The sequence below is a fragment of the Methanococcus voltae genome (assembly GCF_024807655.1).
Taxonomy (GTDB): Archaea; AGJL01; Methanococci; order Methanococcales; family Methanococcaceae; genus Methanococcus; species Methanococcus voltae_D.
This window is the reverse complement of sequence record NZ_JANUCR010000001.1, coordinates 115,344-230,686: the sequence shown is the minus strand read 5'-3', so window position 1 is coordinate 230,686 and position 115,343 is coordinate 115,344. Positions and strand designations below refer to the sequence as shown.

Below are 115,343 nucleotides of genomic sequence, written 5' to 3'. Positions count from 1 at the left end.
TTTATATATTATATAATTATAATGATTAATCATTATAATTCTAATATCTTACAGTTTATTTATTACATTTTACAAATTAATATTTGAGAACATATTCATTACAAATTATTGAATATACATTAAAAATTAAAAATTAAAAATTTCAACTAACCAATAATCAAAAATCAAAAATCAAAATTACTATATTATTTATAATGTATTAACGTGTGAATTTAACGTAATATATAAAAGTAACCGTTTTGAGGTGGACAAATGATTGAAGTAAGGTTTCACGGAAGAGGTGGACAAGGTGCAGTGACTGCTGCTCAAATTCTTGCCAAAGCTTCATTTTACGACGGTAAATTCTGTCAAGCATTCCCATTTTTTGGAGTAGAAAGAAGGGGTGCTCCGGTAATGGCATTTACAAGAATAAACGATGAAAAAATAAGGTTAAGAACTCAAATATACGCACCGAACTTTGTAATTGTCCAAGACCCTACATTATTGGATACTATCGACGTTACAAGCGGTTTGCAGAAAGGCGGGTTAATTTTAATAAACACATTAAAAGATATCGATTTAAATGGTTATGACGTTAAAACAATTGATGCAACAGGAATTTCCTTAGACGTTTTAGGAGTACCAATTGTTAATACCACAATGGTGGGGGCTTTTGCAGGTTTAACTAATCAAGTTAGTCTCGAATCATTAAAAAAAGCTATTAAAGAAACATTTCCTGGTAAATTAGGAGAAAAGAACGCAGCAGCAGCTGAAAAAGCTTATAACAGTGTTCAAAATTAAAATACTGGATTAAAAGTAGTAAAAAGTAGTAAAAAGTAGGAATATATTTAATTAAATTAAGAAAACAGGTGGACTTATGGTTAATAAAGGTACTATTATATATGAACCTGGAAACTCAATTAATAACAAAACTGGTAGTTGGAGAGTTTTCAAACCTATCCTCGACAACGATAAATGTATCAAATGTGAAAATTGTTATATATTCTGCCCTGAAGGATGTATACAACCTGATGAAAACGGAGATTTCAAAATTGATTACGATTACTGTAAAGGTTGCTTAATCTGTGAAGAAGAATGTCCTGTGAAAGCAATTACTGGAATAAGAGAAGAAAAATAAATGATTAAAATTAATCATTAAACGAAAATATCAAAATATAAAAATATAAAAATATACTATTTATCAAAACTTTAAAGAATTCAAATATAAAATTATCAAAATCGTAATTTCCAAAAAATTATTGGGAGGATAACCATGCAAAATGTTAAAGTTATAACCGGCACTTCGGCAGCTGCAGAGGCTGCTAAATTGGCAGACGTTGATGTTATAGCCGCTTATCCTATCACCCCACAGACAACATCTGTAGAGAAATTAGCGGACTTTGTAGCTAATGGGGAATTGAATGCGGAATATATTAAAGTAGAAAGCGAACACTCAGCAATAAGTGCGTGTGTCGGTGCAAGTGCAACCGGTGCAAGGACATTCACTGCAACATCATCACAAGGTTTAGCGTTAATGCACGAGATATTATTCGCAGCAGCAGGTATGAGAATGCCTATTGTAATGATGAACGCAAACAGAGCTTTATCAGCACCTATTAATATCTGGAACGACCAGCAAGACAGCATTTCACAAAGAGATACTGGATGGATTCAATTATATGCTGAAAACAACCAAGAAACTTTGGATTTAATTATTCAGGCATTTAAAATCGCAGAAAACGAAAATGTTTTATTGCCTATAATGGTAAACTTAGACGGTTTTATTTTAACACACACCGTAGAACCTGTGGAAATACCTGAAAAAGAAAAAGTTTTAAACTTTGTTGGTCAATACGAACCTAAACACGCATACTTAAGACCTGAAAAACCAATGACACAAGGTGCGTTGGGCGACCCAGAATGGTATATGGAAACAAGATATGATGTACAACAAGCTCAAGACAATGCTTTAAAAGTTATAGAAGAAGTTCACGACAAATTCGCTGAAAAATTCGGTAGAGCTTACGGAAATGGTTTAATCGAGACTTACAACACTGAAAAAGCTGAAACTGTTTTGATTACAATGGGTTCATTATGTGGAACCATCAAAGATGTAATTGATGAGTTGAAAGCTGAAGGTAAGGAATACGGTTTATTAAAAATCATCAGCTACAGACCTTTACCTACAGAACAAATCAAAGAAGCTTTAAAAGGTACTAAAAACATCGCAATCTTGGATAAAGACATAAGCTTAGGTTTAAACAAGGGTGCTTTATTTACCGATGTTGCTCCATTCTTAGAAGCTAAAACCGCTAACTACATAGTAGGACTTGGTGGAAGAGACATAAAAAAGGCACATATAAAGGAAATCATAGAACACGTGGAAAAAGAAGCAAAAGACACTGAAACAAAGTGGATTGGCTTAAAAGAATAATTTAATAAAATAATAATTTAATTTAATTTAATAATTTAATAATTTAATAACTAATTTGACACTTAATTTAATAGAATATCAAAATAACTTATAACGAATAATTAAACCTTAAAATTTTAATAATTTTATCGGTGGTAAGATGGCAAGACAATTCCCAAGAGAAGAATTATTTGCTCCCGGACACAGAGGTTGTGCAGGTTGTGGAGCAGCAATTGTTGCAAGATTAGCTTTAAAAGCAGCAGGTAAAAACACCATCGTAGCAAACGCTACCGGATGTCTCGAAGTTATGACAACTCCATACCCAGAAACAGCTTGGAGAGTGCCTTGGATGCACGTTGCATTTGAAAACGCAGCAGCAGTTGCAAGTGGTATCGAAGCAGCAGTTAAATCCTTAAAAAGAAAAAGAGGACTTTACGAAGGCGAAAAAGTAAATGTAATCGCTTTCGGCGGTGATGGTGGTACAGCAGATATCGGTTTCCAAGCATTAAGTGGTGCAATGGAAAGAGGACACGATATGGTATATATTATGTACGATAACGAAGCATATATGAATACAGGGGTTCAAAGAAGTGGTTCAACTCCATTTATGGCTTCAACAACTACATCACCAGCAGGTAGTGTAATTAGGGGAGAAAATAGACCTAAGAAGAATATGCCTATGATTATGGCAGCTCACGGTATTCCCTATGTGGCTACAGCTTCGATTAGCTACCCAGAAGACTTTATGAACAAAGTTAAAAAAGCTTGTGAAATTGATGGGCCAGCATTTATTCAAATTTTACAGCCTTGTACAACAGGTTGGGGTTATCCAGCATCTAAAACAGTTGAATTAGGTAGATTGGCAGTTAAAGCAGGAATTTGGCCACTTTACGAAATTGAAAATGGTGAGTATAGGGTAACATACAAACCTTCAAAAAGAATTTCAATTGAAGAGTACTTAAAAACTCAAAAAAGATACAGGCATTTAACCGAAGAAGACGTTGAAGAAATGCAACAATTAATCGACCACAAATGTCAAGAGATGGGAATTTAAATTTAATTAAATTTTAAATTCTATTCAGTACTATTAATTAAATTTTTATTCAAAGGTGTATTTATTATGAAAAAAATTGTCATGTTGGATAGTAAATCTTGTGATAATTGTGGAGATTGCATGAAAGCATGTTCAGAGGTTCACGGGGTAAGTAGGATAAGTATACTCGATTATCAAGGTGAATACTTCCCAGTAGTGTGCCAACACTGTGCTTCAGCTCCTTGTGGCGAAATATGTCCTGTAAATGCAATAGACGTTAACAACGGCGTAGTTCACTTAAACGAGGAATTATGTATCGGCTGTGGATTATGTGCATTAGCTTGTCCATTTGGTGCAATTTTCATAAATGAAAAAACCGCTCACAAATGTGATTTATGTATTGAAGAAAATGACGAATGTGCTTGTATAAAAGCATGTTCTAAAAGATGCTTAGAAGTAGTAGATGTTGAAGATATCGTATTATCCAAAAAACTCAAAAATTTACCAAATTTAGCAAGTATCACAAAGCCAGGTTCAAAAGCAGGTAAATCTAAAAATAAAAGTTTAATGTCTTTAATAACTTCTTCTTCAAGAGTAAATAATCCGTAAGTTATATTTTGGATTATTAGTTTTACTAAATAATTATATCTTAAAGTGGTGATGTTATGAAAATAATGCCCAACATCGAGTTATGTGTGGATTGCGGAAGATGTGAACGTTCCTGCCCTCATAACGCAATATTTATCGTTGAAGGCATTCCTATTAGGTGTATGCACTGTGAAAGTGCTCCGTGTATTCAAGTATGCCCGGAAAATGCACTTAAAAAAGTAGGGGATAGGGTAATTCTCGATAATGATAAATGTATCGGCTGTTCTTTATGTACGGAAGTGTGTCCTATCGGGGCTATAAGAATAGACGGTGCTACAGGAATTGCTACAAAATGTAATGATTGTATGGAATTTGATTCAGAAATTTGTGTGGATGTATGTCCAACAGGTGCTTTATCTTCATATAAAAAAATTGTAGACGATAAAAGGGACGATATGTTAGTTAAATTAAAAAAATTGACTACATTGAACAAATAATTTAAAAAATATTCTATTAAATAATTTTAATAATATAATATTATAAATATATAATAACTATATAATAAATATCTAATAAATATATCTTAAATATATCCTAAATCTACAATACTTCTTTTAATTCTATTTTATTTAATTTATTATTCTCAAAATCTAATATTATAAATGTTTTTAATGGTATTCTTGGACAAGTGAAACTACCAGGGTTTAATAACATAATGGTTTTATCAAAACCTTCCACACTTTCAATCATCGGTATATGGGTATGACCCGAAATTAAAACGTCCCAACCTTTTTCGAGTGCCATATATTTCAGTTTTAACTTATCACCACGTGGTTCTATAGTATTACCGTGAATTACTCCAATTTTAAGCCCATTTACAATAAACTCATATTCTTGAGGTAAATCTATTTTTGATAATATAGGGTCGTACCTATCGATATTACCTTTTACAAGGATTAATTTATATTTTGTGCTTTTTAACTCATTTAACTTTTCAATTACTTCTTTTGAGGTTAAATCTCCACAATGGATTATTAAATCTACTTTTTTAAGTTCATTTTCCACATATTCTGAAAACTGTTCTTTTATGCACTCATTTATATCATCTATCTCTCTGCAAGTATGTCTATCGGGTATATGAGTATCTGATATAATACCAATACGTATGTTAGGGTCGTTTATTTCAATCGGTTTTTTGTAAAAACTTTCCTTAATCGAACCGTTTGACATTTTTTCACCGTGCTAATTTTTTAAGAAATATGATATAAAAATATGATACGAATTACATATGCTATGTTAAAATATGGTGTATTTTAATGTGAAATTGAATTCAATGGTAAAATTCAATGGATAATAATTAAATATATAATGTATTGTAAAAAAAGTTTATTATAAATTATGAAATTATTTCTGATATTAAAAAAATAAAAATTTGGACATTTTATAATAGTAATATAATATTTTAATTTAATTAATCGTATTCTCTCCAAGTATGTGAGCATTTTTTACATTTATAAAATCTTGTTTCCGGTTCATCTGCACATCTTGTTTGTTGTAACCACCAGTATGCTTCCATATTTCCACAGCTTGGACATTCAATCCTAATGGATGGTAATGTATTTACGTTTTCAATTACTGTAACATCTTGTGATTTACTTTCTATTTTTTCAGATAATTCATATTTATCTTTATTATTTTCTAAGCTACTTTCAAATCCACATACTACGCATTTTAAGATACCTTCTTTAGGTAACATTATATTATTACATTTTGGGCAAAATTCAACCATAATTTCCCTCTATAGTTTAATATACAAATTATCATAATCTAAAATGAAAACAAATTACGATTTATTCATTGAAATAATTTAAATCGTAATAACTTAAAATTATACATATTATTGCACATATTATTATACACATAATACAAGGTTTAATTAATTCATTTCATAAATAAAAGTCGATAATTTTATAGATGACTTTATTATTTTAGTTTACAATTTATTTTTAATATTATTGGTTTATATGCTTTTTTATTGATTTTAGATATGAGCATATTTCTGTTATTATATAATATAATTCAACTAATGATGGTTTAATTAATATATATATTTTTTGATATTTTCAAACAAGTTATTTTATCTTTAAACGGTATAATTAGATACGCAAATATAAAAAAATACTGAGGCCATATAGATAATATTTAAATAATATATTTACATTAAATTTTAATCTAATTAAATTATCTACTCAAATTTGGATTATGTTAATCGATTTATTCAATTATCGGATTTATTGTATGGATTTTTAGTTTTATTTGGTGAAAATATGTCAGGTTTTGATGTTAATTTATTTATTTCTATTGTTCCCCGATTATTTGAAGGCGCTTTAATGACCTTAAAAATAACAGTATTTTCCATTATACTGGGCATAGTCTTAGGCGTATTCGTAGGGGTTGGTAGAATATCTTCCAATTTTATATATCGTAGCTTTTCCTCGGTATATATAGAATTAATACGGGGTACGCCGATGCTTGTACAAATTATGATAATATACTTCGGTTTACCTGATTTAGGTATCAATCTCGATGCATTCTTAGCCGGGGTTTTAGCACTCGGTTTAAACAGTGGTGCTTATATTGGTGAAATTATAAAAGCAGGTATTTTATCAGTTCATCACGGGCAAATGGAAGCTGCAAGAAGTTTGGGAATGAATTACTTCCAAGCTATGAGACACATTATTCTCCCTCAAGCATTTAGAAATGTTTTACCTGCATTAGGTAATGAATTTATCATACTTTTAAAAGATTCCTCTTTATTATCCGTGATTGCTATTGTGGAACTTTTAAGAGTCGGTGATCAAGTCAGAGGGTCGACATATAACGCTTGGACCCCATTATTGGGTGTAGCATTATTTTATTTATTAATGACGATACCATTAAGTAGATTAGTCTTATATATTGAGAAAAGGTGGAAAATTGATAGAAATGGTTAATATTCATAAGAAATTTGGTGAAAATCACGTTTTAAAAGGAGTAGATTTAAAAGTACATAAGGGGGAAGTGGTTGTGATTTTAGGGCCGAGTGGTAGTGGTAAATCAACCTTATTACGATGTATCAACGGTCTTGAAGTAATAACTGATGGAAAAGTAATATTTGAAAATCAAGATATTTGTGATAAAAAAGCAGATATTAATAAAATTCGCCAAAAAATCGGAATGGTATTCCAACAGTTTAACTTATTTCCTCATCTTACAGTAATGGAAAACATTACTTTTGCACCAATTAAAGTGCTAAAAAAATCAAAAGAAGATGCAGAAAGACTTGCAAGAGAATTACTTAAAAAAGTAGGGCTCGAAGACAAGGATGATGCTTATCCCATACAACTTTCAGGAGGTCAACAACAAAGGGTTGCAATTGCACGTGCTTTGGCAATGAAACCAGATGCAATGTTGTTTGATGAACCTACTTCCGCATTAGACCCTGAATTAGTTAACGAAGTTTTAGATGTAATGAAACAACTTGCATACGAAGGTATGACAATGGTTGTAGTGACTCACGAAATGGGTTTTGCAAAAGAAGTCGGAGATAGGATAGTTTTTATGGACGAAGGCAATATAATCGAAGAAGGGGCGCCCTCTGAGATATTTACAAATCCAAAACACGACAGAACTAAAAATTTCTTTGGAAAAATTTTATCACATAATTAAAAGTTATTTTTTCTTTTCTTTTAAATTTATTATGTTATCTAAAAAAAATAAAAATCGAAAAATCACTATAAAAATAAAATAAAATAAAATAATAAAATAATATAATAAAATAATAAAATAAAAATAATTATTTTCTAATTAAATTAAAAATCCGTAGTTTAATAAAGCTTCTGCAACAATTATTGCAAAAGTAATTCCAAGCACTTTTTCAGGTTCTACTTTAATTTTAGAGATATCTGTATCCATATATCTTACTAAACCAGCACTTGTGCTTAACCCTTCATCGTTTTTATCCCTAGCCAAGATTCCACCTAATTCTAATTATAAAATTTATTTATAATTTTTAATTATTATTATTTATATATTCATAATATTTATATTTATCATATTTAGCATACTTTTCATAGTTAGTATTGTAGTATTTTAATACATTATCTATTTTTTAAATTTGTATATACTTTTTAAATCGAAGTAACCATTGATTCGTATATTTCCTGGTCTCTTATATATTTTCCAGAGCGCATTACCAATGTTATTTTTGAAGGCAATATCATAGAAAGCATACTTGCCATTTCATCATAAGCATCTTTATCTTCTGATGTTAATTGTGAGCCTTTGCCAAATACTGAATAGTAATTTACAATATATCTCGAGCCTAATTTATTAACATAAACTATATAGTTGTGTGTAGATTGTTGGTCCATAAAATTTACTATTAAGCTAATATCGCTGGTTTCTATTGTGCTCATATAGTACACAGTGCCCCTTTCACCAGTCATTTTTTTAGTGCCATACACTTCATTTTCAGTATCTTTTGCAATCTGTTCTTCTGCAATTTCTGGAATTAATACTCCTACTTTTTCATGGGGAATTTGATTTTTAAAGTCATTAAATGCTTTAATTCCATCGATGTTTTCGTTATCTTCTTCAAGACAGCCCGAGGTAGAAACGCATGTAACAATTAGTATGGAACTAATTAGTATAATTAAAATACTTTTTAATGTACCTATGCCATTTTTATTACTGTTATTTTTGATAATATCACATCTAATCTTATTGTATTTGTTATGGATTTTAGTCTTATTGTATGGGGTAAATAAATATATTAATAATTAGACTTTTCTTTGATAAAAAATTATCCATACTACCCGTATATTCATATATTTTGATATCTAACTATTTTTTAAAAGTATTTTTAAACATATTATATATTTTAAAATATCAAGAATATGGTTATAAATAACTAAAAATTAAAAATTAAAAATTAAAAATAAATTAAGAGAAATTTGAAGTAATTTAATGGTGGTTTAACCTATTTAATTATCTCCAAACCATTTATTGTATATTTCATCGTATGTACCGTCAGCTTTCATATCCGCTAACGCTTTATCGATTTTTTCAGATAATTCTGTATCGTCTAATCTTGTAGCAATACCATAAGATTCTGAAGTCATTAAATCGCCGGTTAATTTATATAAACCAGGGTTTTCTTGGAAGTATTCTGTAGCAACAACGTTATCAACAAGAACAGCGTCAATTTTACCGTTTTTCATGTCCATGAAAGCATCGCCAATTTTGTTGTATTGTTTAACTTCATAGTTGTATTTTGAAGCATTTTCTGAAGCAATAAGGTCTCCAGTTGTAGCAATTTGTACACCAACTTTTTTGTCAGACAAGTCTTCTAAAGTTGTAATTTCGTTATTATCTTTGTTAACTGACAAAATTTGACCAGCTTCGAAGTAAGGTTCTGAGAATTTAACTTCTTTTGACCTGTTTTCTGTAATTGTCATAGCTGAGATAACACAATCAAATTTTTTAGTATTCAACGCAGGTATAAGACCGCCAAACTGTGAATCGATTATTTCAATTTCCATATCAAGTCTTCTGCCGATTTCGTGGATTATATCCATATCAAATCCTGTTGGTTTACCGTTTTCATCCATATATTCAAAAGGTCTGAAATCCACACTCGAACCAACTGTTAAAACATATGGCTCTTCCACATTGCTGTTTGCATTGCCGTTATCAGTACATCCTGCGAAGGAAACAACAACCGCAACTAAAGCAACTAAGAAAAGAGCTTTAATACTATTTTTAACCATAATTTCACCGAATTATATCTATTATATCTATTTTATGCCCCCAACTAAATTTAGTAGGAATTAATATTATACATATAAATAATATATAATTGTTTTTATCTTAAAATTTACACCAAACTAAAAAAATAATATAAATGTTAAAATATTAAAATAATTATAATTTAATACTAATAAGAATAATAAGAATAATAAGAATAATAAGAATAATAATCACCATCTATGAGGAATATTATGCAAAATAAACTTAAAAATCAACTTAAAACTAATAATAAATATAATATTTCTAATTCTCCAAAATTATTGAACTTACTGAAAAAACAAGACGAAAATTTATATAAAAAAGAATTGGAAACTGAAACAATAAACATTGCTTCAAATTTAATAAGAATAAATTCTGTAAATCCGGGTTTTGGTGGAAAAGGGGAATTTGAAGAAGCACAGTATATATTAAAAAAATTAAATGAATACGTGGAAAAATACAACGTTGATTTAAAAATAAAAGAATATAACACAACTGACAATGACAACATAATACGACCAAACATCGTTGTAGATTTGGATTTAAACAAAGAAAACAGTTTAACTATAATTTCACATATGGATATTGTACCAGAGGGCGATATTGCTCTATGGGACACAGAACCGTACGAACCAGTTATAAAAAACGGTAAAATTTATGGTAGGGGTAGTGAAGACAACGGAAAAGGTATAGTTTCATCTTTTTTAATTTTAAAATTATTGTTAGACGAATTAAAGCAAAAATCAATCACTGCAGATGATTTAAAGTATAATTTAAAACTAATTTTTGTAGCTGACGAAGAAAACGGTAGTACTTATGGTATTAGACATCTTTTAAAATACGAAGATGAGATATTTAAAAAAGGAGACGTCATAATAGTTCCAGATTTTGGAGTGGGTCATGGAAATCTTGTAGAAATTGCTGAAAAACAAATAATGTGGATTAAATTTACAATCACTGGTTTCCAATGCCACGGTAGTACGCCACATAAAGGAATAAATGCAGGTATGCTGTCATTTTTATTCGGCGATATGCTCTATAAAACTCTATATAATACATATAACGCAAAAGATGATATATTTACATTCCCTTATTCAAGTTTTGAACCAACAATCGTTAAAAATTCCGTAGAAAATGCAAATACTATCCCAGGGAATGTTGAAATGTATTTCGATTGCAGAGTTTTACCCGATTATAATGTAGATGATGTTTTAAAAACAATAGACAATACAATTATGAAATTTAAAAGAGAATTGCCTATTAATTTGAAATATTATTGTGAAGATTTATCTGATAATATTGAAATTACTTATAATGTAGAAAATTTAGAAAAATCTGGAAAATTATCTGAAAATTCAAAATCTGTTGTAGAAATATGTGATTCTATTGATAAAATATTGAATATAGAACCAGAATTATGCGGAATGGGTGGTGGTACTGTAGCAGCACCTATAAGAGTTAAAGGATATGAAGCTGTTGTATGGGGTATGGGCAATGAAACAGCTCACCAACCAAATGAAAACGTTGATATCGTGGATTTATTAAATATGGGTAAGATATATCTTACTATGATGATAAAAGAGGATAAAAATTAATTTAAATAAATTTATTTTTTAATTTTATTATATGACTTTTATTATGTTATTACAATATTTTATATTATACGACATATTTTAGGGGATTTTATGGAAGTTGACGAAAAGCAATTAAAATTAAAATTAAAATACGATATTGTTATTTTAAAAATTGGCGGTAGTTTAACATTAAACTGTGAAAATCTTTTGAATACTTTAAAAGAAGAGTTAAATCAAATAAATAATTCTTTAAACATATCTAATTCAAAAAAAATAAAATTACTCATAATCCCGGGCGGGGGAAACTTTGCAAACAATGTAAGGGAAATTTATGATAAAACAAACCTGTCTAATGACGGAGCTCATAAATTAGCTACTTTATGCACGGATTTAACCGGAATGTATATGGGCGATATTTCAAATATAAAAACCGCTAATAACGTCTACGATGTAAAAAATATGTTTAAAAATGATGATTTATTAATTTTTCTACCTTCTAATTTGATATTATCAACTGATGAGTTGCCTCGTTCTTGGGATGTGACTTCAGACAGTTTTGCGGGTTATCTTGCAAAATTACTAAAATGTGGGAAGTTAATCATTGCAACAGATGTTGATGGCATATATAATAAATACCCAGAAGGAAAACTATTAAATACCATAAATGCCAAATCGATTAAAGGTTTTACCTCGATTGACAAATATTTGCCAGAATTCATATGTTCAAGTAATTTTGAATGTTATGTGGTAAATGGTAATTTTCCAGAAAGGATAATCAATATTTTGGAAAATAAAATCGATAGGTATACAAAAATATTAAAATAAATAGTATATTCTTAAAATAAATATTAATCTATTAAAATATTAATTAAATAAATTATTAAACTGGTATGTATTTTCTATTTTTCATATTTGATTTACATAGGTTTATATAATAATTTATAGTAATCATATTTAGTTTATACTCAAAATTCTTTGAGATATATAACTTTAAATATAATTAAACAATAAGTCTAAATTTATATTATTCAATTTCATAAAAACTTTTATAAAGCTATATTTTATATAGGATATACGCCTATTAAAATAGGAAACATATGGGTAAATTTAACCCTTATATTTATCCGAATATCATAGCTTAAATAAATAAAAGTGGTGAAACAATGAAAGCTAAATGTACTACATGTAATGCAGAAATTGCACCAAGAGAAAACGCTACAAGATTTTTATGTCCTAACTGTGGAAAAGTAGAAATCGTTAGATGCGAAAAATGTAGAAAATTAAGTAACCAATACAAATGTCCTGTATGTGGATACGAAGGACCATAATCGAACTACTAATCGTATGATTTTAATATTGATTTGGTCAAATATTCTAAATCTAAGGAATACTTCCCTACATTAAATCAAATATATAGTTAATATAGTATATTTTACATAATATATCATATAGTCTATATCCTATCTATATCAATAAAACGATTTAATCGGTGATAACATGGCTGATGTAATTGCAAAAGTAAAAGTAATGCCTGTAAGCCCAGAAGTAGAAAAAGAAGCTTTAAAAGAAAAGTTAACAAAAGTTGTTGAAGAAAATGACGCTAAATGTAGGGGTGTATCTGACGAACCTTTAGCATTCGGATTGTACACAATTTACGTTATGGTTGAAATGGAAGAAAGAGAGGGTGGAATGGACCCTATCGAACAAGCAATGAATGATTTAGAAGATGTAGAAAGTGCAGAAGTTGTAGAACTTTCATTAATTTAATTAACAATTATTTATTATGGTATTAAAATTCGTAAATAGATTAAATAAATTAAATAAAGTATATAAATTTAAATACATGAAACTAACGTTAAGTACTAATTAACAATTATTAATTGGTATTATGTGATAATAATTAGTTATTCCTAATATTGGATTAATTAATAGTCAATTTGATAGATTGTATTTTACTTTTATTGTTATTTATTGAATTATTAATCAATTATGAAATTATGTTAATTAAATAAATTTGCAAACTTGAATTATCTGCCAAATGGTTATAAATGGTTATTTAACTTGCTTAATTGGTTATATTAATAATTACAGCTTAAAAAACTAACATTTAACTATATTTTAAAATAATATGCTTTTAAAAGCAAATGTATATTTATAAAAAATTTATGCAAAAATATTTCAAAATTTAGAAGTGGGATGTTTAATATGGGCGGTATGAAAAACTATATAAATCAGTATAAGCAATTAAAAACGGCTATAGAGTATATTTCAGAAAATGGATATACTGTTAATATTAGGCAAAATGAAAAACCTATTATGGTAGTAGGCAAGCACGCAAAACCCAATTTTGTATTAAAAAACACTGTTGGAAATGTGAAAGTCAACTGCATCAACACTGTTAAACTCATATACAATATGAAGCTTTAACCTATTGAGGTGTATATGATGGTTAAATTGAACTATAAAGTTGAAACTGACCCAAGCAAAACAGCAAGAGCTATGGGAAGAACTTTAAAAATTTCAAGAAAACACACAATTGAGATTTGTAGAGAAATAAACGGTATGAAATTAGATAAAGCAATGGCTTACTTAAACAGAGTTATTAAGTTAGAACAAGCTGTACCGTTCAAAAGACATGACAAAGATGTTCCTCACAGAAAAGGGGACTTAAAATGGCACGCTGGTAGATTCCCACAAAAAGCTGCGGGAGAAATCCTTCACGTTCTTGAAAATGCTAAGAAAAACGCAGAATACAAAGGCATGAACACAGAAAAGTTGAGAATTAAACATATCTCATCAAACAAAGGATTCACAATCAAAAGATACATGCCAAGAGCATTTGGTAGGGCTTCACCTAAATACCAAGAAACAGTACACGTACAAGTTATATTAGAAGAATTCTACTAATTGCGTATATAATAAAAAATGATTACCTTAGTTTAGTTTGATTAATCTAAACGATAGAACAAAAGTTAAGAACTAATGGTGAATCGTTGAATATTGGTGAAACAATGATTGAAAGAACATTCGTTACAAATAATGTTTCAGAAGCATTAATTAATGAATATTTTTGTAAAAAGTTAGTAAAAGCTGGATACAGCCACATTGATGTTAAAAAGACACCAATAGGTACAAGAATTACAGTATTTGCTGAAAAACCTGGATTTGTAATTGGTAGAAAAGGTAAAATGGTTAAAGAATTAACTGAAACCTTAAGAACAGTTTACAAAATCGAAAACCCACAAATAGAAGTTAAACAGATTGAAAACGCTGATTTAGACCCTGCAGTAGTAGGTCATAAAATTGCAGCTTCACTCGAAAAAGGTATGCACTTCAGAAAAACAGCACACTCAGCAGTAAGAAGAGTTATGAACGCTGGTGCAAAAGGTGTATCCATTATCGTTTCCGGTAAATTATCCGGTGAAAGGTCAAGAACTGAAAAGTTCATGGACGGATACATGAAACACTGTGGTGAACCATCAGAAGAATTAGTTATGAAATCACACCAACTCGCAAAATTAAAATTGGGTGTTGTTGGGGTTACAGTTAAAATTATGTTACCTGATGTATCATTACCTGACGAAATCGTAATCACTTCCGGAGAAATTAAAGAAGTGTCAGAAGTAGTTGAAGTAGCTGAAGTAGTTGAAGCAACTGAAGAACAATAATTCGATAAACACCAAATACATAAAAAGGTGGTAAGATGGCAATCTTAAAAGCAAATGAAATCAGGGAATTGTCACTCGAAGAAATGCAAGAAAAAATTGTTGAAATGAAAAAAGAGTTAATGAAAGAAGGCGTTAATAAAGCAACAGGCGGTTCACCTTCAAACCCTGGTAAAATCAAGGAACTCAAAAGAACAATTGCAAGAGTATTGACAATCATCAAAGAAAAAGAAGCACAAAATGCTTAATTTGATAATTTAAGTATAATGTACGTATTATTTGTAATAATATTTCTAAAAATATTTAAAATTTATAAAAAATCGACATTAACTTTAAATAATATAAATTAATAGCTATAAATATAGCATAAAATTAATATAAAATACTATAAAATACTATAAACTAATATATTATAAATGTAAAAAATACAGAACGTTGTATCAAAACGAGAGGTGCATTAATGCCGGAGATTTGTCCAATATGTGGTTTACCTAAAGATTTATGTGTTTGTGAGGAAATAGCTAAAGAAGAACAAAAAATAAAAGTTTACATTACCAAACGTAGGTTTGGTAAATTAATGACTGTTGTTGAGGGCTTCGACGCAGACCTTATAGACGTTAAAGACCTTGCGAAAAAATTGAAAGATATCTGTGCTTGCGGTGGAACTGTTAAGAAAGATAGTATTGAATTGCAAGGCGATCATAGGAAAAAAGCTGAAGACATTCTCATAGGTATGGGCTTCTCAAAAAATATGATTGACGTAAGATAATAATGCAATGTAATGACGTAATTAAGTTTATATACTATATTACCATACTAACATAATACATTATTATTTAAAATGTAATAGATACATTAATACATTAAATACTATTGAAAAGGTAGTGGATACGTAAATGTACACCCTCAAGCCTTTATTTGGGTAGGGACACCCATGAAAATTTCGAAAGATATTCTCAGACATGAGTTAATAGGGTTAAGCGTTGAAGTAATTCAATGTACCAACAAACAACTTATCGGTAAAAAGGGAGTAATTGTTGACGAAACAAGAAATACCTTGACCATTGAGTCCAAAGTAGTGAATTCTTCTGTCCATATCGAACAAAAGAATGAAAACTTAGACGATGACGTTCAATATCTATATAAGGAGTTTCAAATTCCAAAAGATATTGCAGTATTTCAATTCGACATAACTACTTCCGAGGGTCTTTTTAAAGTAAAAATCGATGGAAATTTACTTATTGGAAGACCTGAAGATAGGTTGAAAAGAAAGTTTAAAAAAATTTATCCTTATTAAATGTTAAATTTTAATTTGGCGTTTAAAGGATAACCCTATTATAATCGTTAGAAATTATTTTAATGGTCCCAAGATGCATTTAAAAATCTATTAAATGTGTATATTAAAAGTATATGGGTTATACAAAACATAATCAATATTTTTTATATTAAAATTGGTATACTATTGATTTTAGTAATTCTATTGATTTTAATTGATATGTTGATTATTGCAAAGTGATTTGCTAATTTTGTATGATTTATGAGTATTATTATAAATTTGACAGAAAAAAATATTTATCGATATTGAATTTTGATATTATTATGGTGATTTATCGTAATTATTTATCGTAATGATATATCTGAAAAATGTTTATATACCTGCAACCCGTATTTACTCTGGGACTATACCAATTAATAATTATATGTATCACATATATACAAATACACTCTATATCTGGAGGTATAATAATGACAAACATAGGAATTGATGTAAAAACTCCTGAAAATGTTTGTGATGACATAAACTGTCCTTTCCACGGGAAATTACCAGTTAGAGGTCAAACATTTGAAGGCGTAGTAACCTCAGATAAAGGACACAACACAGTTGTAATCGAAAGAGAAATTATACGATACTTGTCAAAGTACGAGAGATACGAAAAAAGAACAGTTAGCATGATTGCACACAACTCACCTTGTATCGCAGCGAAAGTTGGAGACATCGTGAAAATTATGGAATGCAGACCAATCAGCAAAACAAAATCTTTTGTAGTAATCGAAAAGACAATACAAGAATAATTCCTTTAAATGGGTGAATATCATGAAAGGAATCGGGTCAACCGTAGTAAGGTCATTACCAAACGGAGCAAGAATATTCTGTGCAGACAATACAGGAGCTAAAGAATTGGAAGTTATATCAGTTAAGAATTACTCTGGTGTAGTTAGAAGATTACCAGCTGCTGGTGTAGGTCAGATGGTTTTTGTTTCAGTTAAGAAAGGTACTCCTGAAATGAGAAAGCAAGTTTTACCTGCTATCATCATCAGGCAGAAGAAAGAATATAAAAGAGCAGACGGCTCAAGAGTTAAGTTTGAAGATAACGCAGCAGTTATTGTAACACCAGAAGGAACACCAAAAGGTTCAGAAATCAAAGGTCCAGTTTCAAAAGAAGCTGCTGAAAGATGGCCTGGTGTTTCAAGATTGGCTAAAATTATTCACTAATCGAGTCACAAAAATAAGTAAGGTGGAATAATGGTGTTGACTAGTTCAAAACAGCCAAGAAAGCAAAGAAAAGCACTCTATAACGCACCGCTACATTTAAGAAATAACTTAATGTCAGCTATGTTGTCAAAAGAGTTAAAAGAAAAATTAAATAAAAATTCAATACCTTTGAAGAAAGGAGACTTGGTAAAAGTTATGAGAGGAAACTTCAAAGGCGTTGAAGGCGAAGTTACAAGCGTAAACTACAAAAACTATAATGTTGTTGTAGCTGGCGTAGTTAACAAAAAGCAAGATGGTACAGAAAAATCCTACCCAATACATCCATCAAATGTGATGATTGTAAAGTTGGATGATTCAGACGATAAGAGATTTAAAAACGCTAATAAATAAGAGGTGTGAGCATGGCAGTTAAAGGACCTAAAAGACATCTAAAAAGATTAGCCGCTCCAGCAAACTGGCAAATCCCAAGAAAAGTCAGAACATTCACAGTAAGACCTGCACCTGGTTCACACGCAATGGATAAATCATTACCATTGTTATTGATAATAAGAGATGTATTAAAATACGCTGACAATTCAAGAGAAGCTAAAAAGATTATCCAAACAGGAAAAATCTTAATCGACGGTAAAAAGAGAAAAGAATACAAACTTCCAGTAGGATTAATGGACTTAATTTCAGTTCCTTTAATTAACGAGAATTATGTTGTATTGTTTGACGAATCCGGAAGATTAACTTTGAAAAAAGTTGAAGAAGCTGGCGTAAAATTGTGTAAAATTGTAAACAAAACAGTTATTAAAGGCGGACACATCCAGTTAAACTTACACGATGGTAGAAACCAAATAATAACCGTTGCAGATGCTACAAAAGCAGAAGAAGACGTTTACAAAACAGGCGACAGTATTTTATTATCAATACCTGAACAAAAAATTGCAGGACATGTTCAATTTGGAGAAAACAAATTAGCATACGTTACTGGCGGTAAACACGTTGGAGAATTCGCTAAAATTATAGAAATTGAAGAAAGAAAATTATATGCAGATATAATTACACTTGAAACAAAAGACGGCGAACAATTTAAAACCGTTAAAGATTACGTATTTATCGTAGGCGACAATGAACCGGTAATCAATTTATAATTAAATGGTTTTTATCAATTAATTAATAATGATTAAAGATTTATTAACAACTATTATAAATTAGCTAACTTTGAATTAATTTTAATTATTGTTATGATAATTGAAATTGGTTAATTTCAAAGATTTCTAACTATTATTTCTAAAAATATAGTTTTAGAAACAAGAACCCTAAAAAGATTAGGAGGGCAAAATATGTCATTCCAAGAAATATGGGAAAAAGAACCGATGAAAAAACCAAGAATTCAAAAAGTTACAGTAAACTTTGGTGTTGGTGAAGCAGGCGATAGGTTAACTATTGGGGCTAAGGTTATTGAAGACCTTACTGGACAAGCACCTGTAAGGACTTTAGCAAAACAAACTAACCCTGCATTCGGAATCAGGAAAAAATTACCTATTGGATTGAAAGTTACCTTAAGGGGTATTAAAGCTGAAGAGTTTTTAAAGAACGCATTCACTGCTTTCAAAGCATCTGGTAAGGTATTATACGACAGGTCATTTGACAAAGTCGGTAATTTTTCATTTGGTGTTCCAGAACACATTGACTTCCCAGGCCAAAAATACGACCCATCAGTTGGAATATACGGTATGGACGTATGTGTAACTTTTGAAAAGCCAGGATACAGAGTTAAATCAAGAAAGCTTAAAAGAAACACAATTCCTGAAAAACACTTAGTTAAAAAAGTCGAAGCTATCGAATTAGTTAAAGCAACATTCGATATGGAAGTACTTGAAGAATAAGGTGATTATTTATGACAAAAGCACCGTTCAAGAAAAAATTTGGACAAGGTTCCAAGGTTTGTAAAAGATGCGGAAGAAAAGGACCGGGAATTATTAGAAAATACGGCTTAAACTTATGTAGGCAATGCTTTAGAGAAATGGCACAAAACTTAGGATTTAAAAAGTACGATTAAGTGATGAAAGGATTAGAAAGGACAAGGAGGTAACAGTATGAGCTTAATGGACCCTCTTGCGAACGCATTGAACCATATATCCAACTGTGAAAACGTAGGTAAAAACACAGCTTACTTAAAACCTGCATCTAAATTAATTGGAAGAGTACTCAAAGTTATGCAAGACCAAGGATACATTGGAAACTTTGAATACATTGAAGATGGTAAAGCGGGAGTTTACAAAGTAGCATTAATTGGTCAGATTAATAAATGTGGCGCTGTAAAACCAAGATTCGCAGTTAAAAACCAAGAATTTGAAAAGTTTGAAAAGAGATACTTACCAGCAAAAGGTTTCGGTTTGTTAATCGTAAGTACCCCTAAGGGGTTAATGACTCACGATGAAGCAAAAGATGCCGGAATTGGTGGAAGGCTAATTTCATACATCTATTAATTGCGTTAAGCAAATTTATAAGCTAATATCCTAAGATATTATTCATTATTATTGTATTTTCATACGATAAGACGAGGAGGTATAGTTATGCCAGTTGCTGCAATTATAAGGGAAGAAGTTTCTATCCCAGAAAATGTAAATGTTGAACTAAACGGCAACAACATTACTGTAAAATCCGGCGGTAAACAATTAGAAAAAACATTAAATTACACAGGAATCGAATTCTCATTAGAAGATGATAAACTTGTTATTCAATGTTCTTTCCCGAATAAAAAACAGACCGCTATGGTAGGTACATATAAAGCACACGCTCTTAACATGATAAAAGGAGTTACTGAAGGCTTTGATTACAAATTAGCAATTAAATACGCCCACTTTCCTATGAAAGTAAGTGTTAAAGGCAACATTGTAATTATTGACAACTTCTTAGGTGAAAAACACCCAAGAAATGCAAAAGTAATGCCTAATGTCACTGTTAAAGTAAGCGGTGAACAAGTAATAGTTAGCGGAATCAACAAGGAATTTGTTGGTCAAACTGCTGCAAACATTGAACAAGCCACTAAAGTAAGCGGAAGAGATACAAGAGTATTCCAAGACGGTATCTACATCGTTGAAAAAGCAGGTAAGGTATTATAGGTGGTTTCATGAGTGATTTTAAAAGATTAATGAGATTAAAACTCAAAATGAAACAGAAAAGACCTGAATTCAAAAGACAAGATAGCCACAGAACCGCAAGAATCGGTACCAGCTGGAGAAGACCATTCGGTAAACACAGTGGTATGAGAATTGGATTGAAACACAGAGCTGCTGTAGTTAAAATCGGATACAGATGTCCTGCATTAGTAAGGAATCTTCATCCATCAGGTTTGGAAGACGTTCTTGTTAATAACGTTAAAGAGATTTCAGCTTTAAACCCTGAAACTCAGGCAGCAAGAATTGCATCAACAGTTGGTAAGAGAAAAAGAATTGAAATGATTAAAAAAGCTAACGAATTAAATATTAGAATTTTAAACATTTCAAAACAAAAACAAGAAGAATTATTACAATAATTAAGTAAAAATTCAAAATTTATTTAAAAATAATAATAATTCAATTCTATAATTCAATTATCAAATTCAGGCTAATTAGAGTAATTCTCATGAATTAATGTTATTGCAATTATAACAATCGAATCCATACGTCTGAAAATGTAAAGACAGGTGATATTATGGATGTATCAACTCAAAGAAGAATTGCAGCTAACATACTCGATTGCGGTATTGATAGAGTATGGGTTGACCCTGAAAACTTAGAAAAAGTTAAACTTGCAATTACCAAAGATGATATTAGAGCTTTAGTTAAAGACGGTATCATTGTTAAAAAGCAAGAAAAGGGTATCAGTAGCGCAAGAAAGAAAAAGATACAAGAACAGAAAAGAAAAGGCAAAAGAAAAGGCCAAGGTTCTAGAAAAGGTGCTAAGGGTGCAAGAACTCCTAAGAAAGAAAAATGGATTAACACCATTAGACCTTTAAGAAGAATGTTAAAAGAAATGAGAGAAGAAGATAAAATCGAAAGAACACAGTACAGAAAATTGTACAGAATGGCTAAAGGTGGCGCTTTCAGAAGTAGAAACCACATGAAACTCTACATGAAAGATCACGGTATCTTAAGCGAATAATTAGTGTTTTGATTTATTAATTTTTTCATAAAATAATTATCCTTTATAATTAATAAACTAATAATTGCGAGAGAGTTAATATATATTAATTCATGTTATTTGATTATTAAATAATTAATAACTAATTATTAATTAATTATTAATAATACGTAATTATTATTGATTTATAACTAAAGTTATAAGGAGGAATGGTTATGGCAAGAAACGCCAAGTACAGAGTTCCTTTTAGAAGAAGAAGAGAAGGAAAAACAGATTTCAGACAAAGATTAGGATTATTATTGTCTGGTAAGCCAAGATTAGTTGCGAGAAAATCCTTGAACAACATTGTAGCTCAAATAGTAGCTTACGATGAGAAAGGAGATATCATATTAGCTTCAGCACATTCAAAAGAGCTTGTTAAATTAGGATATAAAGGACACTGTGGTAATTTACCAACAGCGTACTTAACAGGTTTATTGATTGGTAAAAAAGCTGTAAAAGAAGGCGTTGAAGAAGCAGTACTCGATAAAGGTTTACACAGAGCTACAAAAGGAGCTGCAATATTCGCAGTTTTAAAAGGTGCTCTTGATGCAGGCTTAGAAATTCCACACGGTGATGAAATCATCGGTAATGAGGAAAGACTTTCAGGTGCTCACATCGCTGAATATGCAAAAGTTTTAAAAGCTGAAGACGAAGACGCTTACAAGAAACAATTCTCAAAGTACTTAGAAAAAGGTTTAAACCCTGAAGATTTGCCAGCACACTTTGAAGAAATAAAAGAAAAAATCCTTAGCTTGTAAGGTGATAAAATGGCTGAAAAAAGAAGATTTAACACCGATGCTTGGGAACCAAAAACTCAAGTTGGTAGGTTAGTAAAGGAAGGGCAAATTACCTCAATCGACGAAATCATCGATAAAGGTACTCCTATACTTGAACCAGAGATTGTTGATGTACTTTTACCTGAACTTGAAGAGCAAGTTTTGGACGTTAAATTAGTTCAAAGAATGCACAAGTCAGGAAGAAGGGCAAGATACAGAGCTACAGCAGTAGTTGGAAACAAAAACGGCTACGTTGGAGTAGGCATGGGTAAAGCTAAAGAAGTTGGCCCAGCTATTAGAAAAGCTATCGCACACGCAAAATTATCACTCATTAGAGTTAGAGTAGGTTGCGGTTCGTGGGAATGCGGTTGCGGTGGACCACACTCAATTCCATTCACAGCAGACGGTAATTGCGGTAGTGTTAAAGTTCAAATCATACCAGCACCGAGAGGTGTAGGTTTAGTTGCAGGTAATGTTGCTAAGTCAGTTTTAGGACTTGCTGGTGTTAAAGATGTTTGGACAAAAACATTCGGAGACACAAGAACAACATACAACTTTGCATTAGCTGTATTTGATTCTTTAAACAACTTAAACTTTGTAAAATGTTTACCTGCTCAAAAGGCTAAATTAGGTCTTAAAGAAGGTAAAGTTTACTAATTAGCTCGATAATCTAAAAACGATAAATTAATTATTATACTTGGTGTAATAATTAATTTTTATTAAATATATCAATAAATTATATGATATTTGGTTGAATTTATTTTAAAATTTAGCGGATAATTCATATAATGCCTATAAAAAGGTCAATGGTGAAAACATGGCTTACGCAGTTATTAGAGTAAGAGGAAGCGTTGGCGTAAAAAGAGACATCGCTGATACATTAAAAATGTTAAGACTCCACAAGGTAAACCACTGTGTAATCGTTCCAGAAAATGAACACTACATTGGAATGGTTAAAAAGGTTAAGGATTTCGTAACCTACGGTGAAATTGACAACGAAACCTTTGAAAAGTTAATCTTGAAAAGAGGAAGATTAGCAGGCAATAACAGAGTAAGTGAAGAAATTGTTAAAGAATCTACAGATTTATCAGTTTCAGAATTCGCTGAAAAAGTTATGGCTGGCGAAATCAAGTTAAAAGATACAGAAGTAAAACCTGTATTCAGATTACACCCTCCAAGAAAAGGATATGACAAAGAAGGAATCAAAAGGCCATTTTCAGTAGGTGGAGCCTTAGGTTACAGAGCTGGAAAAATAAACGATTTAATTATAAAGATGATGTAATTAACTTTTTTAAGTTATAGTTAGATTTGTAATTTAAGGTGGTCTTAATGATTAGAAAAAGTAAAAAAATTACTAAATTAAGAGGCTCCAGAACTTGCGGTTATGGAGAAGCTAAAAAGCATAGAGGCGCAGGTCACAGAGGGGGTAGAGGTAACGCAGGTGTTCAGAAACATAAATGGTTAAGCATCTGTAAATTCAACCCTGACTACTTCGGAAGAAGTGGATTTGTAAGACACGCAAGCCTTATCAAAGATTTGAAAACAATCAACGTTGGAGAACTCCAAGAATATGTTTTAAGCAACATTGACGCATTCGAAAAAGACGGCGACAAAATCGTTGTAGATGCAGCAGCTTTAGGTTTTGATAAAATACTCGGTAAAGGTAGAATTTCATTAGCTATGGCAGTTTCAGCAGTAGAATTTTCAGAAAATGCAGTTGCAAAATTAGAAGCAGCAGGGGGAGAAGCTGTTGAATTATAATTCTGAAAAACGTTTTATTCTTAAAAATTTTAAGAATAACAACCATAAAATTAGAATTAGCATTCAAATAATTCTTCTTTTGGCTTTTATTTTTTATGATAGTGAATACTATGCAAAAATCTATGAAAAAAAGCTTTTTTTGAAAAGTATCGCTAAAAAAGTATTTTATGGAATTTGTAGATATTTACCATTTAATTTAAAAAATAAGTGTATTATCAACTTTAAATTTAGTGAATACTCTTTTAAAAGGTTTAAATCTAATATTCTTGTTTATAGTGTTTGTAATAGTTAAAAATAAGTTAATATTTTTAATAATATTTGGTAATTAATTTAGATTTAAATCGTTATATTAATATACTATGTAATTGTATGTTGATGTAATTAGGAGATTATACAACTAAATCCATAGATTATAAACTATTAATCTATGAATACATAATTTATAATTAAAATCATAAATAAAACCCGTATTGTAATTTAATATATTGTAGGCATAATAATGTACGAATGTTGTATATAATTTTTAAGCTTATAGTTTTAAATCTCACAAATTTACAATATGTATCATATTGGGTGATATTTTGGAATCATTTCTTCAAAAAATAAGACCCGTTTTAGAATATATACCGGAAGTTAAGAGACCTGATAGGGATATATCATTTAAAGGTAAACTCTACTGGACAGGAATTGTACTTCTATTATATTTCATATTGGGTACAATAGATGTTTATACTGGCGGTTCGGAAATTCCCGCATTGTTTGACTTTTGGCAGACTGTTACTGCATCAAAAATGGGAACTATTATCACATTAGGTATTGGTCCTATCGTTACAGCAGGTATTATAATGCAGCTGTTAATCGGTTCTGAACTGGTTAAGTTAGATATGTCAAAACCAGATAATAGGGCATTATTCCAAGGTCTCCAAAAAGCATTTGGTATATTCTTATGTTTCTTAGAAGCTGGAATGTTCGTATTGGCAGGAGCTTTTGGTGCACTTACGCCAACGATGTCATTAGCTTTAATATTGCAGTTAGCAATCGGTGCTATATTACTTATCTATTTAGATGAAATTGTTTCACGATATGGTATAGGTTCTGGTATCGGTTTATTCATTGCAGCAGGGGTTTCCCAAACAATATTCGTAGGTGCTTTAGGTCCACAAGGTTATTTATGGAAATTCTTTACCGCAATGGTTTCAGGAAGTATGGGGCCAGCTTTAGAATACATATTGCCAATACTCGCAACAATATCCGTATTCTTAGTTGTAGTTTATGCTGAAAGTATTAGGGTAGAAATACCATTGGCTCACGGTAGAGTTAAAGGTGCAGTAGGTAAATATCCAATTAAGTTTATTTACGTTTCAAACTTACCCGTAATTCTTGCAGCAGCTTTATTTGCAAACTTCCAACTTTGGGGTTTGGTATTATATAAAGTAGGATTCCCTATATTGGGTAATTATGCAAATGGTAGGGCGATAGATGGTATTGCATACTATTTCTCGACCCCTTATGGATTATCGAGCGTAATATCTGACCCAATTCACGCAATAGTTTACACATTGTTCTTAATCGGATTTTGTGTATTATTCGGTTTATTCTGGGTTGAAACCTCAGGACTCGACGCTAAATCAATGGCAAAGAAACTTGGCGGTTTAAATATGGCAATTAAAGGATTTAGAAAGAGTAATAAATCCATTGAAAACAGGTTAAAAAGATACATTAAACCAATCACAGTTATGGGTTCAGCATTTGTAGGTCTCCTTGCAGCACTCGCAGACTTCACTGGTGCTTTAGGTGGCGGTACTGGGGTATTACTTACAGTATCAATCGTTTACAGGTTCTATGAACAGTTAGTTCAAGAACAGTTATCTGATTTACACCCGATGTTATCGAAAATAGTTAAAAAGTAAGTAATAATTAATTATTATTAATTAACTACTAATTAACTACTAATTAAATAATGATTTAATTAATAACTTTAAATCCTAATATTTATATACCATAATACTTACTATTTATTATCAAATTATATTTGATACCCCAAATGTTCCCAATTTTTTTTATTGTTTTATTTTTTTCGTAGTTTATTATTTAAGTATGATTTTTTGCAAGTATAATTCTAATTAATAGGTATGTTGGAATTTTTATTTTAAAATAGTTTAAAAATACAAATATCTTAAAATATACAAAAAAAATATTATATAAAAAAAATAAATTTTTAAATTATTTTAATCGTGGAATTTACAAGTAATGCACATATTCCGCATAACATTTCTAAGCCCCAAATGGCGAAAACGATATTATATTCTTTCATCGGTTTTTTCATAAGTATTAATCGAGGTAATGATAAATAACCTCCTCCTACGTAAAGTTTACCATCATCACGCAATTGTGTAGGTTTATGGTCTTCTCTTTTTGTGATTCCTGCACTATAGTATTTTAAGCCTGCATCAACTATGTAAGGCAACATAATAATAACGAGTGGTAATACCGCACTTTTCCAAACCGCAACAGTTGCTAAAAACGCACCAATTGGTAATGTTCCAGTGTCTCCGGGAAATACTTTTGCAGGATATTTATTATATATTAAAAAGCCCAAGTAAACTGCAAAAAACAACATCAAACTGTTGAATCCAACAATGTCCCCATTTTGAAACATAATTAATGCTAAGAACAATGATGCAAGTGTGCCAGTACCTATTTCAAGACCATTAAATCCTGCGAGCATATTTGTGAAGTTTGAGCATATTGATATGCCAACCATCAACAAAATAATGGGTAATGGGCTTAAACCAAGCAATAAACCAATAGGTATTGCAGAAAGTGCAAGAATCAAGAGTTTTTCTTTAGGTGATAATTTAGCAATATCATCTATGATGCCCAATATACCCGCTATTAATAAAGGCAACAATAAATTAGCTTCTATAAATGGTAAAAATATCGATAAAGTTAGTAATATTGCTAACCCGCCCATTTCCGCAACTTTTAATTTCTCTTTTTTATGCAAATCCATTCCAAATTTACAATTTACCATCTTATTAATCATAAATTTGGTTAATATAATACTCGTAAAAAAACCTAAAACTATTATTAAACCATATCCTTTTGAAAAAACAGTGTTTATCCCTAAATTAACACTTTCATAAATCATAATTACACCGAAATAATCTTTTTAACAATGTATAATTAATATTAGCAACATCAATATGTAATATTACAATATATGCACTATTACAATACAACAATAGAAATTAATTCATAAATTATATATAGATAGCTATTAAATGATTAGATAAGTATATAATACTAAATACGATACTAATTATTTAATAAATCCAAATACGAAATAAATTTAATTTACAATTTGATATCTAACCAATATCCAATAAATTATATATTAAATGTAAATAAATATCTATTTAATAATTAAATATATTGTATGAAATAATTTAATTATTATTATCGATTATATTTAACATATTATTATAAATTTACATAATATTAAAAAAAAATGGTTATATTGAAGATATCTAAAATATTCCTAAATATCTTTTCAGAGGGAATAAAATGACTGAAAACAACGAAAATGTCAAAAATTCTACCTCTGCAACTGCAAACTCGAAGAAATTTAATTTTAATTTTCAAGATAAGAAAGTAAAATGTGCAAAAACAATATTAATTATTATATTTTTAGCATTTTTAAGCTTTCAGATGAGGGCGCAAACTGCAGATATGAGTTTTACGACAAACGAACAATACTTAGATATTTTTTCAGACGACAATGGAAGAATGTATTTAACAGCATTGGACCCTTATTATTACTTAAGGATGTCTGAAGATTACCTCGAATATGGACATACTGGAGATACCCTAAAAGATGTAAATGGACAAGAAATTCCATGGGATTCTTATAAATACGGGCCTACGGGGGCTCCCGCAACTTTTAACTTAATAAATGTTTTAACGGTGGGTGTTTATCAAATATGGCACTCTATGGATTCAACAGTTACATTGATGAACGCAGCATTCTGGGTTCCTGCAATATTAAGTATGTTTATAGTTATTCCGATTTTCTTCATCGTAAGAAGAATAACTTCAAGTGATATCGGCGGAGCTGTTGCAGCAATTTTAACATCCTTATCGCCTTCAATATTCGTAAAAACAATAGCTGGTTTTGCAGATACGCCAGTATTGGAGATATTGCCTTTATTATTTATTGTATGGTTTATAATTGAAGCAATGCACTATTCAAAGGACAAAAGCCCTAAATCACTATTATTTGGTTTATTGGCTACAATAATGCTTGTTGCATATCCATTTATGTGGTCAGCTTGGTGGTATGGGTACTATATTATAATTGCGTTCTTGGTATTGTATTTAATTTACAAGGGGCTAATATATAGCCACGATGCAAAATACAACAAAGATAATAAAAATAAAAATAGTAGAAGTGCTCAAAAAGTTGAAGTTGAAAATTTAGAATTTTTAAACACTTTAAAAGTAGCTGGTTTATTTGTTATTGGTGGTGCAATAGCAATAACTGCATTATATGGTACAAACACCATAATGGGTGCTTTTGAAGCTCCATTAAATTATATAGGATTAGATGAAGTTTCATCAACAAGTGGATGGCCTAACGTTTTAACTACGGTATCTGAGTTAGATACTGCATCCTTTGACGAAATGGTAAGTTCTTCACTGAGTAGTATATACTTATTTGCTATAGGTTTAGTTGGTATTTTCTTATCCTTATTTAGAAAAGTATTAACCCCTACAAAGCAAATTGTGAATGGATTAGTTGATAAAATAGATGTAAAATATGCTTTACTCCTTGTAATTTGGTTAGCTGTTACATTCTGGGCAGCATCAAAAGGTGTACGGTTTGTAGCATTGATGGTACCCCCATTATCAATTGGTGTGGGTATATTCACAGGATTTATTGAACAATTTATTAAAAATAATCTTGATAAAAAATATGAATATGTTGCTTATCCAACAATTGCCATAATTGCATTATATTCATTATATTCAACATATAAAGCAGATAACGGGGATTTATTAAGAATATTATTCCCTTCAGATTATGTACCTATCGCAGAAGGAATAATGCTCGCATCATTAGCGCTCTTAATAATCTATAAAATAGCAGATATGGTTTCAGAATCTAATAAAAAGTTAGTAATGAATAAATTATTTATGATATTATTAGCAATTGGGTTAATCACGCCTACAATGGCTGCAATAGTTCCATTTTACAGTGTACCTACCTATAATGATGGTTGGGGAGAAAGTTTAGAATGGATAAATACACAAACACCAAATAATTCAGTTATAACTTGTTGGTGGGATAACGGACACATATACACTTGGAAAACTGAAAGAATGGTAACTTTCGATGGAAGTACTCAAAACACTCCAAGGGCATACTGGGTTGGTAGAGCTTTCGCAACATCTGATGAAAGTCTTTCAAATGGTATATTTAGGATGTTAGCTTCTTCAGGTGATAAAGCATACAATAGTGATAGTGTACTGATTAAAAAGACAGGTTCTATTGCGAATACGGTTGATGTATTAAATGAGATATTGCCGTTAACAAAAACAGAAGCTGAAGAAACTTTGAAAAACAGTACCTATAAATTCACAGATACTGAAATATCTGAAATTTTGGATGCAACGCACCCAGAAATTACAAATCCAGATTATTTAATTACTTACAACAGAATGACTTCAATAGCTTCAGTATGGAGTTATTTCGGTAATTGGAATTTCAGTTTACCTGCAGATACTTCAAGAAGTGAAAGAGAAGCAGGTTCTTTCGAAGCATTAAATACTTATGCAACAACTATGAATGATACCTTAGTTGTTAGGTCATTACTTCAACAAACCAATGATTATTCAATTTATGCGTTAATTGAAGTTAATAACGAAACTTTAACCGGAGCTATGATGGCAGTATCAAGTGATGGTCAAATACAGACTCAACAATTAAGTATGCATAAAGTAAAATTAATGGTTTCAGAAAATGGAGAAACTAAAATGTACAATACTTTAGCAAGTGTTGATGGTGAATTAAGCTTATTAATGAACGTTAATAAGAATTCAATAATTGGTACAGATGGTTCTGGTAATCCAGTTTATACCACAAATTCTTGGATAACTACTAAAAACTTGGAAGATAGCGTATATTCAAAATTACACTTCTTCAACGGTGAAGGTTTAGAAACAATGAAACTTGAAAAAGCTTCAACTGACCCGACTGCAACAGGTGTACAACCAGGATTTAAAGTATTTAGCGTAGATTACGGTAATTATTCAAAATAATAAATAATTAATTAAATTTCTTTTTTATTTTATTTTATTTTATTTTTAAAATATCTGATTTTATTTTTAAATCTGTTATCGTTATTTATATAAATTATAATGTTGAATTAACTTAAGAGAGTATTATCTTTTTATAAAATTTAATTAAGGATGAAACACAAAATTAATTTATCGGTGGTTTTATGATAGAAGTAATGAGATTAGGGCACAGGGGCGAACGAGATAAGAGGATATCTACACACGTAGCACTTACCTCAAGAGCATTGGGTGCAAGTAATATAATATTCACGAGTAGCGATAAACACGTAAATGGGAGTGTAGACCGGATTACGGAAAGTTGGGGCGGAGATTTTAAATTCAAAGTGGCTGATTCGTGGAAATCTTACGTAAAAGAATTTAAAAAGAACAACGGGATTGTGGCACATTTAACAATGTATGGCGAAAATATAAACGAAATAATGTCAGAAATTATAAATGAGGTTTATCCTACTGGTAATAATAATAATAATAATAATAATAATAATAATAATAATAATAACTCGAATGAAAAAGTACCTAAAAATCTTTTAGTTATCATCGGTGCTGAAAAAGTACCTCGTGAAGCGTATGAATTAGCAGATTATAACATTTCTGTGGGTAATCAACCGCATTCTGAAGTTGCAGCGATTGCCATATTTTTAGATAGATTAACAATGGGCAAAAACTTATACTCTGAATATGAAGACTCTACAATAAAAGTAATACCTTGTAAAAACGGTAAGAATGTTATTATGAATGATTTAGAAGGAGAATATGATGATTTTGATAAAGAATGTAATGATGAAAATCAATAAATCATCAGATTTACAATTTAATTAGTTAATTATTTAGTAAATTATTAATTTATTAATTTATTAATTTATTAAGTTAATAAATTCGATTATTTTGGGCATTATGTGTTATTTATAAAAATTTGGGCTAATTTGGTGAAATTATGATGTTAAGCGATGTTGATATATTAAATGAAATAGCTAATGGAAATTTGGACATTACGCCATTCAATGAAAAATGTGTCGGTCCTTGCTCTTATGATGTTACATTGGGGAGCGAGTTTATACGGTATTCGAGTCCTGTTTATGACATTAAGGAGGAATTAGTGCCTATAAAATTTAGTATTGATGATTCAATAATGATATGCCCGTTAAATTACCATCTTGACGAGCCTACAATTGAACATTTTAAAGAAAAATACAATGTTGATAAAATCGTCAGTGGTGGGCTTTTAGGTACTACAAACGAGTATATAAAACTTCCAAATGACATATGTGCACAATATCAAGGAAGAAGTAGTTTCGGAAGAGTGTTTTTGCAATCTCATCAAACAGCGGGTTGGATTGATACAGGTTTTCACGGTAAAATAACTTTGGAAATCGTGGCATATGATAAACCAGTAATATTATATAAAAATCAAAGAGTTGGGCAATTAATATTTAGTAAAACTTTAACACCTTCAAAGGTGGGTTATTCAGAAAGAGAATGTTCAAAATATGTTGGGCAGAATTCTGTAATGCACTCATTAATTAAAAAAGATTTTGAATAATATTGTTATATATCTAAATATTATTTTATAATCCTTTTATTTTTTTATTTATTTTTTATTTTTTATTTTCTTATTTTTCTATTAGTTTTCATTAATATATTTAATTGGAGTAATATTACCCATAAAATTATATACAAATTATTTCAAAAAAACATTAACTTTAAATTTAAAACGCACATATGTATGAAATATCATTTTCATATTATAGATTAATTTATGATAATGCAAAATATGTCAAAATAAAACAAGAAAAACAAATTTTAAAATCACAAAGTAAAATTAAAAGGTGTTTAAATATGTATATTGCCGATGAAATTATAGAAACCGTAAAAATGATAGAATACGAAAATTTGGATATAAGGACAACTACCTTGGGAGTTAACTTAAAAGATTGTGTCGATAAAGATTTGGATACATTGACCGATAATATATACCAAAAAGTGACTGGATTGGGCGGAAATCTCGTAGAAACAGCAAATGGAGTAGCGGACAAATACGGAATTCCTATTGTAAATAAGAGGATATCAGTGACACCTATCGGTTTAATAATGGGTCCTACTTTAAAAGGATTGAACAAGGAAGAAGCTATCGACGCTTGTGTTGAAGTAGGTATTACACTCGATAAAATCGCAAAAGACGTTGGCGTGGACTTTATCGGTGGTTATTCAGCATTAGTTCAGAAAAAAGCAACACCTGGGGAAAAAAGATTAATCCAATCAATACCAAAATTGATGACAAAAACAGACAGAGTATGCTCATCAGTCAACGTAGCTACAACAAAAGCTGGTATAAATATGTATGCGGTTAAAAAAATGGGGGAAATTGTAAAAGAAACCTCATTAATAACCAAAGATGCAATAGGTTGTGCTAAAATCGTTGTATTTTGTAATGCTCCAGAGGACAATCCATTTATGGCAGGAGCTTTCCACGGTGTAGGTGAAGGAGACTCAGTTATAAATGTAGGTGTTTCAGGTCCTGGTGTAGTTAGGGCAGTACTCGAAAAATTACCTGGAGAAAGAATCGACGTAGTAAGCGACCAAATCAAAAAGACCGCATTTAAAATCACAAGAATGGGTGAATTAATCGGTGGAGAAGTTGCTAAAAACTTGGGCGTTGAATTTGGTATCGTTGATTTATCATTGGCACCAACACCAGCAATTGGAGACAGTATTGCAAACATTTTGGAAGCTATGGGTTTAGAAAGATGTGGTACACACGGTACAACAGCAGCACTCGCTTTATTAAACGATGCAGTTAAAAAAGGTGGGGCTATGGCTTCAAGAAACGTTGGTGGTTTAAGTGGTGCATTTATTCCAGTAAGTGAAGATGCAGGTATGATTGAAGCAGCAGAAGTAGGGGCTCTTAAAATCGAAAAATTAGAAGCTATGACTTGCGTATGTTCAGTAGGTTTAGATATGATTGCCGTACCAGGTAAAACACCCGCTTCAACAATTTCAGGAATCATTGCAGATGAAATGGCAATCGGTATGGTTAACAAAAAGACAACCGCTGTAAGATTGATACCAGTTCCAAATAAAGACGTTGGAGACCACGTAGAATATGGTGGATTGTTAGGTACAGCTCCAATTATGCCCGTAAGTGAATTTTCATCAGAGGAATTCATCGAAAGAGGCGGTAGAATACCAGCACCTATTCAATCAATGACAAACTAATTATTAAACTATAATAAAATAATAAATTATAAGATAAATACAAATTTCTTTTTTACTTTTTTAAAAAATAATAAAATAATAAACTATAAAATAATAAACTATAAAATAATAAAATATAAAATATAAAATATAAAATATAAAATAATAAAACTAAAAAATAGTTTATTTAAAATTTAGAGTTTTTTTCCAATCCCAAATCTTTTAAAAAACTACATACTTTACAAATTTTTAAAGCAGACGGTTCACCACATTTTTCACATAACGTTATATCTCCAGGAACTTCCAAATGTTCAAGAAGTCTCTCGTAGCCTGCTACAATAGAGTACATAGTTCCAGCGTGCTTTTCTTCGAGCATATCTATAATGTCAGAGACTTCTGAACGATATGATAAGCAAGAGTACGGACAAGGCGCTTTGTGATAGTCCATTTTAAGAATATCTGCAAATAATTTGACTTCATTTTCGGGAATCTTTGAAAGAGGCTTTATTCGTTTAACAAACTTATCACTATTTGATGATTTGCCCAATATTGCGAGTTTTTTAATATCACCCTCAATATAGTTCATCATCACAGCTTGAGAAATATCGTCTAAATTATGACCAATTGCCAAATAATCGCATTTTTTTTCAATTGCAACTCTATTTAATATTTTACGTCTAATCACACCGCAAAAAGAGCACGGATTCATAGTCATATTTTTTTCTTTCGCAATATTTACAATTTCATCAAGATTTGCGCCGATGTATTCTGAAAATGTAGCAATATGGTACTCAATACCGAATTTTTCACAGAATTTTATTCCTTTTTCAATTCCGTCATTTCTAAATCCTTCGATACCTTCATTAACCATAATACCAATGATTTTGGAATTAGGAATTTGTTTAAAGAATTCGTTTAATACATAGGCCATTACTAAACTATCTTTACCCCCACTAATTCCAACAGCGATTGTAATATGATTTTTTAAAATATCTTTACCGAGATTTTTTCTTATTTTTCTTTTTGTATCTTTTATAAAACATTCTTCGCAGAATTTAACTCCAGAATGCTTTTGAAAGTATAATTTATCATCATTAAATGCGTTTCCACATTTTCCACATTTGGATTTGGAAATTGTAGTCATAATTTCACCGTATTTATTTTAACTATCTATTTTAACTAATTATTTTAACTAACTTAACCGCCAGAAACTGGTGGATATATCCCTAATTCTCCGTCTTTTTCAATAACGTCATCGCTTCCCATTATTTCAAAATCATATGAAATAATCACATTTCCAGTTTCAAAATCATTTTTAATGTCAATATTGTTATTTTTTAATTCCAAAACCAATTCTTCAACTGTTAATTTGGATTTTTCAATTTTTAAATCTATTTCATTACCGAATTTTTCTTTACAACTTGCAAAAAATTTTACTTTTAAATTTAGTGTCATAATATCACCAAAATAATAAGATGTATATTAAAATTTATAATAAAATTTATAATACTATGTTAAAAAATAGAAATGTATCTAATTAAATTTAAAGATTTTGGTATTTTTATCCCTATACATAGTACAATTAAAAATACTTAAAAAATTTGAAAATAATTAAAAATAATAAAACTAATTAATAAATTAGTTAATTTGTAATCTGTTTTAAAGGTCGTGTACAATAATTGCTTTAGTCGGGCATATTTTAGCACAAGTTTTACAGCCAATACATTCGTCAATATCGAAAGCAACTGAAAAGTCTTCTTCAAATTTGATTGCACCAACTGGACAATGTACAATACAAGCACCGCAATCGATACATTTTTCTTCCTTTTTTTGAATAGGTTGTGAAATATCTTCTACTTCACCATATTCTTTTAAATAATCTACGGATTTTAATACGCTATCATCATTACCATTTAATTCCAAGGTTAAAAAACCTTCGCTTGGTTCCATTTTAGCCTTTAAAATGCTAACATCTACATCATAACTTTTTATTATATCTGAAACGATTGGCTTTTTTACATTTCTTCCAGATATCCAATAAAATATTCTTTTTTTCAAATTATTCACCTACAAACCTTTTGATGATTTAATTTATCTTGTTTTGAGTTATTTTATTTTTAATTTATTTTTAATTTATTTTTGTATTTTGTCGTTCAAATCATCAATTTTTACATAATTATATAATTACATATAATGTCCAATTAATTTTGAGATATCCTCTGCTGAGATTACGCCAAGTACTTTTTTGTTGTTATCTACAATCGGCAATCCGGAAATGTTGTTTGCACTCATTTTCTTAGCAACCATTTCGATAGGCTCGTCAGGTGAGGCCCATACAACATATCGGGTCATAATATCTGAAATAGCACTTTTACTTTGAGCCATAGCTTTTGCAATGTCCCACGATGTAATAATACCCATTATACAGTCGTTTTCATCAACTATCGGTAAGTGATTTATATTATTTTCAATCAATACTTTAGAAGCTTCTGAAACAGAAATGGTTTGTTTTGCAACTATTGGAGGTCTTTTTATTATATCTCTTACGAGTTTTGCATTTGCTTTCATAGGTTTTGGAGCAGACGTATTAAGTTTTGCAACTCTTTCAGTTAAGAAGAACTCTTTATTAATAATCCAATCTTTCAATTCGCCAGCAATCTCACGGGATGTTTTATAACTTGAAACAGAGGTGGTTCTAATACATTTATCTACTTTTTCACCGTTAATATCTAATTCTATTGATATTTTACCAGTTCTTAAATCTTTATAGTTTGTAGTTCCAATTGTAGGTTTATCTCTTCTTTGTATGCCGTAATCAAGAATAGGAACTTTGATATCTTCATCTCTAATTGCACAGGTCTGAGCAATTTCTGAGTTTAACACAGGAATAGGTATCCCAATACCCATAAACAAAGTTGAGCCGTATTTCGGTATCGTAGCTCCCCTAATGAATTTAGTATCCATTTCTTTTAAGTTCCCTTGTATGGATAATGTACCAAATCCACTTGCGGGACTATGCTGAGTACCTTCTCCAGCGATATATCCTTGTGCACCACCTGCAAAGATTTTTGTACCTACGCCAAGAGTGTTGTACGTTTTTGTTGTGGTATTGAAGTCGTTTTGCATAGGGTTAAGTTGTCCAGCACCGGAATAGTTTAAATTTCCAAATTCTGGCAATAATTTGCCCATATATGTGTATAACTTTTCGTCTCTACTATTTGTAGCAGAATTGTACGATTGATAGCAGTTTCTCGGGTTAAATAACATTGCTTGATTTAAATCATCAATTGTTAATAATGTAGATACCCTTTTTCTCGGATAGCAATCTGTAGTATATCCTTCAGCTTCCAATTCTATTTCTTTGCCTGCTACAAGGTCCTCTATTACGTGAGCACCTCCATAATCGATACCAATATCATCATCAGAATTAGCTTGTGTAGCACCCAAATAAGCATCAACAGCAGCAATACCTGAGTATGCTTCAACACCATTTAAGTAAGTCTTCATCATTTTGATAGGGGGGTCAGAATGTCCAAAATTTAAAAATACTCCGCTTGAACACATTGCTCCAAAAGTACCTGTTGTTACTACATCCACCCTTTCGGCGGCCTTTTCTGCACCATCTTCTTCTACAATGGATATCATCTCTTCTGCAGTTACGATTACTGCATCACCATTTTTGATTTTTTCGTTGATTTGTTTTATTGTTTTCATGCGAACCCTCTCGAAGTTCTATACCTTACAAATTAGTATTAATCGTATTTAGTCGTACATACAACTGTTTTTTAAATATTGTAATCGTAAATAAGTTTAATCTTATGGTATATCTAATACATATTTATATTATTTTTGTTATGATTTTTTACATCTTGTATATTCGTACAATTTTAAAGATATTTTAAAGATATTTTAAAGATATTTTAAAAAGATTTTTTATTATCTAATACCTATTTATATTATTTTATATATTGTACAATTATTTTTTTAAATAACAGAAAGTAATATATAGTAGATATCCCTACTTTTTATGATACTATTATTTCACGATAAATTTATACAATAATTTGTATGATATATATCACATGTAAAAAAATTTCAATTATTTGATATATTTATTAAATAATTAATTAACTTTATAATTCATGTAAATTCGTAATGTTATTAAGTATTATACAAATAGAAAAAAAATTATCGTATTGTATAACTTATAATTGTTATTTTATATTTATTTTAAACTAAAGGAGGCCAAATTGTGAAGCTATTGTCTCATAACATGGTTCCAATGCATGAAATTATTGACAAAGAAGAAATACCACTTTTACTTAAGCAGTATAACATAAAAATTCAACAATTGCCGAAGTTGCTCGATATTGACCCTGTGGTTATTGAAATAGGTGCAAAAGAAGGTGATGTGGTTAAAATTACTCGCCCAAGTGAAACTGCTGGTGAAACAATATACTATAGATTAGTAGTACCTACAAACATCTAAGTTGTTATGTATGGGTATATACGACATAAAATTTTTTAGCACAAGTCAATCATTAAACATTGCAAATCTGCAAATTTTATTTAAGCTTTAAACGTTCTCGTAGCGATAATTACGAACTTAAACATTGTATATTAAAAATAAAAATAAAGATTAAAAATAAAAATATATTAAATTACATTATTACCTAAATTGTCAATAAATGTAAGGCAAATGTCTAAAATACAGTATCTTGTTATATGATAAATCATTTAATTTGATGTTATGATTGAATTTTAATACCCATTATATATGGTTTTTTAATTAGGGTATATTTCTTTACTATCTTATAAAATCACATAAAATTAATTATTATATAATATGTAAATTTAGATAATACCAAAATTATTGATAATTCTATTAAACAAAAATGAGGGAGATATATGAAGTCCCGAGTTATCGTTGATGCATTTTTTGAAGAAAATAATTTAGTTAAACACCACATCGACTCATTTAACAGCTTTGTTGAGAACAAAGTTCAAAAGATTATTTCAGAAGTTGGTGGAGTTAATACTGAGATTAAATCCGGCTATAGGGTTGAATTTGGAACAGTTGCTATTTCAAAACCAGTTAATAAGGAAGCTGATGGTTCAGTGAAACCAATAACACCTATGGAAGCTAGAATAAGAAATTTAGCATATTCTGCACCAATGTATTTGGAAATTGTACCTTTTGTTGGAGAAAATGAAGAAGAAAAAAAATTATCCCCTCTAACTGTTTATATGGGTGAATTACCTGTTATATTAGGTTCTGATATTTGTCATTTAAAAGGAAAATCGCCAGAAGAATTAATCGAGTATGGTGAAGACCCAGAGGACCCATTAGGATATTTTATTGTTAACGGTTCTGAAAAGGCAGTGGTAGCACAAGAAGATTTAATCCCTAATAGAATTTTGTGTGAAAAAGTAGAGAAAAACAACAAAATGGTTGACGTTGCAAAAGTATTCTCAACAAGACACGGATTTAGGGCATTATGTGCAGTAGAAAGAAACCCAGACGGTTTGTTAAATGTTTCTTTCCCAGGTATGCCAAGTAATATACCATTAGTTATATTAATGAGAGCTTTAGGTGCGCAATCAGATAGAGATATTATAGAATTAATCTCTGATGAGCCTTCCGTAATTATGCAGTTAGTTGCAAACTTACAAGAAGTAAGAGAAGAGCACAGCATAAATACAAGAGAAGACGCACTCGAACACATCGGAAAAAGAGTTGCACCCGGTCAACCAAGAGAATATAAATTAAAAAGAGCTGAAACAATCTTATGCAGCTATTTATTACCTCACTTAGGTGTAGAACCTGCAGATATGAGAACAAAGGCTAAATATTTGGGTAGAATGGCTAAAAACTCAATCGAGTTATACTTAGGTTTAAGGGTCGAAGATGATAAAGACCACTATTCAAATAAAAGATTAAAATTAGCTGGGGACTTAATGGAAGATTTATTTAGAAATTCATTTAACCAGTTAGTTAAAGATATCAAATATCAGCTTGAAAGACAATCCATAAGGAATAAAGAACCTTCAATCCAAGCAGCGGTTAGAAGCGACGTTTTAACTGAAAGAATGAGACACGCAATGGCTACTGGAAACTGGGTCGGTGGAAGAACTGGTGTAAGCCAACTTTTAGATAGAACCAGTTATTTGGCTACTACATCTCAATTAAGAAGAGTTGTATCACCATTATCTCGTTCACAACCTCACTTCGAGGCAAGGGATTTGCACGCTACGCAATGGGGTAAAATCTGTCCATCTGAAACACCAGAAGGTCCTAACTGTGGTTTGGTTAAAAACTTAGCTGTGATGTGTAAAGTTACAACTGACCAACCTGACGACTCAGTAATTGATTTACTAAGCAGTATGGGTATTTCAAGAGAATTAATTCAAGAAGATGATATCGGCGCAATTGATGAAATTGATTCAGAAATTGAAAAAGAATTAAATTTGGAATTAGCTGAATCATCTGAATCATCTGAAACACAAGAAGTACCTGAAGCTGTAGAATCAGAAGTGGAGTCCAAAGAAGTAGGGCAATCAGAAGAATCAGAAGAATCAGAAGAAATTGCAGAAAAAGACTCTGTAGAAACACCTGAAGCTGTAGAATCAGAAGAAGCTGAATCTGATGAGGATACTAAAACAGAAGAAGACGTTAATGAAAATGAGGAAGAAATTAACGACGAAAGTGAAAAAGAATTATAATTGACAATTATTAAAATAAAAATATTGAAATAAAAAATTAAAAATGCAATGTTAATTTATTAAATTTAATATTTTATTTTTATATTTAAAAGGTCAATTAAGTAATTTAACGTAATTTATCATAATTTAAAGTAATATAATCTATATTAAATATTATTAAAAGTTAATTTGAACTTTAAAGGTGAAAACCTTGGATAACAAAACGAATGTATATGTTAATGGAAAATTAATCGACACAGTCGACAATCCAGAAGAACTCGTTAGAAATTTAAGGGAATCAAGACGAAATGCAAGAATTTCGCCGTATACATCCATTTCATTTAACGAAGAAAGCAACGACGTTCATATTTCTACAGACGGTGGTAGGGCTGTTAGACCTTTAGTAGTGGTTGAAAATGGTGAACTTAAAATTACCCAAGAACATTTAGAATTGGTAAAAGAAGGGGAACTTAAATTCAGCGATTTGGTTGAAAGAGGTTTGGTTGAATATTTGGACGCCGAAGAAGAAGAAAACGCATATATTGCAATATATGAAAAAGATATCAATGAAAATACGACCCATATGGAAATTGACCCTATCTCAATTTTGGGTATCGGTGCGGGTGTAGCTCCATACCCAGAACATAACTCCGCTCCAAGGATTACAATGGCGGCAGCGATGAGTAAGCAGTCATTAGGTGTCCCAATGGCAAACATAAAATGGAGAATGGACACAAGAGGTCATTTATTACACTATCCTCAAGTACCTTTGGTAAGAACGAAACACCAGGAAATTTTAGGATTTGACAAAAGACCTGCAGGACAGAACTTTGTTGTAGCAGTTATGAGTTATGAAGGGTACAATATGGAGGATGCGTTTATTATAAACAAAGCATCCATCGAGAGAGGTCTCGGTAGGAGTTCATTCTTTAGAAGCTATGAAAGCTTTGAAAAAAGATATCCTGGAGGTCAGTTAGACCGCTTTGAAGTACCTGAAAAAGGTGTAAGGGGATATAGGGCAGAAGGAGCTTATAGAAATTTGGGAGGCGATGGTTTAATCGAATTGGAGTCTGAAGTATCTTCAGGGGATGTAATTATCGGTAAAACCTCACCTCCAAGATTTTTAGAAGAAAACGAGATTTCTTTACAGCAAAAATCACAAAGAAGAGATACTTCCGTTACAATTAGACACGGTGAAGAAGGTACTGTCGATTTAGTGATTTTAAGTGAAACTAAAGAAGGTAATCGTTTATCGAAAGTTAGGGTAAGAGATTCCAGAATTCCAGAATTAGGGGATAAATTCGCTTCAAGACACGGTCAGAAAGGGGTTATCGGTTTAGTTGTGCCTCAAGAAGATTTGCCATTCACAGAAGACGGAGTAATTCCTGATTTAATCATTAACCCGCACGCTGTTCCATCAAGGATGACTATCGGACAGGTTTTGGAAATGATTGGTGGTAAAGTAGGTTCTTTAGACTGTAGAAGGATTGACGGTACCATTTTCAGCGGTGAAGGAGAATGGTCTTTAAGAGATGCTCTTGAAGCTCACGGATTTAAACATAATGGTAAAGAAACCGTTTACGAAGGTAAATCTGGTAAAAAACTCGAATGTGAAGTATTCGTCGGTGTTGCTTACTACCAGAAATTACACCACTTAGTAGCTGGTAAAATACACGCAAGAAGTAGAGGACCTATCCAAGTTCTTACAAGACAACCTACTGAAGGTAGAGCAAGAGAAGGTGGTCTTAGATTTGGGGAAATGGAAAGGGATGTTTTGGTTGCACACGGTGCAGCTTTATTGCTAAAAGAAAGACTTTTGGACGAGTCTGACCCTCACGAAGATTATGTATGTGCAAAATGTGGGGAAATCGCTATTTACGACTTCAAAAGAGGAATTAAGTACTGCCCAATCTGTGGTGAAGTTGAAGACGTACAAGATAATAGAAAAATACCATCAGTTAAAATCGCATACGCTTTCAAATTATTGCTTGATGAGCTTAAAAGTATGGGTATAGACCCTAAATTAAAATTAAAAGATAGGGCATAATTTAATCAATGATTAATATTATTAAATAATTGATTAATTTATTTTATTCTCTATATTTAATTTGATATTATTGTTATTGGAAAACACGTTATTTAATTAGATAATGTAAAATAAACTAAAATTTCTTTATTATATATTGAAATTATTGAAATTATCTAAATTATCGAAATTAATCGGAATAATTAAAAAATTTACCTCATAGGTGAAAATTTATGAATGGGTTCGACGTTCCAAAAGAAATTGGAAACATTACCTTTGGTTTATTGTCTCCTGAACAAACAAGGATAATGTCAGTAGCTAAAATAGTTACCGCAGACACATACGACGACGATGGTTATCCAATCGATGGTGGATTGATGGATACGAGATTGGGTGTAATTGACCCAGGTTTAGTATGTAAAAGCTGTGGTGGTAGAGTAGGCACCTGTCCAGGCCACTTTGGTCATATAGAATTATCAAAGCCTGTTGTACACATAGGTTTTGCAAAGGATATCTATAAAATATTAAAAGCAACATGCCCGCACTGTGGTAAAGTGACTTTATCAGAGTCTCGAAAAGCTGAATACCTGGAAAAAATGGAGAAGCTTTTAGAAGACGGCGGTGATATGTGGATTTTATGCGATGAAATCTTAAAAGAAGCTGCAAAAGGTAGCATTTGTCCTGAATGTGGTGAAGTTAAGTATGATATTAAATACGATAAACCTTCAACTTACCACCAAATAGATGGTAAAGCTTCAAGACAATTAACATCTTCAGAAGTTAGGGAAATTTTGGAAAAAATCCCTGCTAATGATTGTAAGCTTTTAGGTATTAACCACATCGTTGCAAGACCTGAATATATGATATTAACAGTTTTGCCAGTTCCACCCGTTACCGTTAGACCTTCAATTACTCTCGAGAGTGGGGAAAGAAGTGAAGATGATTTAACGCACAAATTAGTTGATATTATCAGAATTAACCAAAGGTTGGAAGAAAATATCAATGGTGGTGCTCCTAACTTAATTATTGAGGATTTATGGGATTTATTACAATACCACATAAACACTTACTTTGATAATGAAGCTCCAGGAATTCCTCCTGCAAGACACAGAAGCGGTAGACCTTTAAGAACACTCGCACAAAGGCTTAAAGGTAAGGAAGGTAGATTCAGACACAACTTAGCTGGTAAAAGGGTTAATTTCTCCGCAAGGACTGTTATTTCTCCAGACCCACGTTTAAGTATCAATGAAGTAGGTATTCCCGAGTTAATCGCAAAGGAATTAACAGTGCCTGAAAAAGTGACTGCACATAACATTGACCATATAAAAGAATTGCTTAAAAATGGCTCGGAAATACACCCTGGTGTAAATTACGTTATCAAAACCATTAAAAATAAAGAAGGAAAGCAAGAAAACTTCTCAATAAGGGTAAGTGATAAGAATAAAGACCATTGGGCAGAGAACATTGAAGAAGGAATGTCCGTTGAAAGACATTTAATAGATGGAGATGTTGTATTGTACAACAGACAGCCTTCTTTACACAGAATGTCTATTATGGCACACAAAGTTAAAGTTTTACCTTATAGGACATTCAGACACAACTTATGTGTTTGTCCACCATATAACGCGGATTTCGATGGTGATGAGATGAACGTTCACGTTCCTCAATCCGAAGAAGCAAGAGCGGAAGCAGAAACTTTAATGTTAGTTGAAAAGCACATCGTTTCACCAAGATTTGGTGGTCCAATTATTGGGGCTATTCACGACTTTATTTCTGGTGCATACGTTCTTACAAGTTCAAACTTTAACAAAGACCAAGCTTTATCACTTTTAAGAAGTGCAGGTTTCAAATCTGAATTAGGAGAACCTGACGTACTTGAAAATGGTGAAGAATTATACAGCGGTAGAAGTTTGTTCGGTACGGCATTACCTGAAGGTTTAAGTCTTGAATACAAGAGTAAAACCTGTAAAAAATGTGATGACTGTAAAAAAGAAAACTGTGAACACGAAGGCTACGTTTTAATTAAAAATGGTAAGCTTTTAAAAGGTGTAATCGATAAAAACGGTTTCGGTTCAGAAGCTGGTATCGTATTAAACACTATTGTTAAAGAATTCGGTTCAGAAGCTGCAAGAAAATTCTTAGACTCTGCAACAAGAATGTCTATCAAAGCAATGATGATAAAAGGTTTCACAACAGGTATTGACGATGAAGATATCCCTGTTGAGGCAATCGAAGAGATTCAAAACATATTAAACACTGCAGAGGATGCAGTTGATGCAGTTGTTGAAAAATACGAAACTGGAACTTTAGACCCATTGCCTGGTAGGGGTATCGAAGAATCAAGAGAAGCCTACATTATGCAAATATTGGGTAGGGCAAGGGACGATACTGGTGCTGTAGCTGAAAGATACTTAAGTAAGGATAACCACGCAGCTTTAATGGCAAGGACTGGTGCGAGAGGTTCATTATTGAACATTACGATGATGGCAGCGAGTGTCGGTCAGCAATCCGTTAGGGGTGGTAGAGTATTCAGAGGTTATAGAGATAGAACTTTACCTCACTTTGGAAAAGGAAGTCTTGACGCAAAATCACACGGTTTCGTTAGAAGCTGTTATAAAAAAGGTTTATCGCCATCTGAATACTTCTTCCACGCTATGGGTGGTAGAGAAGGTTTAGTGGACCAGGCGGTAAGGACTGCACAGTCTGGATACATGCAAAGAAGACTTGTAAACGCTTTACAGGACATCAGAGCAGAATACGATGGAACAGTTAGAGATTCAAGAGGATTAGTTGTTCAATTTGAATATGGTGAGGATTTAGTAGACCCTGCTAAGGCAGACCACGGTAAGGGAGTAGACTTAGATAAAGTATTCACCAAAGTTAAATCAAAATTTGATTAAATTAAATAAAATTAAATAATCTTATTTAAAAATTTAATTAAATTTTTAAAATTATCAAGTATATATTATAATTTAAATTCATATTCTGGGTGAAAAAATGGAAAATGCAGACTTAGAGTATAAGATAATGGATTTAAAACTCCCTCCGTTATTGAAACAAAATTTATTGAACAAAATACTCAAAGAAAATATTGAAAGCGAAGAAATGATTGACGAAATCGTTAACGAAACACAAATTGCATACGAAAGAACATTAGTAGAACCTGGAGAGGCTGTCGGTGTTGTAGCAGCTCAATCAATCGGGGAACCTGGTACGCAGATGACAATGAGAACGTTCCACTACGCAGGGGTAGCGGAGTTAAACGTTACTTTGGGTTTGCCAAGGATGATTGAGATTGTAGATGCAAGAAAAGAACCTTCCACTCCTACAATGACAATTAATCTTTTAGAAGACTACAAATACGACAGAGAAAAAGCTCAGCAGGTGGCTAAGAACATCGAAAGTACCACAGTTGAGTCAGTAGCTGATAACATAAGCGTTAACCTTGTAGAAGAATGTATTTCTATAATTTTAAATGCTGAAAAATTAGAAAAAAGAAATTTGTCTGTCGAAGATGTAGTTAATTCAATTAAATCAAAAATGAAATTGAAAATTGACCAGGATGGTTATGCTTTAAATTTAAAGATAAAAACCCCTACATTAAAAGCTTTAAGAAAAAGACTTCCTAAAGTAAGAGCAATACACTTAAAAGGTGTATCAAACATTACAAGGGTTATTATCCGAAAAGAAGATGGTTCTGAGGAGTATATCTTGTACAGTGAAGGTTCAAACTTAAAAGAAGTATTTGAAATTGAAGGTGTAGACCCTTCAAAAACAACAACAAACAATATCATTGAAATTCAGGATGTTTTAGGTGTGGAAGCTGCAAGAAACGCAATTATTTACGAGATGGCTGCTACTTTATCAAACCAAGGTTTGACGGTAGACCCAAGACACTTGATGATGGTTTCAGACTTGATGACTACAGATGGTGTTGTTAAACCAATCGGTAGACACGGTATCGGTGGCGAAAAAGCTTCCGTTCTTGCAAGGGCAGCATTCGAAGAAACTGTGAAACACTTATACTCCGCATCTATGAGAGGTTATTCCGATGAATTAGATGGTGTCGTTGAAAACATTATCGTTGGTAAACCTATATCTATCGGTACGGGCTGTATAAACGTTGGAATTAAAAGAGAATACGAAGAAGGAAATATTTAATAATATAACCTTCAATATTACTTAATTAAATAATTTTTATAGTATATAATTTTTATTTTATTATTATATTATTATATTATTATATTATTATATTATTATATTATTTTAGTATTATATTATTATATTATGTTATTATTATCTTATTTAGTATTATTTTTAATTCATTATCAAATATGTTTTACTTAAGTGTTAATATTGTACTTGTTTGCTATTTAAAAATTTGAACTATGCAAAAGTATAAAAATAACGTATTACTATTACATATTTCGTATTAGTCAAAACTGTACACATGTACATTTGTACGATAAAATGATTAATCGATTAATAAATTAAAACTTTGTAATTTATTAATTGGAGGACTTTTTTTCTAAATTGCATTTAGCATCGGAAAGAAACACCCCTCTGGAGAAAACTGAGAAGGAGGTAAATTATGGATATCAACAGAGCAATCAGAGTAGCTGTAGATACTGGTAAAGTAGTATTAGGTACAAAACAAGCTGTTAAGAACATAAAACACGGTGAAGGGCAATTATTAATTGTTGCAGGAAACTGTGCAAAAGAAGTTATGGCAGATTTAGAATACTATACTAAATTATCAGGCGTTAAATTATACGTACACGATGCCACATCACTTGAACTCGGAGCTATTTGTGGTAAACCATTCCCTGTATCCGCATTGGTGGTAATGGAACCTGGTAACTCATCTATTTTAAACTTAAACAAAGAATAATTCAGGTGATGTTTTATGAGAATTAAACTTAATACAGAAGATATAATGAGAATCAGCTTATTTGAAAAAATGACTGGCGCAGATGTCATTGATTCAGTAGCTGATGAGGAAAAAATTACATTTGTTATCAAAGAAGGAGATATCGGTGCAGCCATTGGAAAAGGTGGAGAAAACGTAAGAAACGCAACCGAAAAATTTGGCAGGAAAATCGATTTAATTGAATACTCCGACGATGTAAAACAATTTATTAGAAACATATTCGCACCTGTAGAATTAGAAGATGTTTGGACTAAAAAATTTGGTGATGATTTAGTAGTATACTTAAGAATCCACCCTAAATTAAGAAGGGCTATTATCGGAGACAAAGGAAAGAAAATCGATTCCGCAGTTGATTTAGTTAGTAGACTTTCAGGTGTTAAAAACATCAAAGTTATTGCAGGATTAAGAAAAGATAAAAAGGTTGCTAAAAAAGAGGAAGCACCAGCAAAAGCAGAAGAAGCTAAAACTGACGTAAAAGAAGTTAAAGCTGAAGCTGAAAAAGTTGAAAAAGCTCCTGAAGCTACCGAAACACAAAAAACAGAATAATTTAAGAAATTTAAAATCGATTGAATTTACTTATTAAAATTTGTTATTTATTATATTACTTATCATATGTAATTATATTATCAATAATTGATTTAATAATGCAATAATATATCGATTGAAATTATGAATATTCTAAGTCATAGGTGATTAAATGGCAGGAAGTAAAGCTCCAAGAGGAGAATTTGCAGGTAGAAAATTATTCTTAAAAAGAAAAGAAAGCAAATGGCACCAGTACAAATTCGTTAACAGAGAATTAAGCTTAAAATTAAAAGCTGACCCATTAGAAGGTGCTCCAATGGGAAGAGGTATTGTTGTAGAGAAAGTAGGTCTCGAAGCAAAACAGCCTAACTCCGCTATCAGAAAATGTGTAAAAGTTCAATTAATCAAAAACGGTAAAGTTATTACCGCATTTGCACCAGGAAACCACGCTATCAATTTCATCGACGAGCACGACGAAGTAGTTATCGAAGGAATCGGTGGTCCATCAGGTCAAGCTAAAGGGGATATTCCTGGAGTAAGATATAAAGTTGTAATGGTTGGTAAAAACTCAATCAGAGAATTAGTTAAAGGTAAACAAGAAAAAGTTAAAAGATAAGATAATAAGATAATTTCTTAAGATAATTTCTTAATTTTAAAAATTTTAACTTTAAAAACTTATAACTTTAATATAACATTAAACTTTAATAATTTATAAAACTTATAATTATTATCAAAATTCGGAAAAACAAAATCACAAATCACAAAAACAACAATGGACGGTGAAATTTTGGAAATTAAATTGTTCAATAAATGGGATTGTGAAGCTGTTACAGTTAAAGATCCAAGCTTAAGGTCATACATTAGCTTAGAACCTGTTTTAGTACCTCACACCGCAGGAAGATTTTCAAAAAAGATGTTCGATAAATCAAAAATGAACATTGTAGAAAGAGTTTTAAACAAATTAATGGCTGAACAAACAAACACTGGTAAAAAATACGAAGCTTTAGCAGTTATGGAAGAAGCCTTAGAAATCATCGAAAAAAGAACAAAGGAAAACCCTGTTCAAGTTTTAGTTGATGCTTTAGAAAACGCAGGACCAAGAGAAGAAACAACAAGAATTTCATACGGTGGTATCGCATTCTTACAATCAGTTGACGTTTCACCTGTAAGAAGATTAGACACTGCTATCAGAAACATCTCATTGGGAGCTTTAAACTCAGCAAGAAAAAGCAAAAAATCAATTGCAAACTGTTTAGCTGAAGAAATAATCTCAGCTTCAAAAGCAGATATGCAAAAAAGCTTCGCTGTAAAGAAAAAAGAAGAAAAAGAAAGAGTTGCTCAATCAGCAAGATAATTGAAAAGTTATATCTTTTTAATTTCTTTAATTTCTTTAAGTTATTTATTTATATATTTTTAATTAATCAATGGAATAATCATAAATAAGTATTTTATCTTATGGTTATCGTATTTTTTTAAATTATTGATATAATTTATCACATAAATTTAATAAATTCTTCAAAAATCAATTAATCAATTAAATCACTTATTTGATTCGGTGAAATAATGGGAAGAAGAGCAAAAATGGTAGAAAAGGTTACCAGTTTAATGGAAACCCACGATAAAATCAGAAACATCGGTATCTGTGCACACATCGACCACGGTAAAACAACCTTATCAGACAACCTCTTAGCAGGTGCTGGTATGATATCAAAAGAATTAGCAGGAGACCAACTTGCTTTAGATTTTGATGAAGAAGAAGCAGCAAGAGGTATTACAATCTACGCTGCAAACGTGTCAATGGTTCACCAATCAGAAACCGGAGAACACTTAATTAACTTAATCGATACCCCAGGTCACGTTGACTTTGGTGGTGACGTTACAAGAGCAATGAGAGCTATCGATGGTGCTATCGTTGTATGCTGTGCAGTAGAAGGTGTAATGCCACAAACTGAAACAGTTTTAAGACAAGCTTTAAAAGAAAAAGTTAAACCTGTTTTATTCATAAACAAAGTTGACAGATTAATCAACGAGTTAAAATTAACTCCTGAAGAATTACAAGCAAGATTTATGAGAATTATTGCAGAAGTTAACGTTTTAATCGAAAAAATGGCTCCAGAAGAGTTCAAAAAAGAATGGTTATGTGACGTTATGGGTGGTAAGGTAGCATTCGGTTCAGCTTACAACAACTGGGCTATTTCAGTACCTTACATGCAAAAATCAGGTATTTCATTCAAAGACATCATTGATTTCTGTAATGATGAAAAACAGAAAGAATTAGCTGATAAAGCACCTTTACACGAAGTATGTTTGGATATGGTTATCAAACACTTACCAAACCCAGTTCAAGCTCAAAAGTACAGAATTCCAAATATTTGGAAAGGAGACATTGAGTCAGAAGTTGGTAAGTCAATGATGGTTTGTGACCCTAACGGTCCTTTAGCAGGTGTTATCACAAAAATTATCGTTGATAAACACGCAGGAGCTATCTCAGCATGCAGATTGTTCTCAGGAAGAATGAAACAAGGTGACGAATTGTTTTTAGTTGGTGCAGAACAAAAAGCAAGAGCTCAACAAGTTTCAGTTTTCATGGGTGCAGAAAGAGTTCAAGTACCAAGCATTTCAGCAGGTAACATCTGTGCTATCACAGGTTTAAAAGAAGCAACCGCAGGGGAAACTGTTTCAGCATTCTCAAACAAAATGGAACAAGCTTTCGAAGGTTTATCACACGTAAGTGAACCTGTTATTACAGTTGCTATCGAAGCTAAAAACACAAAAGACTTGCCAAAATTAATCGAAGTATTAAGACAAATCGCAAGAGAAGATAACACAGTTAGAGTGGAAATCAACGAGGAAACCGGTGAACACTTAATCAGCGGTATGGGTGAACTCCACATCGAAGTTATCACAAATACAAAAATCGGCAGAGATACAGGTATCGAAGTTGATGTTGGTGAGCCAATCGTTGTTTACAGAGAAACAATCAACGGTACAAGCCCTGAAATTGAAGGAAAATCACCAAACAAACACAACAAGTTGTACTTCATCGTAGAACCTTTAGAAGACAGTGTATACCAAGCATATGTTAAAGGCGACTTAAAAGATGAAGATTTCAAGAGAAAAATCTCCTCAGAAGCAGAAGGTAGGTTTGTAGAAGCAGGATTGCCAAAAGACGAAGCTAAAAAAGTTATGTCTATCATAGGCGGTAACTTAATCACAAACTTAACAAGAGGTATCGTACAGTTAGACGAAGCAAGAGAGTTAATCATCGAAGGTTTCAAAGAAGCTGTAAGAAACGGTCCTTTAGCTGCTGAAAAAGTTCAAGGTGTAAAAGTTAAATTAATGGATGCAACTTTCCACGAAGATGCAATCCACAGAGGTCCAGCACAAATTATCCCTGCGGTAAGATTTGGTGTTAGAGACGCTATTACACAAGCTAAACCAGTATTATTAGAACCTATGCAAAAAGTATACATCAACACCCCTCAAGATTACATGGGCGACGGTATGAAAGAAATCAACAACAGAAGAGGCCAAATCGTTGATATGGAGCAAGAAGGCGACATGTCAATTATTAAAGGTAGCGTTCCTGTTGCTGAAATGTTCGGTTTCGCTGGTGCAATCAGAGGAGCTACACAAGGTAGATGTTTATGGTCTGTTGAATTCTCAGGATTCGAAAAAGTACCTACTGAATTGCAACCTAAGATTGTTCAACAAATTAGGTCAAGAAAAGGTTTAAAAACAGAATAATTTAATTGATTTATTTCGATTAACTTATTTAAATTATTAAATTAAATATAAAATAGAATAACTACATATGAATTACATATAATGAAATTATAATAAATTGTAAAAACTTACAGTAAACTTATAATATCAATAATTCATATTTAGTTATTAATTTTGTATATTGGTGTAAATGTATAAAAATTATATTTATGGGTTAAAAATCTTACACGATTAATCATGATTAATTTTGAAAAATCCAAAAGATTTTAACAATATACCATAAAATATATATACTCATTTTTACTATCATATTACAAATTATACTTATTTAGAAATCTCTTAATAAGATAAATTCTACTTACAAAAATCAAAAACATATATAAATACAGGTGACAATATGGCAAAAGAAAAACCAATATTGAACGTTGCATTTATCGGACACGTTGACGCTGGTAAATCAACTACAGTAGGAAGATTATTATTAGACGGTGGAGCTATCGACCCTCAGGTAATTACAAGATTAAGAAGAGAAGCTGAAGAAAAAGGTAAAGCTGGATTCGAATTTGCTTACGTTATGGACGGTTTAAAAGAAGAAAGAGAGAGAGGTGTTACAATTGACATCGCTCACAAAAAATTCCCTACCGACAAATACGAAGTAACAATCGTAGACTGCCCAGGCCACAGAGACTTCATTAAAAACATGATTACCGGTGCTTCACAAGCTGACGCAGCTGTTTTAGTTGTTAACGTAGATGACCACAACAACGGTATTCAGCCACAAACAAGAGAACACATTTTCTTAATCAGAACATTAGGTGTAAACCAATTAGCTGTTGCAATTAACAAAATGGACACAGTTAACTTCAGTGAAGATGACTACAATGCAATGAAGAAAATGTTAAGCGAAGAGTTATTAAAAATGTTAGGATACAACCCTGACACAGTACCTTTCATCCCTGTAGCTTCATTACACGGTGATAACGTATTCAAAAAATCAGAAAACACAAAATGGTACAAGGGTCCTACAATTGCTCAAGTTATTGACTCATTCCAACCTCCTCAAAAACCAACAAACTTACCATTGAGATTACCTATCCAAGATGTTTACTCAATCACTGGTGTAGGTACAGTTCCAGTTGGTAGAGTTGAAACAGGTATCATCAGACCAGGAGACAAAGTTGTATTTGAACCTTCAGGCTCAGTAGGAGAAGTTAAAACAGTGGAAATGCACCACGAACAATTACCTTCAGCTGAACCAGGAGACAACATTGGTTTCAACGTAAGAGGTGTAGGTAAAAAAGACATCAAGAGAGGAGACGTTTTAGGTCCAGTTGACAACGCACCATCAGTTGCAGCTGACTTCGATGCTCAAATTGTTGTTTTACAACACCCTTCAGTTATCACAGCAGGATACACACCAGTATTCCACGCACACACATCACAGATTGCTTGTACATTTGCAGAGTTAAGCAAAAAGTTAAACCCTGCAACTGGTGAAGTTTTAGAAGAAAACCCAGACTTCTTAAAAGCTGGTGATGCTGCAATCGTTAAATTAATACCAACAAAACCAATGGTTATTGAAAGCGTTAAAGAAATTCCACAACTCGGTAGATTCGCTATCAGAGATATGGGTATGACTGTAGCAGCTGGTATGGCTATTAGAGTTACAGCTAAAAACAAATAATTAGATTTACTCTAATTATTTAACTCTTTAATTTTTAAATTATACTTATTATTATTTTAATAAATTCATTACATATCATAAATGAGGCAAAATTATGCAAAAAGCAAGAATAAAATTATCAAGTACAAAACACACAGAATTAGACGGCGTATGTGACCAAATCAAAGCTATTGCTGAAAAAACAGGTGTTGATTTAGCAGGTCCAATTCCATTACCTACAAAAACATTAAAAGTTACAACAAGAAAGTCAACCGACGGTGAAGGTTCATCATCATTCGACAGATGGACAATGAAAATCCACAAAAGAGTTATTGACTTAGAAGCTGACGAAAGAACAATGAAACACATTATGAAAGTAAGAATTCCTGAAACAGTTCAAATCGAAATCGAATTAAGAAACTAATTTCGTATGAGAATTGAATTTGAAGGCTTTTTTTAAAATATTCAATAATTCATAAGCCATGAAAATATTGTTTTCCCCACGGGGATTTCAATAACCTTTTTCTTTTTAAATTTATTTTATTTTATGCGTATTTTTATGATATATTGTTTTATGGTAATACATTATACTGTGTTATTTAACCAATCTTTATATACTATGAAATTAATCATTTATTATACTGCAATTCACAGTAATTGTAGTGTATGTTGTGACCGTATTTCATAGTAAATACGGTGTATTATCTTTAAATAATAATAATAATAATAAAAAATTAATAATAATAATAATAATAAAAAATTAATAATAATAATAATAATAATAATAATAAAATAAAGAATAAATAGTAAACTTGCTTTTTTGAAATTTAATTATTAATTTAACTTCAATTTAAAAAATAGATATTTAAAAAATAAAATATTATTATGGTTGTTATTTAATTGTGGGTCAAATAACAAATTACTTTTTTATCATTTTCATTTTCATTTTCATTTTCAGTTTTATCGACTCTAACAAATCCATATCTTTCAAACTGTACACTTTCATCTTCTTTTACAACTGAAAAGTCTTTCTCTGCATAACCATTTGTTTCTATACCATTGCCGTCAATCACTGAAACTTTAACGCTATCTTTTACAGGTACCCAATGAATGATATTTGCCTTATTTTCCTTTGCGACTATGTAATCCTCACTGTCAAAGTGTGCGTAAACAACGTCTTCGCTTATTTCGTCAATAACTATGTTAAACAATTCCATAAGCCTATACATTTTACCTACTTCAATGTTATCATTACCTGATAGGTAGATTTCCCCGTTGTATTCTAACGTTCTCATACCCATATCTTTATCAGGATGCATTCTTAACTTAATAGTTTGATTGTCTGCATTTTTAACAATAACTTTTTTAGGATTTGCAACAAAGAAAAATCTTCTTGTAATTGCATCAATCAAATCTTTGTTAACTGCATATAAATTTTCCCACGCAAACCTAACATCAGCTTGTTTAATCCCTATATCAACCATTGTTTTATATATGGCTTCAGGTTTTATGCCTCTTTTCCTCATTGCTCTAAGAGTTCCTAATCTCGGGTCGTCCCAGCCAGAATATTCGCCATCTAAAATACCAGCGTGCATTTTAGACGTACTTAAAACAGGGCCTTCTATTTTTAAGATACCGTAGTGTAAATATTCAGGGATTTCCCAACCCATATAATCAAATATGTATTTTTGTTTTTCTGTATTTACAATGTGGTCTTTACCTCTTAAAACGTGTGTAAGACCCATTAAATGGTCGTCAACACTTACAGAAAGGTTCATAAGTGGATAAACAACATATTTTGTTCCATTTTTTGGGTGAGGTGTGTGTTCAATTCTGAATATTGGGAAATCACGTATTGAAGGGTTTTTATGTGTAATATCTGTTTTTAATCTAACTGCGACATTATCTAATTCTCCAGAGAGCATTTTATCCCATAATTCGAGATTCTTTTCAGCAACATTGTCCCTACATTTACAAGCAATTCCTTTTGCTTTTAATTCCCTAAATTCTTCCGCATCGCAATCACAAACATACGCATAACCCATTTCAATCAATTGTTTACCATATCCGTAGTAAGTTTCAAGTCTTTGTGATTGAATAATTACTTCATCGATATTAACGCCTAACCATTTAAGGTCTTCTTGTATCATTTCATAAGCTTCAGGAAGTACCCTTTTAGCGTCAGTGTCCTCTAATCTTAATATTAACTTTCCATCGTATTTTTTAGTAAAGAAATCGTTTAAAACACTTGCTCTTGCATGACCTAAATGAAGAGGTCCTGATGGATTAGGAGCAAATCTCATTACAACGCCTTTTTTGGTATCCACGTTTTTAAGTTCAATTTCTTTCTTTTTTCTTTCTTTTTTCTTACCCATCATTTCTGGGGCGATTTCTGAAAGTTTCTGTTTTTGAGCTTCTAAACCCATATCTTCGACTTCTTTTGCAATTGCACTAATATTCTGGTTGATATCTTTTGCAAGTTTTCTTAAATCAGGATTTTCACCTAACATTTTACCCATAATCGATTTAGGATTAGGCTTTCCATCGTATTTTATTGCATTTTGAAGTAAGTACTTTATAATTACGTTTTTTACATCTTCTGAAAGTGTAGATTCACCCATTATTGCACCATCCGTAAATTTATCAATATTTTTGTTAAATAATTAAATTAAATTCATTTTATATATTATATATTTTCATACAATATTTGATATTCTCATTTATATGAGTTAGTAATTTATAAGAATATATACGATAATAATTACAACAATATTTACAATAAAATCTTTGTAAAATATCTTTTTATTTACAAGATTAGACTTTACAATTACCTATATATATTTATTATAACATACAAACAATGATGATATAATAAAGATACATAAAAGATGATAATTATTAAAATAAACTATTATCTAAAACATTAAATAAAATATCGAGATGTGAATTAATTTAAACCGTAAGATTGCAGAAACTTTTATATAATTTAATATATAATTATAAAAATCTACACATTATAACACTTTTTAACTATGCATATATCTTTTGTTGTTGTTAATTTATCTGTTAGCTGAGTATTTTACAGAATATCAATAAATTACGTTTTAATACTTTTATGTGGCAGTTATTTGTATTAGTATATGTATTTTGATATTACCCGGTAAAAACTTCAACATTATCACAACAAACATAAGATTATGTAAATACAATATGTATTAAGGAGTAGAATTGTGAATATCTGTGCTGAATAATGAGAAAATGAAGAGACATAACGAAAATGACGAAAAGTAGTTTTTTAGATAATTTGTACGATTATGTAATTTTTTAATAATAATGGTGTAAGAAATGGAAAACAAGAATAATTTAATTAATAATAAACACAGTTCCAATAAAAATAAAACTTTTAAAACAAATAATAATCCCAATACTATTAAAAATAGTAATACTAATAATAATACTAATAATACTAATAATACTAATAATACTAATAAAAACAATAACAATAACAATAACAATGGGAAAAATAGATATAATAGTTATAATGGCTACAATAGGAATAATAGGGACAATAACGATGATAAAACAGGGAATTCGGATTCTAATGGTGGAATAAGGACTAATAACCGATATAATAAGTCATCCAATAAACCGATTAAAAACAGTGGGAGAACCACCAACAGAACTGAAATCCAAGGTAAAAATTACAAAAATTACAACGTATCCAAGGACAAAGGAGACGTTAAGGAAGATAGGTACACCAATTCTGGAAACACGAATAATAGGGATACTGATACAAAAGTTAGACCTGCATATAAAAAAGTTAACCATAACAAAACCAACAGCGACACTTCAAAGAGATTAATTAAATCACCTGAAAGTGCAAAAACAAAGGGTACTGTTAGCACTACAAAAAGATACTCTAAAGTAGTAGTTTCTAAAAATATGCAAAATTCTAAAAAATACGCACAAGAAGAAACAAAAACTCCAACATCCGATAATAAGAGAAAATCTTTCATAAATAAAAATTCTAACAGTAATATTATTAAAAATAATAATAATAATAATAATAATAATAATATTAATAATCATAATTCTAACAATAAAAAGTATTCTAAATATGGCAATAATGATAAAAATAAAAATTATACTAAGATTACTAATCATAAAGAAGAAAATAAACCTGATTTCAAGAAAGAATATAACAAGAATTATGAAAATAAATCAAATGCAAATATTAAAACATATGGCAATAAAGACAATAATTATTCAAGAAATAACGTTTCTGAAAATAAAAATGAACAAATACCTAATAAAAAATACGATAAACCAACAGGTAGAAAAACATACTCCAATAAAAGATACAACTCTCAAAATAGTGATAGTAAGGAGAGTTTTAAATCCAAAAGCTTTGAAAACAATAATTCTAACCCTATAAAACGTCATATTAAAGAACCTGCAAGGAAGAATTTAAGACCTAAAAACGAATCAAATTCCAAAGTTTCAATTGTAAGGTCTCGAAAAGGTACAATAAATACCAATTCTAAAAATACAAACTCAAATAGAAATAATGCAATGCCAAAATCTACTACAAGAGATGAAACCCGATATTCAAGACCTAAATTTAAATCACATAATAGAACTGAAGATAAATCTCGAATAGCTAAAAGTATAAATACAAATTCCCATACAAAATATACAGTTAAAACTTCAAAAACTTATAAAAAAGCACTTAGAACTGATTTAAACCCTAAATCTACAAAATTCAAGTTCGAGAGCAAACTTATATCCTATTCAAAAGCTAAATCAAATAATAATACTAACTAATTCACAAATATGCTAAAATTTATAATTTTGTAATTTGTTGATAAATATATTTATTCTTTTTTATTTTTCAAATAATTAAAAACTATCCATATTAATAGTAGGAATTACATATTAATATTATTTAAAGAGAATTAACGAGAATTAAAAGAGGAATCCTATGCAAAGTGATGTAGGTTATATATTAATATTCATCGGTTTAGTAATTATACTTATGGAAGCTTTTACGCCGGGTTTGTACTTTCCAGCCGCAGGAATAGCTTTAATTATATATGGAATATTATTAGTAGTTGCTCCAGCTTATGCTTTACCTTTGGCAGTTATAGCGGGATTAATAACTATATATATAATGTATAGATTCGTTTATAAGTCAGGAATGAATATAAAAATAGGTGCAGAGCGTTTAATCGGGTTAGAGGGCGATTTGGTAGAAAATATTGAAGAAAATAAACCGGGCTATGTAATTATAAACAATGAAAAATGGCAAGCAAAGACTCCCGATAGGTCGGAATTAAAAGCAGGAATTAAAGTAAATGTTGTAAAAATAGAGGGCGTTTCACTAATTGTAGAACCTTCTAAATCAAATAATGAAAATTAATAATTTAAAAATGATTTTTTTAAATATTAAATATTAAATATTAAATTTTTAAATATGTTGTTTAATTAAATCGTAAATTTCATTATGTAATTCTAAAATACTTTTATTTGCATCTATTTTTATGTAAATTGGCGGTTTAAACATACTTTTCTTATTTTTATTTTTTTCATCTTCAAATATTTGGAGATATTTTTCACGTATTATTTTTTGAAATTCAATTTTTTCAAATATTTCATTATTGCCCGTTCTATCATTGACCCTTAGCATTGATAATTCGGGGTTTAAGTCTAAGAGTACTACAATATCAGGCACTCTGGCATACCTGTTAATGTTATATATGTATTCTATATCGATACCTTGAGTATTTTGATACACAATAGATGAATAAACATATCTATCACATACAATATGGTTCTTTTCAAGTTTTTTAGCAAGTTCCTTACAGTGTTCAACCCTATCGCCTGCAAATAGTAGTGCAAGAGTCTCTTTTTCAAAACAACCTTCTGAAAGACCTTTCCTAATTAGTTTACCCACTTCTGAATTTGTAGGTTCATAATCTAATATCGCATTTATCCTATCTGCGAGCATTTTAGCTTGTGTGGATTTCCCACTACCATCAATACCTTCAAAAACGATAAATTTGTTTAATTTTGAATTTTTGTTTTTATTATTCGAATCAATATTATTATTTTTATTATTAATATTATCTTTATTAGTCATATAAACACCAAATAACTATATTAAAATTGCATTTACATTTATGTTAAAATTTACGTGCAATTATAAAGCGACTTATAAAATTGATTAAATTGAACATAGTACATTTAAAAATAGATATGTGAAATAGATATATAAATAATATACAATTTAATAAATTTATCTTATTTAATTTCTTTTTAAATAATTGTAGTTCATTATTTTTAATTTAGTAATTTCTTCCTTGATACTCCAAGTAGAATAAGCTTCAATATCCTCTACGCTATCCATAATTTTTGGGAGGATTCTCGGTTCTTTATTCGCTAATTTTTTGAGTGTTATTAACGCTTTCAATACAACGGTTTCACTTTGGTCGTGCAATAGATTTATGATTTCAGGTAATGAAATAACTACTAATTCGTAGTCTAAATCTGAAAGAATGCCCAAAGCAGTAGTTTTAACACGCCAATGAGGGTCTTGTAATCTGCCGATTACGTCTTCAATATACGAATAATGCCCTTCTGATATAAATTCACGTAATGAATTAAGTGCTTCTACCCTAACGTTCCAGTCGCTATCCATTAAGTAAAATTCTAATCTTTTTATTCTTTCTTTAAAGGAATCTTCTTCATCATTATTATTGTAATATTCAAAATGGTCCTCAAGTCTCAAAATCGACTTACAAGTGTTTGCAATAATCGGTACGGGGTCCTCCATATCTTCAGTACACCACGAAATTATTTCATAGTGGAATTCTTCAATTTTGGAGTCGGAAACAAGTTTTTGAATAATTTTATAGGCATACAATCTTTCATACCATTTATTACTTCGCCTATATTTGGCTACAATCATCATTATATCTTCCATATTTTTGACTTTGTCGCATCTTAAATAGAGAGTATATAATCCTTCTACCGCCCTTATATTTTCAAATTTCAACCCGTTTATAATCATACTTGTGGATTTAAACAAATAGCTAATTGCATACCTTTTATCAATTTTTGGACTACCATGACCTGTTTTATTTAATAATTCTGATGCAATACTTCTAAGTTCTACAATGTCATCGAATAACGCAATACTTACAAGTTCATCGTTAAATAAATTTCCATAATCTTCATTTATCATTAATAATTTAGATATGTAATCTAATCCTTTTTTACGGGTTGTCCAATTTATATCATTTAATAATTTTTTAATAATTTTTGATTCAGTTTCTAAGAACTTGGTAGGTGATAATTCAACCATTTTTCTTGCATATTGCAAAGTTTCTTCATCAGTTAACTCAAGAATGTCTAACATATGGAATATATTAATTATTTCAAAACAATGTTTATTGTTTTCAAATATTTTATTCAAAAATTCAATTTTAAATTTTTCAACACCTTTGGTTTTAATTCCTTTTTTAAGATAGTAGATAACTAAAGGAGTTGTTGAATAAGGATATTTTTCGATACATTTCATAATGTAGTCGAGGTCTATCTCATCTTTATTTATTTCAATACCGTACTCGTATTTTAAAATATATTCTGAAGTTTTAGAAACTATGGAAGCACCGTCATTTAAAGCCCTATCTATAAATACTGCCATAATTGCTTCTTTTCTATCTTCGCAACCTTCATAATTTGAAAGTATTTCATTAAATTTTTTCAATAGCAATAAGAAATTTAATCTAACGAGTAAATTATTATCATTTATTAACACTTCTGGCTGAATATATTCATTTACTTCTTCTAAAATGTCAAATGGGTCCTCTAAACATTCTAAAGCAACTCTTAATACCCAAATACCCTCAGTTCTTACAATACCAAAGCTGTCATTAATACTATCTTTAAGTATTTGTATCGACTCTTCAGAGTACTCTTTAGGATTATTATGTAGTTTGCACCCTAAATCAACCATTGTGATTACTTTTGAAACCCAATCTTCACTTTTCCAGGTATGGAGGTTTTTATTAAGTGTTTTTTCCACATCTTTAAGGTCCATATACATATATTTTCTTTTTACGTTGATATAGCTCCACGGGTCATAAAGTTGTTTAATATATTTTTGTTGTATCTCTTCAGGAACGTCTTTTTTAGTCAACCTGTGCATTATGGACATACAATTTATTATACTTGATTCGTCGTATAGATTTAGCAATCCTAAATTATCATATGAAGCAGTTTGGGCAGCAATTGCTCTAACTAACTCATTTTGACTTTTAATATATTTTTCAGTTGCAATTGTTTCTCCAAGATATTTGAGACACGTAAGTGTTAAGAATGTATATAAATTATTAGGTTGTTCATCTAATGACCTTTTAAGTATGTTTATTATCTTTTCACGAACTGGTGAACATTTTTGTGCAATTAATGATAATGCCATAATCGCTTTATATTTCAAAAAGATATCGCATCTTTCGTTTTTTGATAATTCTAATAATTTACTTATTATTTCGGAATTAACCTTTTCCGGATTTGTATTTATTAATGTAAGTCCAATAACTATATCTTTTGAATCGTTGCTGTTTAGTAAATATAATACTTCACTTCTATTAAATTCTCTAATGAAATTTTTGTATAGGTTTATTATCCCTATATAATCAGAAAATTGGTCGATTACTTCTTTATTATGGCTTTGCAGTACTAACAACGATACTAACCCTTGCATAAACCTGTCGTCTCTTGAATATTCAATATTATCGTTAAATAATGACGGAATAAGGGTACATAATAAATTAGGGTCTGTAGGAAATATTTTCCAAACTTTGGTGACTGCATTCATTCTTACAATTACGTCTGACGAATACAATTCTTTTGATAATATCGTATTGTATCTATCCTTTGTATATTTCATACCGGGTTTTGTAAGCATATCTCGAGCAATGTTTTTGGTAGCAACTACTTTACTATCTGCCATTTTTAAAATGTATGGGAATGCTAAGTAAGATAGTTCGGGATATTGTTTTAATATGTTGTTTATGGCCCATAGTGCTCTTGTTTGAACGACTGCTTTTGAAGACGTTAATTCCATAATCAAGCTTAATAATGATATTTTTGCATCATAATGATTTTGGAAGATTAAACCCCCAAGTGTATTTATGGAGTTTAATTTGGAGTACCAACTATCCTTTTTTAAATTATTTAGCACTTTGGTTAAATTTTCATTCATAAAATCCCTCAGCTACTTGTTGGTGAAATTGAATCTCCTTAAATTTTTAAATATTTTTAAATTTTCAGATTTTTTTAATTATTATATTAATTGTCCATATTTGATATATATTCTATTTTTGTACATAATCGTATGGATATAATTAACCTTTAAATTAATTTATATGTGGAAAATAATTAGTGTAATATTAAATATATTCTAAGTCGTATTATATAATTGTATGTATTATATTCGATAATGAACGTTTTATTTTTTAAAAGAATATATTATTTTTAAATTTTTAAGATTTTTATTTGGTGATTGATATACAACTACCTTTTAAAATAATATTACATATTATTTTATGTTATATATAATTTTCACAATTTATTAAATATTGTACTTTTTTTATATTTTATGATAATATACATAATGATAGTTGATAATAAATAATAAATAATAAATATCTTTAATAGATATAACTTTAACAAGTTTACAATTTATCATTTGAAATAGTATCTAAACAGCATATTGTCATTAAAAAATATATCTCATACACTACGACAATATGTTAATAATTTTTAGATTAATTATATAATAACTAAAATATTTTATCATATTTACCATATTATTCATTCAATATATTTATTCAATATATTTATTCAATATTGGAAATTTAAAAATTCACTGGTGTAATCTATGAATATCGAAAAATTAAAAAATAGTATTTTACAAAAAATGTCTCAAGAAGAACTGGATTCTAAAATATCTCAAAAAATAGATGACGCTTCCGGTTTAATCGATGAGAAAGGGGCTTTAATGTTAGTTGCACAGGAGCTAAAAATTGACATACCATATGAAGAAGATGAAGATTTTGACTATAAGATTTCTGATATATTGGAAGGTCAAAGAGATGTGGAAATCACAGGAAGAATAATAGAGATTTCAAACATCAAGGAATTTAATAAAAAAGATGGTTCCACCGGTAAATTAGCATCTTTAAGGATTGCAGATAATTCTGGAGCTATAAGATTAACTTTATGGAATGATAAGGCAGATTTAATTATAGGTCTAAAAAAAGGAGACGTAATAAAAATTGAAAATGCTTTCGCAAGGAATTGGAATAACAAAATGGAATTAAACAGCGGTTCTGAATTATCAATTGAAAAATTAGATGAATTTGATGAATCAAACTACCCAAAAATAAAAGAGAACTATAATATTTCTGAACTCGTTGAAAATTTACCTGCAAGTATCGAAGCAACTGTAAAATTAGCATATCCTTTAAAAGAATTTAATAAAAAAGATGGTTCTACAGGCTTTTTAAAGTCTTTAATCTTAGAAGACGAAACTGGAACAATAAGGGCTACTTTATGGAATGATTTAGCAAAAATGGATGTCAATGCTTTTGATAAAGTTTTAATAAATGGTTTTGTTAAACAGGGATATTCTGGATTAGAAATTTCTATCAATACCATCGAAACAACTGAAAAAGCAGATTCTTCAGAAACTAAGGAAGTTGACAATGTAATATCTATTGAGGATTTAATACATTACGATAAGGAATTAGTTTCCGTAAAGGGTAAAGTTTTAAACAAGAGCATTGTACGGGAAGTTGAATTTCCCGATAGAGTTGCAAAAGTCCAAGAAATTAAAGTTTCCGATGGAACTGGTAATGTTAGGGCAGTATTTTGGGGAAACAATATCGTTAAATTAGATGGCATTGACGAAGGCGATGAAATTAGTCTTATAAATTGTAAGACAAAAAAATATATGAATAGGATGACCGATTCTGAAGTTGTTGATTTAACATTTACCTTTGCATCATCATTAAATTTAATAGAAAAATCAAAAACAGAAATTAAATTAAATTCAGTTTCTGATTTAGTTGAAAAATTTGAAAATAAAGAATTAGATGCCGATGATGTTTCTTTCGGAGCAAAAGTATATTCTTCATATCCTGCAAAAGAATTCAGCAGATATGACGGTTCAAAAGGACTTGTAAAGTCTATTGAATTAAGTGATGGCGATAAAACTGTTAGAATGACCTTATGGGACGATAATACCAACTTAGAAATAACGGAAGGAGACACTTTAAAGGTTTTACACGCTAAAATAAAAGAAAACAACGGTTATTATGATATAAATACTAATAAGTACACAAATATTGAAATAAACCCAAAAGATTTAAATTTAGTTTCAGTTAGGAAACACATTGTAGATATCAACGAAGAGTCAAAAGTTGAATTACAAGCTACTGTGGTAGACTACAGAAAACAAGATTTAATCTTAAATTTGTGTCCAACCTGTAGAAAAAGACTATCTGTAGTTGACAGTAATTCAGGAGTCGGTGTTTGTGAAACTTGCGGAGAAGTAGAACCTAATGAAGTATTAACTGCTACAATAGTGTTAGATGACGGAACAGGAACTATAAACGCCAGAGTTTACGATGCAAACATCTCAAAATTAACGGGTCTTTCAATTGACGAATTAAAAGAAAAGAATATCGAAGCTTTAAATTTGGCAATTGGCAATGAATACGTATTCTATGGTAATGTTGTAATGAGAAACGACGATTACGAAATGAATATAAGAGGTATTCAAGAATTTGACATAACTAAAGAATTTTAATCGAATATTGATTAAAATTAATTAAAATTAATTAAATTTTAATTCCTATTTTTATTAGTTTATTAGTTTATTTTTATTATTTATATATGCAAAAATCTTTAAAATAAATTTAAATTATAAAATAATACTAACAACGGTATTAAAATCACTGGTACAACATATAGTATATCAAAAATCCTTATTTTATAATTTAAAGCACAAATATCAGAATTTTCCCCGTATCCTCGGGAAAGCATAGCAAAATAAGTACGTTCACCTTGTTCATATGATTTTAAAAACAATGTGCCAATTAAATTGCCAATATTTTTTATTTGCGAAATATAACTTACTTTTTTACGATTTTGACCACGTGATTTATGAGATATTAGTAATTTTTGCATATTTTCAAAAATTAGGTAGATATATCTAATCATTAAACCAAGTACCATGGACATAAAAGCAGGTAGTCCAAGCTTTTTAAGTGCTTCCACTACTTTAAAAGTTGGTGTAGTTGATGATAGTAGTACAATGCAGGTAATACTTACAAAAAACTTTGCAAACAATAATATTCCAAAATTTAGCCCTTCTAAAAATATATTAATCCCAAAAAACGAATATAAAACTGTTTCACCACGTATAAACGGTTGAAATAACACTATAAAGATTCCAAACGGTAATATCATTAATATTCTTAAAATCGTCATTTTTAGGGATAAATTTGATAATAATAGACTTATGATTAAATAAATTTCAAATAAAGCCATCATCGTTAAATTATTGAATAATGAACTGCAAACTATTATGAAAATTATTGTTATTAGCTTCACACGGGGGTCTATACTATGTATGGGGCTATTTTTCATGGATTCCAATTCGATTAAATATATATCCCCGTGCATTTTTTCCACCGTTGAAATTGCTTTTATGGTCTTATCATAAATTAAATAATACTATTTTTTTAAAAGTATTATTTTTATATTTTATTATATTTTTATCCTTTATATACTTATATCATTTTAAAATAAAGTTTATTTTGTTAAAATTAACTTAAAAAAGTAGATATTTAATTTAATTAAGTAATGTGGCTTTTAAAAAATATTTACTCAAAGATTAGTTAATGGTTAATCGGTCATTAATTATTTGTTATCAATATACTTGTTAAAATAACCTCTCGGGGTTATCATTTTACTATCTATTATTTTGGTGTTTGTATTACCTATGATAAGAGTAGTTTTCATATCAATATATTCCATAAATTCCTCTAAATTATCCATTAACTCATTAATAGTGGTTATTTTGAATTCTTCTGTATCCCTACCTGCATTTTTCACAATACCGATTATGTAATTAATTTCTCTATCGTTTGCATAAGATTTTATGAAATCCATAGTTTGCAAAAATGGTTCTTTTCTTTTAGTGCTTAACGGATTATATAATGAAATAACGAAGTCTCCTTCTAAAGCACAGAGTATTCTTTTCATTATTATTTCAAAAGGAGTTAATAAATCGCTTAAACTGATGGTGGCAAAATCGTGGTTTAAAGGAGCCCCTAAAATTGAAGAACACATATTTGCAGAGGATAAACCTGCAACGGTTTTAACTTCTACATCATAGTTATATTCGTTATTTAATTCATAAGCTAATGACGCCATACCATAAATCGTGGCATCTCCACTCGAAACAAGGGCTATATTTTCAGTTTTAGCTTTTTCTAAAGCAAATTTGACCCTATCTATTTCCTTAGTCATACCCGTGTTATGAATTGGTTTACCATAATGCTCCACAAATTCCTTGTATCCTTTATAACAGACTATTGAGTCTACATTTTTTAAAATTTCGTCAGCTTCTTTTGTAATAAATTGATTATTTCCAGGTCCTGTTCCTATCACATATAACATACTTGCACCATAGTTTTACTAAATTATTATGAATATCGACTTTTAAAATTTATACGTTGAATTTATTATTTTTATTTTACTTTAGTATCTTTTCCTATTATATATTATTTTTTTATTACGATTACGTATAAAATGTTGATAAATTATGATTCATATTTAATATGTAATAATTATATTATTTTAAAAAAGAATATAATAATAATAATAATAATAATAATAAAAATAATAATAATAATAATAATAAAAATAATAAAAATAATAATAGAACTAAAATTAAAACTAAAATTAAAAAATAAAAGAATATGGTAAATTTAATTGACATAAACAGTCAATAAATATTCTAAAATTGGCTCATCTTCCCAACTTCTTTTGTATTCAAATTTAATGTTTGTAGTGCCCTTTTCTAACCCTTCAAATATCCAGAATTTATTTCCTCCACTTCCAATAATATGTATATCGTTTGGGATATATTTTTCCTCAGTCAAGTTTATGATTTCTTCGTCATCAATGTGCCAGTACCAAGTATAGCCCGTAGTAGGATTTTCAGGTAATTCCAAGATAAATTCTTGCCCTAATCCGATTCCTTTATACGATGTAGTGTAGCTTGGCATAATGGTTAAGTTATAAGTCATATTTTTAAATACATAACCGCTATTATTTACGTATTCAAAGAGTACCTGTACATTTTCAGACCGTGTAGCTTTTAATCTCCAAACATTATAGCCTGTATCATTTATGGGAAGAATTCCATTCTCAGAAGTTTTATCTGGGAGATATTCTTCATCTACTACCCTTACCCCCATATAATACGGATTTAATTTCCAAGTTTTATCTGTATCGCCATCATAAAGCTTAACGTCGAAGATTTTATCTTTAGGTACTATCATATTTATAGTGTTTGAATCCCCTGATTCAAGAGCTATGTCGTAATTTTCGCCTATTATTTTTATTTCATAAAATATATTTTTAACAGATGTATTTTCAAAAATTCTGCCATTCATAAATTTAAGTGTTGATATACCTTCTTCAACAGCTTTAAATTTCCACGTATGACTTCCACCTTGCCCCACAATTCCCAATGTATTTTTATTTGGCATATATTCCTCGCTTAATAACTCTAATTTATTATCACTAACGTATTGCCATTCGTAGCCAGTAGTAGGGTTTTCATTAAGTGATATTTCAAACGTATCTCCAATTTTAATGGTTTTTTCAACATATTCGGAGTCTGGTATTACCATACATTCATAATCACTACATTGTGTAGCATTTCCATTTGGAGAATATAATTTAAATTCTGCATTGACATAACAAGGTGCTGTACCGCTTAATTCCCATATTCTCATTCCAGGCGAACCTAAAATCATAGGGTCCATATTATAAGGGGTGAATCCCTTATCTATCATTTTCATACCCATTTGTGATTGTGAGTAATTTTGTAAAATGCCATTGCAGTAGTACTTGTAATGCCACACGTATCCCGCAGTAGGGTTTTCATTAAGCATTACATATTGCGTATATCCTTGAGGGATATACCTATTAGGGTTTTCATTAACTGAAAGTATATATTCTCTCGTCATAAGTGCTTTTGAACTGTTTTCATCCCAGTATGTGAATCTAACTTTTGAAATCCCTGGATTAGTACCTTTGATATACCAGGTATTTACGGGACCTATGTTATTATAGCCTTGATTACCATCATAATTCACATATTCAATATTTGCGGAATCCCCTTCTATTTCAGCAATCCATTTGTACCCCATACCATTTTTAGACATAAAACTTGGATTTACGACTTCAGAAATACCTATTTCTTTTAATAATGGTGTATTTTCATCTAATATTGTAAAATGGTATCCTAATCTTTCAATCGGTTCTTCAAGTCCTTGTTGACCTACCTTAGCCAAATAGAACATTGCATATGGTTCAGAAGGTACTTGACTTTTAATATAATATTCGTGATATCCCCCACTGCCCAAAAGTCCTTCAGAACTTTGATACATGTGATATCCTTTGTCAGTTATAAAACCTAATTCGTTTGTATCGGTTGAATAGTGCCAAGTGTATCCTGTAGATGGATTTTCTGGTAATCTTAATATATAAACTTCATCTTTTGCTAATTCTTTATTTATTAATTTCATATTTCCATATTGTGATGTATTACTATATGAACAGAATTCATTCATTTCTGAGTAATCGTACTCTAAACAATTGCAATACTGTCCTTGACCCATACCTTGATTAAAAGTATAGTAATCACCCAGTTCTTTTTGTATTGTGGTTAAATCTTTATTTGCAATATTATAGTTTGAGTAATCTGCAAAAACGATTCCTGAACTTGCTAATATCAACATTAGCGCAATAATATGATAAAGTTTTAACTTCATTATTTCCCCTCCCTGTAATATATAATATTATTTTTTTCATTTATGTATCTATCTTTTTTAATATTCCGTATATTATTGACGTAATACGTTAATAATATTTTTAATAACATTTAATAAAAAAATGACAAACAATAAAAATGGTTATTTACATATATTAATATACTAATTTTATATATAAAATATTGAATTAAATATATTTGACAGAATAATTACTTAACTAATTAATTACTTAACTAATTAGCTAATTAATTAGTCGTACGTTTAATTAATAAATCAATCAACTATAATAAAATGTATTAATAATCAAAAGTTTGATTGAATAAATCTTATAACTTGTACTTTAGACAATTGTTCAATTTGAACTATATTCTGGGGGGAATATGACTAAAAGTATCAAAAAAGATGATAAAATCAACGTTGAAAAAGTAGACGTATCTAATTCGATTGAAGAAGAATTGGATGAAGTAAATTCTTTGAGAAATCAAATGCTATCAAAGGGGACTGTAAATGTATCGAAATATGCAAAAAGACGGGGTGTAATATTACCCGTTTATCTTTCAAACAATAGTTATGCTAAATTGTGTGAAAATTGCGAAGATACTTCATATTTTAGTAAATTATACGGACTTTTGAAAGATTTTCGACATATAATACAAGAAGAGCAAAAACCATTCATAATGTTTACACATCGAATAAATAATGAAACTTTGGAATTTATGGCAATATTGTACAATGAAGACAATGAAAAAGCGTGGTATTTGATATCGCCGGAATATTCGTTTTACAATTATTTAAGAAATTTAATGTAAATCTTTATTTTTTTTATTTTATTTTATTTTTTTATTTTATTATTATTATTTTATTTTATTATTATTATTTTTTTATTTTATTTTTCATAACAATTTGCAATAATAAATATTACTAAAATGGTGTACTATATATTCAAATATTCTTCACAATAAATTTAATTTGGATTTTTAACCTTTTTTTAAGTTCTTTTTTACATTTTTTAATCGTTTTATTTGCAATATTGGATAAAATCAATAAAATGATATATTTAAATTAAGTTTTAGTAATATTTATATTAGATTACTTATAAAATTTAATATGTATTTACATTATATTAAACATATTTAAACGGAGGAAATAACGTATGTTAAAAAGCATTGCGAATTATTTTGAATTTGAAAAGTACGGTACAAACTATAAAACTGAAACTATGGCTGGTATAACCACATTTATGACAATGGGCTATATTATAGCAGTTAACCCTGGAATGTTAAGTTTAACAGGTATGGATTATGGTGCAGTATTGGTTGCCACATGTGTTGCAGCAGCAATTTCAACATTTGTAATGGGGGTTTATGCAAAATATCCATTCGCTTTAGCTCCAGGAATGGGACTCAACGCTTACTTTACGTACTCAGTATGTATGGGTATGGGCGTAGATTGGAGAGTCGCATTAGGTGCTGTTTTTATTTCTGGTATTGTTTTTATTCTTCTTACATTAGCAAAAGTTAGGTCCTGGATTTTCCACGCTATACCAAATGCTTTAAAATACGGTACTGCGGTAGGTATCGGTCTTTTTATAACAATCATTGGATTAATTAACGCAGGTATAATCGTAGACAACCCTGCTACATTGGTCGGTATTGGTAATATGAACAGTCCTGCTGTTATTTTGGCAGTGGTGGGTTTATTATTAATTGGGGTAATGTCTGCTAAAAGAGTTAAAGGTGCTATTTTAATAGGTATATTATTAACAGCATTTTTGGGTATGATATTAGGTGTATCTCCATTCCCTGCAGGGATTGTTTCAATGCCTCCTGACGTAATGCCCACATTTTTACAAATGGATGTTTTAGGCGCTTTAAATATGGGTTTAGTTTCCATTATATTCGCATTCTTATTCGTAGATTTATTTGATACAATCGGTACATTAAACGCATTGAGTGCACAAGCAGGTTATTTGGATAAAGAAGGTAAATTGCCAAGAGTAGACAAAGCTTTAATGGCTGATTCCGTGGGTACTTCAATAGGTGCTATATTTGGTACGTCAACCGTTACATCATACGTCGAAGCAGCTTCTGGTATTGGAGTAGGTGGTAGGACAGGATTTGCAGCAGTTATCGTTGCTTTATTATTCCTATTATCAGTATTTTTCTATCCGTTAGTTTCAGCAATCCCCGGATATGCCACAGCACCAGCTTTAATATTTGTAGGTTCTTTAATGATATTGGCAATCAGAAATATTGATTTAGATGATATTACCGAAGCTTTACCTGCATTTATTACATTAGTGGGTATTCCATTTACATACAGCATTGCAAACGGTCTTGCATTAGGTTTCATATCATACCCTATATTAAAAGTATTTTCAGGAAAATACAAGGAAGTACACCCATTAGTTTACATATTGGCATTTTTATTTGTACTTAAATTTGCAATATATGGGCAATAATAAAATAAAAGAATAATAAAATAATAATAAAATATTTTAATTTATTTTTAAATTTTAACTTTTTTAAATCAAAAGATTAAAACAAAAAGGAAATACAAAAAGGAAATACCAAAAACGCTATTTTATCTTTCCAATTCATTAATATCTTTACATATGCAAAATTCACAAATGGATAAATCATTTTTTTGTGCTTCTTTTATGGGGCAGTAATAAACACCTTTTTTAGATACAATAGATTTTTTACCTGGGAATTTTGTAGTTAACGCGTGTAATGGTTTTTTAGCAAAGAAAACTAAGTAAGGAATTACTATTCTATATATTTTGTATGATTTACGTTCTTTATTTGATAAAACTTCCAATCTATCGATTAATTTTTTTAAGTCCTCGTCATTTATCTCAAAAGTTTCTATACTATTCAAGTCTAATGATTTAATCTCTTTAATTATTTTTGGGAAAAATGTAAAGAAGTCATCGATATAGCACTGTTTATATTCCTCGGGCAAATATTTTAACTCTTTTTCAAGTTCAGATTTTGCATTTATAAAATCATAAATACTTATTTCAAAACTCAGGTCTTTTAAATCAGTTAATAACGTTTTTATGTCCAAATTTTCACCTTAAAAAATTTAAGAAATTAAAAGAAACCTTCAACAAGTTTTGAGATAACAGCTACTAATACGCCACCGGCTACCATTTTAGCCCCTGCAATCATTAGATTTTCACGTGAAAGTTTCCCGATATATATTCCCAATATAAATAATATTATAAGCGTTAAAAATATTGCTAAAAGTATTGCTTCAGCAGGTTTAACCAGGAAAAACGGTATTACAGGAATTACCGAACCTATTATCGTACTTATGCCATCGTAAATACCACAGTAAGCACTTTTTTCCACTTTAACTTTATATTCGCTTGTTTTTTTTAAATATCCTTCTTCCATTAACAAGTTTTTTTCTTTATAACTACGTTCTTCTTCAATCATTGCCCTTTCAGCAGTTAATGCACCCAATATATTAGAAATTCCATTTGCAATACCACCACCTATGCCTGCGGCTATTATAATAGAGGCAGAACCTGTACTTGCACCAATTACCACGCCCAAAGTGGATAAAGAACCATCTATAAGCCCTCTTACCACATATCTTTTATCAAATTCTTCAATAAAAGATTTTAAAAATATTTTGATTGATTCAAAATTAAATTTCATAATAAATCCGCTCTATTGTCCTTTATTTTTATCATATTATAATTTTTATAAGTTTTATAAATTCATTGTCTTTAAATTCTTTAATTATTTGTAATTCATTTTTTGAATTTTTTCTGCCATTTCATAATTTACAAAAAAATCATCAATTATATTTTTTAAAGAACCAATAGAATTAGTCTGGACTGAAAATACTAATTTTCCATTATTTTCCATTGTCGTTAAATTTTTATCATTTAATTCTTCAAATTTGGTGGTTATAATTAATCCTTCGTCTACATCATCAATTTTCAAGCTATCTACAACGATTTTTGAAGAATTAAAACCCATTTTATACTTTATAGTTGTCATAGAATCATCTAATCAGTTTGGTTTACTGTATTATTTTCTTTTTTATAATTTTTATAGGTTCTATAATTTTTATAATTATATATTGTAGTTTTCTTTTTATTATGGGTTATTTAATATCTAAACCCCTTTTTTTAAGTTCAGTAATCATTTCCTCAGGAATTTTGGGACATACTAATGAAGAACGAGCTTCTTCTTTTGTCATTAACCCATATCGTATCATTGCAGAAACTCTGTCATATTCAAAGCTAATATGGTGCTTTTTATAAAATTCTTGCAAAGCATATCCTAATATTAAACAATTGGTGGTATAACCTGCCAAATCTGGCTTTTTCCAAGGTAATTTATCTAATATTTCATATCTCTCTTTTTCAGATAACTTATATCCTACCAATAATCTTGCTAAAGTAATATCTTTTTTCATATTTCGCAACGCAGTCGTTCCAAATGGCAATTCATGACCTGTAACTATTGTATCAATGTTTGTTTGCCGTGCAAAATGCCATAATTCGTGCATATTCATGTCTGAGCATATCCTACAAGGTGATTCGCCCCTACTTATCATTTTATTGAAAAACTTTGTATAATCCCTATTTAAAACAATCCAGTCAACTTTAAAGTATTTTGCAATGTTTTTACAGTTTTCCATTGATTCCTCAGCCATATATCCGTTATCAACAGTTATACATAATGGTTTCATCTTTAAATCATTTATAAGGAGGTATAAAGCTACTACGCTATCTTTGCCTCCAGAAAATCCTAAAATGCAATCATATTTATTATTTTTTTGTTTTTGAGCTTTCAAATGGTCAAAAAGTTCTTTGCTCATTTTTTCAAAATTTCGAGGGAATCTTAAGGAATTTATGCACTCAATACATAGTTTTTTGCCATTATATTCATACATAGGACGTGTTTCACTATTGTGTAGACACAATTCACATTCTGCGTACTTATTGTAAGGTTTTGCCCCAAATTCTTCTAATTCTTTTGTTTTTTTAGCAAATTTTAGTTCAGGAGATAATTTATTTAAATTAATACTTTTTTCGACGTTATTTTTTGTTTTATTTTCCATATATATCATTTAAATCATTTAAATCATTTAACTTACATAACTTATCTAATTTATCTAATTTATCTAACTTATTTAATTATTTGACTTATATTACATATCTCATTTTAATGCAAATAATTATGAAATTTTTAATATATTATATTTTTCAGTATTTATACTATGCAATTATTATATAAATAATTAAACTAATTAATACCTAAATAGATATTATATAACAAATTATATAACAAATCGCTCATAACTAAATGGAAATTTAAAGGGATAATATGCAAAATTTTAACTATAAAGTCGGAATAATCTACCCCAATAAGTTTAAAGGGGGTATAGCTTGCCTTGCTACTCATGTTTTAAATGAAAATCTCCGCAAATATGATAATATTCATACGGGGGTCTATTTTATAGAAAATTACAACATTGTAAAGAATTCCGATGCAATAATAATAACATTACAATATGAAAATGATTATTTCAATGCAATAAGAATAATCAATGAATTAAAAAAGACTAATCCTAATGCTAAATTTATAGCAGGAGGTCCTTGTGCTATTGCTAATCCGATACCACTCTTATATTTCTTTGATTATTTTGTAATCGGGGAGATTGAAGGTAGTGATGTAATGTACGACCTCATTACATTAAACAATGATGATTTAAAAGATAAATATTATTCAAAAGAGCAAAAGTCTGGCATACTGATTTCTTCCGATATTATAGACCTTTTTGAACATTCAAAATTATATGCCAATACAAATGGTAAGAATAATAATAGTAATAGTAATAATAATAATAATAATAATAATAATAATACCAACGATAACGAAATTTTAGACGAAGAATATTATATTGAATTATCCCGAATCATTGATAAAATAAAAAAAGAAAATACTATAAAGAGAATTTATCCCAAAAAATTAGGTTTAGATGATTATCCTATTGAACAAATAACACATAAAGATGGAGCTTATGGAAAAGCCTTTTTACTTGAAATAGGCAGGGGTTGCCCACGAAGATGTAAGTTTTGTATGGCAAAATGTATATATCACCCGCCAAGGTATAGAAAACTCGATGATTTGAAATATTTAATCGACGAAGGGTTAAAACAGACTGACGCTGATAAGGTAGCTCTCATAGCACCCTCAGTAAGCGATTATAAACACGTTTTAGAATTATGTCAATATATAAAAGATAAAGATGTTAAAATTTCACCTTCATCTCTTAGGGCAGATACGCTTACAGATGAATTACTCGAAATTTTACAATTAAAATCCCTTACAATCGCCCCCGAAGCAGGTAGTCAGCGTATGAGGGATACGATATGTAAAGACGTCAGTAAAGAGGATATTTTAAATGCAGTGGATATTTCCAAGAAGTTTGGAATTAATACTGTAAAATTATATTATATGGTAGGTTTTAAGGGCGAAACAAAAGAAGATATTGAGGATATTATCAATTTAACAAAGGAGATTAAAGAAAAAGTCCGTAAAGTGGATGTAAGTATAAATCCAATGATTCCAAAGCCTCATACACCTTTTGAGTCCCATCCTTTTGATATAGGTGGCAAAAAGAAGATAAAAACCATTGAAAAGGAACTTAAAAAATATAAGGTAAGTGTGGATTATGAGAATTTTAATTCAATGATTGCACAAACTATATTGTGTAGGGGCGATTTTGAGATTTCGGAAGCTTTAAAATCTGTAAATAATGTTAATGAACTTATAAAAGCAGTAGACAAGGATGTATACCTTTGTGAATATGATGAAGAAGAAATGCCTTGGAAATTTATTCAAATAAACTAATAAGTAATATGAATACAAATTTCTTTTTTACTTTTTTAAAATAAAATAATAATAGTAATAATAATAATAATAATAATAGTAATAATAATAATAATAATAATAATAATAATATTAAATTCAATTTAAAAATTTAAAAAATCATCTATTTTTGAAACTAATTGCTTTGAGAACTCTTGTAATATAAGGTCTGCTTCTTTAGACAACGTACTGCCAAATTCCAAATTATAAGGCTCAAATCCGACTATTGAAACGTCTGTATCAATATTTGATTTAATATACTTAATTAATATAGACAAGGGTAATGCGTGAGTAGAAAAACCAACTGTTGCGAGTTGATTTTCATAAACGAGGTCAACTGTTCCAAATTCTTTGTGCATCAATGCAGCATCTACAATAATTATTTTAGAAGGATTTTCATTCTTAATTAAATCGGTAAAGTTTTCAGGAACTACTCCAGAATCTAAGAGTACTAACTTATCATTGACGTTGAATACTTCGATATAGTCGTTTTCAGATATATTTTCGTTATCGATATCACTTGAAAATTTATCTTGCAATTGCAATTTTTTAGTATAATACCGTCTTAAAAATCTTACTACTTCCACCCCGAAACCATCGTCCCCTTTTAAATCGTTTCCTACGCCCATAACCAATAATTTATCATTTTTAACATTTTCAAATATCTTTGAAATTAATTCTTCATAATTACGATTGCATAAATTATGTTTTACATCACTACCCATATTAGCACCAAAGCCCAAATTATATAGTCTTATTGTTTAAATTTAATAATCAGCTATTTAATTATCTATTTGTATTATTATAATACATAATATATATTATAAATTGATTTGAAGTTAAAAATGGGGTACTATGGTAGAAGAGGATTTAATTATTAGAACTGCAAATATCAATGATATAAGCCAAATTATGAACTTAGAAATTAAAAGTTTCGATAAAGGTGTTCGAGAAACAGAAATTACATATTCTAACCGATTAGATGTTTTTAAAGATGGTTTTTTAGTACTTGAGCATAATAATAGTAATAATAGTAATAATAGTAATAATATTAATAATAATGAAAATAAAGATGAAAAAAATATAATTGGATTTATAACGTCTGAATTATGGGAAAATGTTAAAGAAAATACCGAATATTGCCAAAAATTTAATTTAAATCATAATATAAACAAATTTCATAACGATAATGGAAAAGAACTATATATTTCGTCCATTGCAATTTCAAAAAATCATCAACATAAAGGCTATGGAAATTTATTATTTAATACATTAATAGATAATATGATTTCAAAATATAATATAAAGTCCATTATACTGATAGTTTCAGAAAACTGGACTAATGCAATAAAATTATATACTCACAACGGATTTAAGGAAATTTATCGAATAAATGAGTTTTTTAACTGTAATAAAGGCAAATTTGACGGAATAATTATGAAAAAAGAATTATATAGTAAATAAAAATAATAAATAAAAATAATAAATAAAAAAATTGATTTTTTAGTAATTTAGTAATATATTGGTCTATTTCCTACGAGGTAATCGCTTATCTTTACTATTAACGTATTCACTTTCCCCTGGAGGTAGTGTACTAAATATATCTTCGTCTATTAGTTCATAATCCTTAAATTCACCTAAAAGCTGTTTTACTAAATTACTCTTTTTAAGTTTTCCAGGTTTAATTAACTCATATTTTTCGAATGAATTTTCAAGTGTTTTTAATGGGGCTGTGGTAATTCTCTTTTCACCGTCATATTCAACAATTCCCACCCCTAAATCTAACGGTGCACTCCTTATAAAGTTTCTTTTACCCCTTATCACGAAAGCACCTTTTTTAAGGAATTCTCCACTTTCTGCAGTCTTTGAAATTTGTTCTGGCAATACCCAATAAACATCTGCACTACCTAAGCCCAATTTCCAAGCTTTAGAGTGAGAAACTGCAAATTTAGCCACTTCCAATAATGTTTCTTCACTTGGCGTTTCTTCGGAGGTATTTTTAATAACTGTAAATGGTGCACCCTCCATTAACGTGTGGAATACGACATCATTCTTTTCTAAATATTTTTTCACGATAATTTCATTTGTAGTTGCATCTTTACCCGCAATAATCAAATAATTATCTATAATAGTCCATTTTAATTTTTCATACCATTTTAGTACTCTTCTCTCTTTTTTCTTGATATTTTGTTGTTTTTGTTTCAAAAGCTCAGCATCAAGCTCTGTTTGTTGTCTTATTTTTTCCAATTTCTTTTGAGATATTTCTAAAGCTACAATTACCCCACTTACTTTATTTTTAAATTTCTTTGCCTTTGTATAATAACTATTAGCATTTTCAAAAGCGGATTCTCTTATGTCTATAGCTACATTTCCTTTTATCGTACCCAATTCTCCACCATATTCCGCAATTAACTTTAAATTTAATTCTGCGTTCTTTTCGTTGATACTTTCAATTTTACTGAGTATTGGGTTATCTTTATTTTCTGAAACAATTTTCTTAATTTGCTTCCATTCCATTTTTTCACGAGCTGAGCGGATTGTATTTATAATTTCGTCAATTTCTGTGAAATTTGCATATATTAAATCGCCTTTTTGATGATTTTTAGCGGATTGCTTTTCATATTTAGCTTTTGTTTCAATTTGGCTGTTTACGATTCTCTCTTGCTTTCTTATAAGCTTATCGAGTTTTGTTTCTTCCTTTTTAATATCTTTTTGAAGTATAAACTGTGAAAAATACTCATCTAACGCATTTAAGTAATTTTCATAATATTTTTTATATATATTTAAATTTTCTGTTTCTTTTTCTTTTAAATTGCTTTCTTCATATCTAATTAATTCAATAGGGCTTACGTCAATTATCTTTTTAGCATTGTCTTTTACTTCTTTTTCCGTTTTTTCTTCTACAATTATTGCATAAGGTTTTGAATTAGTTAGTAAGTCGAAGAATTCTTTTATACCTTCGTATAATTGCTCTGTTTGTTCTTCATTTATATTTTTTAAATTTTTATCCATATTTGCTATTTTACAAATTTCTTCTGCATAAACGCCCGCTAAACCAAAAATTCTTGATATAATCCTTACCATTTCTAAATCTTTAAATTCATCTTTTTGTAATTCATCTTTAAAGATTTTTTTAGCAACTTCATACTCTAAATTAGCAGGTTCCAAGTCCCTTTGAGCGGGGAATTTGTATTCTTCTTTTGGTATTAATTTACGGTCGCTAAAACGTTCATTACGTAAAGGCATAACGATTTTATTTTCTTTATCTAATAATATTACATTTCCATCTTTAAATAATTCTATAATGAGCGTATATTTTAATTCATTCCATTCGAAAGTTATTTTAACAATTCTATCAAAATTATGCTGCTCAATTTTGGTAATTTTTATATTTCTCAAATTTTTTCTTAACAACATTACAAAGGAATGGGGATTCTTTGGTTTTTGACGGTCATACTCAGTTTTTGTGATGTATTTGTACTTTCCAACACCGATTACTATTTCTTGAGTTCCCATTTCCGTATTATGGACTTTTAAAATTAATTCTCTACCATCTTGGTTATTTACTAAAAAAGCCTTATCAAATTTAGCATTTATCAAGTTTTGGAGCTCTTTGACGGCCACACATATATCTATGTTTGTCATTTCCTTTTTTTCTGTTTTGACATCATTTAATAAATTTGAATTAACTTGCATTATCTCACCTTCGATATTCGATAATTTGATTTTTATAGGATGAAAATCTATAATATCGATAATAATTATATATTATAAATATATAAACATATAATCTTGTACTTAAAATGTATTTTAAGATACTTTTAAGATAATTTTAAAAGAATTTTATGATAAATTAATTTTAACCCATTATAATAACTATGTACAATTATTGAGGGAAATTATGCCGAATGAAATTGAAAACAAACTTATAGAAATTTTAAATGAAAAAGTAAAAAATTTAACAGGCGAAGAAATCGAAATAAGATTGGATGAACCGCCTTCCATAAATATGGGGGATTATTCAACTAACATATGTTTCAGATTAGCTAAACCACTTCGAAAAGCTCCAAAAATGATTGCTGAAGACATTGTATCACAATTAATTGAAGAAAATGACTTAAAAGCTTTAAAAATTGAAAAAATAGAAGCTTTAAATGGATATATAAATTTCTTTGTAGATTATAATGAATTTTCTAAAGAAGTTTTATCAAATATTGCCGATGAAAAAGAATCTTTTGGTAAATTGGAAACTAAAAACGAAAAAGTTATACTTGAACACACTTCTGCAAACCCTAATGGTCCTTTCCATATTGGACACGGTCGAAATATGGTTATAGGGGACAGTTTAAAGAGAATATTAATAAATGCAGGTTATGACGTTGAAACACAATATTATGTAAATGATATGGGTAGACAAGAAGCTATCGTGGTTTATGGTCTTGATAAATTTAATTTAAATGAAAATAAGAAGCAAGACCACGGAATTGGGGAAGTTTACGTTGAAACAAATAAATTACTGAATGAAAATGAAGATTTAAATCAAGAAATACTTGATTTAATGAGAAACTACGAAAGTGATTGTGAAATCTTCGAAAAAGAAGGTAAAGAATCTGAAATAATGGGTAAATTTGAAAAAGCTGTAAATTATACCCTCGATGGATTTAAACAGACTTTAGGAAATTTAAATATTTATCACGATAAATTCGTATGGGAAAGTAGTTTCGTTAAAAATGGCGATGTAAAAAGCTTAATAGCAAGATTAAAAGAAACCGGAAAAGTAGTTAAAGATGAAGTTTACAGATTGGACTTATCAGACTATGGAATCGAGAAAAAAATGGTTCTTGCAAGATTAAACGGTACAAGTTTGTACTCTACAAGAGATATTGCTTACCACATTGCTAAAATGGAAAACTGTGACAAAGCAGTTAACTTGCTTGGTGCAGACCACAAATTAACTGCCATTATGGTAAATAAAACCCTTGACTTATTGGGATACAATGAAGCAGACATCGTATTTTACGAATTTATATCATTACCAGAAGGTTCTATGAGTACCAGAAGAGGAACATTTATCAGTATGGACGAATTGCTTGAAGAAGCGAAAGTTAGGGCAAAATCTGAAATTATTAAAAGAAATGTAGCTACTGACGAAGCTGAAATCGAAGAAATAGCGAATAAAATAGCAGTGGGTGCGGTAAGATACAACATTGTTAGAATTTCCCCCGAAAAACCTATGATATTTAGATGGGACGAAGCTCTCGACTTTGAAAAAGTTGGATGTCCTGTTATACAGTATGCACATGCCCGCTGTTGTAGAATTCTTGAAAATGTTTCAAATTCGGATAATTTAGATGTTTTGACTAATATGGACAATATAAATAATTTAGAATCTGAATTTAACTATGAAATGAATGATAGCGAAAAAGTTCTCGTAAGAATGATATCTAAACTTCCAGAAATTATTGAAAAATCCGCAGAAGTTAGAAAACCTCAAATATTAGCGAACTACGTTCTTGATGTAGCTCAATCATTTAATAAATTCTATGGCAATTGTCCGATATTAAAAGAATCAGAAAATATTAAGAATTCAAGGATTAAAATCGTTAATGCCACTAAAATTGTGATTGAAAACTCATTGGAGCTTTTAGGTATTGAAGTTCCGGGTAAAATGTAATAAAATATTTTAATTAACATATTTTAATTAACATATTTTAAAATAATATCATCTAAATTAAGATATTTTATTGTTTAATATTATTCTTTTTCTTTTTTTCTATTTTTTTCTATTTTATTTTATTTATCAATGTATTTTTATTTCATTGGATTATTGTTAAATTAATAAATTATTAAATTATTTAATAATTATTCATAAAACTTAATATAGTAGGATAAAGTAATATAGATTATTTTATAACCTATTTAAAAAAGTACTAATAATTATAAAAAATGGTATTTAATAACGTAATACTCAAAATACAAAAATATTTATAATGTATCTAATCATGATTATTATATTATTTATATACTTTAAACAATAATTTATATCAAGTACTAAATATTTGAAAAATATGTATGATTATTGATTATGAAATATAATTTAAATTAATAAATCGTATGAATCTATATTTATATATTATTTATATAAAATTTACATAAACTTATCAATTTATTCAAATAATTTAAAATAAAGGTGAATTAATGTTTTCAACCAAATTTAACACTACAGATGATTTACCTGAGCCATCACCTAACTTAATAAATCAAGTTATCGGACAAGATGAGGCCGTAGAAATTGTATTGAATGCCGTAAAAAATAAGAGACACGCATTACTTTTGGGAGACCCTGGTGTCGGTAAATCAATGATGGTTAAAGCATTTGGTGAATTATTGGAAAATTCTGGACATTTTACTCCATACACCATAATTTCAAAACCAAACTTAAAAAACACCGAAAAACCAATGGTTGAGCTTTTAGAAGGTAATGTAATAGAAAGAATTATGCCTGAGGAAAAACCAAAGGTTATGAGACAACCTCCAAGTATGCTAACACTTGTTTTAATAATGCTTGGTTTTATCTTAGTGACTCAATTTTTACTGAAAGGAGTCCCTGAAACTCAAATGTTGGGTATAGTAGCGACTACAACTATTGTGGGTACTTTAATAGCTTTTATAATATTATTCCTCGCAATATTTGGCGCTACAAAAGCATCCATGCCTAATTCAATAAGTCCTGCAGATTTAAAACCTATGGTATTATACGAATGTCCAAAAAGACCATTAGTTAGAGCAAGTGCTTATAACACTACAAAATTACTTGGGGACATAAAACACTGTCCTTTGGGTGGTAAACCTCCAATTGGAACCCCGCCTCATAAAAGGGTAATATTAGGAGCTATTCACGAAGCACACAAGGGTATACTTTACGTAGATGAAATTAAGACAATGCCTTTAGACGTTCAGGATTACATATTAACAGCAATTCAGGACAAAAAACTTGCGATAAGTGGTAGAAACCCTAATTCTAGTGGTGCATCTGTAGAAACAAACCCCATCCCGTGTGATTTTACATTAATTATGTCGGGAAATATGGACGATGTTTCAAATTTAAGGGCTCCATTAATGGACAGAATTGATTATAAAGTAGTTTTGAAGAACAAAATGGATAATAGTCTCGAAAATAGGGATAAATTATTACAATTTATTGTACAGGAAATCAAGAATAATAATTTAAATCCTATGACTTATGAAGCTTGCTGTGAATTAGTTAAATTAGCACAATTACTATCAGGTTCTAAAAATAAGCTTACTTTAAGACTTAGAAGATTGTCTAACATCATAAAAATGGCAAATGATATAGCAACCGGTAAAGAATTAAGTGAAAGTTTAAATGAATTCACTAAAAATGGAACACTTGATTTAGACGATACTTTTGATTCAGACTCTGAATTAATTATCGAGCAGTTAAGTCAAGGAGATAAAGACGCTGGAAAACTTAAGAATGTGGTTAGTAAAATAAAAGGTAAGGCAACTAAATCCACTAAAAAATCCGGCAAAAGTGTAGATGAATTAAAAATCGAATTAAGGGCAAGAATATCCGATTTAAATAAATTAGATACTTCAAAAGTTAAAAAGCCTATTGAATTATCGGATGTTAAAAGAGTTCTCGACACGGGTATATACAGTATGCAAAAACAAGTTGCAATGGATTATCTTGAAAACTTTAAGGAATACAAAAATATACACCCTAATGGAGAGCCTACGGTTGGTGTAATCCACGGTTTAGCAGTTCTCGGTGGTGAAGGATTGGGCGACGTTACAAGGATTATTACAAAAGTATTAAATGCTAAAAACCCTAAAACAAGCCTTCTTAACATAACTGGAGATATTGCAAAGCACAGCATAACTTTAGCATCAGCTCTATCTAAAAAATTAGTTTCAGACGGTACTTTACCATTGAAAGGAAAAGATGGTGAAACAGATTTATCTGAAAAAGAGATATACATACAATTTAGCCAATCTTACTCAAAAATAGATGGGGACTCTGCAACTGCTGCAGTGTGTTTAAGCATCATTTCATCATTAATGAACATACCTATAAAGCAAGATTTCTGTATAACTGGAAGTTTGGACTTGAATGGTGATATGTTAGCCATTGGTGGCGTAAATGAAAAAATAGGGGCTGCAAGGGAATACCAATTCAAAAGAGTAATTGTACCATTCTCTAATTACAAAGACGTAATTAATGTAGAAGGTATCGAAGTAATACCTGTCAAAACACTTGACGAATTAATACCTTTAGTATTTGAAATTTAATATATTTAATACATTTACTACTTTTTAATATTAATTCCAATTTTGATTTTTTAACATAATCTTTTAAACTTATTTTTAAAATATTACTTTTTTAAATGGATTATATTCTGTATCATATTTTCAAAATTTCAAAATTTCAAAAGATTATAAATATTAAAATGACATTAGTAAATATATAATTACATATAAGGATGTGGAAACATGGATAATTCAAATTCAAATTATAAAACAGAAGGCATATCTTGGTCTTGTAGATTTTGTGGAGGTTGTTGCGATAGCCCTTCCGTGACTAAAAAAGATATCGCAAATATTTCAGGTTTTTTAAAAATTCCATTTGAGGAAGTAGTTTCAAAATATTTAAAAAGTTTCAATGGAAAAACTGGTGTTTTAAAAACTTCAAAAACAAAATGTATCTTTTTAGGCGAAGATAGAAAATGTAAAATTTACAAAGTAAGACCTATAATCTGTAGATTAAGACCTTATTCTATCCAGCTTATGGGAAAAAAGCCAACTGGAAGTAAAAGAAACAAGAAAAATTCTGCAGAATTAAAATTAACTTACGACCCTTGGTTCCTTGAAAATTGTAAAGGAATGTTTTTAGGAGATTTACCGCCTGAAGAAGAATATTTTAGACACGCAATAACTGTATATAAATATTTGGGTGAAGAAAAATCAACGCCTGAAGAACTCTTTGAAAAAGCTAAAAAAAGATTGTCTAATAAATAATATTTTTATATACTAATAATAATAATAAAAATAATTACTTTTATATAATTTTTAAAGACTTAAAAATAATTGTTGCATATCATTTCGTAAAATATATTTTAAATTTTAGTGTAATACAACTTTAAAATTAAATTAAATTAAATTAAATAAAATAAATTATTCGTTTTTAATAGTCTCTAATTCGCTTACAATACTCCATATTTGAGTTCTTGTATGTGTCGGCATGTTTGGGTCTTCGCTGATATCATCTAAGTATTGGATTGCTGTAGCACTTCTTACGATAAATTCGTTTTCTTCATTGTTTAAAGCTTCTTTTGCATTGTCTGCAGCTGCTCTTATGTTTCTTGGTACAGTCGTATCTTCGATAATTTCTTTTAACATGTATGTAATATTTTTAATTTTATCTTCGGTACTTACTTCTTTAGCTGTGAACATAAATAGTCACCTCAACCGTGTTTAAATTAGATAAATTCATATATTTAAATTTATTTATAGCTATAACCCAATTAAATTTTAGTTACGGTTTATACACTGAATAAAATTTATTTATAACTATATGTAGTTATTTTATATATGGTTTACCCCTTATTTTTATCACAATATATTTTAAAACATTTATCTCCCAATTATAATTTTACTTTCAAGTATTAAATAAATTCACATCATTTTTATATTACTTATTAAATACATATATTATATTATTTATATAAAAAACAAAATTTAGAGTTAATTTTTTGGGCAAAGTATGGAGAATATTGGAACAATTTAAATTTAAATTTAAATAATAAAATAATAAAATAATAAAATAGTTTATTAAATTTACAAATTGAATATACAACATTTTACTTGGGAGATTATGAGAGACAGTGATTTTAACATTATTCTTAAAGTGGGAAGTTTATTCTGTTTTATGCTTATGGTATACATAATGTTGCCGTTTATAGATGCAATTTCGTTTGGGATAGCTTTTGCATATATTACAAAACCTGCATATGATAGATTTAGGAGGAAATTTTCAAAATCAACCTCTGCAATATTGAGTATATTAGTGCTAACTATCCCCGTTCTTGCCACTATATTAATCATCGTGGAACAATTAATATTCTACTTGTTAAACTTGGATTTATCTACATTAAGCACTTCAGTATCGACTTTAATTTCTAAAATTTCGATATACAATATAAATTTATCAAATTATTGGACACCAATTTCTTCAGACTTATTTAAATTTTTAGAAGGTATTCTAAATGGATTATTAGGTCAATTATCTGTAGTGCCATTATTAATGATAAAAGTATTAATCATCCTGTTTATGACATATTATTTCTTAAAAGATGGTCATAAATTATTAAACGCAACTTTGATACATATTCCCGAATGTTATCAGGCACACGTAAAGATATTTGCACAAAAATTAAATGATTCTTATAAAAATATGTTTACAGGTACTGCATTAACTTCTTTAATTGCTATGGTGATTGCAATTATCGGTTATCAATTGTTAGGGATTCCAAATGCTTTAGCGTTAGGTGTTTTAACTGGAATATGTGTTTTATTGCCTGTAGTAGGAGGTTGGGGTATTTATATGCCTTTGGCAATCTATTATTTACTTCAAGGCGAGATATTGTATGCTTTAACAATATATATGTTTGGTACCATATTCTTGTCATTTATATTGGATTTCTACATACGTCCAAAGGTTGTAAAATCAGGCGGAAATGTGCACCCCGTAATGACTTTAACGGCTTTCTTAATCGCTCCTTTAACATTGGGAATTGCAGGATTTGCTTTAGGTCCGATAATCGTAGGTGCTTTTGATTCATTATATGGCTTAAAAGATGGGGAAATTTCACTTATAAATTTAAGACAAAATTGTGAATTATCTTCAATAGCTCAGTTAGGTAATGAAGATGAAGACGAAGGCAAAGAAGATGATTAATCGTCAATAATTATACTTAAAATTTAAAATAGTATTTTATTTTTATATTATTTTATATTATTTTATATTATTTTATATTATTTTATATTATTTTATATTATTTTTCAACCTATTTACTTATTTTATCATATTGTGGATAATGTAATTCATCTGGGCAAGTTCTTCTACAACTTCAGTTTTTAAGTATGCTTCAAAAATGGTTTCCCCAACTGTGACTAAACCATGATTTTTTAAAACAATGGCACTTTCTTCGCTACCTGAAACAGCTTCAGCTAATTCCATACTGCCACAAGGGTAATAATCAATATAATCGATTTTACGAATAAATAACTGTCCTTCTGGCGTTATAAGCTTTATTTCTTTATCGATATTTGAAAAAGCTGTACAATACATACAATGAGTATGCACAATCGCATTTACGTCTTTTCTATTTTTGTAAATTTTTAAGTGCATATTTAATTCAGAAGTAGGTTTTCCTTTTAATATATCCCCATCCATATCAACAATACATATCTTTTCTTTTTCCATAAAACCTAATATATGACCTGTAGGGGTTATAAAAACTAAGTTTCCAACTTTAATACTTACATTACCGCCTGAGCCAACAACATACTTTCTTTCGTAAAGTTTTTTGCACACGTCGACAAATTCAGCTAATATATGGTCCATTTTATTATCTAATTCATCTAATTCTACGTTATCAATTTTTTCCATCTGTTCACCAAAATTTGATATGCCTATCTAATGTTATTTTTAAATTATGGAATAATTAAATTAGTATGTCAAATTATAGTTTGTTTATAATTAATCAGTCATAATTACATTTAAAAAATATATGTATTTGTGGTATTTATATAATTTAGCATTCAAAAAAATGTTATACTCCAAAATTAATAATAAAAATAAAAATAATAATAAAAATAATAATAAAAATAACAATAAAAATAATAATATTTAAAATTATAAAATGACGTTAATTATGAGGTAAATAATTAATTTAATCCATTTTATAACGATTTTCATTAAATTTTGCGTTTTTGTAAGTTTTATGGATATGATTTAGCATAAAAAATGCAATTCCCAATAATATTAATCCAATGATTAAATTTGCAGGGTCGTGATTTACAACGTTTTCTACAACTGGTGTAGATTTTGCAGTCATTAAATTAACGGAGTCATATGTAGCTTCCCCATAAAACCCAGTACCCGTTCTTGCAACAATTGGTGTAATAACACTACCTTTTCCATACATAAATAAGCTGTAAAATCCGCTTACAAACGCTACGATTGATAATGGGAACAATACGATGGTTTTTTCAAACTGGCTATTTATTATGAGTTTTCCTTTACTTGTCATTCCGTAATAAATCCATTTATGCCCATCATCGTGTTTTTCTACGAGTCCCCCATCAAGCATAATTGATAAGTGTTCGTGAACCGTTGATTTTGATAAATTAAGAGCTTTAGATAATTCTGTGACAGTATATCGTTTTTGATTCAGTTTTTTCAATATTTTAACTCTTGAACGGGCAGAAAGGGCTTTTATAACTTTTTTATCTATTTCAATCTGCATATTATCCCTTTTAATAATTCCTTAATATAATTTTTAATGTTTTAGTTTTAATTAGTTTAGTTTTTACTATTTAAAATACTTTTAAAATTGTTCGGTCAAATTGAATATATGAATTGAATATATAAAATCAAGATGTATAATTATATTAAGTATTCCTATATATTATGATATATAGTAAATTATATTTGTAAAAACTATCTAATTATAATCATTTAATTTAAATAGTTGCTTTGAATTTAGGGATTTCAAAGAATAGACTATCAATCTAAAGAACTGCACACAGGGATATAATGAAAAATATACTAATCGATGCGTCATCAAAAACCTACGAAACTATAGAAGGTACTTATTTGCCACTGGATTGGGGTATGAAACTCCACAATGATTATCAAACTTATAAAGAAGATATATACAGCGATAATAATATATTTTGCTTTGGAAAAGGTGTTTTACCGATTATTGGGGGGCATCGGTTAATATTTTCTTTTAGGTCACCAATGTGGAAAGGTTTCCATTTTTCAGCAATGGGCGGAGCAGGATATACTTTACAAAATACTGGTTTGGACAATATCGCAATTAAAGGAAGATGCAAAAAACCAAGTCTTATAATTTTAAATGGAAATGGTAGTTTTAGCTTAGAATTCAAAGAAATCGAAGAATTCGAACAAGGGAAGTTTAAAAGTGTTTATGAATTAAATGATTATTTAATAAGCGAATATAAACACATCGATGAAAATTTTAGGGCATTTTTAGTAGGTCCAAGTGCAATAACAACAGATATAGCTGGAATATATTCTCAAACCATAAAAAATGGTGCAATTGTTGAAGGTTCTGAGGATTGGGCAGCAAGAGGGGGGTGTGGTTCAGCACTCTACCGGTGCCACAACGTTGTAGGTGTTGTATTTTTCGGAGATAATTATAAAAAGGACATAGAAAAAGAAATAAAACTTAAAAAAATCGTAGAAAAGTGCCATAATAAACCATACATCAATGCAGTACTTTCAAATACTGAAAAATACCGATACAGCAAAAAGACTGAAACAGGCGGGACTTTTGGAAATAATTACAAAACTGCAATGGATTTAACCCCTATATTCAATTGGAGAACGCCATTTATAAAAAAAGAAGATAGATTATATTTCCACGATAAAATATTAAAGTATTTTGTGGCTCAATTTGATAAAGAAGCCATAATCCCTAAAAATTGGACAAATTGCGGAGAACCCTGTCCTGTAGCTTGTAAGAAATATCGAAAAGGAATGCACGTAGATTATGAGCCTTATGAAGCAAATGGTCCGTGTTTGGGTATTTTTGATATTTATGCAGTTGATAAGGTTGTGCACGCTGTGGATAGTTTAGGAATGGATGCAATAGAATTCGGAAACTTGTGTGCGTGGGTTTTTGAGCTTTTAAACGTAGGACTCTTAAAACCTGAAGAAGTTGGTATACAATTGCCTTATTTTGACGTAGAAAATTACGATACTGACGAAAATATCTTAAAATGTTCAAATCATAATGCAGAACAAGCAATCGCTCTTGCAAACTTAATAGTTTATGGCATACTCGATAAATCTACTTTAAAGGTTGAAAATCCAAATATTAAAAAAATTGAACAATTGATTAAATTGTTAAGAAAAGATACGAGATATGCTGCAAATGAATTAAATGAAATATATAATGAAAGATTATATAATTTAAATAATTCAGATTGCAATTTAAAAGTTGAAAAATTTATAAAATATAAATCAAACTGTTTGAAAAACCCTGAACCTTTAAATTTCAATGATTTTGCGGTTTATGTGGCTTTTGGACACAATGGACAAATTTCTCCAACTATGTACTGGGCAATAGGTAATTATATGCCTTATCTAATACAAGGCAAATATCTTACTTATTACCAAAACGGGGTATTTTTAGAGCCCGAAGAATTGGCTACATTAAGTGTCAAAGGTGCTACTGAAGAGATATCTCTCGAAAACTTAGGCATTTGTCGATTCCATAGAAAATGGATATTGCCAGTTTTAGATGAATTACTTGCAGAAGTCTTTAAAGAAGAATCTAAAAATAATAAAGAGAATGAAGATACTGAAAACGATGTTAATTACTATTTATCAAATAATATACACAAAGTTAGCTTAATTTTGCTTAATAAGATTTATGAGTATGATTTAAAGGTGGGTTATCCCCACGTTATTGAAAGTCACCGGGTAAAAGAATTAATAGCTTGTGGAGCAAAAGACTTTGGAAATGAAAAATGGGCTAAGAAATTTGAAGAAGAGGGCGATAAAGCTTTAGACGAATATGTATCAAGAGTTTTAAAAAAATACAGTGAATTATTAAATATATCTTGGAAATTATAGTTTTGCAATGGCATTAATTACCATATTAATTAATAATTTTATTACTTTATTTAAATAAGTATTATTTAAGTATTACATATTTAAAATTATTAATATTCTATCTGATATTTTAATTGCAAATTATTTTTTTGATATACTAAATTTAAATTTTGCAAAAAAATATCCTAACTTATCCATATATTTTTAAAATAAAGCATATTATTAAACTATTTTAGCATAATTTTGAGTATTTTTAATTTTTTTAATATCTATTAGATAATAAAATGATTTAAACCGTTATTAGTTTATTTTTAACAATCTTAGATATTTAATTAATTAGATACCCCCATTTATATTTTTAAAGAGATATCAGTTTATATAATACCTAATAAAAACATAATTCGTTATATGTAGATTACCCCGGAGGTGACCATTGTGGCAGAACCTATAACAATTGCTCCTACAACAAGACATGAGGGGCATGCCAAACTCGTTTTAAATGTGGACGATGATGGAATTGTAACCAAAGCATTTTACCCAAATACCACTCCTGTGAGAGGATTTGAAACGATGCTCCAAGGAAAGCCTGCAGCATTTGGACCTATTGCAGTTATGAGAATATGTGGAATATGTCAAGCTACGCACGGTATAGCTTCCTGTGAAGCTATCGAAAACGCTATCGGTGCGGAAATCCCGCAAGATGGTATGATATTAAGAGAACTTTTAGGTTTAGGTAATAGGATGCATTCACACCCATTACACCATTTATTGATTGTGGATGACTTATTAAAACCTGAAGAAGCAGATACTTTGAGAATAGATGGTATCAAATTGATTCAAAAAATGAGAAAAGAGGGTCAATTAATCGTTGATATCGTTGGGGGAGAAGGTATCCACCCACCTAACTTATTAGTAGGTGGTATGAGAAATAATATCTCCGAAAGAGCTAAATCAAAATTGTACTATGCTTGTAGGGAATACCAAAAAGATGCAAGACAAATGTACGACGTTATAGAAATGTTAACTGAAAGATACTTGGATGAAATCGGAATCCCTGATTTGGGAAGACACGATTTACCATACCTCGCAACCGATACAACATTCGGTAATAGAGACAATTTAAAATTAGATGATATCGCAGAATTAACTGCTCAAAATTACTATGCTAATTATCCAGATATCGCACAAACTGCTACAAACCAAATCCCATTATACTTAGGAACACCTGCTGAGAGTGGACCAAGAGCAAGAATGGTTAAATTCGGTTCGTTCAGAACAGATGGCGGAGTAATGGATGTTAACCTTGCAAGAGCCTTAGAAAACTTAGGTGCTGCTGAAAGGTCATTACAATTATTAGATAATTTAGATATAAACGGTGCTACCAAAATTACACCAGAATTCAAAGATGGATTTGGTGTAGGTATACACGAAGCTCCAAGAGCTACTAACACACACATGGCAGAAATGGGTGCAGACGGTAGAATTAAAAACTACAGAATCATCGCAGCTTCAACATGGAATATGCCAGTAGTTGAAAAGGCTATCGAAGGGTACCACCACAAATATGCGGAAGTAATCATGAGAGCGTACGATATATGAGCTTCATGTGCAACGCACATCATCGTGAAAGATGAACAGACTAAAAAAGTAGTAGATTTAAGAAGATTCTAAGTATTATAAGGAACCGAAAGGACTTATAATATATTATTAGATTTAATACAAACTTAAAAACTTTTTAGAACTCATAAAAATCGTAAAACTCTATTAAATTAATATAGGATGTATATTATGAACAATGAAACAGAATTCGATTTAACCCCGTCATACTTGTTAAAAGAGACGTTAATTCTGGCTTGTGGAAATATATTATTTGCTGATGATGGATTTAGTGTTCATGTCATCGAAAAATTACAAGATTTACTATCTAATGAGGAAAAAGAGCGTATTGCACTTGTAGATGCAGGCGCTGGGGCACCTCAACAAGTACTTACTTTAATCGATGAAAATTCAAAGGTTAAAGAAATTATTGTGGTAGATGTAATTGATTACGGACTTGAACCAGGTACCATTAAAATACTTAAAAAGGAAGACCTTCCTAATCCAGAACATACAAAAGTAGATAGCCACGATTGGCCATTATCTACTACATTGAACAGAATTTGTACTGAAAATAATATAAAATACAAAGTTATTGGTTGTCAAGCAAAATATGTTTCAGAACCTGACGTTGTGTTGGAATTATGTGAAGAAGTTGAAAACGCTGTTGATGAAGCTGTAGATATGATATTAGCGGATATAAGGGGAAATTAAGTACATCCGTATTGTAAAAAATATATAAATGTTATTAAAATGTGTATTATTTAATAAATTGCTAATTACGCGAATATTAAATTAATTAGATATTAGATATTAGATATTGAATATTAATTAATATTAATCAAATTAGTGCCAATATTACTTAAGAAATTAATTTAACAATATTATCGATAATTATCGAATAAATATGTTAAATTGATAAATCACTGTTAATTAAAAAATAAGACCAAATGTTATTGTCTTAATAACTTATCAAAATGATGAGGGAGGAAATACAATGGTTAAAGTTGCCCACGTACAATTAAGCAGTTGCTGTGGATGCTTGGTATCCCTTACGGACACATACGAGAAGTTATTGGATGTATTAGGTGCTATAGACTTAGTATATTCACAAACTTTGGCAGATGTTAGGGAAGTACCTGACGATGTAGATATCATCTTATTGGAAGGTAGCGTTTGTATAAACGACCATCACGCATTAGAAACAGCACTCGCTTGTAGAAAAAAAGCTAAAATACTTGTAGCATTAGGTGCTTGTGCTGCAAGCGGAAACATTACAAGGTTTTCAAGAGGCGGACAAATGTCAAAACCAGTTCACGACGCATTTGCTCCGTTAACTGAAGTTGTAAAGTGTGACCTTGCAATACCTGGATGTCCACCATCACCTGAAATTATCGTAGCTGTGATAACCGCTGCACTTGAAGGAGATATGGATTACTTAGAACCATTCGCAGAACTCGCTAAATACGGTAGTGAAGCTTGCGGTTGCGATTTAATCAACAAAGTAATTAACAAATCATTATGCATGGGATGTGGAGCTTGTGCAGCAGCTTGTCCAACAAGAGCTGTTACAATGGAGTGCGGAAGACCAGCAATCGACAAAGAAATTTGTATAAAATGCGGTACTTGTAGCGTACAATGTCCAAGAATAAGATTCCCTGAATTAATTGAAAAAATAGAGTAATTAAAATAGTTTAATACATTATTTATGTATTATTTATGTATTATTTAATCTATTAAACGATTAATTACTGAATTTTTCCTAATTAATACAAATATTTCAATTATTTCAATTTACAGCAGGATAATGAATTAAAACAGGTAAATTGAATTACTACAAAAAATAAAAAATAAAAAATTAAAAAATAGAATAAGTTGAAATATTATAATACTATAAAACAGAGGTGATTGGATGGACCCATTCGGCTCATACAAGTTTGCTATATCCGCAAGAGCTACTGATAAACAAATCCGTAAAAAATCACAAGACGGTGGTATTGTATCAGCAGCTTACATACACGGTTTAGAAAGTGGATTACTTGATGGAGTAATTGTTGCAGATAAAGGTGAAGATTTCTGTGCAGTACCTAAAGTAGCTACAACTGTTGACGAAGTTTTAAGTGCAGCAGGTACAAAATATACAACTTCACCAAACTTATCAGTATTGAAAAATGCTGTAAGAGAATACGGTTGCGATAAGGTAGGATTCGTAGGTACTCCTTGTCAAGTGCAATCAATCAGAAAAATGTTAAAATACCCAGTAGGATACAGACACGTACCTGATAAAATTGCTTTAGTAATGGGTATCTTCTGTATGGAAAACTTCCCATACAACGGTTTAAAAACCATTGTTGAGGAGCACTGTGGAATTAAAATGGAAGATGTTGCTAAAACAGATATCGGAAAAGGTAAATTCTGGGTATATTCAAAATGGGGCGATGTAAAAACTATTAAGTTAAAAGACACTCACCCATACGAACAACAATCTTGCCACGTATGTATGGATTACACAGCTGAACTTGCAGATATCTCAACAGGTTCAGTTGGTAGCCCAGACGGTTGGAGTACAATCTTTATAAGAACTGCAAACGGTGAAGCATACTATAAAGCTATGGAAGATGCGGGCGTTATTGAAATAAAGAACATTGACGATGTAAAACCAGGATTAGGATTAGTTGAAAAATTAGCTAACTCCAAAAAGGACAACAACGGTAAAGAGAGAGCACATAGGAAAGAAATAGGATTGCCATTACCTTACTAAATTCTATTTATTTTCTGCTGTTATTTACCTCTATTTTATTTTTTTTATAAATTAATGACGTTAATTATTTTGATTGTAATTTTATATTTTATTTTAAATATATTTGTTATTTGTTTCAAAATTTTGAAAAAATATTTATATAATGAAATAGTTTATTATATTGTAATTATTTATTAATTTTATTTATTGGGGTGATATCTACAAATATCGTATACAACCAATATACAACTACGGAATATGAAAAATATGTACTTAATATTACAGTGTACAGTAAATAGATTATATTTTGGCGATATTTTATGAATCAAATGGCAAAAAAATCATTAAACGTTGTAAAATCGGTTTCTAATCATTTTACGGAATATATTTCTGTTGAAGATTATGGCAATTTTTTATTAATTCGTGCAAATGAGGATAATATTGAATTATATACTAACAATACCAAAGATACTAAAAATAGACATAATAAACAGCAATAATAAAATAAAAATAATAGTATATTGAAGTGATAGTATGGCTTCACAAGAAGAAATTTTGACATTCATATCTTCTAATAACGGGGCAGTACCTTATAAACTTATTAAAAATGAATTTTCCCCTAATTATAATGGTTCCAGCTCTTTATCAAATCGTTTAAGGCAGTTGCATAAAAAGAAAATGATTTCAAAGGTGAGTGGTGCACATGGTGAAATCTTATACTTTATATGTGATTTAAAATTTTTTAAATTATAATTTTAACATAATCTTAACTATTTTTTTTACTTATTTTTTTTTACTTATTTTTTAAACAAGACATACATAAATCTTTATTAATTTGTTTAAACATAATACTTTATAATTACAACAAATGATACAATTAAATAAATCAAAAATTTGAAAATTTTATAATCAATATATTAGGTGTAATTATGTCAAGAACTCCAATCGCACAAAACAGGTTTTACCCACAAGATGCAAATGAATTAATCAGTTTACTCGAATATTTCTACACAAATCCCTTGGGAATCGGAGAATTACCTTTAAAAATTAATTCAAAAAAAGATTTGGAGAATTCCATTGGATTAATTTGTCCACACGCTGGTTATGAATATTCGGGAATTACTGCAAGCTATTCATATTATGAACTCTCAAAAAGGTTAGGTGATGAAACAACGATTATACTACTGGCACCAAACCACACCGGTATGGGCGCAAGGGTGGCGATTTCCAATGAAATATGGGAAACCCCACTGGGTGATATAAAGCCAGATTTAGAATTGATAGATGAGCTAATATCACACGATTTGTTTGAACTTGATGATATTGCACATTTGCAAGAGTATTCGGTAGAGGTTCAACTACCTTTTATAAAACATCTTGAATTATTGAACATATCGAAGTTTAAAATAGTTCCAATATGTTGCCAAAGTATGGAATATGATGATTATGTTAATATGGGTGCATCAATCTATGAATCTGCAACAAAATTAAATAAAAAAGTTGTAATAATTGCTTCGACTGATTTTTCACACTACGAGCCTCAAGAAACAACCATAAAAAAAGATGCAAAAGTAATCAAAAATATCCTCGAAATGGATGAAAAAGCAATTTATGAAGCTATATATGATAATAACGTAAGTATGTGCGGATACGGACAAGTAATAACTATGTTATGTGCTTTAAAATTGTTTGGTGCTGAAAGTGCTGAATTATTGAATTATATGACTTCGGGCGACTTAACACAAGAATATACTTCTGTTGTAGGTTATGGTTCGTTATTAATTGAATAATTAACCAAAAAAAGAATAAAAGAATAAAAAATTAATATTACTTTTTATATTTATTTTTAATTTATTTAATTTTCTGTAGCCAAATATTCTTTAATTAATTCAATAAGCTGTTTTTTATCTGGTTTTTCCTGTTCAAACATTATTTCATCGTTTATTGCAAGACCTGGTATATTTAAAACATCTTTAAATATTTCTTTCGGGTCTTCAACTTTTAAAACTTCTGTTTCATAATCCTTTAATTCAGCTTCTTTTAAATCACTAATTGCATCATTTAAATCTTTAAATAATTTATTGCAGGAAGCACATCCTAAACCATACACTTTAAAAACTAATTTCGAAGACATAATTTCACCTTTTAAGTTTTATATTATTTTTTAATTTTAATTTTAATTTTAATATTAATACTATTTCTATTAATATTTAGTATTTTTTTATTTAAATTATAGTTATGCAAATAATATATTAAACATGAGTCCTGTTAAAATTATTGCAACGCTCGTTATTCCGAAGAATGTTGCAATTAATTCTGGTTTAATAACTTTTTTCAATAGAATGGCTTCAGGCAATGAAAGAGCTGTCGTAGCCATCATAAAAGCTAAAGCCGTACCAATAGGAACGCCTTTACCAATTAATGCCTCAGCTATCGGTATTGTACCAAGAGCGTTGGAATAAATCGGTACTGCCACAATAGTAGCAACTATCAGTGCAAATGGGTTTTCCGGACCTAAAAGTTGTATTAAGTAGCTTTCAGGTGGTAAATAACCGTGAATAACTGCACCAATACCAATACCTATTATTAGGTATACCCAAACTCTTTTAATAATATCCATGGTATTTTGTTTAGCAAATTCTACCCTATTTTTAAACGTAAGTTCTTTTATTTTTGCAGGGCGTCTGCGTCTTATTTCATAAACATATTCTTCCACATACTTTTCCATTTTTAATTTACCAATTAATAATCCACCTAAAACACCTATTACAACCCCCGAAACGGTGTATAATAAAGCAACTTCCCAGCCAAAAGTCGCCAAAAGTATCGCAAAAGCAGCTTCATTTACAATTGGGGAGGTAATTAAGAATGAAAATGTGACTCCAAGAGGTATGCCTGCTTCAATAAATCCTATGAACAAAGGTATAGAAGAGCAAGAGCAAAACGGGGTTACAATGCCCAACAATGAAGCAAATATATTCCCTTGAACCCCCATATATTTTTCAAGTATTTTTTTAGTTCTTTCAGGTGGGAAATAGCTTCTAACATAAGATATTACAAATACCATTATCATCAAAAGAAGCAATATTTTTATAACATCTGCTATAAAAAACTGAACTGAACTCCCCACAGGGGATGATAAACTCATATTTAATAAATTTACAACCAAATAATTTGCAAATTCATCGATAAACTCTAACATTTTTTTCACTTTTTGATTTTAATTATTTTTTAATTTTAAATCGAGTATTTGATAGTTCAAAAGTGTATTTTTCACCGCAAACTTCACATTTTGGAAGTTCCACTTCTGAAGCCATACAAGGACAAACATCTACTTCAAATCTTAGCCTTTTTTTACATTTAGGACATATTAAGTTCCAAACTATCATAATATCACATTTTGAAGTTGAATATTATTTTTATGATTTAATAACATATATTTTACTGTACGTCATTATATTTAAATGTGTAGATATATCAATGAATTTAAATATATTTTTAAAATATTTAAATATATGGATATACTATATAATATATTAAAATAGTGCAAATTAATGTTTTATAAAATTAAAATTTTTGATATACCACTATTAAAGAGTACAATTTATTTAAAAGAGATAAAATAATTATAAATGAAATTATTAAATGTTAATTAATTATTTATTGCCATTTTAGATTCATCTACTACAACAACATCTCTAACAGCTGAAACAGTTCTGTATGGAATAAATACGCTTGGTTCTTTTTTGTAGATAGCACTCTGTTCCGATACTTCTACATTCAATGATACTAACCTGCCAGTTTTCTCATCGATTACTAAATCATTAACTACACCCACTATGCTACCGTGGTCGCCGACAATTGACCTACCACATAATGATTTAAAGGATAATTTCATTTAATCACCTAATGCCCAAAATTTTTGACGATAATCTATTAATATATAAAATTTATATACTTATTAAAAATTCATATTTTACAATTATTAATATATACGATATTTTTTGTAATTAATATGATTGTTATGTGTGGCAAATTTAAGATAATAATATTTATTATTTATATACTATATATACTTTATTTATATTCTGACAAATATCTTGAAAAATATGGTTATATTTCTATATAATCACAGTTATTACAGTATATTTGATATTTGTAAAACTAATTAAACGTAATACTCAACACCCTAATAGCAGTGTTTAATGTTAGCTAATTAACATATTATGAAGTATATATGTCATTTTCAATAACTATGTTAAGGTCTTCCATAGTATTGATGTTCAATATAGGTTCTTTTAAAACGAACAACTCTTCTTTTTGGTAGTTTTCGTTAGGGCTTACAATATTAATGCCCAATGGAACATAACCCTCAAAATCAATTGTTGGAGTTGCAGGGTAATCTTCAATACGACTCACTACGCATAAAGCTTCTATATCACTATTTTTTTTGCATATATTAGAATAATATCTAATAATTATATTAATAGTTTTCGATTTAACATTTACTAAGTCTCCGGACAATGTTAAAAACGGAGATTTGAAATATGAGATACATTCGCCTAAATCATTTACATAGTCCTTTCCTGAAGTTTCTATAATGTGAATTTTGACATTATTCACATTTTTAGAATCTGTGATGTATTTTGAATAGTTTTCCAATATATGTTTTTTTGTTTTGGGCGTATTTGGGGAAACTGCAATGTATATGTTTTCAATATCTGAATTTAATAAATTTTTTATCATATCGTCAATTATTGTAGTACCATTAATCTCCAAGAGTGGTTTTTCAATTTTTAAATTAAGTCTCGTACCTTTACCGCCAGCCATTATTAAAGAATCCATTTTTATCGCCAATATATTTTGTATTTTTAAATTTAACCGTGTTATTCGATATTATACATTGTAATATGTTTTATAACAATTTTATATATAGATTACTAATATAAAATAATAAAAAGAAAAAAGAATAACAATATAAAAAGAATAAAAATAAGAGAATAGATTTAATTATTCAATTATTTATTTAATGATAACATTTTATCGATTGCAACTTTTGCTTTTTTAATAATTTCTTCGTCCAAATTTACTTCATATTTCTCATTAATTAAGCAAGTCTCTATTTTTTCAAGAGTAATATGTTTCATAGGATTACAAATTGCATCTGCTCGTAAAGGTACAAGTTTTTTTGATTTACCCACTTTTTCAAGCTCAATATTTAATCTGGAAATCATATCGCATTCAGTTCCGATTATAAATGTATCAACTGGTGAATTTAAAACGTGTTTTACCATTCCGCCGGTACTCATAATATGGTCTGCGACATCTTGCACTTCAGGGCTACTTTCGGGGTGTATTAACAATTCAGAATTAGGATATTCAGCTTTTACTTTTTTAACATCTTCTAAGGTATACATTTTGTGTACGTAGCAGTGTCCACCTTTAGGGATGGGAATTATTGTTTTATCGCTTCTTTTTTCAACGAAATAAGCTAAATTGTTATCTGGTCCGAATAATATTGTTTTTTCATCAAATAAATTTACTACCTTATCGGCATTTGCAGATGTACAAGTAGCATCTGCCAAAGCCTTTGCAGAGGCTAATGTATTGACATATATAACCACTTTGGCATCAGGATTTTCTTTTTTAGCTTCGATAATTATTTCAGGAGGTAATTGATGAGCCATAGGACATTCAGTATCCATAATTTCGGGCAATAATACTTTTTTAGCAGGATTTAAAATTTTTGCAGTTTCTGCCATAAAATCAACACCGCAAAATACAATTATATCTGCATCTGTTTTTTCAGCAATTATGCAAAGTTCCAATGAATCACCGATAAAGTCAGCTATTTCCTGTATTTCACGAGGTTGGTAGTTGTGAGCTAAGATTATCGCATTTTTTTCTTTTTTCAAATTAATAATATTTTTTATAATTTGTTTTTTTTCGTTTATTTTCTCTTGTCCATTTTCATTGTCAAATTTGTTCATAATTACACCGATAAAATTTAATTTAATTAGCAAATTAGTAAAATTGATATATGACTTAGTCATTCAATAGATATAATCACTAATCTAAATAAAAATATTATCATTTTATTTAATTCCATTGTATAAAAAATTAATCTAAAAATAAAATACTTGTAAAAAACAAATATGATTAAAATTAAATATTAGAATTCATAATTAAATGTAAGATACTGATTTATATTCATATTTATAATTCTAATTATGGTTATAATCTAATTTCAAATATAATTTAAAGTAATATAAAGTAATATAATGTAATTTAAAGTAATATACTGTAATTTAAAAATAATAAATCATATATAAACATATTTTAAACATATTAACTGTAAAAAACTACAATTGGTGAGTTAAATGAAAATAAACGTAGGAATATTAGGTGCAACTGGAAATGTGGGTCAAAGATTTATCCAAATGTTAGAAAATCACCCTATGTTTGAATTAACTGCGTTAGGGGCTTCACAAAGAAGTGCAGGAAAAACTTACGAAGATGCTTGCTACTGGTATCAAACTGAGGCAATTCCTGAAAATATTGCTAAAAAAGTGGTAGTACCAACAGAAGCCAACCACCCAGAATTTGAGAATGTTGATATTGTATTTTCAGCACTACCTGCAAATCTTGCAAAAACTATTGAGCCAGAATTTGCAAAAGCTGGTAAATTGGTATTTTCAAATGCTTCAGCAATGAGAATGGAGGCAGACGTGCCATTAATTATTACCGAAGTTAACCACGAACATTTTAAAATGTTGGAAACTCAAAGGGATAACCGAGGATACGACGGCGGTATTATTACAAACCCTAACTGTTCAACAATTTGCTCATCAATTACCTTAAAACCGATAATGGACAAATTCGGTTTAGATTTGGTAAACATTACAACTATGCAAGCCATAAGTGGCGCAGGTTATGATGGAGTACCCGGTATGGCAATTTTAGACAATATGATTCCTTACATCGGCGGGGAAGAGGAAAAAATGCAAACCGAAAACTTAAAAATATTGGGCAACGTTGAAAACGGTCATTTTATAGACGGAAATTTCAAAATAGGCGTATCTTGCAACAGAGTGCCTGTAATTGATGGACACACAGAAAGTGTTTTCGTTAAAACAACTGAAGAAGCTGAAACTGAGGAAATTATAAAAGCTATGGATGAATTTGACCCTTTAAAAGATTTTAACTTACCAAGTTATGCAAAACCTATTGTACTTAGAAGTGAAAATGACAGACCACAGCCAAGATTAGACAGAAATACTGGTAATGGTATGTCTATTGTAGTAGGCAGGGTTAGAAAAGACCCTATATTTACAACAAAGTACACAGCTTTAGAGCACAATACTATAAGAGGAGCAGCAGGTGCAAGTGTTTTAAATGCGGAGTTATATGTTAAAAAGTATCTCTAATTTAACCTACATTTAATTTACATTTAATTTACATTTAATATAACTTCAAAATACTCATTTTTATTTTGTTATTTTTACAATTTTTTTATGACAATTATCTATTAATGTTTTCGATTAGTAAACTTTATATATTAGATTGGGTATATTAATCATTGTTAAAATATTTAAGTTAACTTAAATATATTAAGTATTATTAATTAAGTGCACTTATTAATTTTATAATTTTAAAAATGATTTATGGAATTATGAAATATGGCAGTTATTTAATTATCACATACTTGGTAGGTTAGTTAACATTTAACTATTAAATAATCAAAAGAGGTAGGTTCAAGAGGTATATTATGATATATTTCGGAAGCCCTTATAAAAGTGGCGAATCCCAAAAATTTGAGAGACTTGCAGATAAGAATGTTGGAAAATACACTATATTAAAGGTGGAAAACAATCCAGAAACTCATACATCGTGCAAGAAATTAAATGAAATGGGACTTATAACCGGTAAAATGGTAAAAGTTGTCATAAATGATAAAAAAGGTCCTTTGACAATAGTAATTGGCAATACAAAAGTTGCAATTAGCAGAAAATTGGCAAATAATATCTATGTAAATTAAACTAAAGATATCTTAATATCTATAAATTATGTTGGTGTATACATATGTATATCGGGAAAAAATATCGTATAATAAGGTTTTCTAAATAATTCAGCCACAAAAGTGTTTTAGTAAATTTCACCTAAGGTTGTTGAATCTACACATACAAAAGTCATTTGGTACAAGAAATATGATATCTTAACAGATATTCATAAAATAATATAGTCGATAATAATATACATTCATAAATATAATGGTTAGTTGTTAATTAAAAATAAATACACACATATCACATCGGTAATAGTAATAATATTTAGTATTAATAATCTGAGTAAACGAGTAATAAAAAAGTAATAAACAGGGAATATTGTGCAAATATAAAAATAATACTCAGGGATAATGTGCAAAAAAATACAAAAAAGGAATCAAATATGATTGAAAAACGAAACAATGAAGAATCATTTTTTGAAAAAATAATGGTAAAACTTTCAAAATCAGTTATAAACGCAAGTTGTGGGAGTTGCGGAAACTGTAAATTGAAAGAACAATGCCCTTCAAGAAATTCAAAAGAGGAAGATTCGGATTAAATTAATTTAATACTACTTAGTAGTTGACATTTAGCGTTATTAACATTTTAAACATTTAAAAATTCAAAATTCAAAATTCATTGTAATATTGGTAATCTACATCACAGGAAATTATATACATTTTATATACATTTGAAAAAAATAATATTTAAAAATTAAGGGTAAATAATAACAAAATAATAAATAACAAATATATACTTAATTAATATTTATTTAATATTTAATTAATACTTATTTAATAATTATTAATAATTATCACTTAATTAATATTAATACCAGTTAGAAATAATTGATAATGATATATTAATAATATTAAAATACAAATAACAAATTAATCCACGAAACACCATTATTTCATTTTATGAACTACAATAATGGTATATTTTATAAAGATATTTTATAACAATTATGATTATAATTTACACTTCAAATAATAATGGTAAAAATAAAAATAATACTAAAATAATAAAAATAGCAAGTTATTAGTGTTTATATATATGGTGATTATATGGCGAAAATAGCATTTATAGGACAGCCTAACGTTGGTAAAACCACGTTGTTTAATAGTTTAACCGGTATGAGACAAAAAGTAGGTAATTGGACCGGTGTTACTGTAGAAAAAGTAGAAGGTCATTATAGTTTTAACAACAAAGAATATTCTTTGGTTGACCTTCCGGGTATTTATTCCCTTATGTCTAATTCCATAGACCAAAAAATTGCAAGGGATTTTATTATAGAAAATAAAGATGCAATATTTGTAAACATAATCGATACTCCAAACTTAAACAGGAATTTATACCTTACATTACAGTTAATTGAGTTAGGGGTAGTTCCAATAGTCTGTTTAAATTTAATAGACGAAGCAGAAAAGTACGGAATTACAATCGATGACAAAAAATTATCTAATAAATTAGGTGGGGCTCCAGTAATTAGAACTTCTGGAAGGTTGAGCATAGGCCATAACGATTTGAAACAGGAAGTTGCAAACTATAAACCTCAAAAACCTATCGTAATAGAATATTCTGAGATTTTGGAAAATGCAGTTTTAGAAGTATGTGCTTTATTGGATAAACATAATATCCCCGAATTAAGCCAATATCCTAAACGATGGGTTTCTTTATCCATATTAGAGGGCGATGCAGAAATAATTTCTAAATTAAACGCTTCATTTATTCAAGAATTTGAACAAATTAAAAATAAGGTGGAATTTGAAATAAAGCACGATGTAGAAAGCTACGTGACAGAGCAAAGATATAGTAAATGTGATGAAATATTATCTGACGTTTATCAAGATAGCGAAGTTCACGATGATATCGATGTAATTCTTGTACACCCAATTTATGGACTCGTAATTTTTGCCGCAGTTATGTATTTATTATACACGTTTGTGTTTACAATAAATGATATAACGGCAGAATGGGCAGGAACAATAATCGAATTTGTTAGTGCGTGGATTAGTTCTATAACTCCAGCGGCATACCAGGGTATCGTGGTAGATGGTGTTGTAGGCGGTGTCGGTGCAGTTTTAGAATTCTTCCCATTAGTATTTATTATGATATTCTCCTTAGCAACATTGGAAAATACGGGTTATTTATCCAGAGTTGCCGCACTATTGCACAATATAATGTCTAAGTTCGGATTAAGTGGTAAATCATTTATCCCCTTGGTGACGGGTTTCGGTTGTACAATACCGGCAGTTGTGGGTACTCGTTATATTTCAGGGTATAAGGAAAGATTAACCACTTTATTGGTATCTCCATTTGTACCGTGCTCTGCAAGGTTTGTGATTATCGCATTTTTAGCTGCAGCATTTTTCCCAGCTAATCAGGCAATATTCTCATTATTTATACTCGCAGTATCCTTTATAGTGCTTATATTCTCCTCTTGGTTGTTGAGTAAATATGTAATCAAAGGGGAAAGTGAAGATTTTGTATTTGAACTACCTCCTTACAGGATACCAGATTGGAAAAACGTAATTAGCAGTACTTGGTCAAAATCTAAAGGATTCTTGAAAAAAGCAGGTACTTTAATTGCAGCAGGTTCCGTATTATTCTATGCTTTAACGACTTACCCTAACCCAGATGCAAGCTATGCATATATGATAGGTAATATGTTATCCCCATTGACCTCCTTAATGGGATTAGATGGTACAGCAGGTATTTCATTAATATTTGGTATAATTGCTAAAGAGTTAGTTGTTTCAACACTTGAAATATTGTATACTCAAGGTATAGAGAATGCTTTAACGCCTTTAACGGGTTTGGTGCTCACTTTAGTATCTGTACTTTACATACCGTGTTTTGCAACAATTGCTACAATATATCTCGAAACAAGAAGTGTAAAATGGACTGCATTTTCTGTATTCTATAACTTAGGTATCGCTTCACTTGTGGGTATAATCGTGTACCAAGTCGGTAAATTAATGGGTTTTTAAAATAAACCTTATTTATTAAATATTTCTTTTTAATATTCTTTTAATATTCTTTTAATATTTTTTTAATATTTTTTTAATATTATTTTTTATCTTAACTTATTTATTTTTATTCTACTACATCATCATTTTATCAATTTTATTTTAAATTATATTGATATTTATACTTTAAATTTTATAATTTAATTTATGAAGTAATAAAAATAATAAAAATAATAAAAATAATGTACAAATACATAATTAAATAGAAAGAGGGGAAATATGCAATATATTGGCTTAAAAACAGTGGATTATGAAGACCCATTGGTAATTGTAGGATTTCCGAGTGTAGGGCTCGTAGGAAGTATTTCGTCATATCACATTATAAAAAATCTTAATTTGGAGTATATCGGATATTTTGAAGACCCACTTTTTCCTTTAGCAATGATTGTGGAGGATAGTGTGGCTTACCCACCTGTTCGGGTTTATGGTAGAAAAGATTTAATTGTTTTCTTTTCAGACGTTTTAATACCAAATGAATTAATTTATCCATTTGTAGACGTTACAGTAGATAGATTAAAAAGTATAAAACCGAAAATGGTCGTAACTTTAGAAGGATTTGCTTCTATGCGACCTGAAAATGTTTATTGGGTTTCTACTTCTGAAACCATAGTTAACAAATTGATGAAATTCCAAAATCACAACTCAAAAGATGACAATACCATTGATGAAGAAACTAAGGATAAAGATAATAAAGATAATAAGGATAATAAAGATAATAAAGATAATAAGGATAATAAAGATAATAATCACAAAAATGAAACAATTCAGAATATAGATTTTGCAGATTTGCCTGAAGAAACCAGTCTGGAAGAATTGGAACTTATGACTTTAGATATGAATCAAAATACAAATTATAGTAATTTACAGGAAGAAGTAAATGCTAAAATAGAAACAGGAATGAATAAGTTAAGGTTGGGAATGGTGGGAGGCATTTCAGCACATATGATGTTAAAATGTAATTATCAAAATATTCCTGCAGCTTGCTTAATGGTCGAAACAGTAGGATTACGACCTGACCCAAAAGCTGCTTCGATAATAATCGGTGTTTTGAATAAAGAATATGATATAAACGCCAATATTGACGAATTAATAGAAGAAGCTGAAAAAATACAAAGTAAATTGAACAATCTTGCTAAAGAACATGCAAAAATGATGACAAAATCGGAAAATCCTATGTATATGTAAGAAATGAACAAATAACCACTTAAATCAAAAATAAACTTAAAAAATAAACTTAAAAATTAATAATTAATAATTAATAATTAATAACTAATAAGTAATAACTAATAATTATTAATTAGCATAATCAAATAATTTATTACTATTTGAATGGGGGTTATTATGAAAACACTTGCGATAACTGGTATTTCGAAAGGTGGACTTTCAGAATTGCTGAAAAATCAAGTTAGAACCTTTGTATTGAAAAATGTAGCCAATTATTCGGTTTTAACAAATTCCGAAATTGGCGATGTATTATTTATTACAAGCATCCATAAAAGCGATTTAACTGTAGGGACTGAAGGAGTAATTGCTAAATTAATTAGTATGGATATATGTAATAATATTAATTATGAAGAAAAAGCTGATGAAAATGAAACTGTGGTTATAAATGCTCAGTTTGAGTTTTTGGGATATGCAGTTTGTTTAGACGTGGCCGAAAGCGAGGAATATCCAATTATACAACCTAAAACATTGTTTATACGAATTAAATCAATTTATGGATAAATTTAATTTATAAATAAAATTATATCCATAATAATACTAATAATAATAATAATAATAATAATAGTAATAATAATAGTAATAATTATTTTTCCTCATTTTTTATAATTATATCGTACAATTCTTTTGCATAATTTTTTTCAAAATCTTCAGAATGCAAAATTAAGCGTTCAAAAGCTCTTGTAATTCCAACATATAGTAATTTCCTGTTTAAAATGTCTTGAACTTTGTTATTTGACTTATTGATTTCGGATAAATTGGTAATTAAACATATTGGAGATTCTAAACCTTTTGAGGAGTGTAATGTTAAGATACGCACATAACCAAATTCTAAATTCTTTGAAAAACTACATTTCTTTTTTAAATCAGAATCTAAGTTATTATATAGTTTTTCGCACTGTTTATTATCATTACATAATATCATTATTTCTTCGGGTTTGTATTCTTCCAATAATTTTTTTAGTCTATCGTTTAATACATCGTATTTACCTTTTAAAAGTTCAATATTGCCATCTAATATACTGAATGTATTTGTACCATTATAAAAATCATAAATTTGATTTTTAAGCTCTTCATTACTCATTAAAAAATCTATACCTAAGTTTAAATGTTTTTTACCCGTACGGTAGGTAGATTTTAATAATTTACTCCGTCCTCGCATATCTATGCCTAAACTTTTCCAGCTTTGACCGTTTAATCGATATATACTTTGTAATCTATCGCCTGCCAAGAATAGATTAATTCCTTCGGTAGTTTTACCAGTATAATCTTCATAAGGATATTTTTTACACGAATTAACGCATATTTTAATCCATTCATTCATAAAATCTTGATATTCATCTATTAATATTGCATCATACAATTTTAAAGGTTTATTTTCACTAATATGTTGTTCTAATAAATTTAAAACTTTATTCGGTAATTCATAATTCCAGAATTGTTTTGATTCAGTATTAAATTTTACTTTAAAGTCATCTTTTTTATCCTTAGTATCCTTAGTATCCTTATTGTATTCATTTTCTATATTATTGTCGTAGGTGGGGTTATAATTAGAATTATAAGTGAAATATAACTCTTTTGCAAATTTATGGAATGTAGAAACTTCTATATTATTTAAAATATCTTCATTACCTATTTTAGTACATACAGTACGTAAATTATTTTTAAATTCTTCTGAAAGTGTTTTATTATACGTTAAAACCCTAATTTTCCAATCGGGATTATTTTTAGCTAAAAATATGGCTCTTGATAATAATATCACGGTTTTACCGCTTCCAGGCACCCCCGTAATCATAAAATGACCCGAAGGTATTTTTTTACTTATTTTTTCCTGTTCAACATCTAAAACCTTTATTAATTCATTATAATCCTTTTCGTAAGATATAATATCGTCAATAGCATCTTTACTACTTATTTTATTTATTATTTTGAATAATTTTATTAAACTATTAATTTTTTTTGATTTAGTTCCTTCATCATCTTTTCTTTTCTTATTTTCATTTTGAACAGATTTTTTATTGCTTAAATCCTTATTTTTAGAGTATTTATCCCTTATTTTTTGTTTTGTGCCATATATTGATATTTCTGGACATATTAAAGACCTAAGTCTGTTAAATTCAATATTAGATATTTTCACGTCATTATGATTGTCAAATATTTTATCAATAGTCAATGTGGTTAAGTTATCTGCAGTAATGTATTTTGAGGGGGGCTGATTTAAAACTTTATTCATTTGAAAATCGGCAATTTCTTTTGATTTAATCTTGCTAAAAACAGTATATGAATATATTTTTGGCAAAATTCCATTTTTATCTTTAAATGCTTTAAATACTTCGTCATTATTGATTATGTCTTTCATTTTATTGAAATAACTATTTGAAATTACTATCGGATTTTTAAAAGTTTTATCATCGATAGTTTGAACTTGATGTGAGTTAATTTTCTTAATATATCCTATTTTCCAGTCTTTCACTTCAAAAATACAAATACCTTTGAAACTATCTATTAATATAAAATCAGGCTTTGTTCCTTTAACATTTTGCTGTACATACAATACACAATTTCTATTGCCATCGAAATTATCCGTTTTATCCTCATTTTCATAATTTTCGTAAATTTCTTTCATTTTATTTAATAATCTTGTTTCTCCTTTCGTAAGTTTGTAAAAATTATCTGGTATTACCTCAATTCCCATTTTAAAACCCGATTTCACTTTTAATTTGTCCATAATTATTTTTAATAATAATAATAATAATAATAATAATATGCCAAAAAGTTTTTTTATATATTATTACTTTGGTATAAAAATAGTGTGTAATTAATATATAAATTGTATGATTATCGTTGTAATTTTAAATTATAACTTATAAACTACATATTATAATTTAAATAAAATATGTGTAAGAAATAAAAGTAAAAAAATATAAGAATAAAAAAATAAAAGTAAAAGTAAGAATAAAAGATATAAAAAATAAGATTATAACAAAGATAGACCAATCTCGTCTTAAAATGAAATTATTTTATGAAATGTATTTATGAATATTTATAGTTTTGAATTTATTAATCTTAATATTTCGTCTTCAGTATATCTATGTAATTCCTTTAATTTGTCTAAATCTTCGCCAGTTTCGTGCTTTATTAACGTTTCAATCATTTTTAAATGCTCTTTTAATTCATTAAGGTCATCATTTTCCGAACTTTTGTTAATCATTTCTTTAATTTCATCAATACATGGCTGGATATTTGTCATAATTTCCCCTCCTACCTATCCATGTATATAATTATATTAATTTTGATTTTTATGTATTATGGTAATAAAATATAATTATAATATAATTGGGATATAATTAAAAATAACTTAAAGTATATTCAATAAAAATAGAATTAGATTATGGATATATTATAGTTATGTTGTAAATAGTAAAATAAAATAATAAAATAGATAATAATAAATAATTTAACCGATATATCTGCTTAAACTTTAAAATCTTTTCTTAAATTGTCAATATCTCGTTTAATGTAGACGTGCATTGAAACGCTGTGATGAGTATACTTTTTTAAAGGAATATTCAATTTTTCAGCAACAGTTTGACCAAGTGCAATTAATCCAAGTGCATTAGCGTGGAAAGCTAAATATGCGTCGTTGCTCCTAAATAAAACAGTCATATATAATTCATCGTTTCTTACTAAAAATTCAATAAACTGTAAGCAAGGAACATCTTTAACTTGCGTATCTATGTAAGGATTCCACGTAATAGCGATTGCTCTTCTTGAACTGTGATTTTCTGAAAGCTTACCTACAATATAGTCGATTTGGTCAAATTTCTCTGTTTTATCTTGATTTGGGTATTCAAAAATACGCTCGTGGTAATCGTATACAAATTCAGTATTACAACCGTTTACAAGCTGATTAGTGTATGATTTAATCGCATTTTCACCGAGCGGGTATTTTGAAGAAACATCTCCATTTGAAGGGTCAGTAATTTCAATAACTGTATTCATAATTTCTTTACATTTTTGCCCATCTTCCGTAGTCATATCAATACCTTCACTTAATATCTTAGGTATTAATTCTTCGAAAGCATTTTTAACAGACTTCTTTTTTAAAATTAACAATATTACACCCTTTGAATTTTAGAACTTTTTAGAACATTTAAAACCTTATTTTTTAAAATATTATTACTAATTTATTATTTAAGTTCAATTTTATATATAAATCATTTTATTTTTATTTTAATTATTTTCAAGTTTACTATTTTTGTAAATTGCAGGGTAATGTAATATGGGTTATGTTTAAAAAATACACATAAACTATAACATATCGCAATTGGCAAATATGATTTAATTAAATAGATTATTTAATAAAATTATATGATATTAATAGTAATAATAATAGTAATAATAGTAATAATAGTAATAATAATAATAATAATAATAATACTCTATTATTCGGTGGAATTATGACTTTATTTTTAAAATCTAACTTTTTATATGGTGAAGAATTTGAATTAAAAGAAGGTACTCTCGTAATTGAAAATGGCATCATATCGGATTTTTTAGAAGGTTCAAACATAAAACCTGAATCTAACGAAATAAGCGTTAATGAACAAACTAACAACAAAGACGTATTTTTAAAATATAATGGCTTGGTAATACCTTCTTTTAATAATTTACATACCCACATAGGCGATTCAGCAATTAAAGACGTCGGCATAAATAAATCCTTGGACGAATTAGTGAAACCCCCTCACGGTTTGAAACATAGGTTTTTAAATAACTGTAGTGATAAAGATATAGTCAATGGTATGATATCGGGTATGTATGAATTATATGAAAATGGAACGCATATTTTCTGCGATTATCGGGAAAATGGTTTAAAAGGCATAAATCTTTTAAACAGTGCTTTAAAATTGTTTAACGCATCATTAAAAGATAATTATAATTCAATAAATAAATCTAATTCAAAAAATTTATTAAAACCTTATATTTTAGGACGACCTACTGTAAGATTGGAAAATGAAAATAAAAATAAAAATTCTCAAGAAAATTGTTTAAATAAAAATGATTTTAATGAGTCTGAATTAAAAAAGGAAATTTTTCAAATCTTAGATTTTTCACAAGGAATAGGTTTAAGCGGTTTAAATGAATATGAAGACTGTGAACTCAAATTCATAAGAAATGTGATTGATGAGTACAACAAAACCATTAGGGATGGTAAAAAAGTATTTTCAGTACACGCTGGTGAACATGAGGGTTCGGTTCAATATTCACGTAAAAATTATGGTTTATCTGAAATAGAACGGTTAATAAGTTTAGAATTAAAGCCTGATTTTATAATTCATGCAGTTCACGTATCAAACCAGGAAATAAAACAATTAAAAGAAAATAATATACCATTAGTGATTTGTCCAAGAGCAAACGCTTCATTCAATGTAGGATTGCCTAAAATAAGAGAATTGCACAAAGAAGGTATTCTAATGGCAATAGGTACGGATAATTTTATGGCTAATTCTCCGTCCATATTTAAGGAAATGGATTTTATATATAAATTATACCATTTGGAACCTTTAGAAATTTTAAAAATGGCAACAATAAATGGCAATAAAATATTAGGAAATTCAAATAAGGAATATGATAATTTGGGATTAATAAAAGAAGGATTTAAGCCTAATTTTAATTTTATTAATTATAACTTTGAAAATTCTAAAAATATAATTGCTACATTGATTACAAGATGCGAAAGTAAGAATATTGATACAAAATTTAAACATATGTTTGAAAATTTTATTAGTTTATAGTATACAGATTTTAGTATACAGATTTTAGTATACAGATTTTAGTATGCAGATTTATAACATATACGTAGAAAATAGAATATAGTTTAAATCATCTCTTGGACAATCGCAATGAGGTGAAAATATGATAGTCGGTAGATTTCACGGCGGTTGTCATCAAATCGGAAAATCTTGTGTAGAGATAGAAACAAAAAAGTCCAGAATTTTAGTAGATTGTGGAATGGACCCTTCAAATAACGCCATACCTGACGTAGATGCGAGTAAAATAGATGCAGTTGTAGTGTCTCACGCACACCTTGACCACTGTGGTGCAGTACCTCATTTTGATTTCAAAAATATTTACTGCAATGCACCTACAGCTGATTTAATGTATAATGTATGGAAAGATACAGTAAACTTGTCAAAATCGTACAAAGAAGAAGATATCCAAAGGTCTATGAAAAATATCAACATTTTGGGATACAGAGAACCTAAAAAGATAACTTCAGACATATCTATGAAGTTTTACGATGCAGGGCACATATTGGGTAGTTCCTCAGTTTATTTGGATATCGATGGTAAAAAGTTATTGTATACTGGAGATATTAACGAAATAGAAACAAGAACTTTAAACCCTGCCGATACAGATATTGACGAAATAGATACAATAATAATTGAATCAACTTACGGCTCACCGTTAGATGTTAAACCATCAAGGAAAGTATTGGAAAAACAATTAATTGACGAGATTTCAGAAACTATCGAAGAAAACGGTAAGGTAATAATACCTGTTTTCGCAGTAGGTAGGGCTCAGGAGATAATTGTAATAATAAACAACTATATAAGAAGTGGTTTATTGAAAAAAGTGCCAGTGTACGTTTGCGGTTCATTAACCCACACAACAGGTATGTATATGAGTTATTCTGAATGGTTAAATCCTAAAATTAATAATTTAATGAATAATGGTACAAATCCATTTGGAAACCTTTTAAAAGCTGATGATAACATATTTAACAACAATGAACCTTGCATAATCATTTCAACATCCGGAATGGTTCAAGGCGGTCCCGTATTACAATATTTATCATTATTGAAAAACCCAAAAAATAAGTTAATTTTGACCGGTTATCAAGGTGAAGGTACTATCGGACGTAGTTTAGAAGAAGGGGCAACTGAGATTACTCCATTCAAAAAACCTATTCAAATTAAGGGTAAAATTACTAAAATAGAGTTTTCAGCACACGGGGATTATAATTCGCTTGTAAGATATCTTAAAAAGATACCAGAACCTAAAAAAGCCATCGTTATGCACGGTGAAAGATATCAAGCCCTTTCACTCGCAATGACAATATGGAAAATGTTCAAAATCCCTGCAATAGCCCCTACAATTGGTAGTACACTACCATTATTCTAAATATATTTTTACTATATTTTTACTATATTTTTAATACATTTCTTACATATTTTAAACTTTTATTTTTTAAACTTTTTTATGTAAATTTTATTTATATTTTTATATCAAACTTTAAGTAATATACTTGTGATTATATGACTATGGAAAATTTAGGACTAATTTATAAAACAGTTGAAAAATTTGCAAAAATAGAAAATGT

Annotated in this window: 111 protein-coding genes (1 of these 111 only partly in view); 77 read left to right on the top strand and 34 right to left on the bottom strand. The window is 29.4% G+C overall.

Going from position 1 to position 115,343, the window contains the following annotated elements; translation table 11 throughout:
- Positions 1-252 precede the first annotated feature (252 nt).
- The 6 genes from J3E06_RS01030 to J3E06_RS01005 all read left to right on the top strand — a co-directional run bounded on the left by J3E06_RS01030 (position 253) and on the right by J3E06_RS01005 (position 4,510).
- Complete coding sequence (locus tag J3E06_RS01030; RefSeq protein ID WP_013180462.1) at positions 253-780, top strand: pyruvate ferredoxin oxidoreductase subunit gamma; 528 nt, start codon at positions 253-255, stop codon at positions 778-780.
- 76 nt (positions 781-856) lie between these two features.
- Positions 857-1,117: a pyruvate synthase subunit PorD gene (gene porD / locus J3E06_RS01025; protein WP_013180461.1), complete on the top strand. Its 261-nt coding sequence runs from the start codon at positions 857-859 to the stop codon at positions 1,115-1,117.
- 135 nt (positions 1,118-1,252) lie between these two features.
- Complete coding sequence (gene porA, locus J3E06_RS01020) at positions 1,253-2,413, top strand: pyruvate synthase subunit PorA (protein ID WP_013180460.1); 1,161 nt, start codon at positions 1,253-1,255, stop codon at positions 2,411-2,413.
- 139 nt (positions 2,414-2,552) lie between these two features.
- The gene (gene porB / locus J3E06_RS01015; protein WP_013180459.1) at positions 2,553-3,446 is read left to right on the top strand and encodes a pyruvate synthase subunit PorB; all 894 of its coding nucleotides are present in this window, start codon (positions 2,553-2,555) and stop codon (positions 3,444-3,446) included.
- A 66-nt stretch (positions 3,447-3,512) separates the two neighbouring features.
- A complete protein-coding gene (locus J3E06_RS01010) occupies positions 3,513-4,034 on the top strand; it encodes a 4Fe-4S dicluster domain-containing protein (protein ID WP_013180458.1) in 522 nt (173 codons plus the stop codon).
- Positions 4,035-4,090: 56 nt separating this feature from the next.
- Complete coding sequence (locus tag J3E06_RS01005; RefSeq protein ID WP_013180457.1) at positions 4,091-4,510, top strand: 4Fe-4S binding protein; 420 nt, start codon at positions 4,091-4,093, stop codon at positions 4,508-4,510.
- Between the two features lie 103 nt (positions 4,511-4,613).
- Here J3E06_RS01005 and J3E06_RS01000 read toward each other — a convergent pair whose 3' ends face one another.
- Together J3E06_RS01000 and J3E06_RS00995 are read right to left on the bottom strand one after the other, a co-directional pair.
- Positions 4,614-5,243, bottom strand: a complete 630-nt coding sequence (locus tag J3E06_RS01000; protein WP_013180456.1) for a YfcE family phosphodiesterase — start codon at positions 5,241-5,243, stop codon at positions 4,614-4,616.
- 241 nt (positions 5,244-5,484) lie between these two features.
- A complete protein-coding gene (locus J3E06_RS00995) occupies positions 5,485-5,802 on the bottom strand; it encodes a transcription factor S (RefSeq protein WP_013180455.1) in 318 nt (105 codons plus the stop codon).
- Between the two features lie 538 nt (positions 5,803-6,340).
- Between J3E06_RS00995 and J3E06_RS00990 the strand changes: the two genes are divergently transcribed.
- Both J3E06_RS00990 and J3E06_RS00985 read left to right on the top strand, forming a co-directional pair.
- Entirely contained in the window at positions 6,341-7,006 is a 666-nt protein-coding gene (locus tag J3E06_RS00990; RefSeq protein WP_048187171.1) for an amino acid ABC transporter permease, read from the top strand.
- The gene (locus J3E06_RS00985; RefSeq protein ID WP_013180453.1) at positions 6,990-7,721 is read left to right on the top strand and encodes an amino acid ABC transporter ATP-binding protein; all 732 of its coding nucleotides are present in this window, start codon (positions 6,990-6,992) and stop codon (positions 7,719-7,721) included. Before J3E06_RS00990 ends, J3E06_RS00985 begins: the two co-directional genes overlap by 17 nt.
- 138 nt (positions 7,722-7,859) lie before the next feature.
- On the opposite strand, the gene J3E06_RS00980 is transcribed toward J3E06_RS00985, so the two are convergent.
- From J3E06_RS00980 to J3E06_RS00970, 3 genes are all read right to left on the bottom strand, one after another.
- A complete protein-coding gene (locus J3E06_RS00980; protein WP_013180452.1) occupies positions 7,860-8,024 on the bottom strand; it encodes a preprotein translocase subunit Sec61beta in 165 nt (54 codons plus the stop codon).
- 158 nt (positions 8,025-8,182) lie between these two features.
- Positions 8,183-8,470: a hypothetical protein gene (locus J3E06_RS00975; protein ID WP_048187169.1), complete on the bottom strand. Its 288-nt coding sequence runs from the start codon at positions 8,468-8,470 to the stop codon at positions 8,183-8,185.
- 567 nt (positions 8,471-9,037) lie between these two features.
- On the bottom strand, positions 9,038-9,823 hold the full coding sequence (locus J3E06_RS00970) for a basic amino acid ABC transporter substrate-binding protein (RefSeq protein ID WP_013180450.1): 786 nt from the start codon (positions 9,821-9,823) through the stop codon (positions 9,038-9,040).
- A gap of 231 nt (positions 9,824-10,054) precedes the next feature.
- Between J3E06_RS00970 and J3E06_RS00965 the strand changes: the two genes are divergently transcribed.
- The 25 genes from J3E06_RS00965 (at position 10,055) to secY (ending at position 26,177) form a co-directional block, all read left to right on the top strand.
- The gene (locus J3E06_RS00965) at positions 10,055-11,437 is read left to right on the top strand and encodes a M20 family metallo-hydrolase (protein ID WP_013180449.1); all 1,383 of its coding nucleotides are present in this window, start codon (positions 10,055-10,057) and stop codon (positions 11,435-11,437) included.
- Between the two features lie 90 nt (positions 11,438-11,527).
- Positions 11,528-12,241: a [5-(aminomethyl)furan-3-yl]methyl phosphate kinase gene (gene mfnE / locus J3E06_RS00960; RefSeq protein WP_013180448.1), complete on the top strand. Its 714-nt coding sequence runs from the start codon at positions 11,528-11,530 to the stop codon at positions 12,239-12,241.
- 338 nt (positions 12,242-12,579) lie between these two features.
- Positions 12,580-12,744: a zinc finger domain-containing protein gene (locus tag J3E06_RS00955; protein WP_013180447.1), complete on the top strand. Its 165-nt coding sequence runs from the start codon at positions 12,580-12,582 to the stop codon at positions 12,742-12,744.
- A 169-nt stretch (positions 12,745-12,913) separates the two neighbouring features.
- Complete coding sequence (locus J3E06_RS00950) at positions 12,914-13,183, top strand: elongation factor 1-beta (protein ID WP_013180446.1); 270 nt, start codon at positions 12,914-12,916, stop codon at positions 13,181-13,183.
- Between the two features lie 438 nt (positions 13,184-13,621).
- On the top strand, positions 13,622-13,843 hold the full coding sequence (locus tag J3E06_RS00945) for a hypothetical protein (protein ID WP_013180445.1): 222 nt from the start codon (positions 13,622-13,624) through the stop codon (positions 13,841-13,843).
- An 18-nt stretch (positions 13,844-13,861) separates the two neighbouring features.
- Complete coding sequence (locus tag J3E06_RS00940) at positions 13,862-14,323, top strand: 50S ribosomal protein L22 (protein ID WP_048187167.1); 462 nt, start codon at positions 13,862-13,864, stop codon at positions 14,321-14,323.
- Between the two features lie 104 nt (positions 14,324-14,427).
- Positions 14,428-15,084 (top strand): 30S ribosomal protein S3, encoded by a 657-nt coding sequence (locus tag J3E06_RS00935; RefSeq protein ID WP_013180443.1) that lies wholly within the window; start codon positions 14,428-14,430, stop codon positions 15,082-15,084.
- Between the two features lie 35 nt (positions 15,085-15,119).
- Positions 15,120-15,329: a 50S ribosomal protein L29 gene (rpmC, locus tag J3E06_RS00930; RefSeq protein ID WP_013180442.1), complete on the top strand. Its 210-nt coding sequence runs from the start codon at positions 15,120-15,122 to the stop codon at positions 15,327-15,329.
- 212 nt (positions 15,330-15,541) lie between these two features.
- Entirely contained in the window at positions 15,542-15,850 is a 309-nt protein-coding gene (yciH, locus tag J3E06_RS00925; RefSeq protein WP_013180441.1) for a stress response translation initiation inhibitor YciH, read from the top strand.
- 165 nt (positions 15,851-16,015) lie between these two features.
- A complete protein-coding gene (locus J3E06_RS00920; protein ID WP_013180440.1) occupies positions 16,016-16,378 on the top strand; it encodes a ribonuclease P protein component 1 in 363 nt (120 codons plus the stop codon).
- Positions 16,379-16,827: 449 nt separating this feature from the next.
- Complete coding sequence (locus J3E06_RS00915) at positions 16,828-17,154, top strand: 30S ribosomal protein S17 (RefSeq protein WP_013180439.1); 327 nt, start codon at positions 16,828-16,830, stop codon at positions 17,152-17,154.
- 22 nt (positions 17,155-17,176) lie between these two features.
- On the top strand, positions 17,177-17,575 hold the full coding sequence (locus tag J3E06_RS00910) for a 50S ribosomal protein L14 (protein WP_013180438.1): 399 nt from the start codon (positions 17,177-17,179) through the stop codon (positions 17,573-17,575).
- A gap of 30 nt (positions 17,576-17,605) precedes the next feature.
- Positions 17,606-17,965, top strand: coding sequence for a 50S ribosomal protein L24 (gene rplX / locus J3E06_RS00905; protein WP_013180437.1), 360 nt, complete (start codon positions 17,606-17,608; stop codon positions 17,963-17,965).
- A gap of 11 nt (positions 17,966-17,976) precedes the next feature.
- Positions 17,977-18,711, top strand: a complete 735-nt coding sequence (locus J3E06_RS00900; RefSeq protein WP_013180436.1) for a 30S ribosomal protein S4e — start codon at positions 17,977-17,979, stop codon at positions 18,709-18,711.
- A 192-nt stretch (positions 18,712-18,903) separates the two neighbouring features.
- Positions 18,904-19,449: a 50S ribosomal protein L5 gene (locus tag J3E06_RS00895; protein WP_013180435.1), complete on the top strand. Its 546-nt coding sequence runs from the start codon at positions 18,904-18,906 to the stop codon at positions 19,447-19,449.
- A gap of 11 nt (positions 19,450-19,460) precedes the next feature.
- Positions 19,461-19,622, top strand: a complete 162-nt coding sequence (locus J3E06_RS00890; protein WP_013180434.1) for a 30S ribosomal protein S14 — start codon at positions 19,461-19,463, stop codon at positions 19,620-19,622.
- Positions 19,623-19,659: 37 nt separating this feature from the next.
- Positions 19,660-20,052, top strand: a complete 393-nt coding sequence (locus J3E06_RS00885) for a 30S ribosomal protein S8 (RefSeq protein WP_013180433.1) — start codon at positions 19,660-19,662, stop codon at positions 20,050-20,052.
- Positions 20,053-20,139: 87 nt separating this feature from the next.
- Positions 20,140-20,688 (top strand): 50S ribosomal protein L6, encoded by a 549-nt coding sequence (locus J3E06_RS00880; protein ID WP_013180432.1) that lies wholly within the window; start codon positions 20,140-20,142, stop codon positions 20,686-20,688.
- An 8-nt stretch (positions 20,689-20,696) separates the two neighbouring features.
- Positions 20,697-21,101, top strand: coding sequence for a 50S ribosomal protein L32e (locus J3E06_RS00875; protein ID WP_013180431.1), 405 nt, complete (start codon positions 20,697-20,699; stop codon positions 21,099-21,101).
- A gap of 158 nt (positions 21,102-21,259) precedes the next feature.
- Positions 21,260-21,709, top strand: coding sequence for a 50S ribosomal protein L19e (locus J3E06_RS00870; RefSeq protein ID WP_013180430.1), 450 nt, complete (start codon positions 21,260-21,262; stop codon positions 21,707-21,709).
- Between the two features lie 194 nt (positions 21,710-21,903).
- Positions 21,904-22,488: a 50S ribosomal protein L18 gene (locus tag J3E06_RS00865; protein WP_013180429.1), complete on the top strand. Its 585-nt coding sequence runs from the start codon at positions 21,904-21,906 to the stop codon at positions 22,486-22,488.
- Positions 22,489-22,497: 9 nt separating this feature from the next.
- The gene (locus J3E06_RS00860) at positions 22,498-23,163 is read left to right on the top strand and encodes a 30S ribosomal protein S5 (RefSeq protein WP_013180428.1); all 666 of its coding nucleotides are present in this window, start codon (positions 22,498-22,500) and stop codon (positions 23,161-23,163) included.
- A gap of 160 nt (positions 23,164-23,323) precedes the next feature.
- The gene (locus J3E06_RS00855) at positions 23,324-23,788 is read left to right on the top strand and encodes a 50S ribosomal protein L30 (RefSeq protein ID WP_013180427.1); all 465 of its coding nucleotides are present in this window, start codon (positions 23,324-23,326) and stop codon (positions 23,786-23,788) included.
- 47 nt (positions 23,789-23,835) lie between these two features.
- Positions 23,836-24,267, top strand: coding sequence for an uL15 family ribosomal protein (locus tag J3E06_RS00850; RefSeq protein ID WP_013180426.1), 432 nt, complete (start codon positions 23,836-23,838; stop codon positions 24,265-24,267).
- 581 nt (positions 24,268-24,848) lie between these two features.
- A complete protein-coding gene (gene secY / locus J3E06_RS00845; RefSeq protein ID WP_048187163.1) occupies positions 24,849-26,177 on the top strand; it encodes a preprotein translocase subunit SecY in 1,329 nt (442 codons plus the stop codon).
- 308 nt (positions 26,178-26,485) lie between these two features.
- On the opposite strand, the gene J3E06_RS00840 is transcribed toward secY, so the two are convergent.
- On the bottom strand, positions 26,486-27,418 hold the full coding sequence (locus J3E06_RS00840) for an MraY family glycosyltransferase (protein ID WP_013180424.1): 933 nt from the start codon (positions 27,416-27,418) through the stop codon (positions 26,486-26,488).
- Between the two features lie 416 nt (positions 27,419-27,834).
- On the opposite strand from J3E06_RS00840, the gene J3E06_RS00835 reads away from it, so the two are divergent.
- The 4 genes from J3E06_RS00835 (at position 27,835) to J3E06_RS00820 (ending at position 33,840) form a co-directional block, all read left to right on the top strand.
- Positions 27,835-30,588, top strand: coding sequence for an STT3 domain-containing protein (locus J3E06_RS00835; protein WP_013180423.1), 2,754 nt, complete (start codon positions 27,835-27,837; stop codon positions 30,586-30,588).
- A 182-nt stretch (positions 30,589-30,770) separates the two neighbouring features.
- On the top strand, positions 30,771-31,421 hold the full coding sequence (locus J3E06_RS00830; protein WP_013180422.1) for a tRNA methyltransferase: 651 nt from the start codon (positions 30,771-30,773) through the stop codon (positions 31,419-31,421).
- A gap of 140 nt (positions 31,422-31,561) precedes the next feature.
- Positions 31,562-32,167 (top strand): dCTP deaminase, encoded by a 606-nt coding sequence (dcd, locus tag J3E06_RS00825; RefSeq protein WP_013180421.1) that lies wholly within the window; start codon positions 31,562-31,564, stop codon positions 32,165-32,167.
- Positions 32,168-32,463: 296 nt separating this feature from the next.
- Positions 32,464-33,840: a PFL family protein gene (locus J3E06_RS00820; RefSeq protein ID WP_013180420.1), complete on the top strand. Its 1,377-nt coding sequence runs from the start codon at positions 32,464-32,466 to the stop codon at positions 33,838-33,840.
- A 166-nt stretch (positions 33,841-34,006) separates the two neighbouring features.
- Here the strand turns inward: J3E06_RS00820 and J3E06_RS00815 are convergent, their stop codons facing one another.
- The 4 genes from J3E06_RS00815 to J3E06_RS00800 all read right to left on the bottom strand — a co-directional run bounded on the left by J3E06_RS00815 (position 34,007) and on the right by J3E06_RS00800 (position 37,533).
- Complete coding sequence (locus J3E06_RS00815) at positions 34,007-34,963, bottom strand: TIGR00269 family protein (protein ID WP_013180419.1); 957 nt, start codon at positions 34,961-34,963, stop codon at positions 34,007-34,009.
- Positions 34,964-35,016: 53 nt separating this feature from the next.
- Positions 35,017-35,274: a MoaD/ThiS family protein gene (locus J3E06_RS00810; protein ID WP_013180418.1), complete on the bottom strand. Its 258-nt coding sequence runs from the start codon at positions 35,272-35,274 to the stop codon at positions 35,017-35,019.
- Between the two features lie 204 nt (positions 35,275-35,478).
- Positions 35,479-35,877, bottom strand: coding sequence for a 4Fe-4S binding protein (locus J3E06_RS00805; RefSeq protein ID WP_013180417.1), 399 nt, complete (start codon positions 35,875-35,877; stop codon positions 35,479-35,481).
- 126 nt (positions 35,878-36,003) lie between these two features.
- Positions 36,004-37,533: a homocysteine biosynthesis protein gene (locus J3E06_RS00800; RefSeq protein ID WP_013180416.1), complete on the bottom strand. Its 1,530-nt coding sequence runs from the start codon at positions 37,531-37,533 to the stop codon at positions 36,004-36,006.
- Positions 37,534-38,071: 538 nt separating this feature from the next.
- On the opposite strand from J3E06_RS00800, the gene J3E06_RS00795 reads away from it, so the two are divergent.
- From J3E06_RS00795 to rpsJ, 12 genes are all read left to right on the top strand, one after another.
- Positions 38,072-38,308, top strand: coding sequence for a DNA-directed RNA polymerase subunit H (locus J3E06_RS00795; protein WP_013180415.1), 237 nt, complete (start codon positions 38,072-38,074; stop codon positions 38,306-38,308).
- A 419-nt stretch (positions 38,309-38,727) separates the two neighbouring features.
- Positions 38,728-40,542 carry a DNA-directed RNA polymerase subunit B'' gene (locus J3E06_RS00790; RefSeq protein ID WP_013180414.1) on the top strand — a complete coding sequence of 605 codons (1,815 nt, stop codon included), beginning with the start codon at positions 38,728-38,730 and terminating at the stop codon, positions 40,540-40,542.
- Positions 40,543-40,732: 190 nt separating this feature from the next.
- Positions 40,733-42,568, top strand: coding sequence for a DNA-directed RNA polymerase subunit B (rpoB, locus tag J3E06_RS00785; RefSeq protein WP_013180413.1), 1,836 nt, complete (start codon positions 40,733-40,735; stop codon positions 42,566-42,568).
- A 212-nt stretch (positions 42,569-42,780) separates the two neighbouring features.
- Positions 42,781-45,447, top strand: a complete 2,667-nt coding sequence (rpoA1, locus tag J3E06_RS00780) for a DNA-directed RNA polymerase subunit A' (protein ID WP_013180412.1) — start codon at positions 42,781-42,783, stop codon at positions 45,445-45,447.
- Between the two features lie 97 nt (positions 45,448-45,544).
- A complete protein-coding gene (gene rpoA2, locus J3E06_RS00775) occupies positions 45,545-46,708 on the top strand; it encodes a DNA-directed RNA polymerase subunit A'' (RefSeq protein ID WP_013180411.1) in 1,164 nt (387 codons plus the stop codon).
- Between the two features lie 430 nt (positions 46,709-47,138).
- Positions 47,139-47,438, top strand: a complete 300-nt coding sequence (locus tag J3E06_RS00770) for a 50S ribosomal protein L30e (RefSeq protein WP_013180410.1) — start codon at positions 47,139-47,141, stop codon at positions 47,436-47,438.
- A gap of 15 nt (positions 47,439-47,453) precedes the next feature.
- The gene (locus tag J3E06_RS00765) at positions 47,454-48,023 is read left to right on the top strand and encodes a NusA-like transcription termination signal-binding factor (protein ID WP_013180409.1); all 570 of its coding nucleotides are present in this window, start codon (positions 47,454-47,456) and stop codon (positions 48,021-48,023) included.
- Between the two features lie 151 nt (positions 48,024-48,174).
- Positions 48,175-48,618, top strand: a complete 444-nt coding sequence (locus tag J3E06_RS00760) for a 30S ribosomal protein S12 (RefSeq protein ID WP_013180408.1) — start codon at positions 48,175-48,177, stop codon at positions 48,616-48,618.
- Between the two features lie 171 nt (positions 48,619-48,789).
- Positions 48,790-49,356 (top strand): 30S ribosomal protein S7, encoded by a 567-nt coding sequence (locus J3E06_RS00755; protein ID WP_083807438.1) that lies wholly within the window; start codon positions 48,790-48,792, stop codon positions 49,354-49,356.
- A gap of 209 nt (positions 49,357-49,565) precedes the next feature.
- A complete protein-coding gene (locus J3E06_RS00750) occupies positions 49,566-51,749 on the top strand; it encodes an elongation factor EF-2 (protein WP_013180406.1) in 2,184 nt (727 codons plus the stop codon).
- Positions 51,750-52,125: 376 nt separating this feature from the next.
- Positions 52,126-53,412, top strand: coding sequence for a translation elongation factor EF-1 subunit alpha (gene tuf, locus J3E06_RS00745; RefSeq protein WP_013180405.1), 1,287 nt, complete (start codon positions 52,126-52,128; stop codon positions 53,410-53,412).
- A gap of 94 nt (positions 53,413-53,506) precedes the next feature.
- Entirely contained in the window at positions 53,507-53,815 is a 309-nt protein-coding gene (rpsJ, locus tag J3E06_RS00740) for a 30S ribosomal protein S10 (RefSeq protein ID WP_013180404.1), read from the top strand.
- Positions 53,816-54,287: 472 nt separating this feature from the next.
- On the opposite strand, the gene J3E06_RS00735 is transcribed toward rpsJ, so the two are convergent.
- The gene (locus tag J3E06_RS00735) at positions 54,288-56,012 is read right to left on the bottom strand and encodes a glutamate--tRNA ligase (RefSeq protein WP_013180403.1); all 1,725 of its coding nucleotides are present in this window, start codon (positions 56,010-56,012) and stop codon (positions 54,288-54,290) included.
- Positions 56,013-56,736: 724 nt separating this feature from the next.
- Between J3E06_RS00735 and J3E06_RS00730 the strand changes: the two genes are divergently transcribed.
- Together J3E06_RS00730 and J3E06_RS00725 are read left to right on the top strand one after the other, a co-directional pair.
- Entirely contained in the window at positions 56,737-58,215 is a 1,479-nt protein-coding gene (locus tag J3E06_RS00730; RefSeq protein WP_013180402.1) for a hypothetical protein, read from the top strand.
- 157 nt (positions 58,216-58,372) lie between these two features.
- A complete protein-coding gene (locus J3E06_RS00725; protein WP_013180401.1) occupies positions 58,373-58,810 on the top strand; it encodes an NfeD family protein in 438 nt (145 codons plus the stop codon).
- A gap of 48 nt (positions 58,811-58,858) precedes the next feature.
- Here J3E06_RS00725 and tmk read toward each other — a convergent pair whose 3' ends face one another.
- Together tmk and J3E06_RS00715 are read right to left on the bottom strand one after the other, a co-directional pair.
- The gene (tmk, locus tag J3E06_RS00720; RefSeq protein ID WP_013180400.1) at positions 58,859-59,530 is read right to left on the bottom strand and encodes a dTMP kinase; all 672 of its coding nucleotides are present in this window, start codon (positions 59,528-59,530) and stop codon (positions 58,859-58,861) included.
- Between the two features lie 165 nt (positions 59,531-59,695).
- Entirely contained in the window at positions 59,696-62,659 is a 2,964-nt protein-coding gene (locus tag J3E06_RS00715; protein ID WP_013180399.1) for a HEAT repeat domain-containing protein, read from the bottom strand.
- Positions 62,660-63,337: 678 nt separating this feature from the next.
- Here J3E06_RS00715 and J3E06_RS00710 point away from each other — a divergent pair.
- Positions 63,338-65,269, top strand: a complete 1,932-nt coding sequence (locus tag J3E06_RS00710; protein ID WP_013180398.1) for an OB-fold nucleic acid binding domain-containing protein — start codon at positions 63,338-63,340, stop codon at positions 65,267-65,269.
- A gap of 98 nt (positions 65,270-65,367) precedes the next feature.
- Here J3E06_RS00710 and cbiQ read toward each other — a convergent pair whose 3' ends face one another.
- The 3 genes from cbiQ to J3E06_RS00695 all read right to left on the bottom strand — a co-directional run bounded on the left by cbiQ (position 65,368) and on the right by J3E06_RS00695 (position 69,533).
- Positions 65,368-66,147, bottom strand: a complete 780-nt coding sequence (gene cbiQ, locus J3E06_RS00705; RefSeq protein ID WP_013180397.1) for a cobalt ECF transporter T component CbiQ — start codon at positions 66,145-66,147, stop codon at positions 65,368-65,370.
- Between the two features lie 237 nt (positions 66,148-66,384).
- Complete coding sequence (cobJ, locus tag J3E06_RS00700) at positions 66,385-67,146, bottom strand: precorrin-3B C(17)-methyltransferase (RefSeq protein WP_013180396.1); 762 nt, start codon at positions 67,144-67,146, stop codon at positions 66,385-66,387.
- 311 nt (positions 67,147-67,457) lie between these two features.
- Complete coding sequence (locus J3E06_RS00695) at positions 67,458-69,533, bottom strand: protease inhibitor I42 family protein (protein ID WP_013180395.1); 2,076 nt, start codon at positions 69,531-69,533, stop codon at positions 67,458-67,460.
- 380 nt (positions 69,534-69,913) lie between these two features.
- On the opposite strand from J3E06_RS00695, the gene J3E06_RS00690 reads away from it, so the two are divergent.
- Complete coding sequence (locus J3E06_RS00690) at positions 69,914-70,342, top strand: hypothetical protein (RefSeq protein WP_013180394.1); 429 nt, start codon at positions 69,914-69,916, stop codon at positions 70,340-70,342.
- 344 nt (positions 70,343-70,686) lie between these two features.
- Positions 70,687-71,994 (top strand): NCS2 family permease, encoded by a 1,308-nt coding sequence (locus tag J3E06_RS00685; RefSeq protein WP_013180393.1) that lies wholly within the window; start codon positions 70,687-70,689, stop codon positions 71,992-71,994.
- A gap of 122 nt (positions 71,995-72,116) precedes the next feature.
- Here the strand turns inward: J3E06_RS00685 and J3E06_RS00680 are convergent, their stop codons facing one another.
- The 4 genes from J3E06_RS00680 to J3E06_RS00665 all read right to left on the bottom strand — a co-directional run bounded on the left by J3E06_RS00680 (position 72,117) and on the right by J3E06_RS00665 (position 74,450).
- The gene (locus J3E06_RS00680) at positions 72,117-72,602 is read right to left on the bottom strand and encodes a DUF2115 domain-containing protein (RefSeq protein ID WP_013180392.1); all 486 of its coding nucleotides are present in this window, start codon (positions 72,600-72,602) and stop codon (positions 72,117-72,119) included.
- 26 nt (positions 72,603-72,628) lie between these two features.
- Positions 72,629-73,201 (bottom strand): TIGR00267 family protein, encoded by a 573-nt coding sequence (locus J3E06_RS00675; protein WP_013180391.1) that lies wholly within the window; start codon positions 73,199-73,201, stop codon positions 72,629-72,631.
- An 84-nt stretch (positions 73,202-73,285) separates the two neighbouring features.
- Positions 73,286-73,549 (bottom strand): KEOPS complex subunit Pcc1, encoded by a 264-nt coding sequence (locus J3E06_RS00670; protein WP_013180390.1) that lies wholly within the window; start codon positions 73,547-73,549, stop codon positions 73,286-73,288.
- Positions 73,550-73,655: 106 nt separating this feature from the next.
- Positions 73,656-74,450, bottom strand: coding sequence for a hypothetical protein (locus J3E06_RS00665; RefSeq protein ID WP_259163803.1), 795 nt, complete (start codon positions 74,448-74,450; stop codon positions 73,656-73,658).
- 434 nt (positions 74,451-74,884) lie between these two features.
- Between J3E06_RS00665 and J3E06_RS00660 the strand changes: the two genes are divergently transcribed.
- Positions 74,885-76,414, top strand: a complete 1,530-nt coding sequence (locus J3E06_RS00660) for a B12-binding domain-containing radical SAM protein (RefSeq protein ID WP_013180388.1) — start codon at positions 74,885-74,887, stop codon at positions 76,412-76,414.
- Between the two features lie 122 nt (positions 76,415-76,536).
- On the opposite strand, the gene hycI is transcribed toward J3E06_RS00660, so the two are convergent.
- Positions 76,537-77,157: a hydrogenase maturation peptidase HycI gene (gene hycI / locus J3E06_RS00655; RefSeq protein WP_013180387.1), complete on the bottom strand. Its 621-nt coding sequence runs from the start codon at positions 77,155-77,157 to the stop codon at positions 76,537-76,539.
- A 130-nt stretch (positions 77,158-77,287) separates the two neighbouring features.
- On the opposite strand from hycI, the gene J3E06_RS00650 reads away from it, so the two are divergent.
- Positions 77,288-77,896, top strand: coding sequence for a GNAT family N-acetyltransferase (locus J3E06_RS00650; protein WP_013180386.1), 609 nt, complete (start codon positions 77,288-77,290; stop codon positions 77,894-77,896).
- A gap of 63 nt (positions 77,897-77,959) precedes the next feature.
- Here J3E06_RS00650 and rqcH read toward each other — a convergent pair whose 3' ends face one another.
- The gene (gene rqcH, locus J3E06_RS00645; RefSeq protein ID WP_013180385.1) at positions 77,960-80,128 is read right to left on the bottom strand and encodes a ribosome rescue protein RqcH; all 2,169 of its coding nucleotides are present in this window, start codon (positions 80,126-80,128) and stop codon (positions 77,960-77,962) included.
- A 205-nt stretch (positions 80,129-80,333) separates the two neighbouring features.
- Between rqcH and argS the strand changes: the two genes are divergently transcribed.
- The 3 genes from argS (at position 80,334) to J3E06_RS00630 (ending at position 85,471) form a co-directional block, all read left to right on the top strand.
- Complete coding sequence (argS, locus tag J3E06_RS00640; RefSeq protein ID WP_013180384.1) at positions 80,334-82,106, top strand: arginine--tRNA ligase; 1,773 nt, start codon at positions 80,334-80,336, stop codon at positions 82,104-82,106.
- Positions 82,107-82,630: 524 nt separating this feature from the next.
- A complete protein-coding gene (lonB, locus tag J3E06_RS00635) occupies positions 82,631-84,745 on the top strand; it encodes an ATP-dependent protease LonB (RefSeq protein WP_013180383.1) in 2,115 nt (704 codons plus the stop codon).
- Positions 84,746-84,946: 201 nt separating this feature from the next.
- Positions 84,947-85,471, top strand: coding sequence for a YkgJ family cysteine cluster protein (locus tag J3E06_RS00630; protein ID WP_013180382.1), 525 nt, complete (start codon positions 84,947-84,949; stop codon positions 85,469-85,471).
- Between the two features lie 156 nt (positions 85,472-85,627).
- On the opposite strand, the gene J3E06_RS00625 is transcribed toward J3E06_RS00630, so the two are convergent.
- Positions 85,628-85,906: a UPF0147 family protein gene (locus tag J3E06_RS00625; RefSeq protein ID WP_013180381.1), complete on the bottom strand. Its 279-nt coding sequence runs from the start codon at positions 85,904-85,906 to the stop codon at positions 85,628-85,630.
- Positions 85,907-86,327: 421 nt separating this feature from the next.
- Here J3E06_RS00625 and J3E06_RS00620 point away from each other — a divergent pair, with 421 nt between their 5' ends.
- The gene (locus J3E06_RS00620; protein ID WP_013180380.1) at positions 86,328-87,410 is read left to right on the top strand and encodes an AI-2E family transporter; all 1,083 of its coding nucleotides are present in this window, start codon (positions 86,328-86,330) and stop codon (positions 87,408-87,410) included.
- A 117-nt stretch (positions 87,411-87,527) separates the two neighbouring features.
- On the opposite strand, the gene fucA is transcribed toward J3E06_RS00620, so the two are convergent.
- Positions 87,528-88,079 (bottom strand): L-fuculose phosphate aldolase, encoded by a 552-nt coding sequence (fucA, locus tag J3E06_RS00615; protein ID WP_013180379.1) that lies wholly within the window; start codon positions 88,077-88,079, stop codon positions 87,528-87,530.
- 328 nt (positions 88,080-88,407) lie between these two features.
- On the bottom strand, positions 88,408-88,983 hold the full coding sequence (locus J3E06_RS00610) for a winged helix-turn-helix domain-containing protein (protein ID WP_013180378.1): 576 nt from the start codon (positions 88,981-88,983) through the stop codon (positions 88,408-88,410).
- Between the two features lie 290 nt (positions 88,984-89,273).
- Here J3E06_RS00610 and J3E06_RS00605 point away from each other — a divergent pair, with 290 nt between their 5' ends.
- The 8 genes from J3E06_RS00605 (at position 89,274) to amrB (ending at position 97,448) form a co-directional block, all read left to right on the top strand.
- Complete coding sequence (locus J3E06_RS00605) at positions 89,274-91,343, top strand: aldehyde ferredoxin oxidoreductase N-terminal domain-containing protein (protein WP_013180377.1); 2,070 nt, start codon at positions 89,274-89,276, stop codon at positions 91,341-91,343.
- A gap of 414 nt (positions 91,344-91,757) precedes the next feature.
- Complete coding sequence (gene frhA / locus J3E06_RS00600; protein WP_013180376.1) at positions 91,758-92,993, top strand: coenzyme F420 hydrogenase subunit alpha; 1,236 nt, start codon at positions 91,758-91,760, stop codon at positions 92,991-92,993.
- A 117-nt stretch (positions 92,994-93,110) separates the two neighbouring features.
- Positions 93,111-93,632, top strand: coding sequence for a coenzyme F420-reducing hydrogenase, FrhD protein (frhD, locus tag J3E06_RS00595; RefSeq protein ID WP_013180375.1), 522 nt, complete (start codon positions 93,111-93,113; stop codon positions 93,630-93,632).
- A 283-nt stretch (positions 93,633-93,915) separates the two neighbouring features.
- Entirely contained in the window at positions 93,916-94,602 is a 687-nt protein-coding gene (frhG, locus tag J3E06_RS00590) for a coenzyme F420 hydrogenase subunit gamma (RefSeq protein ID WP_013180374.1), read from the top strand.
- Positions 94,603-94,830: 228 nt separating this feature from the next.
- Entirely contained in the window at positions 94,831-95,679 is an 849-nt protein-coding gene (gene frhB, locus J3E06_RS00585; RefSeq protein WP_013180373.1) for a coenzyme F420 hydrogenase subunit beta, read from the top strand.
- A gap of 299 nt (positions 95,680-95,978) precedes the next feature.
- Positions 95,979-96,158: a hypothetical protein gene (locus J3E06_RS00580; RefSeq protein ID WP_013180372.1), complete on the top strand. Its 180-nt coding sequence runs from the start codon at positions 95,979-95,981 to the stop codon at positions 96,156-96,158.
- Between the two features lie 34 nt (positions 96,159-96,192).
- Positions 96,193-96,411, top strand: coding sequence for a hypothetical protein (locus J3E06_RS00575; RefSeq protein ID WP_013180371.1), 219 nt, complete (start codon positions 96,193-96,195; stop codon positions 96,409-96,411).
- Between the two features lie 176 nt (positions 96,412-96,587).
- Positions 96,588-97,448 (top strand): AmmeMemoRadiSam system protein B, encoded by an 861-nt coding sequence (gene amrB, locus J3E06_RS00570; protein WP_013180370.1) that lies wholly within the window; start codon positions 96,588-96,590, stop codon positions 97,446-97,448.
- 65 nt (positions 97,449-97,513) lie between these two features.
- Here the strand turns inward: amrB and J3E06_RS00565 are convergent, their stop codons facing one another.
- The 6 genes from J3E06_RS00565 to nadA form a co-directional block, all read right to left on the bottom strand.
- Positions 97,514-97,792, bottom strand: a complete 279-nt coding sequence (locus tag J3E06_RS00565) for a thioredoxin family protein (protein ID WP_013180369.1) — start codon at positions 97,790-97,792, stop codon at positions 97,514-97,516.
- A 102-nt stretch (positions 97,793-97,894) separates the two neighbouring features.
- The gene (locus J3E06_RS00560) at positions 97,895-98,860 is read right to left on the bottom strand and encodes a permease (RefSeq protein WP_013180368.1); all 966 of its coding nucleotides are present in this window, start codon (positions 98,858-98,860) and stop codon (positions 97,895-97,897) included.
- Between the two features lie 22 nt (positions 98,861-98,882).
- Positions 98,883-99,047 (bottom strand): hypothetical protein, encoded by a 165-nt coding sequence (locus J3E06_RS00555; RefSeq protein WP_013180367.1) that lies wholly within the window; start codon positions 99,045-99,047, stop codon positions 98,883-98,885.
- A gap of 263 nt (positions 99,048-99,310) precedes the next feature.
- Positions 99,311-99,556, bottom strand: a complete 246-nt coding sequence (locus J3E06_RS00550) for a PRC-barrel domain-containing protein (protein WP_013180366.1) — start codon at positions 99,554-99,556, stop codon at positions 99,311-99,313.
- 326 nt (positions 99,557-99,882) lie between these two features.
- The gene (cobY, locus tag J3E06_RS00545; protein ID WP_048187157.1) at positions 99,883-100,503 is read right to left on the bottom strand and encodes an adenosylcobinamide-phosphate guanylyltransferase; all 621 of its coding nucleotides are present in this window, start codon (positions 100,501-100,503) and stop codon (positions 99,883-99,885) included.
- A 173-nt stretch (positions 100,504-100,676) separates the two neighbouring features.
- Positions 100,677-101,648, bottom strand: coding sequence for a quinolinate synthase NadA (gene nadA / locus J3E06_RS00540; RefSeq protein WP_013180364.1), 972 nt, complete (start codon positions 101,646-101,648; stop codon positions 100,677-100,679).
- A 390-nt stretch (positions 101,649-102,038) separates the two neighbouring features.
- Between nadA and asd the strand changes: the two genes are divergently transcribed.
- The 6 genes from asd (at position 102,039) to J3E06_RS00510 (ending at position 108,460) form a co-directional block, all read left to right on the top strand.
- Positions 102,039-103,085 (top strand): aspartate-semialdehyde dehydrogenase, encoded by a 1,047-nt coding sequence (gene asd, locus J3E06_RS00535; protein ID WP_013180363.1) that lies wholly within the window; start codon positions 102,039-102,041, stop codon positions 103,083-103,085.
- Between the two features lie 341 nt (positions 103,086-103,426).
- Entirely contained in the window at positions 103,427-103,696 is a 270-nt protein-coding gene (locus tag J3E06_RS00530; RefSeq protein ID WP_013180362.1) for a FeoA family protein, read from the top strand.
- A gap of 380 nt (positions 103,697-104,076) precedes the next feature.
- Positions 104,077-104,262, top strand: a complete 186-nt coding sequence (locus J3E06_RS00525) for a hypothetical protein (RefSeq protein ID WP_013180361.1) — start codon at positions 104,077-104,079, stop codon at positions 104,260-104,262.
- A 508-nt stretch (positions 104,263-104,770) separates the two neighbouring features.
- Positions 104,771-106,696 (top strand): ferrous iron transport protein B, encoded by a 1,926-nt coding sequence (gene feoB / locus J3E06_RS00520; protein WP_013180360.1) that lies wholly within the window; start codon positions 104,771-104,773, stop codon positions 106,694-106,696.
- A gap of 258 nt (positions 106,697-106,954) precedes the next feature.
- The gene (locus J3E06_RS00515; RefSeq protein ID WP_013180359.1) at positions 106,955-107,920 is read left to right on the top strand and encodes a proteasome assembly chaperone family protein; all 966 of its coding nucleotides are present in this window, start codon (positions 106,955-106,957) and stop codon (positions 107,918-107,920) included.
- A 156-nt stretch (positions 107,921-108,076) separates the two neighbouring features.
- A complete protein-coding gene (locus tag J3E06_RS00510; protein ID WP_013180358.1) occupies positions 108,077-108,460 on the top strand; it encodes a DUF473 domain-containing protein in 384 nt (127 codons plus the stop codon).
- 82 nt (positions 108,461-108,542) lie between these two features.
- On the opposite strand, the gene J3E06_RS00505 is transcribed toward J3E06_RS00510, so the two are convergent.
- From J3E06_RS00505 to J3E06_RS00495, 3 genes are all read right to left on the bottom strand, one after another.
- Positions 108,543-110,651, bottom strand: a complete 2,109-nt coding sequence (locus tag J3E06_RS00505) for a UvrD-helicase domain-containing protein (protein ID WP_048187155.1) — start codon at positions 110,649-110,651, stop codon at positions 108,543-108,545.
- 348 nt (positions 110,652-110,999) lie between these two features.
- Complete coding sequence (locus J3E06_RS00500; protein ID WP_013180356.1) at positions 111,000-111,206, bottom strand: hypothetical protein; 207 nt, start codon at positions 111,204-111,206, stop codon at positions 111,000-111,002.
- Between the two features lie 224 nt (positions 111,207-111,430).
- Entirely contained in the window at positions 111,431-112,072 is a 642-nt protein-coding gene (locus J3E06_RS00495) for a thymidylate synthase (protein ID WP_013180355.1), read from the bottom strand.
- A 344-nt stretch (positions 112,073-112,416) separates the two neighbouring features.
- Between J3E06_RS00495 and J3E06_RS00490 the strand changes: the two genes are divergently transcribed.
- The 3 genes from J3E06_RS00490 to J3E06_RS00480 all read left to right on the top strand — a co-directional run.
- Positions 112,417-113,754 carry an amidohydrolase family protein gene (locus J3E06_RS00490; protein ID WP_013180354.1) on the top strand — a complete coding sequence of 446 codons (1,338 nt, stop codon included), beginning with the start codon at positions 112,417-112,419 and terminating at the stop codon, positions 113,752-113,754.
- Positions 113,755-113,875: 121 nt separating this feature from the next.
- The gene (locus J3E06_RS00485) at positions 113,876-115,144 is read left to right on the top strand and encodes an MBL fold metallo-hydrolase (RefSeq protein ID WP_013180353.1); all 1,269 of its coding nucleotides are present in this window, start codon (positions 113,876-113,878) and stop codon (positions 115,142-115,144) included.
- 134 nt (positions 115,145-115,278) lie between these two features.
- Positions 115,279-115,343, top strand: partial view of an IMPACT family protein gene (locus J3E06_RS00480; protein WP_013180352.1) — the 5' end (the start) only. 667 nt of this gene lie beyond the right edge of the window; only the first 65 of its 732 coding nucleotides appear in the window; it begins with the start codon at positions 115,279-115,281; the stop codon falls past the right edge of the window.

Excerpts from the sequence above, each read along its gene's own strand:
- J3E06_RS00760 (WP_013180408.1), top strand. The coding sequence starts at position 48,175 with ATGGCAGGAAGTAAAGCTCCAAGAGGAGAATTTGCAGGTAGAAAATTA.
- J3E06_RS00605 (WP_013180377.1), top strand. The coding sequence starts at position 89,274 with ATGAAAAATATACTAATCGATGCGTCATCAAAAACCTACGAAACTATA.
- J3E06_RS00580 (WP_013180372.1), top strand. The coding sequence starts at position 95,979 with ATGAATCAAATGGCAAAAAAATCATTAAACGTTGTAAAATCGGTTTCT.
- J3E06_RS01030 (WP_013180462.1), top strand. The coding sequence starts at position 253 with ATGATTGAAGTAAGGTTTCACGGAAGAGGTGGACAAGGTGCAGTGACT.
- J3E06_RS00965 (WP_013180449.1), top strand. The coding sequence starts at position 10,055 with ATGCAAAATAAACTTAAAAATCAACTTAAAACTAATAATAAATATAAT.
- J3E06_RS00765 (WP_013180409.1), top strand. The coding sequence starts at position 47,454 with ATGAGAATTAAACTTAATACAGAAGATATAATGAGAATCAGCTTATTT.
- J3E06_RS00870 (WP_013180430.1), top strand. The coding sequence starts at position 21,260 with ATGGATGTATCAACTCAAAGAAGAATTGCAGCTAACATACTCGATTGC.
- J3E06_RS00895 (WP_013180435.1), top strand. The coding sequence starts at position 18,904 with ATGTCATTCCAAGAAATATGGGAAAAAGAACCGATGAAAAAACCAAGA.
- J3E06_RS00725 (WP_013180401.1), top strand. The coding sequence starts at position 58,373 with ATGCAAAGTGATGTAGGTTATATATTAATATTCATCGGTTTAGTAATT.
- porD (WP_013180461.1), top strand. The coding sequence starts at position 857 with ATGGTTAATAAAGGTACTATTATATATGAACCTGGAAACTCAATTAAT.
- J3E06_RS00970 (WP_013180450.1), bottom strand. The coding sequence starts at position 9,823 with ATGGTTAAAAATAGTATTAAAGCTCTTTTCTTAGTTGCTTTAGTTGCG.
- J3E06_RS00715 (WP_013180399.1), bottom strand. The coding sequence starts at position 62,659 with ATGAATGAAAATTTAACCAAAGTGCTAAATAATTTAAAAAAGGATAGT.
- J3E06_RS00790 (WP_013180414.1), top strand. The coding sequence starts at position 38,728 with ATGAAGTCCCGAGTTATCGTTGATGCATTTTTTGAAGAAAATAATTTA.
- J3E06_RS00885 (WP_013180433.1), top strand. The coding sequence starts at position 19,660 with ATGAGCTTAATGGACCCTCTTGCGAACGCATTGAACCATATATCCAAC.
- J3E06_RS00750 (WP_013180406.1), top strand. The coding sequence starts at position 49,566 with ATGGGAAGAAGAGCAAAAATGGTAGAAAAGGTTACCAGTTTAATGGAA.
- J3E06_RS00920 (WP_013180440.1), top strand. The coding sequence starts at position 16,016 with ATGAAAATTTCGAAAGATATTCTCAGACATGAGTTAATAGGGTTAAGC.
- fucA (WP_013180379.1), bottom strand. The coding sequence starts at position 88,079 with ATGGACCATATATTAGCTGAATTTGTCGACGTGTGCAAAAAACTTTAC.
- J3E06_RS00710 (WP_013180398.1), top strand. The coding sequence starts at position 63,338 with ATGAATATCGAAAAATTAAAAAATAGTATTTTACAAAAAATGTCTCAA.
- J3E06_RS00860 (WP_013180428.1), top strand. The coding sequence starts at position 22,498 with ATGGCTGAAAAAAGAAGATTTAACACCGATGCTTGGGAACCAAAAACT.
- hycI (WP_013180387.1), bottom strand. The coding sequence starts at position 77,157 with ATGGGTAGTGATGTAAAACATAATTTATGCAATCGTAATTATGAAGAA.
- rpsJ (WP_013180404.1), top strand. The coding sequence starts at position 53,507 with ATGCAAAAAGCAAGAATAAAATTATCAAGTACAAAACACACAGAATTA.
- J3E06_RS00770 (WP_013180410.1), top strand. The coding sequence starts at position 47,139 with ATGGATATCAACAGAGCAATCAGAGTAGCTGTAGATACTGGTAAAGTA.
- argS (WP_013180384.1), top strand. The coding sequence starts at position 80,334 with ATGCCGAATGAAATTGAAAACAAACTTATAGAAATTTTAAATGAAAAA.
- J3E06_RS00880 (WP_013180432.1), top strand. The coding sequence starts at position 20,140 with ATGCCAGTTGCTGCAATTATAAGGGAAGAAGTTTCTATCCCAGAAAAT.
- J3E06_RS00810 (WP_013180418.1), bottom strand. The coding sequence starts at position 35,274 with ATGACACTAAATTTAAAAGTAAAATTTTTTGCAAGTTGTAAAGAAAAA.
- J3E06_RS00610 (WP_013180378.1), bottom strand. The coding sequence starts at position 88,983 with ATGCAGATTGAAATAGATAAAAAAGTTATAAAAGCCCTTTCTGCCCGT.
- J3E06_RS00800 (WP_013180416.1), bottom strand. The coding sequence starts at position 37,533 with ATGAAAACAATAAAACAAATCAACGAAAAAATCAAAAATGGTGATGCA.
- J3E06_RS00815 (WP_013180419.1), bottom strand. The coding sequence starts at position 34,963 with ATGACTACAATTTCCAAATCCAAATGTGGAAAATGTGGAAACGCATTT.
- J3E06_RS00490 (WP_013180354.1), top strand. The coding sequence starts at position 112,417 with ATGACTTTATTTTTAAAATCTAACTTTTTATATGGTGAAGAATTTGAA.
- J3E06_RS00935 (WP_013180443.1), top strand. The coding sequence starts at position 14,428 with ATGATTGAAAGAACATTCGTTACAAATAATGTTTCAGAAGCATTAATT.
- J3E06_RS01010 (WP_013180458.1), top strand. The coding sequence starts at position 3,513 with ATGAAAAAAATTGTCATGTTGGATAGTAAATCTTGTGATAATTGTGGA.
- J3E06_RS00820 (WP_013180420.1), top strand. The coding sequence starts at position 32,464 with ATGTATATTGCCGATGAAATTATAGAAACCGTAAAAATGATAGAATAC.
- tuf (WP_013180405.1), top strand. The coding sequence starts at position 52,126 with ATGGCAAAAGAAAAACCAATATTGAACGTTGCATTTATCGGACACGTT.
- J3E06_RS00485 (WP_013180353.1), top strand. The coding sequence starts at position 113,876 with ATGATAGTCGGTAGATTTCACGGCGGTTGTCATCAAATCGGAAAATCT.
- J3E06_RS00910 (WP_013180438.1), top strand. The coding sequence starts at position 17,177 with ATGAAAGGAATCGGGTCAACCGTAGTAAGGTCATTACCAAACGGAGCA.
- J3E06_RS00995 (WP_013180455.1), bottom strand. The coding sequence starts at position 5,802 with ATGGTTGAATTTTGCCCAAAATGTAATAATATAATGTTACCTAAAGAA.
- J3E06_RS00730 (WP_013180402.1), top strand. The coding sequence starts at position 56,737 with ATGGAAAACAAGAATAATTTAATTAATAATAAACACAGTTCCAATAAA.
- frhB (WP_013180373.1), top strand. The coding sequence starts at position 94,831 with ATGGACCCATTCGGCTCATACAAGTTTGCTATATCCGCAAGAGCTACT.
- J3E06_RS00945 (WP_013180445.1), top strand. The coding sequence starts at position 13,622 with ATGGGCGGTATGAAAAACTATATAAATCAGTATAAGCAATTAAAAACG.
- porB (WP_013180459.1), top strand. The coding sequence starts at position 2,553 with ATGGCAAGACAATTCCCAAGAGAAGAATTATTTGCTCCCGGACACAGA.
- J3E06_RS00550 (WP_013180366.1), bottom strand. The coding sequence starts at position 99,556 with ATGAAATTATCCTTTAAATCATTATGTGGTAGGTCAATTGTCGGCGAC.
- J3E06_RS00650 (WP_013180386.1), top strand. The coding sequence starts at position 77,288 with ATGGTAGAAGAGGATTTAATTATTAGAACTGCAAATATCAATGATATA.
- rpmC (WP_013180442.1), top strand. The coding sequence starts at position 15,120 with ATGGCAATCTTAAAAGCAAATGAAATCAGGGAATTGTCACTCGAAGAA.
- J3E06_RS00670 (WP_013180390.1), bottom strand. The coding sequence starts at position 73,549 with ATGACAACTATAAAGTATAAAATGGGTTTTAATTCTTCAAAAATCGTT.
- yciH (WP_013180441.1), top strand. The coding sequence starts at position 15,542 with ATGCCGGAGATTTGTCCAATATGTGGTTTACCTAAAGATTTATGTGTT.
- J3E06_RS00620 (WP_013180380.1), top strand. The coding sequence starts at position 86,328 with ATGAGAGACAGTGATTTTAACATTATTCTTAAAGTGGGAAGTTTATTC.
- J3E06_RS00955 (WP_013180447.1), top strand. The coding sequence starts at position 12,580 with ATGAAAGCTAAATGTACTACATGTAATGCAGAAATTGCACCAAGAGAA.
- rplX (WP_013180437.1), top strand. The coding sequence starts at position 17,606 with ATGGTGTTGACTAGTTCAAAACAGCCAAGAAAGCAAAGAAAAGCACTC.
- porA (WP_013180460.1), top strand. The coding sequence starts at position 1,253 with ATGCAAAATGTTAAAGTTATAACCGGCACTTCGGCAGCTGCAGAGGCT.
- asd (WP_013180363.1), top strand. The coding sequence starts at position 102,039 with ATGAAAATAAACGTAGGAATATTAGGTGCAACTGGAAATGTGGGTCAA.
- J3E06_RS00875 (WP_013180431.1), top strand. The coding sequence starts at position 20,697 with ATGAGTGATTTTAAAAGATTAATGAGATTAAAACTCAAAATGAAACAG.
- J3E06_RS00830 (WP_013180422.1), top strand. The coding sequence starts at position 30,771 with ATGATAGAAGTAATGAGATTAGGGCACAGGGGCGAACGAGATAAGAGG.
- J3E06_RS00915 (WP_013180439.1), top strand. The coding sequence starts at position 16,828 with ATGACAAACATAGGAATTGATGTAAAAACTCCTGAAAATGTTTGTGAT.
- J3E06_RS00690 (WP_013180394.1), top strand. The coding sequence starts at position 69,914 with ATGACTAAAAGTATCAAAAAAGATGATAAAATCAACGTTGAAAAAGTA.
- J3E06_RS00565 (WP_013180369.1), bottom strand. The coding sequence starts at position 97,792 with ATGTCTTCGAAATTAGTTTTTAAAGTGTATGGTTTAGGATGTGCTTCC.
- J3E06_RS00735 (WP_013180403.1), bottom strand. The coding sequence starts at position 56,012 with ATGGGTGAATCTACACTTTCAGAAGATGTAAAAAACGTAATTATAAAG.
- J3E06_RS00990 (WP_048187171.1), top strand. The coding sequence starts at position 6,341 with ATGTCAGGTTTTGATGTTAATTTATTTATTTCTATTGTTCCCCGATTA.
- frhG (WP_013180374.1), top strand. The coding sequence starts at position 93,916 with ATGGTTAAAGTTGCCCACGTACAATTAAGCAGTTGCTGTGGATGCTTG.
- rqcH (WP_013180385.1), bottom strand. The coding sequence starts at position 80,128 with ATGCAAGTTAATTCAAATTTATTAAATGATGTCAAAACAGAAAAAAAG.
- J3E06_RS00625 (WP_013180381.1), bottom strand. The coding sequence starts at position 85,906 with ATGTTCACAGCTAAAGAAGTAAGTACCGAAGATAAAATTAAAAATATT.
- J3E06_RS00850 (WP_013180426.1), top strand. The coding sequence starts at position 23,836 with ATGATTAGAAAAAGTAAAAAAATTACTAAATTAAGAGGCTCCAGAACT.
- J3E06_RS00555 (WP_013180367.1), bottom strand. The coding sequence starts at position 99,047 with ATGATAGTTTGGAACTTAATATGTCCTAAATGTAAAAAAAGGCTAAGA.
- J3E06_RS00685 (WP_013180393.1), top strand. The coding sequence starts at position 70,687 with ATGTTAAAAAGCATTGCGAATTATTTTGAATTTGAAAAGTACGGTACA.
- J3E06_RS00900 (WP_013180436.1), top strand. The coding sequence starts at position 17,977 with ATGGCAGTTAAAGGACCTAAAAGACATCTAAAAAGATTAGCCGCTCCA.
- tmk (WP_013180400.1), bottom strand. The coding sequence starts at position 59,530 with ATGACTAATAAAGATAATATTAATAATAAAAATAATAATATTGATTCG.
- J3E06_RS00975 (WP_048187169.1), bottom strand. The coding sequence starts at position 8,470 with ATGAGCACAATAGAAACCAGCGATATTAGCTTAATAGTAAATTTTATG.
- rpoA1 (WP_013180412.1), top strand. The coding sequence starts at position 42,781 with ATGAATGGGTTCGACGTTCCAAAAGAAATTGGAAACATTACCTTTGGT.
- J3E06_RS01005 (WP_013180457.1), top strand. The coding sequence starts at position 4,091 with ATGAAAATAATGCCCAACATCGAGTTATGTGTGGATTGCGGAAGATGT.
- J3E06_RS00500 (WP_013180356.1), bottom strand. The coding sequence starts at position 111,206 with ATGACAAATATCCAGCCATGTATTGATGAAATTAAAGAAATGATTAAC.
- dcd (WP_013180421.1), top strand. The coding sequence starts at position 31,562 with ATGATGTTAAGCGATGTTGATATATTAAATGAAATAGCTAATGGAAAT.
- J3E06_RS00660 (WP_013180388.1), top strand. The coding sequence starts at position 74,885 with ATGCAAAATTTTAACTATAAAGTCGGAATAATCTACCCCAATAAGTTT.
- J3E06_RS00865 (WP_013180429.1), top strand. The coding sequence starts at position 21,904 with ATGGCAAGAAACGCCAAGTACAGAGTTCCTTTTAGAAGAAGAAGAGAA.
- J3E06_RS00575 (WP_013180371.1), top strand. The coding sequence starts at position 96,193 with ATGGCTTCACAAGAAGAAATTTTGACATTCATATCTTCTAATAACGGG.
- J3E06_RS00835 (WP_013180423.1), top strand. The coding sequence starts at position 27,835 with ATGACTGAAAACAACGAAAATGTCAAAAATTCTACCTCTGCAACTGCA.
- J3E06_RS00840 (WP_013180424.1), bottom strand. The coding sequence starts at position 27,418 with ATGATTTATGAAAGTGTTAATTTAGGGATAAACACTGTTTTTTCAAAA.
- cobY (WP_048187157.1), bottom strand. The coding sequence starts at position 100,503 with ATGGATTCTTTAATAATGGCTGGCGGTAAAGGTACGAGACTTAATTTA.
- J3E06_RS00950 (WP_013180446.1), top strand. The coding sequence starts at position 12,914 with ATGGCTGATGTAATTGCAAAAGTAAAAGTAATGCCTGTAAGCCCAGAA.
- J3E06_RS00940 (WP_048187167.1), top strand. The coding sequence starts at position 13,862 with ATGGTTAAATTGAACTATAAAGTTGAAACTGACCCAAGCAAAACAGCA.
- cbiQ (WP_013180397.1), bottom strand. The coding sequence starts at position 66,147 with ATGCACGGGGATATATATTTAATCGAATTGGAATCCATGAAAAATAGC.
- J3E06_RS01000 (WP_013180456.1), bottom strand. The coding sequence starts at position 5,243 with ATGTCAAACGGTTCGATTAAGGAAAGTTTTTACAAAAAACCGATTGAA.
- lonB (WP_013180383.1), top strand. The coding sequence starts at position 82,631 with ATGTTTTCAACCAAATTTAACACTACAGATGATTTACCTGAGCCATCA.
- mfnE (WP_013180448.1), top strand. The coding sequence starts at position 11,528 with ATGGAAGTTGACGAAAAGCAATTAAAATTAAAATTAAAATACGATATT.
- cobJ (WP_013180396.1), bottom strand. The coding sequence starts at position 67,146 with ATGTTATATGTGATAGGAACAGGACCTGGAAATAATCAATTTATTACA.
- J3E06_RS00675 (WP_013180391.1), bottom strand. The coding sequence starts at position 73,201 with ATGAAATTTAATTTTGAATCAATCAAAATATTTTTAAAATCTTTTATT.
- J3E06_RS00515 (WP_013180359.1), top strand. The coding sequence starts at position 106,955 with ATGCAATATATTGGCTTAAAAACAGTGGATTATGAAGACCCATTGGTA.
- rpoA2 (WP_013180411.1), top strand. The coding sequence starts at position 45,545 with ATGGAAAATGCAGACTTAGAGTATAAGATAATGGATTTAAAACTCCCT.
- J3E06_RS00530 (WP_013180362.1), top strand. The coding sequence starts at position 103,427 with ATGATATATTTCGGAAGCCCTTATAAAAGTGGCGAATCCCAAAAATTT.
- J3E06_RS00630 (WP_013180382.1), top strand. The coding sequence starts at position 84,947 with ATGGATAATTCAAATTCAAATTATAAAACAGAAGGCATATCTTGGTCT.
- J3E06_RS00890 (WP_013180434.1), top strand. The coding sequence starts at position 19,461 with ATGACAAAAGCACCGTTCAAGAAAAAATTTGGACAAGGTTCCAAGGTT.
- frhD (WP_013180375.1), top strand. The coding sequence starts at position 93,111 with ATGAACAATGAAACAGAATTCGATTTAACCCCGTCATACTTGTTAAAA.
- J3E06_RS00695 (WP_013180395.1), bottom strand. The coding sequence starts at position 69,533 with ATGAAGTTAAAACTTTATCATATTATTGCGCTAATGTTGATATTAGCA.
- J3E06_RS00510 (WP_013180358.1), top strand. The coding sequence starts at position 108,077 with ATGAAAACACTTGCGATAACTGGTATTTCGAAAGGTGGACTTTCAGAA.
- nadA (WP_013180364.1), bottom strand. The coding sequence starts at position 101,648 with ATGAACAAATTTGACAATGAAAATGGACAAGAGAAAATAAACGAAAAA.
- J3E06_RS00505 (WP_048187155.1), bottom strand. The coding sequence starts at position 110,651 with ATGGGAATTGAGGTAATACCAGATAATTTTTACAAACTTACGAAAGGA.
- amrB (WP_013180370.1), top strand. The coding sequence starts at position 96,588 with ATGTCAAGAACTCCAATCGCACAAAACAGGTTTTACCCACAAGATGCA.
- J3E06_RS00855 (WP_013180427.1), top strand. The coding sequence starts at position 23,324 with ATGGCTTACGCAGTTATTAGAGTAAGAGGAAGCGTTGGCGTAAAAAGA.
- J3E06_RS00665 (WP_259163803.1), bottom strand. The coding sequence starts at position 74,450 with ATGTATGAATATAATGGCAAAAAACTATGTATTGAGTGCATAAATTCC.
- J3E06_RS00560 (WP_013180368.1), bottom strand. The coding sequence starts at position 98,860 with ATGTTAGAGTTTATCGATGAATTTGCAAATTATTTGGTTGTAAATTTA.
- feoB (WP_013180360.1), top strand. The coding sequence starts at position 104,771 with ATGGCGAAAATAGCATTTATAGGACAGCCTAACGTTGGTAAAACCACG.